Here is a 115,343-nt window from a genome sequence, read left to right as displayed (position 1 = left end):
ATTCGTAATTGTACAGTCGGTATTTTAGGAACAGGTAAAATCGGTCTTACAACTGCAAAATTATTTAAAGGATTAGGTGCACGAGTAGTTGCATTTGATGTATTTGAAAATGAAGCAGCAAAAGAGATTGTTGATTATATGTCATTAGATGATGTACTAAAGATGTCGGACGTCGTATCTGTTCATGTGCCATTCTTTAAAGATCAAAATTATAAAATGATTAACGAAGAATTCCTTGGTAAAATGAAAAACGATGCGATTTTAATTAATACATCTCGTGGGGAACTACAAGATAATGAAGCTATCCTAGCGGCAATTGAAAATAATACACTTGGTGGATTTGGTACAGATGTATTTGAAGGTGAGTCTGCTTTCTTCTTCAAAAACTTAAAAAATAAAGAATTACCATCTCCGACAATTGAAAAATTAATGAGTCATTTCCCACGTGTACTTGTTACACCACATATTGGCTCATATACAGATGAAGCATTAACAAATATGGTCGAAATTTCATATGACAATTTATATAGCTATTTAACAAGCGGTGCTTGTCAGAATGAAGTAGCATAAAATCAAAAACCCCCTTATGGTTATCCATAAGGGGGTTTTTGATTATACGCGTCTGAAACCTTCTTCTTCTAAGTAGTTTGCTGCTTCACCGTATGAGTTAAAGCAACCATCTAAATTAATCCCGGCGTACACGTTCCACATGTCATCTTCGTGTACAAGTGTTAACAGGTGTCCCTCACCGCTCATCCATGTCTCATCTTTGTTGTCGCCGATAATTGCTTCTTCAGCAACTGTACGTGGTGCTAATGAATGAATAGATTTCTCTACGATGTTACGAAGTTCTTCAGCAGAGAAGTCACGGATGTTAACCATGCCTTTATCATTCATATCGTATCCCTGTAGGAACTCACCATAAACAAAGCCGTTCCCATTTGGGTGTAAGTGATAGACAACGTTTTTCTTATCAAAAGAACTTTCTTCATAATGGAAATTTACGCGACCAAGCGATACGTTGTTTCTTGTTAATTCAGGAAATGATTCAATAATCGTTAATTTTTCTTCAAAAGTTAGCATGTAGCCTCCAAATTAATTGTACATTTAATTCGTTTATTATAACATAATCAAAAGTTTTTCCAAAATAGCCTTACAATGAGGTGAATCCGGGTTCGCTGTGTAATTTTACGGATACAATATACAGTAGGTTAGATTGTAAGAATGAACCAAATTTAAAATAATGTTAAAATAAATCCATAATGTTTTAGTAGGAAATATTAAAATACAATGATATAGACAGGATGACAAAATGAAAACAGAAGTTCGTTTACAAATAAAACAAAAATTTGTACAAGAGTTGAAAAAAGGGTATCCACTAATCCAAAAAGAAGCGATTGTAAATATTCGTGATTTAAAAGAAGAAGGCGCACTTGTTCGTTTAGTAGATGAGCGCAATCAATTTGTAGGAAAAGGGTATTACGGTCAACAAAATAAAGGATATGGTTGGATATTAACGAAGCAAGAAAAAGAGCACATTGATGAACATTTTTTTATGAAGAAGTTGAAGAAAGCACTAGATGCTAGAAAACAGTTATTTGAAGATACGGAGACAACTGCATTTCGTGTATTTAACGGAGAAGGTGATGGGATTGGTGGATTTACGATTGACCATTACGACGGTTATTATGTAATTAGTTGGTATAGCAAAGGAATTTATACGTTCAAGGAAGAGATTATCCGTGCATTTACGAAAGTAGTAACGTATAAAGGGATTTATGAGAAGAAGCGCTTTGATACGAAAGGTCAATATGTTGAAGATGATGATTTCGTAATGGGAGAGCGCGGTGAATTTCCGCTTATTGTGAAGGAAAATGGTGTGAATTTCGCTGTATACTTAAATGATGGTGCAATGGTCGGAGTCTTTCTTGATCAACGAGATGTAAGAAGGACAATTCGAGATAAGTATGCAGATGGCAAGAATGTATTAAATACATTCTCCTATACGGGTGCATTCTCTGTTTTCGCGGCAGTGGGTGGAGCAACGAAAACAACAAGTGTGGACTTAGCGAATCGTAGTTTAAGTAAGACGACGGAACAGTTTACGATAAATGGCATCGATGCGAAGGCACAAAGTATTATTGTTGAAGATGTGTTTCATTATTTCAAGTATGCGGTGAAGAAACAATTACAATTTGATATGGTCATTCTCGATCCCCCAAGCTTTGCACGTTCGAAAAAGCATACATTTAGTGCAGGGAAAGATTATAAAGACTTGTTAAAAGAAGCGATTACGATAACAGAAACGAATGGTGTAATTGTTGCTTCTACAAATTGTAGTTCGTTTGGAATGAGTAAATTTAAAGGGTTTATTGATACGGCATTTCGTGAAATGGGTGGAAAGTATACATTATTAGAAGAATTTTCGCTTCCGGAGGACTTTAAGACAACTTCAGAATTTAAAGAAGGAAACTATTTAAAAGTCGTATTTGTTAAGAAGCTAAAATAAAGTAAATAAAAGGCCGTTCCCATTGTATAGTGGGAACAGCCTTTTATTTGTTTGAGATAATTTCTTTCACACGTCCAACTTGTCCGTCTTGTAATCGAACCTTTATCCCGTGAGGATGAAAGGAAGATTTCGTTAACAGACTTTGTATAATGCCTGCTGTTAACGCACCTGTTCGTTGATCTTTCTTTAAGACAATCTGGACATGCATGCCAGGGATAAGATTATTACGGTATTGTCCGTTCACTTATACACCTGTACGACGACGTTGGTTATTTGCTTTTTTCGTTTGCTGGCTCTTCATGCTTTTTGTTTCTGTAGAGAAAGAATTATTTCCTTTTCCCATATCTTGTGCTTGTTTTTTACTTGCAAGCTTTTGCATCATTGCTTCTTGTAAGCTCATCTTTTTTTGTTCATTTGACATATATCATCGAATCCTTTCTTCTTTCAAAATAACAATGGCAGCATAGCTACCTGTAACGTCTCCATTGTATAGCCACTATTATAATATATTCTTTGAGAGAAAGACATCTCTATCACGTAGTAATCTGTCACTGTAAAAATAAAATCTTGTTGAAGGGAAGGGATAGATATTCCTTTTGGCTATGTATCTCTTTTAATAGGACAAAGATGTGATTTTGTAGTAAATTTGTAATAAATAGTGGAGGAGATTGTTGTACAATATAAAGATAGTAGCTATGGGGTTGCAATAGCACGTTTAATGGAAGTATAGGGCAGAATTTAGCAAGGGATGTTATCATAAATACAACGTAATACATATATAGATTGAATAGAGAGATGTTAATTATAAATGTATGCGCTGCAAGAAATCATAGGAGATAGGAGAGAGTAACCTAACATTATGCTAATAAAAAACTTTTTTCAACATAAAAGTGTAAGAAGATTTGCGATATTGGGATTATTTGCGCTGTTGCTCTATTTGACGCGAAGCATGTTCAACCTTATTTTAGTAACGTTTATTTTGACCTATTTAATGGATCGTTTCCAAGTGTTTATTTCTCGTAAACTCGATCCCATTGTACGAATTGACCGTAGAGCAATTATTGGGTTGCTATATCTAATCTTTGTTGGTGGAATTACATATACACTCTATAGATACTTGCCGGTTATCAGTATACAAATAGGAGAGTTAGTTGTACAGGTACAGCATTTCTTGAAGAACCCACCTGATAATGCAATGGTTTTATACGTTGTCGAACTGATTGGTAAGACAGACTTTTCGAGTTATATGAAACAAGGTGCAGACCTTTTCTACCAGTATGTAGCGAATATTGGTAAGGTAGGAGTTCAATTTTTACTATCGGTTATTTTGAGCTTATTCTTCCTATTAGAGAAACCTAGAATTATCCAATTTACATCAAAATTCAAAGATAGCTATCTTGCTGTGTTCTACACAGAGATTGCATATTTCGGAAGAAAATTTGCAAATTCATTTGGTAAAGTAATCGAGGCACAGTTCTTAATTGCTGTTGTAAATTGTGTATTATCCGTTATTGCACTATGGGTATTAGATTTCCCACAATTAATAGGGCTAGGAATTATGATCTTCTTGTTAGGTCTTATCCCTGTTGCTGGGGTCATTATTTCGCTTTTCCCGCTTTGTATGATTGCGTATAATGTAGGTGGATTCATCTATATCGTCTACATTTTAGTATACATTGCAGTGATTCATGCGATTGAGGCATATGTCTTAAATCCAAAGTTCATGTCAGTGAAAACGAACTTACCTATTTTCTATACATTTATCGTGTTAATCTTCTCAGAACATTTCTTAGGCGTATGGGGATTAATTATTGGTATTCCAATCTTTATCTTCTTATTAGATGTCTTCGAAGTGACGACAGATGAGGATGAGAAAGACGAAACTACAAATGAACAAGTTGGATAAGAAAGAGGGAAAGCATCGAATGTTCGATGCTTTTTTTCGATAGGCAACATAGTTGGGAAGAAAGAATGGAAAAGCTATAATATGCAAGAAGAATTTAGATAGGGGTGAAGAAAGATGAGTGAAAAGGCAACGTTTGCAGGAGGGTGTTTCTGGTGTATGGTCTCACCGTTTGAAGAGATGGATGGTATTATCCAAGTTGTCTCAGGTTATACGGGAGGACATACGGAAAATCCGACCTATAAAGAAGTATGTCAAGAAACGACAGGTCATTACGAGGCGGTACAAATTATGTTTGATTCAACGAAGATATCGTATGAGAAATTGCTACAATTGTATTGGCAACAAATTGACCCTACCGATGCAGGTGGACAATTTCATGATCGTGGTCAATCGTATCAAACCGCAATTTTCTATCATAGTGAAGAACAGAAGGTACAAGCAGAAGCGTCGAAGGAAGCACTGGCTAAGAGCGGACGCTTTACAAATCCTATTGTAACGGACATTCTACCTGCATCTACGTTCTATCCAGCGGAAGAGTATCACCAAGGGTATCATAAGAAAAATGGATTCCGCTATGCGCTTTATCGTCAAGGATCAGGAAGAGATGCATTTATTAAGAAGCATTGGCCAAAAGATAATCAACAACTAAAAGAGCGCCTAACCGAGACGCAGTATTATGTAACACAAGAAGATGGCACAGAACCACCATTTCAAAATGAATATTATAATAATAAGCAAGACGGAATCTATGTTGATATTGTTTCTGGGGAACCGTTGTTTAGCTCATTAGATAAATATGATAGTGGTTGTGGATGGCCTAGTTTTACGAAGCCGATGTTATCGCTTAGTATTAAAGAGAAAGTGGATGTGAGCCATAATATGACGAGAACAGAAGTGAGGAGTAGAGAAGCAGATTCACATTTAGGCCATGTTTTCCCGGATGGACCAGGACCAAATGGCTTACGTTACTGCATTAATTCAGCATCTCTTCGTTTTATTCCAAAAGATAAGTTAGAAGAAGAAGGTTACGGTGATTTTTTGATTTTATTTAAATAAGTGTGAAACCACTTATGCTCTTATGCATAGGTGGTTTTTTTATGAAAAATTGATGGATGGGAGATGATAACAAATAGGTAGGGGGTGAATTTTCATGAATAATATTCATGGGCTCACAGAGAAAGAAGTAGAAGAACGAGTTACCAAGGGGCAAGTGAATGTTTTACCAAAAGCACCGTCACGTACAACAGCACAAATTATTCGGGCAAATTTATTTACGAGTTTTAATGCTTTAAATGCCATTTTGGCGATTGCTGTGATTCTTGCGGGTTCACCGAAAAATGCTTTATTTGCAGGTGTTATTATTACGAATACGTTAATTGGGATTTTTCAAGAAGTGAGAGCAAAGGCAACGTTAGAGAAGTTATCCGTGTTGAACATGGCACAAGTCAAAGTGAAAAGAGATGGTGAGGAACGAGATATATCTGTAGAATCACTCGTCTTAGATGATGTAATAATTTTAAATCCAGGGACGAAAATAGTTGCGGACGGGGAAGTAATGTCTCTTTCTGAAGTGGAAGTGGATGAAGCTTTATTAACAGGAGAAGCAGATCCTGTGTTTAAGGAAGGAGGTAACCCTCTCTATGCCGGTAGTTTTGTTGTAGCCGGAAGTGGTTATGCAAAGGTAACGAAAGTCGGAGCAGATACATATGCGGCAAAATTAGCGGAAGAGGCGAAGAAATTCAAACTTATTAATTCAGAATTGCAAACAGCAGTAAATACATTGTTTAAGATTATTATTTGGCTTGTTCTTCCTATTGGGGTACTACTCGTCAGCACTCAGTTATTCTTCACGAATAGTAGCTGGCAAGATGCTGTTGTTCGTGCTGTTACGGGTATTATTGGAATGGTACCAGAAGGACTTGTGTTGTTAACAAGTGCAACGTTTGTTGTAGCAATTATCCGCTTGTCTAAGTGGAACGCGTTAGTACAAGAGTTACCAGCTACGGAAGTATTGGCGCGTGTAGATGTATTATGTCTTGATAAAACTGGAACAATTACAGAAGGTAATTTGCGACTTGGAGAGGTAGAAACGATTGGTATATATACAAAAGAACAAATAGATGAAGTGTTAGCGGGTATTGCACATGCATTTCCAGTTATTAATCCTACACAGCAGGCAATTGTTTCTACTTACACAGATCCCCCAGCGTTAATGATTACACATAAAATCCCTTTTTCATCTGATAAGAAGTGGATGAGTGTGACATTTAAAGAAAGGGGAGCATGGGTGCTTGGTGCACCAGAAGTAATTATAGAAAAAATGGATATAGCGATTCGAGAGCGGATTCAACAGGAAGCAGAGAAAGGAAGGCGCGTGTTATTGCTGGCACATGTAGAACGAGAAGCACTCATGCAGCATCATTTTAAAAACGTATGTGTCGGTGCATTGTTGTTTATTGAAGATATTATCCGAGAAGAGGCACCACAAGCACTTCGTTATTTTGCAGAAGAAGGAGTAACGATTAAGGTGATTTCGGGGGATAACCCAGTTACCGTTGCCGCTGTTGCCAAGAAAGCAGGTTTAGTTGGAGCAGAGAACTATATTGACGCTAGAACGTTACCGGAAGAGGGAGAAGCCTTTGCTGAGCTCATCCATCAGTATACCGTATTTGGTCGTGTAACCCCGAAGCAGAAGAAGCAAATGGTTATAGCATTGCAGTCAAAAGGTCATACGGTTGCGATGACTGGGGATGGAGTAAATGATGTGCTCGCCTTAAAGGAAGCAGATTGTGGGATCGCAATGGCAAATGGTTCAGATGCGACTAAAGCCGTAGCACAGCTTGTTTTACTAGACTCAAACTTCAGTACGTTGCCTGAAGTTGTTGCGGAAGGACGCAGGTTGATTAATAATTTAGAACGAGTGTCTGAACTGTTTTTGACGAAGACAACGTATTCTATTATGTTGTCGTTATTATTTGGTGTATTTCTATTACCGTTTCCATTGCAACCAATTCAACTGACGTTAATTGGAACGCTAGCAATTGGTATCCCAGCATTTTTCTTGGCATTACGTCCTAATAAAGATGTTGTGAAAAGCCAATTTCTAAAACGAATCTTATCGTTATCTATCCCAAATGGAGTAGTATTGGGGTTTAGCACATTTGCAATTTATCTAATGGGGCGTTTCTTTAGTTTATCTTTAGCTGAAATGGGAACGCTAGTCGTTCTTGTATTGGGCGGAGGAAGTCTCGTTGTTTTAGCGAGAGTAGCAAGACCATATAATATGATGAATGTATCAATTGTTCTAGGGATGATAACATTATTTATATTGGCATGTTTTTTCCCATTCACACGTGATTGGCTGGATCTTCGTGCTGTAAGTAATGAATATATTGTTATGGCGTTGGTATTTGTGTTATGTACATGGCCACTTATTGCATTTCTACAAGTTAGTATAAGGAAGTATATACGATAACAACACGGGGTTATATGAAGAAATGGTAGAAGTGAGATGCTCTTTTGGAAGAAAAGAGCATCTTGTTTGATTGGAAGGGAGGTTTGAAAAAATATTTGACGTTATCCCACTCCTTATGTTACATTTGTGTTACAAAGACATTACAAATATTAATAATGTTACATTTTATTGAAATATAACGAGCGTCGCTTGTGAGATACATAGAATTATAGAATTAGGGGGAGAAGAACTATGAAAAAAGGATTTATTTTAGTAGCTACAGGAATGTTACTGTTAACAGGATGCCAAGAAGACAGAAATCAATCTGTTCAATCAAATGGCCAAGAGCAAGAAGTAGCAACTATTCCGCCAGAAGCGAAACTTGTTGAATCGAACGAGACAAGTATGGAAGAGCAAAAAGTACAAAATGAAGCAGTATATAGAGAGAAAAATGATAAGCAAGTGGGTGAAATGGTGGAACAGAAAAAAGTGAAGACAGAAAAAGCGGATGTATCATTTAAGCAGTCAGTAGAAATTAAGGCGAATGTAAAGAAAGAAGAAGGAAAACAACCCGATAAGAAAAACACGGTAAAGAAAGAAGAGCAGCAACAAAAAAGTATTTCATATAAAGATGGGAAATATCCATTTACACTACAATTACCAGAAGCATGGTCGAACGTAGAGGTGAAGAGAGAGCAGTTTGATAATCATACACAAGAGGCTGTTACATTCATTGCTACTATTGGTGGAGAGAAAGTTAGACTTGCAAGTATTTTCGCATTTGGTAGCAAAGAAGAAGCAATGAATCATATTGAATTTGGCCTACACAAAAAGCTTGGTGAAAAAGATGGTTTAACGTATGCGTATATTCGTGCAAGTGAAGCACCAGATAAGTTATATGGAGAGCAATATGAAAAAGAATTAAAAATGGCTCAAAAAATGATTATGGAAGATGTTCCGTTAGTAATGGATAGTTTCACATTATTACCATAAATGGAATTCACTTTTCTGTTTAACTGGAAGAAGTGAGAAGTGTAAACAGAAGATTATAAAAAACCACTCTTGTTAGTAAAGTAGCAAGAGTGGTTTTTTGTTGTTAGTCCATATTCTTCTTACGGTAGACAATGACACTTGCTACTACTAAGCAGAGGAACCAGCCTGTCATTACAAGTAGAGGTGTTGTAAGTTCACTAATAGCTTTCCCTTCAATAACAGATGTTACGCTTTTCATAATATGTGTTGTTGGCAAATTCATTAAAATTGTTCGTATCATTTCATTATCTACACCTTCTGCGAACATGGAACCAAACATTAAGAAGAACATAACTGGTACGATAATTGTATTTAATGCCGAAACAGACTGGGCAATTAATCCAATAAGTGTTCCCATGGAGATGAATAATAAAATTCCTATACATATAACTAATACCATTAAGCTAATATTCATTGATATATTTGCTAAAGCAAGACAGAAAGTACATACTGCAGCTGTTAGGATGAATGTAATAAAGCTTTTTCCTGCTAATACATCTCCCACACTCGCTGGTGATAACATAAGTCCACGTAATGTATCCTTTTCTTTTTCTTCTGAAATCATATTTGCTTGGATAAACATTCCGACCATAAGAAGTGCCATCATGATACATGTACGTGCAATTTCTGCCCCTTCTGCCCCTAGATGTAGAAAAATAGCTGCGTATACGGGTGGGACTGCTAGCATGATAGTAATTTGATAATTCTTCATTAAGTCCATATATTCTTTCCTTACAATTGCCGATACTCGTTTCAATGAGAATGTCATCATTATAAACCCCTCCCAGTTAATTGGATGAAAATATCTCCTAAATTCGGTTCTTTTGAATGAATCGTTAAAATTTCTCCACGATTCAATTTGTCAAAAATATGCTTAGCTCCGGCTTCATCTTTCGTTATAATTTCTTTTTCTTTATTTGTTAAGGTAATTTCAATGGTGTTTTCTGCATATTGAAGACGTAAATTTTCAGGTGTATCAAGTGCAGCAATTTTCCCATTGTGTAAGAAAGCTACTCGGTCACATAATACTTCTGCTTCACTCATGTCATGCGTTGTTAGGAAGATTGTTGTGCCTTCTTCATTTAATTGACGAAGTACATCGTGCATCTTCTGTCTATTTACGGGATCTAATGCAGAAGTTGGCTCATCTAAGAACAGTAGTGCTGGTTTATGAAGAATAGCTCGTGCAAGTAAGACACGTTGCTTCATTCCTTTGGATAATTTATTTACAGCCGTTCTCTTCTCTTCAAATAAGTTCACATCTTGTAATACTTCATCAATTCGTGTGTTATTTACATCATATAAATCACAATATAATTTCAAATTATCGTACACTGTTAATCTTTCATATAGTGCACTATTATCTGTTAAGATGCCGATTTCTTTCATACTTTCCTTTTTCCAACTTGTCACATTTTGTCCGAATATCGAAATATTTCCCGAGGAATGTTTTACTTGTGATGTTAAGATTTTCACTGTTGTTGTTTTACCAGAGCCACTTGGTCCGAGGAAACCGAATATTTCCCCTCTTTGAATGTTGAAACTTATATCGTTAATTGCTTGTTTCATCCCAAATGTCTTAACCATGTTTTGTACGATAATAATGTTTTCCATTCTTTCCACCCCTATATTCCTTTTTTGTTTTCTTATTGTTTGCCGTGCTTCTGACTCTACAATATGAAAATTTGAAAATCCTAGCATTATATTTCCTGTCAAAAGAGTAGAAATTGGGATGAATGGAGCATATAGAGGGATGAAAAAACCACAGGATTGCTCCTGTGGTTCATGAGATATTACTTATTTTTTACGTTTCATTTTACGTTTTAAGTTGCTTAATGCCTCGTATACAATTGGAACGATTAGAAGTGTTAACAGCGTAGAGCTTGTTAAGCCACCAATTACAGTAACACCAAGTCCTTTCGAAATTAAGCCACTGCTCTCAAATCCAAGCGCAAGTGGAAGTAATGCTCCAATTGTTGCGATAGCTGTCATTAAAATTGGACGAAGTCGAGTTATACCTGCTTCTAATAATGCATCGCGTGTTGAGATACCTTCATTTTCCTTATGAATAACGCGGTCAATTAAGACAATTGCATTTGTTACAACGATACCAATTAACATTAACATACCAATCATTGCTGAAATGCTTAATGTTTCTCCTGAAACTAATAAGCCAAGCACAGCTCCGATAATTGTAAATGGAATCGAGAAAAGAATTGCAAATGGCGCAGATGCTCCACCAAATGTTAGAACAAGGATGAAGTATACAATCGCAATTGCTGCTAACATCGCTAGTCCTAGTTGCTTGAATGACTCTTGAATATCTTCTGATACACCACCCATTGAAACATCAATATTTGATGGCAGTTCTAATTCATCGATCCCTTTTTGAAGGTTTGAAGTTGTTTTGGAAACATCATCTGTTGTTAATGTTCCAGTTACTTCTGCATATACACGTCCATCGCGTCGTGTAATTGTATCTGCTGTGTTTCCTTCCTTCACATCAACGACGTCTTTGACTGCTACTTCCATGCCAAGTGGTGACTTGATTTTGCGATTTAAGATGTCATCAATTGAAGCGTATGTTTCTTTCGGTACATCTACGTATACATTCACTTCTTCGCCGTCTTTTTGAATTGTTGTGAGGACAGGACGAGTATGTTGCTGGCTAAGCTCCATGCCGATTTGGCCAGTTGTTAAACCAAGCTTACTTAGCTTTTCTTGGTTTGCGACAAGTGTATACTCTTCATACGATTTTGAAAGACTTGATTTCACGTCTTTTAATGTAGATTCATCTTCCATCATTGCTTGTACATCGGCAACAATTGGTTTAATTGCTTCTACATTTTCCCCGTATACAAATACTTTCATTTCATTGCTGCTGCCGCTTGAAGAGAAGTCTTGCGATTTCCATTCACCTTTTTCTACAGATGCTTGTAAATCTTTAATAACGGTTTCTTTTTCTTCATTAAAGTTAGGTGTGTCTTGATCATATTGGACATAGAATAGAGCCTGATTTGAGCTACCTGGGCTCATCGGATTTTCACTACCAAGTGAGAATTGGATTGTTCCAGTGTATTCTCGATCTTGGAAGTATTTTTCTGCATCCGTTGCAATCTTTTCTACATCTTCTAATGTTTGACCTGGCTCTGGTTTGTACGTAGCCATGATCATTTTCTCTTCTTCAGCAGGTAAGAAACTTACACCAACGATAGGAAGTAACGCAAGGCTACCTACTAATATTACAATGGCAATCGTTGAAGTAATGACTTTATGGTTTAATACCCATTCAAGTACGCGTTTGTAGCCAAGTGTGAACTTACCTACTTTTTCTTCATGGACGGCTGTACCGCTCTCCATCTCTTTCTTGAATAACGAATGTGCCATCATCGGAACAATTGTTATTGCGACAAGAAGAGAAGCAAGTAAGGCAAAGACAATTGTTAAGGCGAATGGTAAGAATAATTCACCAATCATTCCTTTTACAAGTCCTAGTGGTAAGAATACAGCGATTGTTACGATAGTTGATGATAGGATTGGCATGAACATTTCTTTCGTTGCTTCACGAATTAAGTCCATTCCTTTTAGTTTTTCTTCTTTTAAAGCCATACGACGATAAATATTTTCAACAACAACGATGGAATCATCGACAACGCGTCCAATTGCTACCGTCATGGCGCCTAACGTCATCATATTTAAGGTGATATCTAGTTGCTTTAATAAGATAACCGCAATCAATAACGATAACGGAATTGAAATAACGGAGATTAACGTTGTTTTCATGTTACGTAAGAATAACAAGATAATGACAACTGCAAATAATGCTCCGAATAATGCTTTGCTCAACATCGTTTCAATTGATTGTTCAATTGGTTTCCCTTGATCAAATGTTGATTTGAAAATTAAGTTTGTGTGTTCTTTTTCAAATGTTTCTACTTGTTCTTTTACTTTATTTACTACATCTACTGTATTTGCATCTGCTGCTTTTACGATTTGTAAGCCAATTGATTCTTTTCCATCTGTACGAGAAATGGATTCAGCTTTACCTACTAATTGAATATCAGCAATTTCACCTAATGTAATTGTTGGGATGCCTCCACCTTGTATGTTACCTGCATTAGCTGCTGGTGCAGGTGAAGTTGTTGTAGACGCTGAAGGAATAAGTGGAATCTTCATACCTTTTAGCTCGTCTATTGTTGCAAGCTTGCCGTCCACAACGACTGATTTCTCTGTATCATTGAATGTGTAAAGACCTAGTGGAATCGATAAATCGGATCCTTTAATGATATTCTTTACTGTTTCTTCTTGTAGACCTAATGTTTGCAACTTTTCTTTGTTGAAGACAAGTTTTCCTTCTTCAACTTGCTGTCCTGATACTTGAACGGATGCGACACCATCTAATCCTTCAAGTGTAGGAGTAAGTTCTTCATTTACGACCTTCGTTAATTCCGCTAAGTTTCCATCTTCACTGGCAACACTTAGTGCAATAACTGGGAAAGCATTGAAGTTTAGGCGTGAAACGCTAGGCTTTTCCACTTTTTCTGGTAGAGATAAGGAAGAAAGTGCTTTTTCAATTTCTTCCTCTACCTCTTCCATGTTCTTATCGAAGTTATATTCAACTTGAATAAGGGACATGTTTTGATAAGAAGAAGAGCTAACTGTATTTACACCTTGTAAGTTTTGTAGTTTCTTCTCAATTGGTTCAGATACTTTATCTGCGACTTCTTCTGGAGTTGCTCCAGGATAAACAGTTGAAACAGTTGCGATAGGCATTGTGATATTCGGGATTGTTTCAAGCTTAATATTTAATCCTGCATATATACCAGTAACCGTAAGCATGATTGTTAACAACCAAACGGCAAATTTATTTTTCAACGTAAAGTTGATAATGCTATTCATTCGTTTTCCTCCTTTATTAAAAATGACTAATTGGTCATAGTATACTAAATATAAGTGACTATTAGGTCAGTAGTCAACAAGAAAGTATGGGTAATGGCTAGAAGGAGAAGGGTTGCATTCTATGACTAATCGGTCATAATGGAGAATAAGAGCGTTTTTAGGAGAGAAGAAGATGAAGGAAAAGGAAAAGTTAATCTTAGAAACATCCATGAAGTTGTTTGCGAATAAAGGATATAAATCGACATCTATTCAAGAAATTGTGAACGAGTGTGGAATATCAAAAGGAGCATTCTATTTATATTTTTCATCGAAAGATTCGTTATTACTTGCGATTTTCCATTACTATTACACACAATTCACGGAGCGGGTGAGTGAAATGGATAAGCTAGATTTAGCACCCCGTGAGAAGTTTGAAAAACAGCTATGGTGTCAGTTTGATGGGATTCATCAACAAAAAGAATTTATTATGATGTACATGAGAGAGCATACAGGATCTTTCACTGGAGAAATTGAACAATTAATCCTTCGTATGCAGACAGAAACGACAGCGTTTTATGAGAATGGATTACGATCATTATATGGTGAACGTATTACACCATTTTTATATGATATAATTACGATTTTGCATGGAATGTGCCATGCTTATTTAGAATTGCTTATTTTTAATAAAGCTACAATCGATTTACATTATGTAGCGTCCTTTATTTTACATCGAATGGATGATATAGTAGCTGGATTAGAAAAGTCAAGAGAAGAACCAGTTCTAGTAGAGTATAAGGAAATGGAGTTAATCTGTGCTGGATATGTAGATAAAAGAACGTTAGTCGAGCATATTATTACGATGAAAAATACATTAGATAGCGATAGTTATTTATACATTACGTTAGATGTAGTCGAGCTAGAGTTGAAAATGGAAGAGCCGAGAATCCCAGTTATACAAGGTATGTTAAGTAATTTACGCACATATCCCGAAGCGGAAGAGTTGAAGAAGCAGATAGAGCGTTACTTTCATTTATCGAATGAATGATAGGAGGTAGAAATACAGAATAAATTACCAACATTGACGATATTCATATCAAAAGAAGAGATATGGTACAATATTTGCGTTATTGTGTCGATATAAAAAGAGAAGATTACTTTTAAGACACTTTAATGCAAGACAACATTACTTTGTGCTACCAAGTTTCATCGAAGTAGCAAAGTATGTCGTGTAAATGGAGAGACTGGAGTGAAGAAAATGAAGAAACTATTCAGTTCGATTTTGTTTTTTACGTTGGTATTAACAGGATGTCAATCAGAGAGTAAAGAAGTGGCGAAAGAAGAAGCTACCGCATCAACAGTAAATAAAGAAGAAGTAAAGAAAGAGAAAGAGGAAAAGAAAGAATTAGCAAGTAAAGAGGAAAAGAAGAAAGAAGAGAAATCAACGAAAACCGTTACACCTGTTAAAAAAGAAGAAGTAAAAGTACAGGAAAAGCCAAAGGTAGAAAGTGCGGTGAAAGTCGTACAAGGAGAGCAAAAGAAAAAAGTTGAAGAGACAAAGAAAGATTTTATATACACAGACAAACAACATACGTTTACACTACAATTTCCTGCTCATTGGAAGGATGTAAAAGTGAATCATAGCAATTGGAATGAAGATACGAAAGCAAGTATTAACTTTACAGTAAATATTAAAAACGAGGATCATTCTATTAGTAGTATTCTTGTATTTGATAATGAAGAATTAGCAGATACATATTTAAGTTCAGGTGTTTTTCATGAATTAGGAAAGGCGAATGGTTTAACGTATTTATATATTCGCCCGAGTGAAGCGCCTGAGAAATTCTATACAAACGAATACCGTGAAGATTTAGAAGTGCTTCGCAAGTTTGTTGAGACAGACGTTCCGCAAGTAATGAAAACATTTAAACTCCTTCCGTAAGTAAAGAAGAGTTAGTAGTAATTAAAAGAAGAAGCTTAACCTATTATTATTTTAGGTTAAGCTTTTTTATTTTTTAGACAGGTAGTTTGTTTTTTATAATGAACAATACTCGTATTGAAATAGCATTTATGATAGAATATTCTTATAATTTTGTCGAATAAAGGGGGAAATATGTAATTTTTGAGGGGATACATATGAAAACCGGCCGTGAAGTTCGTTATAACGACCAAATGTGCGATTATAGTGGATGTTTTACATGTACAAATTTGATACGGAGAGGTTGGAGTAAGGCGCATGAAAAAGGGGATTTATTTTATTTTATTTTTTACTTTATTTATAACAGGCTGTGAACTATATAATGCTGAGGCAACAGAAGAAGTACCGAAAGCATTAGAAACAAGCGAAAATGAGGGGAAAGTAAAACAAAAAGAGAAGGAAGATAGTACAGTGAAAGAACAAGAGAAGAAGGACACAGTTCAAAAAGAGGAGATAAAGCAACAAGTGCCGCAAGAATCGAGCAAACAAGAAATGGAACAAGGGAAAACAAAGAAACAACCTGTTCAACAGGTGCCACAAGGAAAGGGTAAGGATGCGACGGGAGAAGGTAAGGTAGTACCTGCAAAAAAAGAGAAACAATCTGCCAATTTGAACCAAGGTCGTGTGTATAAAGACGCAAAACATAAATTCACATTGCAATTACCTGAATTGTGGAAAGATGTAAAGGTTAATTACCGTAATGAACAAAAAGAGGCAAAAGCGAGTATTAATTTCACGGTTTCCATTGCAAATGAAGAGCATATGATTGCTAGTATTGTTGTAGTGGATAACGAGGCATTAGCGAATAATTATTTAAATTCAGGTATGTTCCACAAATTAGGGAAAGTGAATGATGTAACGTACGTATATATTCGTCGAAGCGAAGCTCCAGACAAGTTTTATCAAGATAAGTACCATAAGGAATTAAAGAAACTTCAACAGTATGTTAATTCCGTACCGCAAGTGATGAAGACGTTCACGTTTATTCCATAAGTGAAGATAGAGGGGCTTTTCCAGATTAACGTTGATTTGGAAAAGTTCTTTTTATAATTTGTTGCATGAGCGAAACAAACAGAATATACTGTTAATTAAACAGTGGTCAATAAGAAGGTGAAAAAGATGTCCCCAAGAAAAGTAGTAGCACAAGAACTATCGCGAGACATGATTATAGAGGCAGCGAGACGTTTATTTGTTCAACACGGTTATCAGCATACATCAATGAGACAAATTGCGAAGCAGCTTAACTATAGCCATGGTGCAATTTATTATCATTTTCAAAACAAAGCAGAATTATTTTATGCAATTGTTGATCAAGATTTTCTTATGTTAATGGAAATCCTGGATGATGTGTTGAATAAAGAGATACCTTCAAAGGTGAAAGTAAGGGGAATTCTATTAGGGTTTATCGAATTTGGTATTAAGAATCCAAGTCATTATGAAATGATGTTCCTATTAAAGGATGAGACTGTGCATTCTTATTTCGCAGAAGGTCCTAATAAGAGTTATGACAAATTCGCATCTTCTATTTATACGTTGTGTGAGAAAAAGATAGACTTGAAGGAGATTTGGTCTGTGTTCCTTTCATTGCATGGATTTGTTGCACATTATTGTCGATTGGATCAAACGTATGAAGGCATCAAAGTAATGGCTGAAGCACATGTGGATTTTTTAATGCAAATACTTGTATCTCGAATGAACGAGAAGTAAAGTTTCGTATTCGCGGAGAGATACTTCTGCGAATACGAGGATAAATATACGATACAATTATTTTTTTACTATTAATTGAACGATGGTTAATTAAAAGGAGGAAAAAAGGTGAAGGTATTAGTATTAGGAGCTTCTGGCGGCATGGGGTATGCACTTGTAAAGGAGTTATGTGCAAGAGGAATTAGTGTTGTAGCATTTGCACGAGGAAAGGAGAAATTACGTCAATTGTTTCAGCAGGAAAAGCTTGTAGAGATTATTGGAGGAGATGTTTTTAATCTTGAAGAAGTAGAGAAAGCGGCACAAGGTGTAGAAATCATCTTTCATGCTATTAATGTCCCATATGAAGAATGGACGGATAAACAACCACAGCTTTTAGCGAATATTTTACATGTAGCGAAACAACGAGCTACTAAATTAGTAATGGTAGACAATATTTACGCATATGGAAGAAGTAACGGTAAGAAAGTCACGGAAGATGTTCAGAAGAATCCTCATACAAAGAAAGGAAAGATACGCCTCCAATTAGAGAAAATGGCGAAACAATCAGGAGTGGATGTGTTAATTTGTCATTTCCCCGATTTTTATGGTCCACATGCAACGAATACGCTTCTTCACTTTACACTTGAGCAGATTGTACGAAATAAACGTGCAATGTTTGTAGGGGATTTACACATTGCAAGAGAGTATATCTACACACCAGATGGAGCGAGGGCGTTAGTCGAATTAGCACTGCGTAACGATACGTATAATCAGAACTGGAATATACCAGCTAGTGATTTGATCACGGGGACAGAAATAGTTTCTCTTGCACAAGAAATAATCGCATATAAAAAGAAAGCATTTGTTGTGAAAAAAGGATTTATTCGTATGTTAGGAATGTTTAATAAAAATATGCGTGAAGTAGTAGAGATGTTCTATTTAACAGAAGAGCCGGTCATTTTAAGTGGAGAAAAGTATGAGCGAGAAATAGGGCTATTTCCCTGTACTTCTTATCAAGAAGGGATACGTCAAACGTTAGAAAGCATTCAACAGCAGTCGTAAATGATACATGGTTTGTTTGAGATATAAGGTGGATAGCGTTATTATAGTAGAATAAGAACAAAAGGTATGGGGGCATGTATATGGTGCGTTTTGGAATTATCGGTACAAATAAAATAACAGAAACATTGTTAGAAGCAGCAAAGACGGTAGAAGGTTTTAATCTTGCAGCTGTTTATTCAAGAAAAGAAGAAACAGCACGCGCGTTTGCAGATAAATATGAAGTGGAACATATTTATACGAATATAGAAGAAATGGTAGCGAGTGACACCATCGATGCAGTATACATCGCAAGTCCGAATGCTTTGCATGCTGAACAAGCAATTGTATGCATGGAACATGGAAAACATGTCTTATGTGAGAAAGCAATCGCTTCTAATACAGCTGAATTACAAAAAATGATTGATACAGCGAGGAAACATAATGTTGTGTTAATGGAAGCGATGATGTCAACGATGACCCCGAACTTTAAAAGTATCCTTGATAACTTGTCAAAAATCGGCAAAGTACGTCGCTACTTTGCACAGTTTTGTCAATATTCATCTCGTTATGATAAGTATAAGCAAGGAACGGTTCTGAATGCATTTAATCCAACATTCTCGAATGGATCACTTATGGATATCGGTATTTATTGCGTGTATCCGATGGTTGTGTTATTTGGTGAACCAATGGCTATTAAAGCCAATGCTTTCATGTTAGACTCGGGTGTCGACGGTGAGGGAAGTATGTTAGCGACGTATGAGGAAATGGAAGGTGTCCTCATGTATTCAAAAATTACAAACTCCCATTTGCCATCTGAAATTCAAGGAGAAGAAGGAACGATTGTAATCGACCATATTAACACGCCTACGAAAATAGAAATTCGTTATCGTGATGGTCGAGTTGAAGACATTACAGTGCCACAAGAGACAAATATTATGCGTTATGAAGTAGAAGAATTTATTTCACTTGTGCAATCTGAATCACAGCAATCGTCCATTAATTCACACAAACATTCGATGATTGTAATGAACCTTCTAGAAGAATCACGAAAACAAGTCGGATTAGTTTTCCCAGCAGATACGAATAAATAAAGCGAAAAAGAGCAACCATTGCACATATAGGTTGTTCTTTTTTTATGTAGATACAATGAATTTGTGAAAGTTTTAGGAATTAATCATGTTAAATATATATATATAAACTATTTTATAATAATGTATAAAGGTAATATTATAAATAAATGATTTAGATAAGTAGAAGGGAGATTTCTTCATAATGAGCAATGCGGAAGCTAGGAATTTGAGATGGTATAACATTGCATTAATGGCCTTTGTATCTGTTTGGGGGTTCGGTAATGTAGTAAACAACTATGCCAATCAAGGATTGACAGTTGTGACATCTTGGATATTAATTATTGCGTTATATTTTGTACCGTACGCTTTAATGGTTGGACAGCTGGGATCAACATTTAAGGATGGACGTGGTGGAGTAAGTACATGGATTAAAGAAACAATGGGGCCGACGCTCGCATATTTAGCAGCGTGGACATATTGGGTTGTTCATATTCCATATCTTGCCCAAAAGCCACAAGGCATTATGATTGCATTAGGGTGGGTAATTAAAGGAGATGGAAGTTTCGTAAAAGAATTTTCACCTCTCGTTTTACAGGTTATTTGTTTAGTTGTCTTTTTATTTTTCTTATGGATTTCTTCAAAAGGTATTTCCTCTTTAAAGCGAATTGGAACAGTCGCTGGTATCGCGATGTTTATTATGTCGCTCTTATTTATTGTATTGGCGGTATCAGCTCCAATGATGACCGATATTAAGGTCGCTACTGAAAATATGAGTGTAGATACATTTATTCCAGATTTCAACTTCGCATATTTTACGACTATTTCGATGTTGGTGTTTGCAGTAGGTGGTTGTGAGAAAATATCACCATACGTAAACAATACAAAAAATCCAACAAGAGAGTTCCCTAAAGGAATGCTTGTCTTAGCAGGAATGGTCGCACTTTGTGCCTTATTAGGTTCATTTGCCATGGGGATTTTATTTGATGCGAATAATATTCCAGCTGATTTAAAGATGAATGGTCAATATTATGCATTTCAAATGTTAGGGGAGTATTATGGATTCGGTAATTTCTTCTTACTTTTATATGCTGTTGCGAATACATTAGCGCAAATTTCAGCGTTAGCATTCTCTATTGATGCGCCATTGAAAGTATTATTAGCAGATGCAGATGATCGTTATGTTCCAAGAGGATTAACAAAAACAAATAAAAATGGTACGCCAATTAACGGGTATATCATGACAGCAGTATTAGTAAGTATTTTAATTATTGTTCCGGTGTTTGGTATTGGTAACATGAATTCTTTATTTAACTGGTTATTAGATTTAAACTCTATTGTAATGCCGCTTCGTTACTTATGGGTGTTCCTGGCGTATATGGCATTAGTGAAGGCAATTGATAAATTCGGATCAGAATATAAATTTGTGAAGAATAATAAGATTGGTTTCTTTATTGGTTTATGGTGTTTTGTATTTACAGCGTTCGCCTGCTTAATGGGTATGTTCCCGAAAGTAGAAGCATTTACGAGTGAGTGGTACTTCCAATTAGCTTTAAATGTTTTGACACCGTTTATCTTGATTGGTTTGGGCTTAATCCTTCCACTTATCGCTAAGAGAACGAATGGTAAATATAAAGAAGCAAATTAATAGACGAAATCCCTCTTATACATAGAGGGATTTTTTTGTCTTTTCTTTCGTATGGTACAATAGATAGCAGATGAAAGAAAAAATGCACGAGAGAAAGGAATTTATTCAATGAGTAAAGCAGTAGTATTAGCAGAGAAACCGTCTGTCGGTAAAGATATAGCGCGCGTTTTACAATGCCATAAGCAAGGAAACGGTTATATGGAAGGGGATAAGTATATTGTGACATGGGCGTTCGGTCATTTAGTCACACTAGCGGATCCAGAGGTGTATGATGCGAAATATAAAGCATGGCGTATTGAGGACCTACCGATGCTACCCTCTCCTCTTAAATTAGTAACGATTAAGAAGACGAACAAGCAATTCCAAACGGTGAAGTCTTTAATGAATCGTCAAGATGTAAAAGAAATTATTATCGCAACGGATGCAGGACGTGAAGGAGAACTTGTTGCAAGATGGATTTTAGAAAAAGCACGTGTAACAAAGTCTGTAAAGCGACTATGGATTTCATCTGTCACAGATAAAGCGATTAAGGAAGGATTCCGACGTTTAGAGGACGGAAAGAAGTATGAAAATTTATATGCAGCTGCGGTGGCGCGTGCAGAAGCAGATTGGTTAGTAGGAATTAATGCAACGCGAGCATTAACATGTCAGCATAATGCCCAGCTATCATGTGGAAGGGTACAAACACCAACATTAGCAATGATTGCAACGCGAGCAGAAGAAATCAAGAACTTTAAGCCGAAACCTTTCTACGGCATCACAGCGAAAACAGACAATATTCGATTTACGTGGCAAGATGCGAAAACAAATGATACAAAAACATTTGATAAAGCAAGCTGTGATCAGTTAATGGATTCATTACAAGGAAAAGAAATGACAGTAAAAGAAGTATCAAAGTCCTTGAAGAAAACATATGCACCACTTTTATACGATTTAACGGAATTACAGCGTGACGCGAATAAGCTGTTCAGTTATTCTGCGAAAGAAACATTATCAATTATGCAGAAGTTATATGAAACACATAAAGTATTAACGTATCCACGGACTGATTCACGATACTTATCTTCTGATATTGTTGATACGTTAAAAGACCGTTTGCATGCATGTGCAGCAGCACCGTATAAAAAACATGTAAATAAGTTAGTGATGCAGCCAATTAAAGCGAATAAATCATTTGTGAATAATGAGAAAGTATCAGATCACCATGCGATTATTCCAACAGAGGAAAGTGTTGTATTACAATCTTTAAGTGATAAAGAGCGTAAAATATATGATTTAGTTGTAAAGCGTTTCTTAGCGGTGCTTTCGCCTGCATTTGAATATGAACAAACAACTATTACGGCAATGATTGGTGACCAGCGCTTCAGTGCAAAAGGAAAGCGCATTATAAAGCAAGGGTGGAAAGAAATATATGATAATTCTTTCGACGAGCAAGATACGGATGATCAGCAGTTACCAGGAATAGAAAAAGGAACGGCACTGCGTGTAGCGTCACTTGTACAAACACAAGGAGAAACAAAGCCACCTGCACTATTCACAGAAGCGACGTTGCTATCAGCAATGGAAAATCCAGCAAAGTATATGGCTGGCGAAAGCAAAGAATTGAAGAAAACAATTGGCGAAACAGGTGGCCTTGGTACAGTTGCAACACGTGCTGACATCATCGAAAAGTTATTCAATAGCTTCTTGCTTGAAAAGAAAGGGAAAGATATTTTCATTACGTCAAAAGGAACACAATTGCTCTCCCTTGTGCCGGATGAACTGAAATCTCCTACTTTGACAGCACAGTGGGAGCAGAAATTGAGTATGATTGCAAAAGGTTCTCTACGTAAGCAAGCTTTTGTAACAGACATGACACAATACGCAAAAAAAGTTGTACAAGAAATTAAAAATGGTAGTAAGAAGTTTAAGCACGATAATGTAACAAGTAAGAAATGTCCGGATTGTGAAAAGTTTTTATTAGAAGTAAACGGTAAGAAAGGTAAAATGCTAGTTTGCCAAGACAGAGAATGTGGTTATCGTAAAGGAGTATCAAAAGTAACGAATGCACGTTGTCCGAAATGTTACAAACGATTGGAGCTACGTGGTGAAGGTGATGCCCAAGTATTCGTATGTGTCGGTGTTGGTTGTCGCCATAAAGAGAAACTATCTACATTCAATGAACGTAAAAAGAACGACAAAAACAAAAATGTTTCAAAACGAGATGTTGCAAAGTATATGAAAAACCAACAAAACGACGAGCCGTTTAATTCGGTACTAGCAGAGAAACTTGCTCAACTTAAATTGAAATAAAAATGAAATAAAAAAACAAGTTTTCTATTGCAGAAGGCTTGTTTTTTTATTTTTCTTATGTTACATTAATGTTACAAAGATTACTTTTGTTACTATAACATAACTTAATAGAAACAAAGTGTTATAGAAAGAAGACAAAAAATATACATAAAGGTGGAATAGAAAATGGAAAACAAACAAGAAATGGTAGTATTCGGAGCAATGGATTTCGTAGGAGTATTAGGTGGAGCAATCGTATTAGGTACAGTAGTTAGTTTCTTAGTAACAATTCTGTAATATAAGATAAATAGAAAAGGAGAGAGTGAATATGCAAACAGAACAAATTATGAAATACAGTGCAGGAGAGTTCTTCGGATTAGTAGGAGCAGCAATCGTGTTAGGAGTAGTAGTAAATGTACTTGCGTCGATTACGTTATAAACAATATGAAAAATAGGGTCTAATCTTTACATTACGTAATGATTAGACCCTATTTTTATATGATTCTATCTATATTAGAATCGACCGTATCCTAAGAAGTGTTTTTTATTGTATGAACTACTAAGGTTTGAGACAGCAATTCCTTTATCACCAGCGTGAACCATTTGATTGTTTCCAATATAAACGCCGATGTGAGAAGGACCTTTTTTGTATGTATTCTGGAAGAATACTAAGTCACCAGGTTGAGGAGAAGAAATCTTTTGTACCTGTCCCCAATATCCTACAACATTTGTACGACCTACACCATATACATAAGAAATAAATCCTGAGCAGTCAAATCCACGTGGACCAGCAGAACCCCAAATATATGGTTTACCTAATTGGGCCATTGCTTTTCCAATAACGCCACCACTAGCAGGAGGTGTTGTTGGCTGTTGTGTTGGTTGTTTATTTACAGGAGCCTCATTTTCAACATCTTCTTGGCTACTTTGAACGAAAAGTGCCTGACGTTGTAATTGTTCTTCCATGTTTAATTGGTCTAATTGGTTCGTCGAAGATTCCATTTCATTGACGATTTTCTCTAACTTAGCTTGTAACGTTGCTAATACATCGTTTTTCTTCTTTTTGTTATCTTCTAATTCTTGTTTCTTCGCTTGTAATAACTCTTCGTATTTCACTAAGTCGTTCTTTTTCGCTTCAACAAGTGCTTTTTCTTCTTCTACTTTCTTCTGATCACGATCTAATTGTTTCATAATCTCTTCATCAGATTGGAAAATAAGTGTTAATGAATCAAGACGACTGAACATATCTGCAATATTTTCAGAGTTTAATAATACATCAACAACTAAGTCTGTTTTATCACCTGTTTGTAAAGCAGAAACACGCTTTTTTAAAATGTCTGTACGAGCTTCGATTTGTTTCTCTAACTCTTCGATTTCTTTTAATTTCTTTTGAATATCAGCTTCTGTGACTTCGATGTCCTTTTGTGTAGTAGCTAATGTGGATTGATTTTCTTTAATATCTTTGTCTACTGCTTCGACTTCTGTCTTCAAGTCATTCATTTCTTTTGTAATAGCATTAGCTTCTTCTTTTTGTAAGTTAATTTGTTGTTGTAATTGTTCTTTCTCATTATCCGCTTTTGCCACTGGAGCAAAAGAAGAGAACATCATAACACCTGCTAAAATTGACGAACAAATTATGCGTTTACCTTTCATTAGTTCATACACCCTTCTTCTTCTTAGTTTGCTATATTCTTTATACCACAAATTAGCAATAAAAAAATCTGTTTAGTTGAGATGTTAAGAAACTGTAAAATAAATGTAACATTGTCTTATATTTAGTCGAAGTGAGAGAGTGCTTGTACACATATGAGCAAAAAATATGCCGAAATTAGAAGGAATATAGGAAAAAGAAGTAGCATATAGTAGTAGAATGGTCACCGTTCGACAGTATCGTGAAATTGTGTAGAAAAGGTTACTTTCTGGTAAAATAAGAGGAAGAGAGTGAACGGGTAGTTTCTATCTGTTCATGGTATGATGGAAAAGGGAAGGGAATACTCTTTCATAGGAGCTATTTTTAATACAAAAAAGGAGGGGATCGGGATGTTCTCTAATATTGGGATCCCGGGTTTAATTCTTATTTTAATTCTTGCGCTTATTGTCTTTGGGCCACAAAAGTTACCAGAGTTGGGGCGTTCATTCGGTAATATGTTAAAAGAATTTAAAAAAGCGACTGGCAATTTAACAGATGAAATAAAAGAAGAAGCAAAAGAAGTAAAAGATGCAATTCAAAAATAAACGACCTAGTGAAAGGTCGTTTTTCTTATGGATTCATGCAGGAGTCAGAAAGGAGGGTGTGGAAATAGACGGAAGATAGAGTGAGGAAAGGAGAGCGGACATGATTCATTATTTGCGTCAATTGCCGGTTATAGAAGAGTTCAAACGAGACACACGGTTTCTTGAGATGATGGGAAGGTACGACATGACGGAAGCAACTTTGTTGGCCTTGATTGAGGAGGAGCTTGCAGTACACCGTAAGCAAATATTAGAAGGTACATGTACAATCTCTATTCCCTCTAAGCATGCTTTTTTAGATGAGATTTTTTTACAGGTGGAGAAAGTAGCGCTTGGTAATGTTCATTATTCATTAAAACGTGTCATTAATGGGACAGGTATAGTTTTAGATGAATCATTGGGGCGAGCAAGACTGAGCCAAGAAGCTATTCGCCATATAACAGAAGTTACGGCTAATTATACGAATGTTGGGTGTGAAGGTGCACACAAGATAGAGCGTCCAAGAGATGTTACAGTGGAAAAGGTAATTCAGCAAGTAACAGGTGCAGAGGCCGCAATGGTTGTCAATAATAATGCGGCGGCTATGTATATCATTTTGAGAACATTTACAAAAGATAAGGAAGTACTCGTATCACGTGGTAACCTTATTGAATTAGACAATTGTTTACGAGTAGAGGAAATCGTAAAGGAAAGCGGTGCTATTCTTAAAGAAGTAGGGTCCATAAATAGAACGTATGTTGAAGATTATGAACGATTACTAAATGAAAGCACCACATTATTGATGAACATACATGCAAGTAACATACAAATAGATGGATTTACTCATCTACCAGACCGACAATCATTAATTAATTTTTGCCTCCAACATCGTTGTATTTATTATGAGAATATGGGAAGTGGAGCATTAATTGATTATCATATGTATGGCATAGGGAATGAACCAATTGTAAAAGAAGTAGTGTCATTAGGAGCAGGTATAGTGTCATTTAGTGGAGATAAGCTTCTTGGTGGACCACAGGCAGGTATTATCGTAGGAGAAAAGCGTTATATTGACGAGTTAAGAATGCATCCATTGGCCCGTGCCTTACGAGTGGACAAGATGAGGCTAGCTGCACTGGAAGCAACACTACTTGCCTATACAAAAGGTACAGAAGAAATGATGCAAATTCCGACTGTTCATGCCATTTTAGAGGAAAAAGAAGCGATTAAAGACCGTGCAGAGCGATTTATGTATACGTTAGTAGGGGAAAGCACGGAGTATGATGTAGAAATACAAGAAGCTGTTTCGGATATCGGAGGGAATATTATAGCGAAGGTGGAGATACCTACATATGTAGCGGTTGTTTCACACCGATGGAAAAGCAATCAAGAGTTAGCAACTTTTCTTTCTACAAGAGAGCTAAGTATTATTGCACGAACAGAGTATAGTAATCTCGTATTTGATTTCCGAACGATTATGGAAGACGAGGTAGATTTAGTGATTGACGCTCTTCTTGAAGGAGAGGAGATATGAAGAAGGAAGTGCATAAAACACATTTTATGGTAGAGTTATCTCCCTTTTTACAAAGATATTCGTGCAAATAAGGTTATTTTACATGAAAAAAAATCTTGTTTAGTATATTGTAGAAAAGGAACAAATTACTTCATGTAAAAATAACAGAAGAGGAGCATCTTAGATGAAGAGGGGAAATGAAAAAAGCATTCTAAAAACAATCCTTTTATCCTGTTTAGGATTTATTCTTTTTGTAGGCTTAGCTATAGGTGGATTCATTCTATATATGGTAATGACAGATTATAAGCCGCAGTCAGTAGAAGAGGTAACGATTGAAAACAATCAGAAAAAAGTAATACAAGCTGGGGAAGAATTAACGGGTATTACATTTAACATTGGATATGGTGGTTTAGACGAAAGTCGCGATTTCTTCGAAGATGGTGGGGAAATGTCTCGTTCTGAAAGCAAAGAAAAAACAGAAGAGAATATGAAACATATCGGAGAGTACTTAAAGCAAGCAGACCCATCATTTGCTTTATTACAGGAAATTGATGTTGATTCGTATCGTAGTTTCCACGTGAATGAAGTGAAGTATTTACAAGACATTTTAACATCACATAGCTCTGTATTTGGTTTAAACTACAAGGTACCTTGGGTGCCAGTTCCGGTGTTTGACCCTATGGGGGGAGCACATAGTGGTGTATTAACATTCTCGAAATACGAGATGGAAAAAGCAACACGTTATGCACTACCAGGTCAAGAAAACTGGCTACGTCAATTATTTGAGTTAGACCGTGCGATGGTTGTTCATCGTCTACCTGTTGATAATGGAAAAGAGCTAGTACTTATCAACGCTCATTTCTCTGCATATGATAAGGGTGGAGAAGTACGTAAGCAACAAATGGCATATGCAAAAGAATTTATTGAAAAAGAATACAAAGATGGTAACTATGTAGTCATTGGTGGTGACTGGAATCAGCTCTTCCCAGGAACAAATGTAGATTCTTTAAATAACAAAAAAGTAGCAGAATTGCCATCTTGGCTTCAAATCCTCCCTGAAGATTTCCTTCCAGAAGGATTCCAGTGGGGTAGTGATGTAACAGTCCCAACAAGTCGTAACTTAGATACACCTTACAAAAAAGGTGAAACATTCGTATCGGTAATCGATGGCTTTGCTGTATCACCAAATGTGGAAATTACAGAATCAAAAGGAATTGATTTAGATTTCCAACATAGTGATCACAATCCTGTTCAAATTACATTCAAATTAAAGTAAGTGATAAAGGCTATTTCTTTTCGGAGAGATAGCTTTTTCTATTTTGGTTTCAAGTCTGAATATTGGTATACTACTTTGTATACTAGGAATTTTTCGTAAAGGTTGTAATAAATTGAAATACAGAAAAAGGATGGAAGTGAGGGTGGTGGCAATGAAGCAAATCTTACTCCGAGGTGTCATCGTAGTAGCCGTTTTATGTACAGGTCTATTTGGATACGGGCTTGTAACAGGAGCAAGGAGTGTTCTGTATCCAACGGGAGCAGCAATTGAAAAATTACAAATAGAAAAAAAAGAAAGAGCAACAGATGAACCGCTTCAAGTTGTTTCACTAGGAGATTCGTTAACGCGAGGAGTAGGTGATGACAAAGGTTTAGGGTATATCGGGAGATTTCGTGATGAGATGGCTACTGTGTGGAAGCAGGAGCTAGAAGTGGCTAATTTGGCAGTGAGCGGTGAGAAGGCGCCAGATTTACTTGCCCAATTGAAAAAGGAAGGCGTTCAATATACGGTGAAGCAAGCTGATATGCTCGTCTTAACAATTGGTGGCAATGATTTATTCCCAGGTGCTAGCAAGTTACAGCAGCTAGATTTAAAAACATATAAGGCTGATATTGATTCATTCACGAAGAATACGAAAGAAATTTTAACGACTCTTCGTACGTTAAATGAACAAGCGCCTATTTATTGGCTTGGACTATATGATCCGTTTGAAGAGGTAGAAGGACTAGATGGCTCATCACAATTTGTTGTGGAATGGAATAAAGCGTTGGAACATATTGCTACTACATACGAAGATGTCTATGTAATCCCGACTTTTGATTTATTCCACGGGAAAGGAAAAGACTTCCTTTATACGGATCATTTCCATCCGAATAAAGAAGGATACCGTCTCATGGCAGAGCGCCTTACACAAAAAGTTACAAGTCAGCTGAACTTACAGAAAGGTGGAGAGGATTGATGAAATCGGTACTTTCTGTTAATGGACTTACGAAGAAAATTGGAAAGAAGACGCTTGTCCGAAATGTTTCATTTGATGTCAAAGAAGGAGAAGTATTTGGGTTTCTCGGACCTAACGGTGCAGGAAAGACAACAACAATTCGTATGCTCGTCGGGTTAATTAAACCAACGGAAGGAAGTATCACAATTACTGGGTACAATGTTCGGAAGTCCTTTAAAGAGGCGATGCGTCAAGTGGGTAGTATCGTTGAGAATCCAGAGTTATATACATACTTAACAGGGTGGGAGAATTTGAAGCAGTTTGCGAGAATGTTAGGTGATGTATCAGATGAACGTATTCGTGAAACGGCGAAAAAAGTACATTTAGATCACCGTATTCATGAGAAGGTGAAAACATATTCACTAGGAATGAAACAACGGCTTGGTATTGCACAGGCATTATTAGGAAATCCGAAGTTGCTTATTTTAGACGAGCCGACAAATGGATTAGATCCGGCTGGTATTCGTGAATTACGTGAATTTGTTCGTTATTTAGTAGAAGAAGAGAATATTAGTGTTTTTGTTTCTAGTCATATGCTACATGAGGTACAGATGATGTGTGATCGAGTAGCGATTATTAATCACGGTGAGACGGTAACGGTCGCGACGATGGATGAACTAGTTGAGAGAACGGCAGAGAGAGTAGAATGGACGATTGAGCCTTTGCAAGCAACGAAAGCTTTACTTGAACAAGAAGAGGATGTCTATGATGTGGTGGAAGAAGACGGAAAACTACTGTGTCGCATGCCAGTAGAGAACATTCCTATTTATACGAAAATGTTTGTTGAACAAGGTATGCATATTCAAGGTGTCCGTACGGTGGCAGTGACTTTAGAAGACTTATTTATGGAATTGACAGGTGGTGAGGGGAATGCGTGAGTTCGGTTCATTAGTATATAACGAAATGGAAAAAATTTATCGTAAGAAGCGTATAGCGGTTATTGTTCTTATCCTCTTAGTCCTTATTCCGATGTTTGTGTATGCACAGTTCCGCCAAGTACAGACTGTTGTGGATCGCTTAGGTACAGACGATTGGCGTATTGCTCTGCAGCAACGCATTGTTGATTCACAAAACCGCTTAAATAGTTCCGGCATGCCAGAAGAATGGAAGAAATGGTTAAAAGTACAGGTTGAACAATGGCAATATTACTTAGATCATGACATCGATCCAAATTCACCAGGAGCGGCGACTTTTGTGCGTGAATTTGTACAACAAAGTATTACGTTATTCCTTCCGTTGCTTGTCATGATTGTCGCCATTGATATTGTATCGGGTGAGCGGAGTGATGGAACAATTAAGCTACTGTTAACGCGGCCGGTACGAAGGTGGAAGATACTACTGAGTAAGTATGTGACGGTTATTTTATTAGCTTCGCTTATTCTTTTCTTATTAGGCGTGCTTTCTTATCTTATTTCAGGGATTATTTTTGGCTACAAAGGGTGGGACTTACCTGTCTTATCAGGGTTTGTTATTGAGAATGGAAGCTTAAATACAAATTACGTGCATCTTATTCCGCAATGGCAATACATTTTAATGGCAATGGGTTTAGCCTGGTTCGTGTGTGTTGTTGTCGGAACAATTTCATTCATGGTATCTGTATTAGTAAGAAATACGCCAGCAGGAATGGGGATTATGTTAGCAGCACTTATTGCAGGGAATATCTTAAAAGGATTTGCAACTGCATGGGAAGATGCAAAGTATATTTTCAGCGTGAACTTAGAGTTAACAGATTATTTGGCGGGACAACTTCCTATGATTGAAGGGATGACACTTAGTTTCTCTTTAATGAATTTAGCTGTATGGGGAATTGTATCACTTATCATTTCGTTTGTGGTCTTTACGCGACAAGATATGTTGAACTAAAGAAGAGAGGTTGCCAGATGGCAACCTCTTTTTTATGTGGGAGTGTGTGTTTATTTAACTTGTGATACGGGGAGATTCATGATGCAGGACGCAAGTCGGTTACGATTGACTTGCGCTCTTTCCAAATGTTCGATATAACATCGTCACACTTGCTAACATGACGATATTTAGGGCGCTAATCCAAGCTCCTAACGTAATAACTGCTTCTGTAAAAGAATGAGTACCAGAATACGTGAAGCTAAGGATAATAAATGCCAAAGAAGTTAGTAACGATATAATCATTTGTCCTGTATTTCGAATGAACATTTTCAACATCCTTTCTTCTATTTATGTAAAACAGACGTAGTTTTAATCTGAGTGAATATGTATATCATACAAGGGTCATTTGAACTCTGTGTGAACTTCATGTGAAAAGTGTTACATTTATTTTTATTTTCAGAATTAAAAGGGATATTATTTACCTTAGTTGTATAATCGCGTAAAATGTTCTTAATATTCAGTTTAAAAGAGGTGTAGAAGATGGACAAAGATTATGCGTACTACAAACAAGTCTTTCGCGAAATCGAAAAACCATTTGCCTTTTTGGATTTTGATTTATTAGATAAAAATATTGAAGCTGTATTAGACAACAGTAATGGAAAGCAGATCCGGATTGCGACAAAGTCATTGAGGAGTATTGGGGTGATACAATATATTTTTCAATCTAGTCCTCAATTTCAAGGGCTAATGTGCTTTTCTCCTCAAGAAGCTTTCTATTTAGCTAAACAAGGATTTACTGATTTACTCTTGGCTTATCCTGTCTATGATGAATTTGTTATCAAAAAGTTACTTCGCTTAAGTAAAGAATATGTTCCTATTACCTTTATGGTAGACTGCTATGAGCATGTGAAGCAGTTAGAAAAATTGGCGCAAAGTGAAGCGGTACGTGTGCCAATTTGTATTGATTTAGATATGTCTTCTGTAATTGGTTCTTTCCACTTCGGTGTTCGTCGTTCTCCATTACAAACAAAAGAACAAATTTTACATATTGCCGAATGTATTGCTTCATCTCCTTACATGTATCTAGATGGGCTAATGGGATATGAAGCACAGATTGCAGGTATTGGCGATAATAACCGTGATCATTTCCTTCGCAATCATATCATTCAGCGGTTAAAAAAATATTCGACACGAGAAGTAATGGAGAAACGAGTTGAAGTGGTACGTGAATTGAATAGAAAAGGCATAACATACCGATTCTTTAATGGTGGTGGAACAGGTAGTCTTCATACAACGACGAGGGAGGCTTGCATTACGGAAGTAACGGTTGGATCGGCATTCTACTCACCAACCTTATTTGACCATTATAAAGCCTTTTCCTATCAACCAGCAGTAGGATTTGCATTAGAGGTTGTAAGAAAGCCAGCGCTACACTTCTATACGTGTTTAGGAGGAGGTTATGTTGCTTCTGGCGCAGTTGGAGAGGATAAGTTACCGTCCCCGTACTTGCCCGAAGGGGCTTCGTTATTGAAAACAGAAGGGGCTGGAGAAGTACAGACGCCGATTTTATACAAAGGAAAAGAAGTATTACAACTTGGATACCCTGTTTTTATGCGCCATAGCAAAGCAGGAGAAATATGTGAGCGTTTTACGCATTTAGTATGTGTATCACAAGGGAAGATTGTAGATAAGTTAACAACATATCGGGGGGATGGACAATGCTTTCTATGAAAGAAAAGAAGATGAAGTGGCGGAATTGGTCGCGAGGAGTAACGTGCTATCCAGCTCATATTCAGTGTCCAACGAGTATGGAAGAGGTTGTCCGACTTGTGAAAGAATGTAAGGAAAATGGACAGAAAATGAGGTTAGTGGGCTCCGGCCATTCATTTACACCATTAGTAAGTACAGATGAAGTGATGGTAGCGCTCGATTATTTAACAGGAGTGATTTCCATTGATAAAGAGCGTGGAATAGCAGAAGTATGGGCCGGGACGAAACTGAAATATTTAGGAGATGAATTGTATGCACATGGTTTTTCCCAAGAGAATTTAGGTGATATTAATACCCAATCTATCGCAGGTGCAATTAGTACAGGAACACACGGTACTGGAAGAGAGTTTGGGAACATTGCGACACAATTAATTAGTATAACAGTTGTATTAGCAAGTGGAGAAGTAGTGACTTGTTCAGAAACAGAGAATAAGCATTTATTCAAAGCAATGCAAGTATCACTTGGCTTATTAGGTATTATTGTGAAAGTCGAGTTGCGAGTTGTTCCAGCACTCCATTTTGTACACGAAAGTAAACGGATGACATTGGATGTTTGTTTAGAGCATTTAGATGAGTGGAAAGAAAGTAACCGTCATTTTGAATTTTTTTGGTTTCCGCATACAGATGCGGTACAAGTGAAAATGATGAATGAGGTGGAACAGACAGAGACTGGAGAAAACAGGTGGAATCAATGGAAGAAGGTTGCGGTAGAGAACGGTGTTTACTGGATGTTATCAGAAGGTTGTCGCCTTATTCCCCAGTTAAGCAAATCTGTCAGTCGCTTATCAGCAAAAGTAGTGCCAGCAATAACAGAGAAAGGACCAAGTCATCGTTTATTTGCGACGCCTCGTCTCGTTAAATTTAATGAGATGGAGTACAGCATTCCTGCCGATGCATTAAAATCTGTCATCTTGGAGATGAAAGAAGCCTTAGAGACATATAAATTCGATGTTCATTTCCCTATCGAATGCCGCTATGCAAAAGGGGATGATATTCTTTTAAGTCCCGCTTATGGGCGTGATTCTGCTTATATTGCCGTCCATATGTATAAAGGGATGCGCTACCAAGATTATTTTCGTGTGATGGAAGAAATTTTTCAACAGTATGAAGGGCGTCCTCATTGGGGGAAAATGCATTCCTTTTCATTTGATAAAATTAATGAATCGTATCCATTATTCCAAGAGTTTTTAGCTATTCAGCAAGAGCTTGATCCACAAGGGTTATTTGTGAATGATTATTTACGTGGTTTGTTTCGGCTATAATTGTGGATAGTAATAGGGTAAGTCGCACGCATTTCTTTTGTATGCGACTTTTTTTGTGTATAAAATGATGAAATGATACACATTATGTGGATGAGTTATGAAAAATGGTATGATAAAAGTGGTTATCCACATGTGAATAAAAAGGAAGTATCTGTAGAGATGTGGATAAGGCGGTAAAAAAGAAAGGGAGACCAAAATTGCTACATAATCAATGGTATAGGCTCATTCGTGAAGAGTTTGAAAAAGATTATTTTAAAAAGCTACAAGTGTTTCTGCAAGAAGAAGAGAAACAGTATGCTATTTATCCCGCAAAGGGAGATAGATTTCATGCACTTGAAGTAACGGATTATGAGGATGTGAAAGTAGTCATTATTGGACAAGACCCATATCACGGGGAAGGACAAGCACATGGATTAAGTTTCTCTGTGCAAAAGGGCGTACGTATTCCACCATCACTCCGTAATATCTTTAAAGAATTACATGCAGACGTTGGCGTAGCTATTCCAAGTCACGGTAACTTAGAGTACTGGGCAAAGCAAGGGGTATTACTACTGAACACGGTTCTAACAGTACGTCAAGGAGAAGCAAATGCACATAAAGGAAAGGGATGGGAGACGTTCACAGATAAGGTGATTTCTTTGTTAAATGAACGACAAAAACCAATTATCTTTGTATTATGGGGAAGACCAGCTCAGCAAAAAAGAAAGATGATTACGAACAGCCACCACATTATATTGGAATCGGTTCATCCAAGCCCATTATCTGCATCACGAGGATTCTTTGGTAGTAAGCCATTCTCGGCTATTAATAATACACTACGTCAACTGGGAGAAGCAGAAATAGATTGGGGCATTCCAGAATGATAAAAGGACGGTACATGAGTTATATACTTTGCGTACCGTCCTTCTTCTTTCTTATTTTACTAGCTCTGCTAGAATAAATGTCTCTACTACTTTGGCAACGCCGTCATTCATGTTCGTATCAGTTACATGGTTTGCGATTGCTTTAATATCATCAGGAGCATTTCCCATTGCAACGCCAAGCCCCGCAAATTTAATCATTGCAAGGTCGTTGTAGCTATCCCCCATTGCAATAACTTCTTCTTGCTTAATACCTAGTTTATGAATCAGTTGGTGTAAGCTTGTTCCTTTATCTACGCCAGCTTCTGTGAATTCTAGGAAGAATGGCTTTGAGCGAGCAACGTTTAATTCACCAGCTAATGTTTGTTGTAATTTAGCTTCTACGGCCATAAGTTTCTCTGGATCAGCTACCATTAATGCTTTAACAACAGGTTCTGTTACAGCATTCACAAAGTTTGGTACTTCTTCAATTGGCATGCCGGTAATTTGTGCTTCTACCTCTGTATAACGATTGTTTTCTTCTGTTACAATCGTATCTCCTACGTACGTATGAATCCATACACCTTCTTCTTTGCTAATCTTGTATAGATTATGAATCGTTTCTGGCGGAAGTGTACTGCTGAATACTTCTTCTTTCGTTTTGAAATCCGTAATTTTTGCTCCGTTGAACGAAAGAATGAAGCTACCATATGCATCTAATTGTAATTCTTTTGCGATATCAATCATCGCATACGTTGGACGTCCAGAAGCTAGTATGACCTTTACACCTGCTTCTTGTGCATCCATTAATGCCTTTTTCGTACGTGGTGAAATTGTATGATCATCACGTAACAATGTATCATCTAAATCAAGCACAATCATTTTATATCCCATTGCTTGTGTCCTCTCCCTCGTTGAAAATCTATTTTTATCGTATCAGCCGAATCTTATTCTAGCAATAGTAAAAATTAGTTAGGATGGTAGCTCGATTGGACGGTAGATGTGGCTTTCATTTATAATGAATGTTCAAGATGAAAGATAGGTATGAGACTAAATATAGAAGAAAGTTTTGATAGAGGTGAAATCATGCAAATTGGAGCAGAGAAATTAATCCAAAAAATGATGAAAGAATTACAAGGAGCACTTGTGGAGAATGGGAATGAACAAAAAGTGCGTGAACATATGCTAGTTGTTCGTTCTCTTTGTGATGTTATGTTAGATAAGGAAGAAGGGTACACTGCACCGAGCTATACGATACCAAGTCCAGCACCAACTCCGGTTTCGATCCCGGCGCAAGTTCACATCCCATCTCAATCTGTGCAACAGCCAATTGTGATGCCAAGCACGACAAAGGAAGTGCAAGGTGAGTCGTTACTCGATTTCTAAAAGGTGTATTAGTTGGCAGTATCCTGTTATTTTCATAAAATGAAAGAAAAGCAGAAAAAGGTGATTTTATGAAATTGTTTATTATACTAGGTAGTGCAATGGCGTTCTTGTCTGTGGCGTTAGGGGCTTTCGGTGCACATGGATTAGAAGGTAAACTATCAGAACGAATGATGAATATATGGCAAAAGGCTGTTACATATCAAATGTTTCATGCAGGAGGATTATTTGTAGTGGCCTTCTTGCTTGATAAGTTCCCGAACTCAAGTACATTAGTATGGGCTGGTTGGTTAATGGTTGCTGGTATTCTACTCTTCTCAGGTAGTTTATATGTATTAAGTACAACTGGTATTAAAGTGTTAGGTGCTATTACACCAATTGGTGGAGTTGCATTTTTAGCAGCGTGGATTTTAATTGGAACTGCGATGATAAAAGGGTGAGAAAAAGAGCTTGAAGCGCTGCTTCAAGCTCTTTTTCTTATCTTCCAGGTAAACCGCTATCTGCTCCACCTGGAAAGCCAGGAGGTACGTAATTAATCTCCCCATCAAACGTAATGTAGTCTAAGTAAACCATTAATAATAAGTAACGCATACCTGTTGCAGGATCACTCAAAATAAGATGATCGCGTCCTGCTGCCTCGATAATCCCTTTAAATATTTTTGATTTCCACTCGGAGTTTCGTTCAAATGTCATGTAAACAGTTGCCATCTTTCCTTTGTTCAAACGCAAAATGTTTTCTACATATGATTGTTCCATAGGGAGCATTCCCGGTACGTTTTGTCCAGGAGCACCAGGTTGCCCTCCTCCTAGTTGTTGAGGTGGCAAAAAGGTACCAGATGGTTGATAAAAACTACCGAATTGACTGAACTGATATGGATTATACGCCATGTAAGAGCCTCCTTTAATTTAAATACTATACACTTTCGGACAATCTTTACTTGTAGGCTGATAGAAGCAATGCTTTTTATACCTACCTGAATTTTTTTGATTGAACCATGTCGGCGGACAATTTCCTGCAGGACGGAAAAACCATAGACCATTTGATGCAGGGTGGAAGCGTTCGCCGTTTACAACACGTCGTGCTAAATCAATTTCAGATTCACGCGCCCTTTGGTAAAAGTATCCTTTTTGTGTTGCTTCAAAACCACCAGGATTTTGGAATACCATTTGTTCGATATTTGTAATTTGTTTAAAGTCTAAGCAATCGCCAAGGACACGATTGACGCCAACATTTCCAACCATCAACATTCCTAATGTACCTTCCCCTTCGGCTTCTGCCCGCATGAGCCTTGCTAATAGTTGAAGATCTTTCTCCGTATACTTTATTACGCTCACATCAACACCCCTTTATGAAATAGGTCGTTGAACGTTTATTTGCTCTTGGATTTTTCTGTATCCACTAATTATAGGTATGAATGAAAGGAATAAGTTATGACAAACACCTATACAAAAAAAGCCCTTGTCCACGGAAGTGGAAAGGGCTTGAATGACTTTGTATTCAATTAAACATGGAAGAACTGCGGAATATTCTCTGCATGTAGGATATTTCCGACAAAGAAAGAACCAAATTCCCCGTAGCGCGCGCTTACTTCATCAAAGCGCATTTCATAAATTAACTTCTTAAATTGAAGCGGGTCATCTGCAAATAATGTTACGCCCCACTCATAATCATCGAAGCCTACTGAACCAGTAATGACTTGCTTTACTAGACCAGCATATTGTCTGCCAATTTTACTATGGCTATACATAAGTTGGCGACGCTCTTCCATCGGTAGCATGTACCAGTTATCTGCCCCATCACGGCGCTTGTCCATTGGATAGAAGCAAATATGTTTTGCTTTTGGAAGAGTAGGATATAGTCGTGCCACAACATGTGGGTTTTGATATGGATCTTCATCTGCTGGTAAGTAGTTGCTTAGTTCTACCACAGATACGTAAGAGAAAGCAGGGATTGAAAATTCTGCTAACATTGTTTTGTTAAATTCCATTTCAATTTCATTTAACTCTTCCATTGTCGGGCGAAGAATCATGAACATGAAATCTGCTTTTTGTCCAACAACTGTATATAATGCTTGGCTTCCTTGCTTTTGCTCTTCTGCTAATCCCCATTTTTCTAAGAGGTTAGTAAATTCAGCTAATGCTGTTTGACGCTCATCGTTCGTTAATAATTTCCATCTAGACCAATCGATTAATCGGAAATCGTGTAAACAATACCAACCATCTAATGTTTTTGCAGCTTCACTCATTTGTATATTCACTCCTTGAACTGTTATAGCAAAATTGAAAAAAGACTATAACACAATTTGAAAAAGTAGCTTGCCATCTTCTTCAGTATATAGATGTGGCGAGGAACTTACAAATATTATGTATAGGATGCTCGAAAAGTCTGAAAATATAAATTTTTGGTTTTTTGACATTTTTTCTTCTCAATACGTTTAAATTATAATGAAAAAGTTTTATGCTAATAATAATGCTATATATACTTAGGAGGATTTTCAGTGAGCGATTTATTTAATGCAGTGAAAGAAAAAGTGCAAGGCAAAGATATTAAGATTGTTTTACCAGAAGGAATGGACGAGCGTATTCTAGGAGCAGCAGCTCGTCTTGCATCTGAAAAAGTAGTACAGCCGATTTTAGTTGGTAATACAGATGCGATTAAAGCAAAAGCAGCAGAATTAAATGTATCAGTTGATGGTGTAGAAATCTATGATCCAGAAAACTTCGATGGCATGGATGAGTTAGTAGCTTCTTTCGTAGAACGCCGTAAAGGAAAAGCAACAGAAGAGCAAGCACGTCAAATCTTAAAAGACGCAAACTACTTCGGTACAATGTTAGTATATACAGGAAAAGCACATGGTTTAGTAAGTGGAGCAGTACATTCAACAGCAGATACAGTGCGCCCAGCATTACAAATCATTAAGACAAAACCAGGCGTTTCAAAAACATCTGGTGTATTCATCATGGTTCGTGGTGAAGAGAAATACGTAATGGCTGACTGTGCAATCAACATTTCACCAAACAGCCAAGACTTAGCTGAAATCGCAATCGAGAGCTCGAAGACAGCTGAATTATTCGGTATTGCCCCACGCGTTGCAATGCTAAGCTTCTCAACAAAAGGTTCAGCGAAATCTCCTGAAACAGAAAAAGTAGTAGAAGCAACACGTATCGCACAAGAAATGGCACCGAACTTAACATTAGATGGTGAGTTCCAGTTTGATGCGGCATTTGTACCATCTGTAGCAGCTTCGAAAGCACCAGGTTCAGTATTAAAAGGTGATGCAAACGTATTCGTATTCCCAAGCTTAGAAGCTGGTAACATTGGCTACAAGATTGCTCAGCGTTTAGGTGGATTTGATGCAGTAGGCCCAATCCTTCAAGGTCTAAATATGCCAGTAAATGATTTATCTCGTGGCTGCAGCACAGACGATGTATACAAGTTAACATTAATTACAGCAGCACAAGCAATCTAATAAATCAAAAGCGAGTAGAACATAGTGTTCTACTCGCTTTTTTTGTTCATATGTACTGTCGCTGTACAGACAGAGAAGTTACGATTTCTAGTACATGCTGTGTTGTTACTTGAAAATATTTTCTTTGTTACGGTTCTTTTTCATGAATAGGCTAAGCCACAGTACGCTTAACATGCCAAGAATTACTTCCGCTATTGTCGTTGTCCCTACATATAACATAACCGTATTACAGATAATAGCGAGTAAACAAATTACTTGAAAGTTGAATTTCACGTGTACATCCTTCTTTCTATTTAGATCCATTTATCTGTAAGTAGAAAAGAGGGAACCTAGTGCTTTTTCATTACGATCAATCATGCGCTTTAAATGATGTTCGTATAACGTATGTTCTTCTTCAGTTAATCCTTCTGGTTGCAAAGCTCCTCCGTATCCGTGCAATGTCTTCATGAGGCGTAACATGACGTCTGCTACTGTTAAGTTTGTATTTGTCAATTCACTTAATGAAGCCATCGTTTTTGGTACGATTGTTGGATATTCAAATTTTGTTTCAGTGCCTTTTAACGCTTTCTCATAGAAATGCTGAATAAGCGCTGCACGTTCTGCTCCACTGTTATCAATACAAAGATAGATTTGGACCGCGATTCCTTTTCGGATGCGACGTTGAGAAATACCCGCGAATTTTTGGTCTCGTATGCTTAAGTCATAGCTTCCTGGACAGTATGATCCTACAATTTCTTTTGCTTCAATATTTACATCAAAATCAGCAAACATATCTTGAATAAGCTGCCACATAGCGTCATATCCAGCATCAATATCAATGCTTCTCTCTGCTTCTGGAAGAATAAGCGAGATATTTAATACGCCCTCATCTAATACAACAGCAAGCCCGCCAGAGTTGCGTACGATAACGTTATAACCTTGTTCCTTAAGAAATGTCACACCATCTTCTAAATAAGGTAGTTTCGTATCTTGAATACCAAGAACGACTGTATTGTGATGTACCCACGTACGGCATGTAGCATGGGAGGTTCCATTTCCGACTGATGTGCATAGTGTATCATCCATCGCAAATGATTGGATACCATGGAAGAGTGGGCCAAGTGTCGATTGATCGATGAAACGCCACGCTTCTTGGTGCAATAAAGTACTTTTATTCATTGTTTCTTCCCCTATGAAATAAGTCTAGTAGATTGTTTCTTTTCAAATTGTACTGAAAAAAAAACAGGAAGTCTATGCTAGGCTTCCTGTTACTCTGCAATTCGTTCTAAATTTCCGTTTTTGTCCATTCGAAATGAAGATGCTACTATGTTTCTGTCTTCCTCATCAAATAATACCATTTTACGGGCACGATTCATAATCTTCATAAGGGTTTCATAGTCTTCTTGAATAAATGTAGAATCTGCTTCTAATTTACCGATTTTGCCCTCTAATTCGCATGCTTTTCCTTTTATAAGTTCATTTTCTTGTTTCAAGCGTATATTTTCTTGTTGGAGTGCTTGAATAGTTACATGTTCATGAGCCATGCTTTGCAAAAATACAATAATATCATGCATCGTTAATGTAGTTGGGGCTGTAGCATGTACCATAGGTGTTGCATGTGATATAACGGTAGGAGTTATTGGAGTTTCCATTTCCTCTTCATGGAACTCTACTAATGGCATAGAAGGTTGATATAATGGCTTTTTCTTAGCCTCGTCTCCATTCGATGTACGTTGTTTTCCTTTCCAATACTTTCTTGCCAGCTTTAAGGACTGTTCGTATTGATGACGTACAACTGCATTCCAACGAAAACCACATGCAGCGGATGTTCGATTTAATATATCCCCAACTTCTTCAAAGGCGTTAAGTTGTGTACTACCTTCTCGTACGTGTTTTAAGACTGTTTCAGCTAACAATAAATCATTTTCTTCTGTCCAAGCATCTTGTCTTGTTTTCATGATTTCGACTCCTTTACATGAAGGGAGTTCGTATTCTCCCATTCTTCATTTATTGACCTTATGTAGGCTAATTAGTATTAGAATAGACAGAGAAAAAGAAAAATATACAAACATCGTACTCTAATGTGTTAATAGATTGGTATGTTCGACAGATACTTGCATGTATAGAAGAGAAACGGTACAATACGACATAGTGCAAAGTTAGGAAAAAACATGTTTATTGTATAGAAGGGATTGTCTATCGTGGCGAACGAATTTCGAATTTGTGATGATTGCCAGGCGACAAATATTAAGACATTAACGCCTCGCTTAAAAAATATAGATTCAGAAGCAGAAATTAAAATTGGATGTCAATCGTATTGTGGTCCTGGTCGTAAGAAATCTTTTGCTTTTGTTAATAACCGTCCTGTAGCAGCGCCAACAGAAGACGAGTTAATTGTAAAAATTGAAAAGAAGTTAGGGAAATAACTTTTTAAAAAGAAGTCGAAAAGAGAAGGTTTCTTCCTTTTTCGGCTTCTTTTTTTCTTGTAGCCATGGCTATATAATAGAGAGTAAGAATGAAGATGAGAAAGGGGGAATAGCATGCTTTATCGCAATCAAAAATTGAGCGAAACAAAAGTATTTAAAGACCCTGTACATAGATATGTGCACGTACGTGATCAGGTGATTTGGGATTTAATTGGTACGGAAGAATTTCAACGCTTACGCAGAATTAAACAATTAGGTACGACGTACTTTACATTTCACGGGGCAGAACATAGCCGCTTCGGTCATTCATTAGGCGTATATGAAATTATTCGTCGTATGATTGATGACGTATTTACAGGAAGAGAAGCGTGGAATGATGATGATCGCTTGTTATGCTTATGTGCAGCATTGCTTCACGATGTTGGACACGGTCCCTTCTCTCATGCATATGAAAAAGTATTTAAGTTAAACCATGAAGAGTTTACACAGAAGATTATTCTAGGGGATACAGAAATTCATGCGGTCTTAACAAAAGTAAGTACGACTTTCCCACAAGAAGTAGCGGAGGTTATTGGGAAAACATCGAAGAATAAACTTGTAACGAGTATGATTTCCAGCCAAATTGACGCGGATAGGATGGATTACTTATTGCGTGATGCACATTTTACGGGTGTAAGTTATGGGAATTTTGATTTGGAAAGACTATTACGTGTCATGCGACCACAGCAGCATCAAGTCGTTATTAAGCATAGTGGGATGCATGCAGTAGAGCATTACATTATGAGCCGTTATCAAATGTATTGGCAAATTTATTTCCATCCGGTAAGTCGCAGTGCAGAAGTTATTTTAGCAAAGATTTTGCACCGGGCGAAGAAATTGCATCACGAGTATTATAATTTTAAACATGAGCCAATTCATTTTTATTCTATTTTTGCAGAAGAAGTAACGTTAGAAGATTACATTAAATTAGATGAAGCAGTCATGACTTATTATTTTCATATGTGGCAAGAAGAAGACGATGCAATTTTAAGTGACTTATGTCGCCGTTTCTTGAATCGAAAGTTTTTCCAGTACGTAGATTTTACAGATAAGTGGGAGGTAGAAGAGTGGTCAGAACTTCTACACTTATTTAAAGAAGCAAATATCGATCCTGCTTATTATTTAGTTGTCGATTCTACGTCGGATTTACCCTATGATTTCTACCGAGAAGGGGAGGGAGAAGAACGGCTGCCAATCCTCCTTCTAATGCCGAGTGGTGAATTACGTGAATTATCGCGTGAGTCATATATTGTAGAAGCAATCTCAGGGAAGAAGCAGACGGATAAGAAGTTATTCTATCCACACGACCTGATTTATAATGGTGAAGACAATCGCGATGTAAAAGATAGAATCATCCGTTTACTAGAAAGTAAATAAGGTAAATGGTGGATAAAGAGCCAATGTTCATATCGAATATTGGCTCTTTATGTGTATATATGTTGATATATAAAGCTTTTTGACATCCTTTTGACATCAGAAAAAAACATATTCGTAACGCTTTCGTTAAAGCAGTTTTCAACGAAGTATGGTAAGATGAGTAGTGGATATTTACTCGTCACTTAGGCGTTTTCCGCCAACCGCATATTGGTTTTTTGACATTTCTTCGATAAATACTACGACTTTTTCTGCTGGCGCACCTGTTGTTTCACTAACTGCTTGTGTGACTTTCTCAGCAAGAGCTTTTTTTTGCTCTTCTGTGCGCCCTTCAAGCATTTTAACTGTCACATATGGCATACGCAATCGCTCCTTTATGTATAAAGTGAACCCTCTCCATTTGACTGTAACAAGTTGATAGAAAGTGACAACATATTTGCTTTCTATATGATCATTGTTTTGTCTCTTTGAGGGTAAAGGTAGTTTTGGCATGGCAGTTATAGTGCCTAGCCAATTTCATAGTAGCATTGTTATAACTTCTTGGTCAATGAAGAGACCATTGCATAGAAAGTAGTGTTCTTACATAGAAGATATTAGATTATAAAGGAAGAAAGGGGAAGAAATATGGAAGGATTTCTTCGGTTTCAATTGGACCAAATACCGTTTGTTGCAATTAGTTTAATTATTGCATTTACTGTACACGAATTAGCACATGCATATGTTGCATATAAATTTGGAGATCCAACAGCAAAGAATGAGGGGAGATTAACACTTAATCCAATCGCACATTTAGATCCAATTGGTACATTGCTTATTTTCATCGCTGGATTTGGTTGGGCGCGTCCTGTACCTGTCAATCGTTCGTATTTTAAACGCCCTCGTTTAGCGGGTGTGTTAGTTGCACTCGCTGGCCCATTAAGTAATTTAATTATTGCATTCCTTGGCATTTTTATATGGGAAGCACTAATTAATTTTCATTTAGTACAGGCGCTAGATGCCATCTTACCAAGAATGGATGAATTCGTGCGAGATTTATTCAACATGCTAGTCTTTTTAAATGTAATGTTATTTGTGTTTAACTTAATTCCATTCCCACCATTAGATGGATACCGTATTTTAGAAGATTTAGCTCCAGATAATATTCGTTCGAAAATGATTTCAATTGAACCGTACGGTGGCTTTATTTTCTTATTCTTAGTTATTACACCACTTGGCTCATATATTTTCACACCAATTTTCAAGGTAGCTATTCCGTTTGTAATTAGCGTATTATATGGTATTATAGGTCCATTATTCGGTTATTAGAAGGAGGGTATATATATGGCTGAACAAAAGAAAAAAAGCATTGGTTTTAACATTTTAAAGAATGATTCAACAAGTGGACATGGTGGATTCGGTGTTGGTGCGCTTAGTTTAGAGAACATGTCTCCTGTTATTGTAGATGTAACAGAAGAAGAAGCATTCGTTGATTTAGGTGCAATGCATGCACGTAGTGTGGTGGAAAAAGGGATTAAATTTTTAATGAATAAAGAAGAAGTACCAAATGGGAAACCATATTGGCTTGTATGGGTAACGATTGAACGCACGGAAGAAGGCCCATATTATGCAGGTGTGACGGCTTGTGAAATGACAGTAGACCGTGAAATTCGCCGTGGTTATAAGTCATTACCAGAGCACGTTAATAAAATGGATAAGTCATTAAAGCGTCACATTATGGTTGATTTCATGGATGAGAAATCAAAGAAAGTATTAGCACAGTTTTTAGTAAATCATGATGCAGGCATGTGGGAGCGTTCGAAAGAAGAATTAAAGCAAGGTCTGCAAGCATAAACGACGCATATATTTGTACATTTCGTTCTAAATTATGTACACTATAGGAAAGTCTATCCATAGATAGAACTAGGACAAAGAAAAGGCCCAAGTGACCCCCATCACTTGGGCTTTTTCTTCTATTATTAGGAAATATTAGAACGGTAGCCATCTTCTATACCATTTTTCTTGAGATGGTGTTTCTTCTTGTTGTTTTTGAGTTGTACAATGTTCAGTTGGTTCGGTTCCTTTAACGAAATACATTGGCTTTGCAGCTGGGCATGCTTCTGTCGCAAGAAGACCACTATGGGGGTCGACAGATAGAGAAACGACGTTGGCTGGTTGTTCAAATGTGCTTCGTTCGGTATGCTTTAACCCTTCTTCCATAAAGGTTGCCCAAATGTTTTTGGCTAATTGTTGTTCTTGTTTTGTTTCTAGTTTTCTACCTTCATCGTAGCCAATCCATACTCCGGATACGAGAGTTGGTGTAAATCCAATCATCCAACTGTCAGTATTTGTTGTACCAGATTTCCCTGCATATTGTCTCGTTAGTTTAGAAGAAATCGCATGGCCTGTTACAGGATGATAACTGTTCAAACGATGGTCGAACATTCCTGTCATGAGTTGGGATAAGATAAATGTTACAGATTTATCTAATTCATTTTCTTGTTCGATGTGTGCATCATATAAAACATTCCCAGCTTGGTCGATAACTCGTTTAATGAAAAATGGAGAAATATGTTTTCCTCCATTTGCAATCATGCCATATGCACTTGTCATATCAGCTAGTGTGACAGGGGAGGTACCTAATGCGAGTGATGGAACAGCGTCTAGTGGAGAGTGGATACCAAATCGCTTTGCCGTTTCAACGAGTGTTTCTTTTCCGAGAGAAAGGTGGGTTTTTACTGCATAAATATTATCGGAAAGAGCGAGTGCTTCAGCTAGTGTAATGAATCTATTTCCATATACATTGTTTATGTTATGTGGCGTATATGCATCGGGACTGCTTTCTTCTTTGAATGTGGTTGGTTCACTCTTTAACTTTGTTGCAGAGGTATAACCATTTTCTAGTGCTGCGTAATATAACAATGGCTTAAAGGTAGAACCTGGTTGGCGTACGGCTTGCATAGCTCGGTTGAAAGGACTTTTTTCATAAGAGCGCCCTCCAATAAGTGCTTTTACTTCACCTGATTGTGCATCCATAGCGAGGAAGGATGCTTCTAGCTTGGATGTGTGTGGAATCGATGTGTGTAGTTGTTTCTCTGCTAGTTGCTGTAGAGGAGTATTAATGGTTGTGTATATATGTAAGCCGCCTTTTTTTATCGTTTCTGCATCAATACCTGTCTTCGTTTGTAATTCTTGTTTCATTGCATCTTGAAAATAGGGTGCAACCATGCTCTTTTCCTTTTCATGCTGAGGAGTAGCAAGTTGTAAAGGTATTTGAATAGCCATTTTTAACGCTTCTTCCGAGAGGAGCTTATTGTCATGCATGGCCTGTAAGACTAAATCTCGTCGTTCTTTTGCTTTTATCGGATCAAGAAATGGGGAATAATAGCTTGGTCCTTTCGGAATAGCAGCAAGTAATGCAGCCTCTTCAAGCGTGACATCACGTGCTTGTTTTTGGAAATATAGATTTGCTGCAGCCTCTATGCCATATACACCATGTCCATAATAAATGGTATTTAAATACCCTTCTAAAATATCTTCTTTCGCATAATTAGCTTCTAACCGTACTGTGTATACAGCCTCCATCCATTTTCGTTTCCATGTTTTTTCTTTATCCAAATATAAGTTGCGAGCGTATTGTTGGGTAATGGTACTTGCTCCTTGTACTTTCCCCATTGCTTTTATATCTGCAATAAGTGCACCGACAATACGATGGAAATCAAATCCGTGATGTGTTTCAAATCGTCGATCTTCAATAGATATGGTTGCATCGATAATAGCAGGGGCCATTTTTTCTAAAGGAATCCAATGTCTTTTTTCATTGTGATAATCAGTTTCTAATAGTTTATTGCTATCGTCATAAAAGAATGTCGTTTCGGGTACGGCAAGAGATGGAGGGCCAGCTAATTTTGCTAGCAAATAGATAGATAAAATAATTGTTGCTAAAAAGAAAGTAGTGAAGCAACTAATAATAGTAAGTGCTCGAATGTATTTATGTATTCTACTGCTTATTTTCCTTTTTGTGTTCATATAAAGCGCCTCCGACCGTTTGTTTTTCTTTATTCAGTATGGAATGAGGAGGCTTGTTTTAAACGTCTTTTATCTATTGAAAAATGGTAGATTAGTAGCGAAAAAATTTGAAATGAAAATAATACTGTACTTTTTCGAAGATTTATTTTATTTTGTATTAGTGAAGAAAATTCTCACATATGTAAAATTGAAGGAGATGAAGGAAAATTGGAATTATGGTATACAGAAAAGCAAACCAAGAGTTTTGGTATTACCGCGAAAATAAAAAACACTTTACATAGCGAGCAGACGGAGTTTCAGAAGCTTGATATGATTGAAACAGAAGAATTTGGTAACATGTTAGTATTAGATGGCATGGTAATGACAACAGAGAAAGACGAGTTTGTGTATCATGAAATGGTAGCACATGTACCTTTATTCACACACCCGAACCCAGAGAACGTATTAGTTGTTGGTGGTGGAGACGGTGGCGTTATTCGTGAAGTGTTAAAGCATCCAAGTGTAAAGAAAGCGACATTAGTTGAAATTGATGGCAAAGTAATTGAATACTCGAAGAAATATTTACCTTCTATTGCAGGCGAGTTAGACAATGCACGTGTAGAAGTAAAAGTAGGCGATGGCTTTATGCATATTGCACAAAGTGAGAACGAGTATGATGTTATTATGGTTGATTCAACAGAGCCTGTAGGACCAGCTGTGAATTTATTCTCAAAAGGTTTCTACGCAGGAATTTCAAAAGCGTTAAAAGAAGATGGAATCTTTGTAGCGCAAACGGACAACCCGTGGTTCAAAGCAGATTTAATTTCACAAGTATCACGTGATGTGAAAGAAATCTTCCCGGTAACGCGTCTTTACATTGCAAATATCCCAACGTATCCAAGTGGTATGTGGACATTTACAATGGGTTCTAAGAAGCACGATCCATTAGAGGTAAGTGAAGAGCGCTTCCATGAAATCGACACGAAGTACTATACGAAAGAGCTTCATAAGGCAGCATTCGTATTACCACGATTCGTTGGCGATTTAGTGAAGTAAGGAGGCATATGTGATGCGATTTGATGAAGCATATTCAGGAAATGTATTTATTGGAAGTCACAAAGATGTAGAAACAGCAGAGGCAATTATTTATGGTATGCCAATGGACTGGACAGTTAGTTTCCGCCCAGGTTCACGTTTCGGTCCGGCTCGTATCCGTGAAGTATCATTAGGATTAGAAGAGTACAGCCCATACATCGATCGTCATCTAGAAGAAGTAAAATACTTCGATGCAGGTGATATTCCACTTCCATTCGGTAATGCACAGCGCAGTCTTGATATGATTGAAGACTATGTAGGGAGTATTATCGAAGCAGGAAAATTCCCATTAGGTATGGGGGGAGAACACCTTGTTTCATGGCCAATTTTTAAGGCAATGTACAAGAAGTATCCAGACTTAGCAATTATCCATATTGATGCTCATGCAGATTTACGTGAAGAGTATGAAGGAGAGCCTTTATCTCACTCAACACCAATTCGCAAAGCATGTGGATTAATTGGAGCAGAGAACGTCTACTCATTTGGCATTCGTTCTGGTATGCGTGAAGAATTCCAATATGCGAAGGAATCAGGCATGCACATGTACAAGTTTGACGTGTTAGAACCATTAAAAAATGTATTACCAACATTAGCGGGACGCCCTGTTTATGTGACAATTGATATTGACGTATTAGACCCAGCTCATGCCCCTGGAACAGGAACAGCAGAAGCTGGTGGTATTACATCAAAAGAATTATTAGAATCGATTACAGCGATTACGAAGTCAGATATTTGTGTTGTTGGTGCAGATTTAGTAGAAGTAGCTCCAGCATACGATTCAAGTGAACAAACGCAAATTGCTGCGTCTAAGTTCATCCGTGAAATGCTATTAGGATGGGTTCAAAAGAATAAGTAATGAAAGAAACAGTAAGCCATAGTTATTAAATTATACACTGGCTTGCTGTTTTTTTGTCTTGTACCTAGATGGAGAAGTTGAGCTGTAGTCTATATAAACAAAGGGGTAAAACATATGTTCAAGCGAATTAAGCAACTAAAAGTAGCCACCAAGATGCGGGTTATCGTCATATTAGCATTTTTTTCTATTGCTTCTCTTGGCTTTCTTGGCTATTCCAGTATGAAGAAATTAAACGAGAATACAACAGCCATGTATGAAAAGCAAACATTGCCGCTCGTCGAAACGATTAGCTTACGAGCAATGTTCTTGAATATGAGGCTTGTAGCACAAGAAGGTTTTCTTGGATATAGTACAGAAACAAATGAAAAAATGAACTATTACATAGAACGTCTTGATATGCATATGAGTAATTTCCGTAAGTATGACATTCGAGAAGAAGATAAAAAAATGATGGATGAATTGGAAGATTTGAAAGAAAAGTATGAAGCGAATTGGGAGAAGAGTCGTCCATTTTTACTAGAAAATGAGCCTGTTCCAGCGGAATTGAAAGAAGAAATAACAGAATTAGGGGATCTAGCAGAAGAGAAAGTTCGGATTCTACGTACAGAAAAAGTAGAAGAAGCAAAAGTATTAGCAGCAGATAGTGAGGATATTTATAAAAGCAATATACGCATATTCGTCATTATTTCAGTAGTGTGTTTAATAATAATCGCATTATTAGCAATTATTATCATTCGACATTTACAGCGTACTTCAAAAGAAATGATTACTACGTTAGATGAAGTGGCGTCAGGTGACTTCTCTATTCAAATAGAGAATGACGAAAAGGTAACAGAATTTGGTCAAATGAAACACTCTCTACAGGAAGCGATAGAAAAAATTGCGGTAATGGTGGCATTAATTCAAGAAAAATCAATGTTTGTTCACCAATCTTCGAATCAACTAGAAGTAATTTCAACAGAGATGTCAAACTCTTGTGAAAATGTATCTTCTTCTATTCAAGATATTGCTGAGGGAACAGCTGCGCAGGCAGAGGATTCTATAGCAATGACAGATGTGTTATATGCATTTAATGAAAAGTTAGAAGAGATGATTCAGGCAATGAAAGAAATTGATCAAAATACGAAGAATATTCATACACTAGCCAATAGTAGCAATCATGATATGCAGCAAGTAGTAATGTCGGTAGAAGGTGTAGATGTTGCGTTCCATGAAGTAATTCAACTAACGAATAATGTAGGAAGTACGCTTCAGCAAGTGAACGACATCACAAATGTTATTAATACAATCGCAGATCAAACGAATCTATTGGCATTAAATGCAGCAATTGAATCAGCTCGTGCAGGGGAAGCTGGTAAAGGCTTTGCGGTTGTAGCGAATGAGGTACGCAAGTTAGCTGAACAATCGAGAGTTTCATCAAAACATATTACAGATTTAATTACGAAAGTATTAGTCGAAGCAAATGATATGATTGAGAACACAAAACAAATGAAGCAAGAGTTAGACAAGCAGAAGAAGGATATTCATGTTGCTATAGGTTCCTTCCATCGTATTCGTGAAGAAGTGGAGGCTATTCACCCGAAGATTGAATCAATGACTGTTGCATCGCAATTCATTCATCATCAAAAGAATAGTATCTTAGAAAAGGTAGAGGAAAGTGCAGCCATTGCAGAAGAAACATCAGCTTCAGCAGAAGAAATTGCTGCAGCATCGGAAGAAATGTTTGCGTCCTCCGAGCAAGTATCCGCTACGGCAGCGACTCTGTCACACATGACTACTGAAATGTTAGAAGAAGTGAAGAAATTTAGAATCTAACAGTATACTTGTTTCTTTTAGGAAGAAATAGTCGCACACAGATTAATTGTGCGACTATTTCGCATGTTGTTAAAAATCCTTTTTAGTAGACCGATAAATAGTATGTGGTTTTTATAAATAAAAACACATTTGGTGGATTATAACAAATGCAACGAGAGGAGAACAAATATGCTTAAAAAGTTACAACATGTGAAACTATCCACATTTATTATAATGATGGCGGCAATTTCACTTTTCTTCTTAGTATCCCTTGGAGTAATAGGGTATACAAATATGAAAAAGATGAATGAAAATACAACAGCTATGTACGAAGAAGGAACAGTACCAATTACGGAAACAATTAGTTTACGAGCAATGTTCTTAAATATGCGCGTCTCATTTGCAAATGCGTTGCATGAGTACGATAATAAAGCGAATGAAACAATGGAGAAGTATGCAAAAAACCTTGATGTGAGTGTTAATAGACTACGCTCATTTGGTTTATCTGATAAAGAAAAGGAAGTAGTAACAAAAGTTGAGGCGGTTGGAAAAAGTTATTTTACTAAATGGAAAGAAGCAGTTGTCTATTTAGAGAAAAATGAAGCAGTACCAGCAGACTTACAAAAAGAACTGTTAGAACTTGGGGCGAAAGCAGAAGAGTCTATTCGTGAATTTAGAGATATACAAGTAAAAGAAGTAGAAGAATTAGTCAGTGATAGTGCTGATGTATATAATGGAAGTCAACGTTTATTCATGGCGATGGCTATTATATGTAGTGTACTTATTTGCTTATTAGCATGTTGGGTGATTTACTCTATTCGTAAATCATCAAAAGAGATGATTTATTTATTGCAAGAGATTTCAAAAGGTGACCTATCTACTGAAATTCATGTTGATAGCAATACGGAGTTTGGGAAAATGAAAAGTGCATTAAAGTCTTCAGTAGAGAATTTTGCTAGTATGATTGGTGCAATTAAAGAAAAATCACTTACAATTGACCAAGAATCTACTAATTTACATCAAATTTCAGATGAAATGAAATCGTCTTGTGAGAATGTAACTGCATCTATTCAAGATATTGCAAAAGGAACGAATGTACACGCAGAAGAGGCAAGTCACGTTACGTCATTATTAAATGAGTTTAATGAGAAGTTAGTAGCAATGTCTAGTGATATTCGTGAGATTGGTGAGAATACATATGCGATTCATTCAGTGGCACATGAAAGTGATCGTGAAATGAAGCAAGTTGTCCAATCTGTTGAACATGTGAATGAATCTTTTGCACATTTAGTAACAATGACGGCGAATGTTGGAGAGAGTTTACAAGAAGTAACGAATATTACATCGCTTATTAATACAATTGCCGACCAAACGAATTTATTAGCATTAAATGCTGCCATTGAATCGGCGCGTGCAGGAGAAGCAGGAAAAGGATTTGCGGTTGTTGCGAATGAAGTGCGTAAATTAGCGGAGCAATCACGTAATTCATCTCAGCAAATTACAGAACTAATTAGTAAAGTAATGCAAGAATCAGACAAGATGGTAGAAAATACGCATCAAGTAAATGAGGAATTGCAGAAACAGAAGAAGGATATTAATGTTGCCATTCAATCTTTCCAAGGTATTACACAAGAAGTGGAGCGAATTAATCCGAAAATCGAGGCGATTCGAGAATCTTCTCAATTTATTAATCAGCAAAAGGATACAATTTTAGCACAAATGGAAAGTAGCGCAGCGATGGCAGAAGAAACATCTGCTTCTTCGGAAGAAATAGCAAGTGCATCTGAAGAGATGTACGCATCTTCTGACCAAGTTTCAACGACTTCTAGACAATTAAAGGCAGTTACTGAAGAAATGGTAGAAGAAATGAAGAAGTTTAAGCTTTAGAATAAAAAAGGGCGTCGATAAGACGCCTTTTTTTATATTAATAGGAATGTTTTAGTCGCTGTTGAAGGAATGATAGGGAACGATTATACTTAAGTGTATTCACAGGAATGGAAAGGTGTTGCAAGTGGTGAGTAATGAACAAAAAGGTTTACCAATAAAACTTAAATTTGTAACAGAAATACGAGATGGCAAGCGAAAAGAGACTGTTGCATTTGATACAAATGGTCTATACTATGAAAAGGGTAAAAATAGATATTTAACTTTTCAAGAGCCTCATGAACAAGGGGAAATAAAGACGATTGTGAAAATGTACGACGATGAAGTGTTAATCATGCGTTCGGGTGTTGTTTCGATGCGCCAGGTGTATAAAAAAGGACATTGGACGCAGGGGACATACCAAAATACGTTAGGACAATTTTCAATGGATACGAAAACAGATAACGTTCTTGTTCAATGGTCGGAAAAAACGAAAAAAGGATCATTATTTGTGACGTATCAGTTACTTCTTCAAGGAAATGAAGCTGGTAGATATACGATTACGATTAATTTCAAGGAGGATCACCATGAATAGTTTAGAACAAGTAAAAGATATACTTAAACAAGAAATTAAAGAAGCAGTGCTGAAAGCTGGCTTAGCAACGGAAGAGCAATTACCAGAAGTAATGCTAGAGTCACCAAAAGATAAAGCGAACGGAGATTTCTCAACAAATACAGCAATGCAATTAGCACGTGTAGCAAAAAAAGCACCTCGTATGATTGCAGAAGAATTAGTAGCTAATTTGGATAAAGCGAAAGCATCTGTTGAGAAAATTGAGATTGCTGGTCCAGGATTCATTAACTTTTACATGGACAATAGTTATTTAACAGATATCATTCCTACTATTCTTGAAGCTGGTGGGAAATACGGTGAAACGACTGTTGGTAACAATGAGAAAGTACAAGTAGAGTTCGTATCTGCGAATCCAACAGGAGACCTTCACTTAGGACATGCCCGTGGTGCGGCAGTTGGTGCGACACTTTGCAACGTCCTAGCAAAAGCAGGATATGATGTTTCTCGTGAGTATTACATTAACGATGCAGGTAACCAAATTCATAACTTAGCTCTTTCTGTTGAAGCTCGTTATATGCAAGCACTAGGATTAGAGAAAGAAATGCCAGAAGACGGCTACCATGGCCAAGATATCATTGGAATCGGAAAGCAATTAGCAGAAGAATTCGGTGATAAATATGCAAATGTAGACGGTGAAGAAGCATATAACTTCTTCCGTGAGTATGGATTAAAATACGAATTAGAAAAATTAAAACGCGACCTAAAAACATTTGGTGTAGAGTTTGATGTATGGTATTCAGAAACATCATTATATAAAAACGGTAAGATTGATGAAGCACTAGCTGATTTAAAAGCACGTGATGAAATTTATGAAGAAGAAGGAGCAACATGGTTCCGTTCTACAACATACGGAGATGATAAAAATCGTGTATTAATTAAGCAAGATGGCTCTTACACATATTTAACACCAGATATTGCCTATCACCGTGATAAAATCGAGCGTGGTTTTAACAAGTTAATTAACATTTGGGGTGCAGACCACCACGGATATATTCCACGTATGAAGGCTGCTATTCAAGCGCTTGGTCACGAAAAAGATACGTTAGAAGTAGAAATCATCCAAATGGTTCAACTATACCAAAACGGCGAAAAGATGAAAATGTCAAAACGTACGGGTAAGGCTGTTACACTTCGTGAGTTAATGGAAGAAGTAGGAGTAGATGCAATGCGTTACTTCTTTGCAATGCGTAGTTGTGATTCGCATTTAGACTTTGACATGGACTTAGCCGTATCGAAATCAAATGAAAATCCAGTATTCTACTCACAATATGCACACGCACGTGTATGCTCAATTCTTCGTCAAGGAGAAGAGCTAGGCTTAGCGAATGCAAGTGATGTGAATTACAAATTAATCGATTCAGAGAAAGAATTCGATCTTCTGAAGAAAATGGGTGAATTCCCAGCAGCAGTATCTGAAGCAGCAACGAAGCGTATTCCACACCGTATGACAAATTATGTATTCGAGTTAGCACAAACACTTCATAGCTTCTACAATGCAGAAAAAGTATTAGACACAGAAAATATGGAGAAATCAAAAGCTCGTTATGATTTAATGAAAGCAGTTCAAATTACAATTCAAAATGCACTAGCATTAATTGGTGTATCTGCACCAGAAAAAATGTAGTAGTAAAGACTTTCTTACAATTTATTGTAAGAAAGTCTTTTTTAGTTTGTTTATAAAATAATACTTTTGACAGATAACAAGAGAATAAAATGCTAAAAGATTTTGTTACAACTTTCGTAAGAAATTCTTTTTCTCTTCATATTCTATACATTATACCGATATAGGAACTATTGGATGTGATAGGTAATATGTCTTGTATCCGATAAATATAGGTAGATAGTATTGCTCTATCTGCTTGTTATAAACTACAACGAGAGATGAGGAGAGATAGAATATGAAAGAGTTACAACAAATTCAACGATTATTTCCAAGTGAAGATGGAAACGAAGACAGTCAGAGACATTTCCTATCATTGATAGAAATGTTAGTGAAAAATATCGATTCACTTAAAAATCCAGCTCAAACGATGCTCGGGGAATTAAAGGAAAAGTCAGATGACTATTACGAATCTATTATTAAAAATAGTGAAACGCCCTCCAAAGGTATTGCGTTAGAGGAAGTGGTAGATACGTTGGTAAGTTTAAGTGAAGGCCATCCTTATCAAACGAGAAACTATGTGACAAATGCCATCCCTATGGCTAGCATTCCAGGTTTATTAGGATCATTAACAGCAAGTTTATTAAATAGTAATGGTTTATGGGATGTATATGGACCAGCTGCGGCAGAGGCAGAGATAAAGGTTGTTACTATGATGTCTAAATTAGTAGGATATGATGAAAAATCTAGTTCGGGTTATACAACTTGGGGCGGACAAGGTGCAGTATTCACTAGTTTACGATTAGCAATTGCAAAGCAATTTCCTCATGCAAAAGAAGAAGGTATACCGAATAATCTATACTGCTTCGCTTCCGAAAATGCCCACTATAGCCTACTAAAATCTGTAGAAGCAACAGGAATTGGTAGCAGTCATTTAATCACAGTAAAAGCAAATCCACATAACCATGCAATGGATCTTCAAGATTTACACGACAAAATGGAGCAAGTAATAGTACAAGGTGGTATACCAATTTATATTGCAGCAACAACAGGTGCAACTGATTCATTTGGTATAGATGATGTAAAAGGAATGAAGGAGATTGCTGATCAATTAACAGAGAAATACTCATTAAATTCGGTATATATTCACGCAGATTCAGCGATGGGCGGAATGTATTGCGTATTTAATGAGTATGATTTTGAACAAAATCCGTTATCGTTTGAAGAGGAAGTCAAACAAGGATTGATGCAAATTCGCGAAAAGATGAAATACCTACATGTAGCGGATAGTGTATGTTTCGATTTTCATAAATTAGGTCAGACTCCTTATATCTCCAATTTGATAGTAACGAAGAATGGGGAAGACTTTAAGTTACTAGATTTACAGGAATGTGAGACTCCCTATGTTGGTAACCGTGGATATGGAAACTATCATACGAGTTATACGTTGGAGTGTAGTCGAATGGGGAGTGCAATTAGTATTTATGCAGCATTGTTGGCATTTGGTATTGAGGGTTATCAACAAATATTAGCAAACTATGTTCGAGTGAACCACACGTTCCGTAATAAGCTACTAGCTAATTTTTCAAATGTTGCTGTAACGAATAATCATAATCCAGGTCCAGCTACTGCATTCCGTTTTTATAAAGGCCTGCCTAAGTGGGAAGAAGAATGTGAGGGACGTATGTCTTTGAAAGAGATTAATGAAACAAATAAGTGGAATAGCTTAATCTTTGAACAAATCGGTGCGGAAAGGGATAAGGTATTCTTTGGCGATACAACACGACATTGTTTGGTAGACGTTGTAGATAAAGAGGAAGTATCTCCGATTTCAGTAGTGAAGTTCTTCTCCATCTCACCGTATACAACGGTAGAAACGATAGATACATTTATTCATTTTCTCCATGAACAGATAAAACAAGTCGAAGACAATGAGGGAGTGTTGAGTGGTGTTTAAAGTAAAGCATTCACTAGGTAAAAGAATAATGGTAGGTATTACAATATTTATCGTTATATTTGCAATCCTTTTTAGCGGAGTATTTTATGCCGTCTCTTCAAACATTGTTAATAAATATGTATTACCTCAGTTTGAACAAGTCCTTCATTTAAGTATAAAGGACATACATGAGGAACTTAATATGGCACAGGTTGAAGATGCAGATAAAGGATTAATCGCTACTCAAGGTGACCTATCTAAATGGTTAGAAGAGAAAAAGCAAGAATACAAAGTAGAGAATGTATATATATTAACGAAAAAAGGTGGGAAAGAATATGTAGTAGGAGCTGCCGATAGTACAGATGTGGCATATGGTACATCCTATTCTTTCACTGATGCGATGAAGGAAGCATTTAATCAAAAAATAACATACAGCGAGATTTACGAAGATGAGTATGGGGTACATCAATCAGGTTTCATGAGAATAAATGATCATTTTCTATTAGGTATTGATATGGATGCTACTTTTATAGTTAAGTTAAAAAGTATAATCTTATACATCTGCACTGGTTTAACATTATTAATGATAGCAGCTTGTATAATATGTTCGCATTTTATCTTTGCTAAACCTATTACTCGTCGTATTCAGTATGTGTTAGAGGGAACAAAGAAAATGGCTAATGGGGATTTAACGGATAGGGTAGAGGTAAAAGGTGAAGATGAATTATCTCAGCTAGCAATAAGTTTTAATGACATGATAGAACAATTAAGAGAAGTCACGATTAAAGTTATGGAAACATCTGATGTCGTGGCTAATTCTTCTCATTCACTCTCTAATCGAGCGAAAGATATAAATACAATGATTCATGAAACAGCATCATCTGCACAAGAGATTTCTTCAGGTAGTGAAATGATTGTAAGTGTATCAGAGGAAAATGCAAGGGCAATGGAAGAAATTACAGAGGGTGTTCAGGAAATTGCCGTATCTTCTACAAATGTGCTTGAGCAGGCAGAGTTTGCATCGACGGAGGCTGAGAAAGGGAACGTAGTTATTCAAAATGCAATGACGCAAATGAATGCTGTATTACATATATCAATGAAATCTGTAGAACTTATTGAAGTAATGAATCGTCGTACGAAAGAAATTGAAGAGATTGCAACAATTATTACAACTATTGCAGGACAAATTAATTTACTTTCATTGAATGCAGCAATTGAAGCGGCACGAGCAGGCGAGCATGGCCAAGGTTTTGCAGTTGTAGCAAATGAGGTACGTAAACTAGCAGATCAATCGGCAATTTCAGCTAACCAAATAGCGACATCATTAAAAGGTATTCAAGAAGATTCATTGAAATCAGTGGAATCTATGAAAGAAATGAAAGAAGAAGTAGATACTGGTTCAGTACTTGTAAATGAAGCAGGAGAAGCTTTCAGTAAATTACGTACAATTATTGATCAGGTAAATCAACAAACGCATGCTGTTTCAGTAGCAACACAACAAATTGCAGCGAGTACAGAAGAAATTAATGCATCATTAGAAGAAACAGCTTCCATTACGGAAAATGCATTAAATAGTACGCAGAAGATTGCAGCAGCAACACAAGAACAATTAGCAATGATGGAAGAAACGGAAAGAGATATGGAAGATTTAAATAATATGGCGACAGAATTAAAAGAAACAGTAGATTATTTTAAAGTATAGTTGAACAAGAGAGAAATAATTTAATACGATTAGTTCAAATCACGATTTATGCATGGATGGTAGCTCGTATTTATATGCTATAAAAAAGATTTTCTTGCTATTTTTTAGCTTGAAAGTCTTTTTTTATGTAATTATATACGTTTGTCGGATAATACTAAATAGAAACAATGAAATATTTTCCCTTTGTGATAAATCTGTATATTTTGTTTTATCTGATTATTCAGATATAATAAAGATAAATAGATTAAAGATGATAAAGGGGTATATACATGCTTAAGAAGAAGCGTAAACGTTCAATAGGGAGAAAGATTTTTAAAGGGGTTTCTATTTTCATTATTATCTTTGCGTTAGTATTTAGTGGAGTGTTTTATAGTATATCTTCATACATCGTGAAATCACATGTATTAGCGAACTTCGAGAGAACGATTCAGTCCAGTATGTTAATTGTCAAAAAAGAAATTGACTTGTCACTAGTAGAGAGAGCGGTAGAGGACGAGCGAGAATCGGATAAACAAGCATTGGCACACTGGTTGAGTGAAAAAGAAGCACAATATGGTGTAGATCGAATTTATGTATTAGGAAAAATAGATAATGAAGAGTTTATGTTAAGAACTGGGGAATCCGCATTAGAACTAGTTAAATCGTCTTACTCATTCACGGAAGAAATAAACACCGCATTTTCTGGAACACCGATGTTAAGTGATCTGCGTCGCGATGAGTTTGGTGTACATAAGTCTGGCTTTACGCAAATAGATGAACAATTCAATGAACAGTTTGTTTTAGGAATTGATATGGATGCAACATTTATCGATGATTTAAACAACCTTATTTTATATGTGTGTATTGCGTTAACTGGTACGATGGTTGTAATTGGAGGAATATGTGCACGTTATCTTTTTGCAAAGCCACTGACGAAACGAATTAATTATTTACTAGAACATACAAAGAAGATGGCAGATGGAGACTTAACAACTGCTATTGAAGTAGCAGGAGAAGACGAGTTATCACAGCTAGCAAGTAGCTTTAACAATATGAATGAACAGTTACGCGATATGATGAAAAAAGTAGTGACAACATCGAATCTTGTTGCAACTGCATCTCATCTATTAGCAGAGCGAGCGACAGGAATGAAGACGAAAATTCTTGAAGCGGCAGCATCTGCGCAAGAAATTTCTTCAGGTAGTGAAGCAATTGTGAATGTGTCAGAGGAGAACGCACAGGCGATGGAGGAGATTACACAAGGTATTCAAGGTATTGCAGAGTCTTCAACGAGTGTGTTGGAGCAGGCGGAACTTGCGTCAGAAGAAGCAAAGAATGGGGATATAACGATTCAACATGCAATGAAGCAAATGAATTTGGTACTATATACATCAACCAAATCAGTGGGAATAATGGAAGTAATGAATCGTCGAACACAAGAAATCGAAGAAATTGCATCTATTATTACAAGCATTGCAGGTCAAATTAACTTGTTGTCGTTAAATGCAGCAATTGAAGCGGCCCGAGCAGGAGAGAATGGGAAAGGATTTGCAGTGGTAGCAAATGAAGTACGTAAATTGGCAGATCAATCTGCCGTTTCAGCTAGTCAAATTACAGCTTCGTTAAAAGGTGTCCAAGAAGATTCGTATAAATCAGTCGAAGCGATGAAGCAAATGAAAGCAGAAGTAGACGTGGGCTCTGTACTTGTAAATGAAGCAGGAGAAGCATTTAGTAAGTTACGTAGTATGATTGAATGTGTAAATGCTCAGACACATGCGGCTTCAGTAGCTACGCAACAAATTGCAGCTGGTGCAGAAGAAATTAGTGCGTCTCTAGAAGAAACGACTTCTATTACAGAAAGTGCGTTGTATAGTACGCAACAAATTACCGCCTCAACACAAGAGCAATTAATAACGATGAAAGAAAATGAGAAAGAGGTTCATGATTTAGAAGAAACAGCGAGGGAATTGAAGAAATCAGTAAGTTATTTCAAGGTATAACTCAAGGCATAACTACAAGCTGGAGTCTATATAGGCTCTAGCTTTTTTATTTTATGACAAATGTCATATGACATTCATGACACCTATGACTAACGAGCGCATCTGAAAGTTACTACAATAAAGTCATAAGGAGGCGGTCAATATGACAAGCGCAAATATCATTGAAGTGAACAATGTAACAAAAAATTTTGGAACAACAAAAGCAGTACAACATATATCATTTTCAATTCAAAAGGGAAGTATCGTTTCTCTCCTAGGGCCAAATGGAGCGGGGAAAACAACAACAATTTCGATGATGCTAGGGTTAGTACAACCAACAAGTGGAACGGTGGAAATGTTCGGGGAAAATCCAACATCACTATTAGTTCGTCAACGATTTGGAGCGATGTTACAACAAGTAAGCTTTATCGACAATGCAACAGTAGGTGAAACAATTGATTTATTTCGCTCCTATTACAAACACGCACTCCCAAAGCGTGAGCTATTACAACTAGCAGGATTGGAGAAAGAGGAGAAGGTAAAGACAGATAAATTATCAGGTGGTCAAAAGCGTCGTCTTAATTTTGCTTTAGCGATGGCAGGTGATCCAGAAATCCTTTTTCTAGATGAACCAACAGTTGGAATGGATGTTACGTCTAGACAAGTTTTTTGGGAGCGAATGGAGGAGTTAACGAACGAAGGAAAAACCATTATCTTAACAACACACTACTTAGAAGAAATTGAAAAAGTAAGCGATAGAATTATTATGATGAATGATGGTGAAATCATTGAAGATGGAACTCCACAACAATTAAAGAACAAGTTAACGAAGAAAGCAATTTCATGTGTAGCAATTAATGCAACAGAGGAACAATTAAAATCTCTAGCTGCGGTAATAGATGTAAAGAAAGAAAAAGAGAGATGGGTGCTTTATACAGACAATAGTGATGCAACATTATTAGCGTTAACATCAAGCAAGTTAGTTGTATCAGAGATTCAAATGGAGCAAGGCGGAATTGAAGAGGTTTACAAACAATTATTAGAGAGCGGGAGGAATAAATGATGAAGGCGTTTATGATGCAATGCCAGATGGAAGTGAAGCGTACGTTACGTAACAAAATTTTTGTAGGGGCATCGATTTTAATGCCAATTATGTTTTACTATATATTCACAAATGTTGTGAATACGAAAGTTCCAGATCAAGATGCATGGCAAGCAGAGTATTTAATGTCTATGACGGTCTTTAGTGTTATTAGTTCATCTATCTTTGCATTAGGTCTTCGTCTTGTACAAGAGAACGCAGCTGGATGGGCACAACTTATTCGTATCACTCCTTTATCATCCACAGCGTATTTCGGATCGAAAATTGCTGCTCAGTTAGTGATTAACTGTTTTACAATTATCGCCATTTTTTTAGCAGGGTATTTCATAAATGGTGTCGAATTATCAGCGTATGAGTGGATAATGAGTGGCACATGGATTTTACTCGGTTCGATTCCTTTTTTAGCATTAGGTACGCTAATTGGAACATTTAAGCGTATTGATACAGCGGCCGCTATTGGGAATGTCTTGCAGTTAGGATTAGCGATCCTTGGAGGGTTATGGATGCCGTTTTATGTATTACCAGACATGATGCAAAATATTGGGCAATGGTTACCCTCCTATCAATATGGTACAGGGGCATGGGGAATTATCAAAGGCAATACCCCTACTATAGAAAGTGTTGGGATTTTACTCGGCTACTTAGTTTTATTTATGGCACTATCTATATATATAAGAAGAAGACAGGAAGCGGTGTAAATGGAGAAAGAAAGATTTCGGGTTTTTCCGGAGAGCGTAGGGTGGTTCCCGCTTATATGGATGAGTTATTTGCTCCTCCCGGCGTATAATTTAACAAAATTTTCAACGATGCAAATGATCGTTGGGTATATATTGCTACTAATTTTTGCTATTTCGTATCGGAATGCTTACTTTGCGACAAAACATTATGCGTTGTGGGTAGGAATACAACTAGGTATTCTCTGTTATCTTAGTATATTTTATAGTTATCTATTTTTATATATGGGGTTTTTTCCCGCTAGTTTTATTGGATGGTATGAAAAGAAAAAAGGGTTTCTTGTTTCATATCTTATATTAGTTGGCGTTATGGTTATAACCATCGTTACTCATATCGATTCCCTTCTTTCAGATAACAATTTAGGCCACCTTTTATTTTTCTTTATCATATTAGTAGCGCCATTTGGTATGCGTTCTATCGCAGAGAAATCAAGACTTCAAGAACAATTAAACGAAGCAAATAAAAAAATCGAACAACTTATAAAGCAAGAAGAACGTCAGCGTATTGCCCGTGATTTACATGATACGCTTGGGCATACGTTATCGCTCATTACATTAAAAAGCCAATTAGTAGAAAAGTTAATTGATAAAGATCCAGAGCGTGCGAAAAGAGAAGTGAATGAAGTACAACAAACCTCTCGCTCTGCACTTAGACAAGTACGTGAGCTCGTATCAGAAATGAGAGCGATAAAAGTTGTCGAAGAATTAATTGAAGTAGAATGTATTTTAGAAGCGGCGAACATTTCGTTTACGTGTAGGGGAGATACCTCTTTATCAAAAGTATCGTTGTATAAACAAAATGTGATTAGTATGTGTGTGAAAGAAGCTGTAACGAATGTGATCAAACATAGCGGTGCAACGAAATGTTCCATTATATTAGAGCAAATAACAGGGCAATTAGCTATTCATATACAGGATAATGGGCGAGGAGTAGGAGAGACGTATCAGAAGGGAAACGGACTTCATGGTATGGAGGAACGCTTGTCCATTATTGATGGATTCGTTAACATTTCCTCGATACAAGGAACGCTTGTCACTATTACCGTGCCAATTATAGAAAAACAAGGAGAAACTGAGGTGATGGGATGATTTCAATTGTAATAGCTGAAGATCAACGTATGTTGCTTGGTGCACTAGGGGCGCTTCTTGATTTAGAAGAGGATCTTGAAGTGATCGGTCAAGCGTCAAATGGAGAAGAAGCGTGGAAGTTAGTACAAACATTGAAGCCAGATATATGCTTAATGGACATTGAAATGCCAATTAAGACCGGATTAGATGTGGCAGAAGCAATTCACAAGGCGAAGATTTCTAGTAAAGTTGTTATTTTAACAACGTTTGCGCGTGTTGGTTATTTTGAACGTGCGGTGAAGGCTGGAGTAATGGGGTATTTATTGAAAGATAGCTCAAGTGATGATTTAGCTGATTCGATACGAAATATTATGAAAGGAAAGCGTGAATTTGCACCGGAGCTTGTTTTTGGTGTCTTAAAAGAAGATAATCCATTAACCGAACGAGAGCGAGAAGTATTGAAGTTAATTGCAGATGGGATGACAACGAAAGAAGTATCAGGGGCGCTCTATTTATCAGCAGGAACGGTACGAAATTATATGTCTGAGATTTTGAATAAGTTAGAAGTGAAAAATCGGATTGAAGCAATTACACGTGCGAAAGAGAGGGGATGGATAATATGAATTATACGAAATATTACTTTATGCCAGCTTGTACGTTACTTGGATTAGGGATTGGGATGGCATTCGGGCACACAACACCTGGAGTTTTAATTGGTATTGGAGCGGGCTTGTTTTTTATGGCATTATTTGGACATGAGGATAAAGACGAATAAATAAAATGAGGATTGGTGTGTACCAATCCTCATTTTATTTCAAGGACGCCCCCGTCTATTCGTTTGTATCCACGTAGTTTAGATAGTTCTTCCACTAATTGAAGCATTGCTTTATCCTTTGCTTTGCTTTCTACCATCACATCAAAATCAAGCTTGCATGTCTTAGCTATCTCGAAGAAAGGTTGTACAAAGGTCATATCTACATACTCCGCATGGCTCCGAAATTCTTTTTCTGATTTTGGGGAGGAGATGTGTACTTTTGGAATGAGTTTGATATGTTGCCATGTATTGAATATACGAGGAAGCATGTTCTCAAGTATCTCATTGCTCCTATTAGCAAGATGATGATGATAGTCAAATACAAGTGGGATATTTTCTTTCTCGCATACAGCAAGTGTTTCTTCGGCTGTGTACGTTTTATCATCGTTTTCTAATGTCATTTGCTTTTTAATAGGTATAGGAAGTAATTGAATATTCTCATGGAAACGTTCAATTGCTTTTGCTTTGTTTCCGTATGCACCTCCTACATGTATATTCAACATGGATTCTTCTTCAAGCCCCATCGCTTTTAATACATTGTAGTGATACGTCATATCTGTAACAGCATTTTGGGTAATCGTTTCTTTATCAGATGTAAATAAGGTGAATTGTCCCGGATGGAAACTGACGCGCAAGTTATGGTTTTTCACAATCTCTCCAAGCTCTTTCCACTCTTTATCAAAAAGAGAGATATAGTCGAACTCTACCTCTCGGTGAGTAGCGAGTGGGACAATGGTAGAGGATATGCGATATAAGGGAATACCATGTGCAATGTTATAGAAAAGGGCACGCTTTGTATTCGTAATATTTTGTTTCGTGATTGCATACATTTTTTGCTGGCGTTCTTCTTTTTCAAGCGTTTGCCATCGTTTGAAGGTCATCGTCTTTGCAGGAGAAGAATCCCACAAAGAAGTGGCGTGTGCAACATAACCAAATCGAACGAGCATTGTTTTCCCTCCTTACATAAAGGTTGCAACTAACTTTGCAATCTTTTCTTTTACTTTCTCTGCAAAGGAAAGGTGAGCAAAGTAATCACGAGGGATTTCTTCAGACTTTGCTAAGTCTTCTTGCAGAACATCTTTTACATGTGAGATAAATTGTTTGTCATAAATTAAACAGTTCATTTCGTGATTTAGGAATAAACTTCTTAAGTCAAAGTTTGCCGTCCCGATATCGCAAACTACATCATCAACAAGAATTACCTTTGCATGAAAGAATCCATCTTTGTAATGGTATAAATTGCATCCAGCAGCTAACAATTGACGGAAGGAAGGGAACTCAGCCTCACGTACAAGGGGATGATCAGCTTTTAATGGAACAAGGATTGTAATTGTAACGCCTCTTTTAACGGCTTGTAGCAATGCTTCTATAATTTCAGTGTTAGGGATGAAATAAGGTGTACCAATGAATAAGTTGTCCTCCGCTTTATGAATAAGCTCTAGGAAGGTGTGCTTTAAATATGCACCATCTGTTGGAACAAATTTGTGAGCCATAGAACCTTTTGGAAGCGTAGGGAAGTACCTCGTTTCTTTCAACAGGTCCTCCTTTGTATCATCACACCAATCGTGCAAGAATTGTTCTTGTAAATCTTGTACACCTTCTCCCTCGATTCGTAAATGATAATCACGCCACTTCCCTAGTTCCTCATTCAAACCTAAATACTCTTTTCCGATATTGAAACCACCTAAATAGCCGATTTTCCCATCGATCACTGTAATTTTTCGATGATTACGTTGATTTAAGGAATAGAAAAAGAAAGGAAGTCGTATTTTATGACAAAAGGAAAAGTGTACACCAGAGGCACGTAGTGATTTAATCGTTCGCTGAGATAATCGGTAACTTCCGATTCGATCAAGTAATAGACGCACTTCTACGCCTTCTTTAGCTTTCCGCTTTAATAATGCAAGAAATTGCTGGCTTACTTCATCATTTTTTACAATATAAAACAAAATATGAATATGATTCGTGGCACATTCAATTTCGTAAAATAACGTTTCGTATAGCGTCTTTCCATATGTAATAAGTGAGATATCACCATGTCGTAATGGAAATGTTCTTTGTGTCACTTTTTGTAGTTGTTTTTTTCTTCCTAACATGAAGTCAATAGGAAGCCATAACAAAAGGAAAAGTAAACAAATGAGCAGCAGTTTTAGTACAGCCATCGCATGTCATCCTCATCCATTCAAAGTAAGTTGTATAAATGTTCGTTTTTGTTTCCTTCTATTTTGTCGAATTAACAAGAAAAATATAGGTGAATATGATTGAAATTTAATGGAAAAAAATTTGACTGAACATTCATTCAGTATATAATAGAAATAGATATTCTTTTCAGAAAATTTAGTGAAATAATGTTTAGCATGATTTAGAAGGAGGGGGAGCAAATGGGCACATGGTTAATAGTGAACTGGGTAGCGTTTCTTGCAATTACGGCGTATGGTCTTTACTTATTCGGATATTTAATTAAGACGCGAATGGAATACATTAAGCTCGGGAAGAAGGTAGAGTTTGATAAGCAGTACAAAGAGCGTCTAAATAAGATTTGGATCAATGTGTTCGGGCAAAAAAAGTTGTTGAAAGATAAGAAGAGTGGAATCATTCACGTTCTGTTCTTCTACGGATTTATTCTTGTTCAGTTAGGGGCGATGGACTTTGTTTGGAAGGGATTACAACCAGGAGGACATTTACCACTTGGGTTCTTCTATAAAGGATTCACGTTCTTCCAAGAAATTGTGACATTTTTAATTTTAGTGGCGGTTGTTTGGGCATTTTATCGTCGTTATATTGAGAAACTTGTTCGTTTAAAACGTGGATGGAAATCGGGCTTAGTGTTGATTTTTATTGGGGGATTAATGATTTCTGTTTTAGTTGGAAACGGAGCAGGTTTGGTTTGGCATAATGAAGGATTTACATGGTCAGAACCGGTTGCGTCTTCGATTGCATGGGTACTTAGTGGTATAGGAGAAACGGCGGCAATCGTTATTTTCTATATTTCATGGTGGATTCACCTTGTTATTTTACTAACATTTTTAGTATATGTTCCACAATCAAAACATGCACATTTAATCGCAGGACCAGCAAATGTCTTTTTTAATAGGTTGACAAATGTCGGAAAATTAGAAAAAATAGACTTTGAGGACGAATCTCAGGAATCATTTGGTGTAGGGAAGATTGAAGACTTTACACAACATCAATTAATTGATTTATACGCATGTGTAGAATGTGGTCGTTGTACGAGTATGTGTCCTGCAACAGGAACAGGGAAGATGCTGTCACCGATGGATTTAATCTTGAAATTACGTGACCATCTAACGGAAACAGGGGCAATTGTGACGTCACGTTCTCCGTGGGTTCCACAATTTGCATTTGGACAGACAAAAGGAAATCAGTTGGCAATGATAAGTCGAACAGAAGGTCATCAAGAATCAGCTGCAACACTTGAGCGTCCTAGCTTAATTGGTGAAGTTATTACGGAAGAAGAAATTTGGGCGTGTACGACATGTCGTAACTGTGAGGATCAATGTCCAGTTATGAATGAGCATGTAGACAAGATTATTGATTTACGCCGTTACCTTGTGTTAACCGAAGGGAAGATGGAACCAGATGCGCAACGCGCCATGACAAATATTGAACGTCAAGGAAATCCATGGGGATTGAATCGTAAAGAGCGCGAAGCGTGGCGTAAATTACGTGATGATGTGCATATTCCAACGGTAAAAGAAGCAACGAAAGCAGGAGAAGAATTTGAGTATATCTTCTGGGTTGGTTCAATGGGAGCCTATGATAACAGAAGCCAAAAGGTTGCCTTATCGTTTGCGAAGTTATTGAATGTTGCTGGTGTGAAGTTTGCAATACTTGGAAACAAAGAAAAGAATTCAGGAGATACACCACGTCGTTTAGGAAATGAATTCTTGTTCCAAGAGTTAGCGACGAAGAACATTGATGAGTTTGAGAAGGCTGGTGTGAAGAAAATCATTACAATTGATCCACATGCCTATAACACATTTAAGAATGAGTATTCAGACTTTGGCTTAGAAGCTGAAGTTTATCATCATACAGAATTGTTAGCGAAATTAGTGAAAGAAGGTAAGTTGAAGCCGATGCATGAAGTGAATGAGACAATTACATTCCACGATTCATGTTACCTTGGCCGATATAATGAAGTATATGAACCACCACGTGCAATCTTGAAGGCTATTCCTGGCGTGAAACTAGTGGAAATGGAACGCAATCGTGAGAAAGGAATGTGCTGTGGTGCTGGTGGGGGATTAATGTGGATGGAAGAAACAACAGGTAATCGTATTAACGTAACGCGAACAGAGCAGGCATTAGCTGTGTTCCCAACTGTTATTAGTTCTGGCTGTCCATATTGCTTAACGATGTTAAGTGATGGAACGAAAGCAAAAGAAGTCGAAGAATCTGTCCAAACTTTAGACGTAACAGAAATTCTAGAAAAATCAGTCCTAGGTCTATAGTGCAACCTTTGAGTCGATAGAGGCCTCCTTTATAGAGGAATGTGTTGCACGTTATATGAATCATGAAGTAGAAGGCATACACCGTAGAGAGCAAGATGAAAATCTGTTTTGTTCGTCATAGTGTATGCCTTCTTTTCATACATATTACTGATTGAGCGTTCGCTCAAATAGAAGGAGTGGGGAAAAAGAATGACTAGAACTGTTATTGTAAGTGGAGCAAGAACACCGATTGGGAAATTTGGTGGTGCGTTTGGTTCGTTAAAGGCAGCTGATTTAGGTGGTATCGTTATTAAAGAGGTCTTGAAGCGAGCAGACGTTGATGGAAGTGATGTTGGAGAGGTAATTTTTGGTACAGTATTGCAGGCTTCTCAAGGACAAATTCCGTCACGTCAAGCAGCAATAAAAGCTGGTCTCAATTGGGATGTAAAGACAGAAACAATTAACAAAGTATGTGCATCTGGCTTACGTAGCATTACATTAGCAGATCAAATCATTCGCTGTGGTGACGAATCATTGATTGTTGCTGGTGGTATGGAGTTAATGAGCAATGCACCATACTACTTAGAAAATGCAAGATGGGGTTATCGCTTAGGGAACAGTGAAGCAAAAGATTCCATTTTAGCAGATGGTATTACGTGTGCATATTCGGGCTTACACATGGGCATTTACGGTGGAAATGTTGCTGCGGAACATAACATTTCAAGAGAGCGTCAAGATGAGTGGGCTGTTAATAGTCATTTAAAAGCTGTAAAAGCGCAAAAGGAAGGTTTATTCAAAGATGAAATCGTACCAGTCGAAGTTCCACAACGAAAAGGAAACCCATTGTTAGTAGAGGTGGATGAGGGTCCACGTGCAGATACAACATTAGAAAAGTTGTCAACATTGCGTCCTGCTTTTGATAAGAATGCAACGGTAACAGCAGGGAATGCTTCTTCTATTAATGACGGAGCAGCGGCAGTTGTGTTAATGAGTGAAGAACGTGTGTTAGCAGAAGGAAAAAAACCATTTGCATATGTTTTGGGTCACGCGGCAATTGGTGTAGAAGCGAAAGATTTCCCTCTAACGCCAGGATACGCAATTAATGCGTTATTAAAGAAAACAGGAAAAACAGTGGACGAAATTGACTTATTTGAAGTAAATGAGGCATTTGCGCTTGTTGCAGTAGCGTGTGAAGAAACAGCAGGTGTCGATTTAAGTAAAATGAATGTAAATGGTGGTGCTGTTGGACTAGGGCATCCAATTGGCGCAAGTGGATGTCGTATCGTTGTGACGTTAATGCATGCATTAAAGCAACGTGGTGGCGGCATTGGTATTGCGGCGATTTGCAGCGGCGGCGGTCAAGGTGATGCAATTATGATTGAAGTACCGAAAAGTGAATAATCTTTTTGTCTAAACATACTGTCACAAGGCATACATCTGTATTCCTTGTGATGTGTGTGTATCTTAACGAAAGGGATGTGACGAGAAGAATGAACGTACAAAATATCATGGTTATTGGAGCAGGGCAGATGGGGGCTGGTATCGCCCATGTATGTGCAGCGGCAGGTTATCGTGTTTGGTTACAAGATATTCAAGAAGAGCAAGTGACACGAGGACTCGAAACAATTACACGTAACCTTGCAAGACAAGTAGAAAAGGGACGTTTAACAGAAGAAGAGAAAGTGAATATTTTGCAACGTATTACACCTACTACTGACATTTCTCCAGTAAAAAACGTAGAACTTGTCATCGAAGCAGTGATTGAAAAGATGGACATTAAGAAAGCTATTTTCCGCCAATTAGATGAATTAGCACCGTTACATACTATTTTAGCGACAAATACATCGTCTCTTCCTATTACAGAATTAGCAGCAGTAACGAAGCGGCCAGAAAAAGTAATTGGTATGCACTTCATGAATCCAGTACCAGTGATGCAGTTAGTAGAAATTATACGTGGCCTGCAAACAGGGGATGCGGTGTATGAGACGATTGAAGCAGTAACAAAAAGTGTTGGTAAGACGCCAATTGTTGTGCATGATTTCCCTGGATTTGTGTCCAATCGTATTTTGCTGCCGATGATTAACGAAGCCATTTATACGTTATATGAGGGTGTGGCAACGAAAGAAGCCATTGATGGCATTATGAAGCTTGGGATGAATCATCCGATGGGACCATTAACCTTAGCTGATTTCATTGGCCTTGATACATGCCTCTATATCATGGAAGTACTACATGAGGGATTAGGGGATGATAAGTATCGCCCTTGTCCATTGTTACGAAAGTACGTACATGCAGGATGGCTTGGTAAGAAAAGTGGAAGAGGATTTTATGAATACAGTTAATTTGCTCACGTAGAGGGGGTAAGTGTGTGTTTACAGCAGAACAACAAAACATGCAACGTATCATCCGAGACTTTGCACAAAAGGAAATAGCTCCTTTTGTGCCACAGATGGAGCAAGGAGTGTTTCCGACAAAAGTAGTGAAACAAATGGGTACATTAGGATTAATGGGTATCCCTATCCCTAACATCTACGGTGGCATGGAGGCGGATTTTACATCGTATATTATTGGATTACACGAACTTTCAAAAGTAAGCGCTACCATAGGGGTGATTCTTGCTGTGCATACGTCTGTATGTACAAATCCTATTTTGTACTTCGGTACAGAGGAACAGAAGAAAAAATACGTGCCGAAGTTAGCGTCTGGGGAGTACATAGGCGCTTTTGCTTTAACTGAAACGCAAGCCGGATCAGATGCAGGGAATATTCGCACAACAGCAGTCAAAAAAGATGATTATTATGTATTGAATGGCTCCAAAGTATTCATTACGAACGGTGGAGAAGCAAATGTCTATATCGTATTTGCGAAGACGAACTTGAATAAAGGGGCAAGAGGTATTTCAGCTTTTATTGTAGATGCCGATACGGAAGGATTTATCGTTGGTAAAGATGAGAAGAAGATGGGATTACACGGCTCTCGGACGGTGCAATTAACATTTGAAGATATGAAACTACGAAAGGAGAGTTTGCTAGGAGAAGAAGGAAGAGGCTTTAGTATTGCCATGGCTAACCTTGATGTAGGTCGTATTGGTATTGCAGCACAAGCACTTGGGATAGCAGAAGCAGCATTTGAATATGCGCTTCGATATGCGAAGGAAACGTACAGAGAAGGACAATTACTACTAGATAATCAGCTTATCGCAGGTATATTTGCCGAGATGGCGACGACTATTGAAGCTGCGAAACTATTAGTCTACCGGGCTGCCTCTTTGAGGGAACGAGGGGTGAAATGTAGCAAAGAAGCCTCGATGGCAAAAGTATTTGCTTCCAAAACGGCAGTAGATATAGCCACGAGAGTTGTTCAATTAGTTGGTGAATACGGTGCAACAACAGAGACGCCAGCTGAGCGTTATTTCCGAGATGCGAAGATTACCCAAATATACGAAGGTACGAGTGAAATACAACGTATCGTGATTAGTAAACATATATGAACCAGGGGGAATAGAAAATGAATTTTCACTTATCAGCAGAACATGAAATGATTCGAAAAATGGTACGCGAATTTGCAAAAAATGAAGTGGAACCGACAGCCGCTATTCGTGACGAGGAAGAGCGCTTTGACCGAACAATCTTTGATCAAATGGCATCGCTGGGCTTAACAGGTATTCCGTGGTCAGAGGAATATGGCGGTATCGGTAGTGACTATTTAGCGTATGTAATTGCGGTAGAAGAATTATCTCGTGTATGTGCATCTACTGGCGTAACATTATCGGCCCATACGTCATTAGCTGGATGGCCGATTTATACATTCGGAACAGAAGAACAGAAGCAAAAATATTTACGTCCAATGGCAGAAGGAACGAAGATGGGGGCATATGGCTTAACTGAGCCAAATTCAGGATCGGATGCAGCAAGCATGCGTACAACAGCTGTGCGTAACGGGGATCATTACGTATTAAATGGTTCGAAGATCTTCATTACAAACGGTGGCGAAGCGGATATTTATGTTGTGTTTGCTCTAACAGATCCATCATCGAAACATAAAGGGACAACAGCATTCATTATTGAAAAAGATACGCCAGGATTTTCAGTTGGTAAGAAAGAGAGCAAATTGGGTATTCGTTCTTCCTTAACGACAGAAATTATCTTTGAAGATTGCAACGTACCAGTTGAAAATGTATTAGGAGTAGAAAATGAAGGGTTCAAAATTGCGATGCAAACATTAGATGGAGGTCGAAATGGTATTGCAGCACAAGCAGTAGGAATTGCACAAGGAGCGCTAGATGCGGCTGTTTCGTATGCGAAGGAGCGTCATCAATTTGGAAAGCCGATTATTCAGCAACAAGGAATTGCGTTCAAGTTAGCTGATATGGCGACGAGTGTAGAGGCGGCGAGATTATTAACGTATCAGGCAGCTTGGTTAGAGTCGCAAGGGCTACCATATGGAAAGCAATCGGCAATGTCAAAGTTATTTGCGGGAGATATCGCGATGCAAGTAACAACAGAGGCAGTACAAGTATTTGGTGGATATGGCTATACAAGAGACTATCCAGTTGAGCGTTACATGCGTGATGCGAAGATTACGCAAATTTATGAAGGTACACAAGAAATACAAAGGCTTGTTATTTCAAGAATGTTATAGAAGGAGTATTTTCGAGAAAAGGTGGTTGAGAACAATGAAGCCAACCATACATGCCTCTGTGAAAGATGAAAAGCTCATTGCGCTACGACGAAGTCAACTCATTAATGGCGCGATGAGCCTTTTTAAACAAAAAGGGTTTCATCGCACAACAACGCGAGAAATTGCAAAAGAAGCAGGATTTAGTATTGGTACGTTATATGAATATATTCGTACGAAGGAAGATATTTTGTATTTAGTATGTGACAGTATTTATGGAGAAGTACGAACACGCCTTGAAAGTGTCATTACGAGTAGTGACGGTTCGCTGCAAAATGTCATTGTGGCAATGTCGAACTACTTTAAAGTAATGAATGACTTGCAAGATGAAGTGTTATTCATGTATCAAGAAGTGCACTCACTTTCTAAGGAATCAAGGAAATATGTACTTCAAAAAGAATTAGACATGGTTAGAATGTTTGAAGTGTTACTCTCTCAATGTGTTAAGAACAATGTAGCTTCTTTAACAGAAACGGAAGTGAAGTTTCTTTCTAATACTATTTTTGTACAAGGACAAATGTGGGCATTTCGTCGTTGGGTGATCCAGAAGCTTTTCACAATGGAAGAGTATATTACGATGCAAGCAACATGGTTAACAGAGTTTATCCAAAGCAAAGGGACGGGGGTTAACAAATGATTGTATCAGATGTATATGAAACGACGTGTAAAGTTCGTTTTGTTACAGCTTCTAGCTTATTTGATGGTCATGATGTTTCAATTAATATTATTCGTCGTTTGTTGCAATCAAGTGGGGCAGAAGTCATTCACCTTGGACATAACAGATCTGTCGAAGAAATTGTGCGAGCTGCTATTCAAGAAGATGTACAGGGTATTTGTATTTCTTCCTATCAAGGTGGTCATATGGAATATTTTAAATACGTGTATGACTTGCTACAAGAAAAAGGAGCATCGCATATTCGCGTATATGGTGGCGGAGGAGGAGTTATTCTTCCTAGAGAAATTGAGGAACTACATCAATACGGTATTGCTCGTGTATTTTCACCAGAGGATGGCCGGAAATTAGGGTTGCAAGGTATGATTAATGAAATGTTGAAGGAATGTGACTTCCCAACAATCCGAGATTTGACAGACGATTTAGAGCGAAACGGACATTTAGATATTTTACAAATTGCGAAATTAATTACATGGGTGGAGAAAAATGTTGGGAACCAGCAAGGGGATGTTTTGGAGCGGATCACGCTTCAAGAAGGAAAAGCGCCAGTCATTGGTATTACGGGGACAGGCGGGGCTGGAAAAAGCTCATTAACAGATGAATTAATTCGTCGTTTTTTGCAAGAGTTTCCTGAAATGAAAATTGCGATTTTATCTGTAGATCCGACAAAACAAAAGACAGGTGGGGCATTATTAGGTGACCGTATTCGTATGAATGCTATTCATTCACCAAACGTATACATGCGAAGTTTAGCAACGAGGGGATCGCGCTCAGAGTTATCACCAGCTGTGAAAGATGCAGTACGTGTATTGCGAGCAGCCCTTTTTGATTTAATCATTGTAGAGACAAGTGGTATCGGACAAGGGGATGCAGAAGTTGCAACAGTGAGTGACATTAGTATGTATGTGATGACGAGTGAGTTCGGTGCACCAACGCAGTTAGAGAAAATTGACATGATTGATTATGCGGATTTAATAGTTATTAATAAGTTTGAGCGTAAAGGTTCAGAGGATGCGCTAAGGCAGGTACAGAAGCAATATCAGCGAAGTCGTGTGTTATTTGAGAAACAACTAGATGAGATGCCTGTATACGGAACAATTGCAAGTCAGTTCAATGATATAGGTACAAATAATGTTTTTTTGAAGCTTGTTGATTTAATGAATGAAAAGGCAAATAATTCTCTTACAACGAAATGGATTAAACCAGGAAAAGTAGAAAAGCAAAATGTTATTATCCCAACAGATCGTCGTTATTATTTACGCGAAATCAGTGATACAGTAAGAAAATATCATCGTGATAGCAACAAGCAAGCAGAGATCGCATCAAAGGTATATCAATTAGAGGGAGCAATTGATGCGCTGCAGGAGCAACCTGCTACCGTTACTACGGTACTTACAAAAGAAAAGAAACGATATGAAAATACCTTGTCAACAGAAGCGAAGTATATCCTCGACTCGTGGAACAATATGAAGGAACGTTATACTTCTGATACGTATGTAACGAAAATTCGTGACAAAGAAATTATAACAAAATTAATCACAACAACATTATCTGGAACAAAAATCCGCAAAGTACTCTTACCAACATACAAAGACTATGGTGATATTTTAACGTGGGTACGTACAGAAAATGTACCTGGTTCTTTCCCTTATACAGCCGGAGTATTCCCATTTAAACGAACAGATGAAGATCCAAAGCGACAATTTGCTGGAGAAGGTCCACCTTCAAAGACGAATGCACGCTTTCACTATTTATGCAAAAATGACGTAGCGAAACGTTTAAGTACTGCATTTGATTCCGTAACATTATACGGAGAAGACCCTTCATATCGTCCAGATATTTTTGGGAAAATTGGAGAAAGTGGTGTGAATGTTTGTACGTTAGATGATATGAAGGAGTTGTATAGTGGTTTTGATTTATGCCATCCATCGACCTCTGTATCTATGACGATTAACGGCCCAGCTCCAATTTTGTTAGCGATGTTTATGAATACTGCAATTGATCAGCAAGTGGAAAAGCGTGAGCAAGAGCTTGGTAGAATGTTAACGACTGAAGAATATATAGAAACGATGCAAAAAACATTGCAAACGGTACGTGGTACGGTTCAGGCGGATATTTTGAAAGAAGACCAGGGCCAGAATACGTGTATTTTTTCGACGGAGTTTGCGCTTCGTTTAATGGGAGATATTCAAGAGTACTTTATTCAACAAAAAGTACGTAACTATTACTCTGTATCTATTTCTGGTTATCATATTGCAGAGGCAGGAGCGAATCCAATCTCCCAATTAGCTTTTACACTAGCAAACGGCTTCACATATGTTGAATATTACTTAAGCAGAGGAATGCATATTGATGACTTTGCACCTAACTTATCGTTCTTCTTTAGCAATGGATTGGATGCGGAATATAGCGTAATTGGTCGCGTCGCACGACGTATTTGGTCAATTGTGATGCGTGATAAATACGGAGCAAATGATCGGAGTCAAAAATTGAAGTATCACGTTCAAACGTCTGGCCGTTCCTTGCACGCACAGGAAATTGCTTTCAACGATATTCGTACGACGCTTCAAGCACTAATGGCTCTTCATGACAACTGTAATTCACTTCATACAAATGCATATGATGAAGCAATTACAACACCTACAGAAGAATCTGTGCGACGTGCGATGGCAATCCAACTTATTATTACGAAGGAACATGGATTAACGAAAAATGAAAATCCTTTGCAAGGTTCGTTCATTATTGAAGAGTTAACACATCTTGTAGAAGAAGCAGTGCTACAAGAGTTTGAACGGATGAATGACAGAGGTGGCGTATTAGGTGCAATGGAAACGCAGTATCAACGTGGGAAAATTCAAGATGAATCGATGCATTATGAGATGCAAAAGCATAGCGGGGAATTACCGATAATTGGTGTGAACACGTATTTGAATCCAAATGAATCGTTAGCTGAGGAATTAGATAATTTAGAAATAGCACGGTCAACATATGAAGAAAAAGAATTACAAATAATCAATTTACAATCCTTCCATGAGAAACATGCGGAGAGAGTAGAAGAAGCACTCCTACGTTTAAAAGAGGCAGCGATGTCAAACGCCAATATATTCGCTGAATTAATGGAAACAACAAAAGTTGCGAGCCTGGGGCAAATTACGAAAGCGTTATATGAAGTTGGTGGACAATATCGCCGTAATATGTAATGGTGAGCAGGTATATTCATGTACGAATATACCTGCTTTATTTACTAGGAGGGTGCGGTGTTGGAATAGGGGGGATTGTGGTAAGCTAATGCATATTAGTTGAAATTGATAGCTATACACTTCACAATGCTAAGAAAGAAAGGAGTGAACGTATGATTACATTTGAACATGTATCAAAAGTTTATCCAGATGGTACGAAAGCGGTAAACGATTTAAATTTACATATTGAAAAAGGAGAGTTCTTCGTCTTTATTGGACCAAGTGGCTGTGGGAAAACAACGACGATGAAAATGATGAACCGTCTAAATGAGGTGACTTCGGGAACAATTCTTATTAATGGAAAGGAAATCCACGACTATAATATCCACGAACTACGTAGAAATATTGGCTACGTTCTACAACAAATTGCGTTATTTCCACATATGACAGTTGAGGAAAACATTGCGGTTGTACCTGAACTAAAAAAATGGTCAAAAGAAAAAATCCACAAACGCGTAACAGAGTTATTAGAGATGGTCGAATTAGATCCTCAAGTCTATCGGCATAAAAAGCCCAATGAACTTTCCGGTGGTCAGCAACAACGGATAGGAGTTATTCGTGCATTAGCAGCAGACCCGGATATAGTGTTAATGGATGAACCATTTAGTGCACTGGACCCAATCACAAGAGAACAATTACAAAATGAAATGAAAGAGTTACAACAGAAAATCAAGAAAACGATTATTTTCGTTACACATGATATGAACGAAGCACTTTTACTAGGAGATAGGGTTTGCTTGATGAGAAAAGGGGAAATTGTACAGTGTGATACACCGCAAATGATTGTACAACAACCGGCGAATGACTTTGTTCGTGAGTTTCTCAGTACGCATACGAATACATATAACATAGAAGAAATGATAGACACAGATTTCAAACCGTTTAGTTCAGAAGCGGAAGTAAATGTGACAAGAGAGAAGTTCTTTGTACTTGATGCACAAGGTGTTGTTCGCGGAATAACAGAGAATGGGGAAATTCGATCGACAGAAGCAGTTCTTTCAATGGATACGAATATAGAAGAAGTAATGAAAAAGTTAACGGAAGTGGGGATGCTAGCTGTAGAGAAAGAAGGAAGAGTAATTGGAGTCATCACAAATGAGAGTGTGGTTCGATATTTACACCGCTCCATGCAAGAAAAGGTGGTAAGTAGTAATGGATAGTTTGTTTCAAGTATTCGAGGATAGGCAAGAGCAAGTGATAAAAGCGTTACTTGAGCATATTCAGCTATCACTCATTGCATTAATTATGGCTGTGGTTATTGCGGTGCCACTTGGGATTTTCTTAACGAGAAGAGAGAAAATTGCGGAGGGTATTATCGGTGCATCAGCAGTTCTTCAGACTATTCCTTCATTAGCTTTATTAGGTCTATTAATTCCACTTGTGGGAATTGGAAAAGTACCGGCTATTATTGCGCTTGTTGTGTACGCGTTATTACCAATCTTACGTAATACGTATACAGGAATTAAAGAAATAGACACCGCACTTGTCGAAGCTGCCAAAGGGATGGGAATGACAAGTCTTCAACGTCTTGTGAAAGTAGAATTACCACTTGCATTTCCAGTTATGATGGCAGGCATTCGAACGGCGATGGTGTTAATTGTTGGAACAGCAACCTTGGCAGCTTTAATTGGAGCAGGTGGTTTAGGAGAAATTATTTTACTCGGTATCGATCGAAATGATCATCTGTTGATTCTATTAGGAGCGATTCCAGCTGCATTACTTGCCCTTATTTTTGATGGGCTCCTTCGGATTGTGGAAAAAATATCTTCTGCAAAATCGATGAGGACGACTGGAATCGTTGTTGTTATTGTCTTTATGATAATGGCAGCTCCTATGTTAGCAACTAAATCGAGCAAAGCAGATTTAGTTATTGCTGGGAAGCTTGGATCAGAACCAGAAATATTAATTAATATGTATAAGCTGCTTATTGAGGAGTATACGGACTTAGAGGTGGAACTAAAACCAGGGTTCGGAAAGACTTCGTTTGTTTTTAATGCGTTAGAAGCTGGGGAAGTTGATATTTACCCTGAGTTTACTGGAACAGCGCTTTTTACATTCTTGAAAGAAACAAATACCTCTAATGAGAAAGCTGCTGTGTACAAACAAGCAGCAGAAGGAATGGAAAAGGAATTCGGAATGAAGCTATTGCAACCAATGGCGTTTAATAATACGTATGCATTAGCGACAACGAAAGAGCTAGCAGCGAAACATAATTTACAGACAATTTCTGATTTGAAAAAAGTACAGACAGACGCAAGGGTAGGTTTTACACTTGAATTTTCAGATCGTGAAGATGGGTATAAAGGAATGCAAGATTTATACCATCTTACGTTTGCACAACTAAAGACAATGGAACCAAAACTTCGTTATACGGCAATCGAAGCAAATGAAATTGATGTAATTGATGCATATGCGACGGATAGTGAATTGGCACAGTATAATTTACATGTACTTCACGATGATTTATCCCTATTTCCTCCGTATCAAGGTGCGCCGTTAATGAAAAAAGAAACATTAGCGAAGTATCCAGAGCTAGAGGGTGTACTCAATAAATTAGCTGGGAAAATTATAGATGATGAGATGAGAAAGATGAATTATCTTGTGAATGTAGAAGGGGAAAGCGCTGCTGATATAGCCAAAGATTTCTTACAAGAAAAAGAATTAATTAGTAAATAAAAAGAGTGTCATCCATGTAACAGGTTTGTTACGTGGATGACACTCTTTTTTCTCTCTCTTTGTTTAGCTTGTTACTTGGCTTTATTTAGTTTCGGCAATGGTTTGGCAGTAGATTTTGTTACGACTGTTTCTTTTTTTAATTCTTTAAATAATGAAACAACCATCAAAATAATGACGAACGAGAACGGGAAGGCTGCGATAATAGCGGTTGTCTGTAATGTTGCTAATCCACCAGTATTTAGTAAGGTGGCAGCTAGTACAGAAATGATGATTCCCCATAATAACTTCATTCGATTACTTGGTGATAATCTACCATTACTTGCTTGCATTGCAACGATAAAAGTCGCTGAGTCCGCAGATGTCACGAAAAATGTTGTAATTAAGCAAAGTGTGATTAAAATTAAAATACTAGATAACGGTAAGTGTTGCAGTACAGCGAAAATACCAATTTCATTTCCTTTAGCTGCAATTTCATTTCCGATTCCAGCATTTGAGAATAACTCAAGGTAGATAGATGTGCCACCAAAGGCTGCAAACCATAAAAGACATACAAAAGTAGGTGCAAGCATGACACCGACAATAAATTCACGAATGGTACGACCTTTTGAAATACGGGCGATGAAGGAGCCAACAAATGGCGTCCAAGAAATCCACCAACCCCAGTAGAAGATTGTCCAATTTTGAATCCATTGTGCACTTTCTTCGTTAAATGGACTTAAACTAAGACTCATACTAGGAAGGTTTTGAATATAGGTTCCCATTGTTGTCGTAAAGTAGTCCATGATGAAGGTCGTAGGTCCAGTCACTAGTACAATAAGAAGCAGCAAACCTGCAAAAGTGATGTTTGCATTACTTAAATGTTTGATGCCCCGTTGTAGACCAGTTTGTGCAGAAAGTAAATAAAGCACTGTTACAATCGCAATTAGGATAAGTTGCGTTGTTAACGTATTTTCAATGGATGGAAATAAATAGCTTAAACCAGCAGAGATTTGTTGTGCCCCAATCCCAATCGTCGGAACGATACCAAATATAATTGCTAAAATTGCAAGAATATCAACAGTTTGACTAACGATAGAGGATGTGGATGGATTCTTAAATAGCGGTGTAATTGTCGAGCTAATGTTTCCGCGTTTGTTTTTACGGAACGTGAAATACGCAATTACTAATGCTGCCATTGCATATAATGCCCATGGATGTAGTCCCCAATGGAAGAATGAATAACGTAGGGCTAATCGGGCACTTTCGTGTGTAGCAGGGTCTCCTTGGACAGGGTTATAGAAGTGCGAGATTGGCTCGGCGATTCCAAAGAAGATAAGGCCGATTCCCATTCCAGCGCCAAATAACATGGCTAACCAGGTCAAGTACGAGAACTCCGGTCTGTCGTCGTCTTTCCCAAGTCGAATTGATCCATACTTAGAGAAGGCTAAATAAAAGGCTAGTACGACGAGAGAGGTCATAAGCAATGAATAGAACCATCCGAATTTTTGGAGGATATACGTATTCATAAAGGCTGTCACGTTTTCTAATGAGTACGGACCTAACCAATCGTTAGGGGTTATTCCCCAAAAAATGAATAAAATGGTAATTGTTAGTGTGGTTAATAGTACGTTGTTTCTTTTTTTGTGCACCAAATCACTCCTTGTTTTTTATAGTATTGTCAAATAGCAGCGAAAGGATTAAAAATATAACCCTCTCCTTTTCTTCCATATATTTAGTGTAACAAGGATTTTTAGTGAGCTCAAAGGTTTTATTTTGGTCGGATGAAAAAAAAGCAAAAAAAAGCCTTACTGGCCCTAGCATATTTCTAGTACTTTTGTTTATAATGAAAGATATGTATTCTGTTAGATTTGGAATAATGTTACACTACTGTACTTACTGTATCTATAAGGAAATTTACATATTACCATTAAGGATTGAAAGGACGTGCTTTCTTTGAAATTAGGTCAATATTCTCCAGAAGAATTAAAAGAATTATCAATGATAGAGCTTGCATATGAAATTATGCATTCAAAAAAGCAACCAGTTGTATTTCAAGAAGTTACAGAAGAAATTGCTTCTATTTTAGAATTATCTCGTGAAGAATTAGTTGCGAGAATTTCTCAATTTTATACAGATTTAAATATCGATGGACGTTTTATTTGTTTAGGTGACAATCGTTGGGGGCTACGTAGCTGGTATCCATATGAGCAAATCGATGAAGAAGTATTACCACAAACGAAGACGAAGAAGAAACGTGCGAAGAAATATGAAGAAGATTTATTAGAAGATGATTTAGAAGAAGTGGATGAGCTAGATGATGAGGATCTAGATGAAGAAGAGGACTTCGTTGATGAGTTTGAAGAAGACGAAGAAGAGGAAGAAGAAGAAGATTTATTAGAAGACGATTTAGACTTAGAAGAAGATTTCTCTGAAGAGGAAGAAGAGGAAGAAGAATTAGAGTATGATGAGTCAGATGCGGAAGAAGAGGAATTATAAGTTACCGCATAATAAATACGTAATTATTCATTTCACGAACGTCCTTGACTTTTCGTAAGAGAATGGGTAGAATCATGTTTGGGCTCTTAAAAAAGCTATTAACATGATTATGATGTGATCCAATTGCTCCCTGATTATTATATGAGGGGAGCAATTTTTTTGTTTTTTAGGGGTTATTCCTCCTATATATTAAGATAAATTGACTCGTTACATATCTCATTTTGTGACGGGTAAAAATAGAAAATAAGAAGTAGAAGAAGGGAGATTTACTTATGACAAAGTATATTTTTGTAACAGGTGGCGTAGTGTCATCTTTAGGAAAAGGAATTACAGCAGCTTCCTTAGGACGTCTGTTAAAAAACCGCGGATTAAACGTAACAATTCAGAAATTTGATCCATATTTAAACGTAGACCCAGGGACAATGAGTCCATACCAACACGGTGAAGTATTCGTAACAGATGATGGTGCAGAAACAGACTTAGACTTAGGTCACTATGAGCGTTTTATTGACATTAACTTAAATAAATATTCAAACGTAACAGCTGGTAAAGTATATTCGACAGTTCTTCAAAAAGAGCGTCGTGGAGATTACCTAGGTGGAACAGTACAAGTTATTCCGCATATCACGAATGAATTAAAAGAGCGTGTTTACCGTTCTGGTCGTGAAACAAATGCGGATGTTGTTATTACAGAGATTGGTGGGACAGTTGGTGACATCGAGTCATTACCATTCTTAGAAGCAATTCGTCAAATGAAGAGTGATATTGGTCGTGACAACGTGATGTATATCCACTGTACATTACTTCCATATATTAAAGCTGCCGGTGAAATGAAAACAAAACCGACGCAACATAGCGTAAAAGAATTACGTAGCTTAGGTATTCAACCAGACGTAATCGTATTACGTTCAGAAGCGCCAGTTCCTCAAGAAATGAAGGACAAGATTGCTCTGTTCTGTGACGTAGATGCAAAAGCAGTTATCGAATGTGTGGATGCAGACACACTGTATTCAATCCCATTAGCACTTCAAGAGCAACATCTAGATGATATTGTATGCAAGCATTTAAAATTAACATGCGAAGAGCCAAATATGGATGAGTGGAAAGCTCTTGTAGAGAAAGTAACGAATTTATCAAAAACAACTACAATTGGACTTGTTGGTAAATATGTAGAATTACAAGATGCATACATTTCTGTTGTAGAAGCACTTCGTCATGCTGGATACAAATTCGATTCAGAAATCGAAGTGAAATGGATTAATTCTGAAGAAGTAACAGCTGGAAATGTTCACGAAGTATTAGGTCATGTTGACGGTATTCTAGTACCAGGTGGTTTTGGCGACCGTGGTGTAGAAGGAAAAATCATCGCAACACAATATGCTCGTGAGAATAAGGTACCATTCTTCGGTATTTGCTTAGGTATGCAAGTAGCTTCTATTGAATATGCGCGTAACGTTCTAGGGCTAGAAGGAGCACATTCATCAGAGCTTGATCCAAATACGAAGTACCCAATTATCGACTTACTACCAGAACAAAAAGACGTAGAAGATTTAGGTGGAACACTTCGTCTTGGATTATATCCATGTAAGTTAGAAGCAGAAACGAAAGCATACGAAGCATATGGACAAGAAGTGGTGTATGAGCGCCATCGTCATCGTTATGAGTTCAACAACCAATTCCGTCAACAAATGGAAGAGGCAGGATTCATCTTCTCTGGAACAAGTCCAGATGGTCGTTTAGTAGAAATCATTGAAATTAAAAATCACCCATGGTTCGTGGCAGCACAGTTCCATCCGGAGTTTATTTCACGTCCAAACCGTCCACAATCATTATTCCGAGAGTTCGTTCAAGCTTCATTATCATACAGAGAAAGCAAATAAGTAGAAAAAAAAGACTTGTACACAAATGTGTACAAGTCTTTTTTTACATATATTCTTCTACAATTTCTTGTACGGTAAAGAAGAGTCCAAAATAAGCGAATAAAGCGACCATACTCGTTGGGAAACCGGTACGTGTACCATCTTCTGCGGGGATTAATCCACGGATAAGTTGTAAGTCGATATGAACATCAACGAAACTTTCTAATGATTCAATACCGTCTTGGATTGTAGAGATCCCTACAGCAGGAATTCCTGCTTCTTGCAGTTGTTTTGCAAATGTGACAATCTCTTCGTCTGTTGAATAACGACTAATAAGTAATACGCGATCCATTGGAGAGAGTTCTTCTACATGATGAAGTGCTTTTGCTTTTGGAAATGGTTCTTGTCCGTCTGTTGCTTCTAGTGTAACAGCATGCATTTCTTTTGCTCCGTATATGTATAAGTGACCATCACCGATAATTGCTTGTGCTACTAAGCGAGCACTATCTTCTAGGTTTATCTCTTCTTTTTCTGTGATTTTTTTTAAGCAGCCAAGGAGTTGGGTCGAAAAAATTTTTAACATAGTGTATTCCTCCGTTCTAGTGATATTAGAAATGGTTAATTATGTGCACTCGTCGTGATACAGTGATATAGATAGCGAGTTTGTTGTATCTTCTTTCGTAGAAAATCTAGCTTCTATCATATCTAAAAGGAAGTGTTCACGCAATCCTCTTTACCCTCTTTTAGGTAAAGAGGAAAAAGATGAGAAAAAGCATCATAGTTTTTAATACATGTTTTGTAAAAAACGGCAGGAAATGATATAACAGAAGTAGAAAAGTTTTCAAGATGAAAAGAAATAGATAGGCAAAGGGGGTTTGAAATTGAAAGCGAAATTACTTATTGTGGATGATCAATATGGTATTCGTATTTTATTAAATGAAGTATTCCAAAAAGAAGGGTACCATACATATCAAGCGGCAAATGGATTTCAAGCAATCGACATTGTCTTACAAGATAGACCAGACCTTGTAATTTTAGATATGAAAATTCCTGGAATGGACGGAATTGAAATTTTAAAGCGTATTAAAGAAATCGATCAAACAATTAAAGTTATCTTGATGACGGCATATGGGGAACTCGATATGATTCAAGAAGCGAAACAATTAGGAGCATTATCTCATTTTGCAAAACCATTTGATATCGATGAAATCAAAAGCGTTGTAAAAGAGGAGATTTTTGTTAAAAATTAGGTAGTGTTCACATGAAAGACAAAAAAAAATGAATGAAAGCGTTTGAAAAGGCAAACTTTATGTTTAATGCGGTTGAGATTTAGACATGAAATTGTTATCCTATAAAATGTAAGAGGTTCATCCGGTTTTGTTTTGTATATATTTAGGTGGTTTTTAATCATGTAGAGGAACAATATCGGGTAGAAAATGTGTCGTTATAAGGAGGATTTAACATGCCTTTAGTTTCAGCAAAAGAAATGTTAAACAAAGCGTTAGCAGGTAATTATGCAGTAGGTCAATACAATATCAATAACTTAGAGTGGACTCAAGCTATCTTAGCAGCTGCTGAAGAAGAGAAGTCGCCAGTTATTTTAGGTGTATCTGAAGGTGCTGCTCGTCATATGGGCGGATTCAACACTGTTGTAAAAATGGTTGAAGGTTTATTAATCGACATGAACATTACAGTTCCTGTTGCGATTCACTTAGATCATGGTTCAAGCTTCGAAAAATGTAAAGAAGCGATCGATGCTGGTTTCACATCAGTAATGATCGATGCTTCTCATCACCCATTTGAAGAGAACATTGAAACTACAAAGAAAGTAGTTGAATATGCTCATTCTAAAGGTGTTTCTGTAGAAGCTGAATTAGGAACAGTTGGTGGACAAGAAGACGACATTATCGCAGAAGGCGTAATCTACGCTGATCCAGCTGAGTGTAAAGAACTTGTTGAGAAAACTGGTATTGATTTCTTAGCTCCAGCTTTAGGTTCTGTTCATGGACCATACAAAGGTGAGCCAAACTTAGGTTTCAAAGAAATGGAAGAAATCAAAAATTCTACAAACTTACCATTAGTACTTCATGGTGGAACTGGTATCCCAACAGCGGACATCCAGAAGTCTGTCGCTTTAGGTACAGCGAAAATTAACGTGAACACAGAGAACCAAATCTCGTTCATGAAAGTTGTTCGTGAAGTATTAGCGAAAGACGCAGAAGCTTACGATCCACGTAAGATTATGGTTCCTGGTCGCGATGCAATTAAAGCAACTGTTATCGGCAAAATCCGTGAATTCGGCACAAGCAACAAAGCATAATTAAAGTTGTTCGATAATGATAAAACCGTCTATTGTTAGACGGTTTTATTTGTATCTTTCGTGAAAGCGCTTTAGAATAGGGAGGTGTCTTTTTGTCTTTGTTATTGATAGAGAAAAAGGATATCTTCACTTCTTTCACGAATACAATACATAAAGCGAGACTTTGCTCTACTCGAAATATTATAGCTCGTTACATCTCTGTTTACTCTGAGTAAAGAACGGAGAAGAAAAAGAGTGGTGTCTACATATATGTTTGTACATGATAGGAACGTGTGTTGTGCAAACTAGTAAATATGTGTATTGGTCATTATTTCTATGAATATGAAATAATGAAAGACATTGTCGCTAGAAGGGAGAAAAAAATGGAAAAATTGATCATTGAAGGTGGAGTCCCTCTTGCGGGTTCTATACGTATAAGTGGTGCGAAAAATAGTGCAGTGGCGCTTATTCCTGCCACAATTTTAGCAGATTCATCAGTGACAATAGGTGGAGTACCAACTATTTCTGATATAAAGATGCTAGGAGACTTACTTGAAGAGATTGGTGGAACGGTTTCCTATGATGGTGAGGACATGACGATAGATCCTTCCTGCATGGTATCCATGCCGCTTCCAAATGGAAAAGTAAAAAAACTACGTGCATCTTATTATTTAATGGGGGCGATGTTAGGACGTTTTAAGAAGGCGGTAATTGGCTTGCCAGGAGGTTGTCATTTAGGACCAAGGCCAATTGACCAACATATTAAAGGATTTGAAGCTTTAGGGGCAACGGTTACCAATGAACAAGGTGCAATTTATTTACGAGCAGAGGAATTAAGAGGAGCACGGATTTATTTAGATGTTGTAAGTGTTGGAGCGACAATTAATATTATGCTGGCTGCTGTTCGAGCAAAAGGGCGTACAGTGATTGAAAATGCTGCTAAAGAGCCAGAAATTATCGACGTTGCGACGTTGTTAACAAGTATGGGGGCAAGAATTAAAGGTGCTGGAACGGATGTTATTCGTATCGATGGGGTGGATTCTTTGAAAGGATGTCACCATACAATCATTCCAGACCGTATTGAAGCAGGTACATATATGACATTAGCGGCGGCAGCAGGAGAGAGAGTAACAGTCGAGAATGTTATTCCGCAGCATCTTGAGTCTATTACAGCAAAGTTACGCGAAATGAATGTCCGTATTGATATAGATGATGATCAAATAACGGTATATGGTGGTCGACAGTTAAAAACAGTAGATGTCAAAACACTTGTTTATCCTGGTTTTGCTACGGATCTTCAACAACCGTTTACAGCGTTGTTGACGAAAGCAAGAGGAACAGGGGTTGTGACCGACACGATTTACGGAGCACGCTTCAAACATATTGATGAACTTCGTCGCATGAGTGCTAATATTAAAGCAGAAGGAAGAACAGCAATTATTACTGGACCTGTTGTACTCCAAGGAGCGAAAGTAAAAGCAAGTGATTTACGGGCGGGTGCTGCTTTAGTTATTGCGGGTTTAATGGCTGAAGGTATTACGGAAGTGACGGGACTTGAGCATATTGACCGTGGCTATGAACAGTTAGTAGAAAAGTTAACTGGTTTAGGCGCAAGAATCCGGCGTGAAAAAATGACTTCGGTGGAGATTGAGCAGCTGCAAAATTCGTGAATATAGATGATGTTTAGATGTACAAAGGATAGAAGTAAAGGGAGAACAAGGGGGAATTAAAATGGAAAGAAGTTTATCCATGGAATTAGTTCGTGTGACAGAAGCAGCAGCATTAGCTTCAGCACGATGGATGGGACGAGGAAAGAAAGACGAAGCAGATGATGCAGCGACAACAGCGATGCGTGATGTTTTCGATACGATTCCGATGAAAGGGACAGTTGTTATCGGTGAAGGGGAAATGGATGAAGCACCTATGCTATACATTGGTGAGAAGCTTGGGAATGGCTATGGACCCCGAGTAGATGTAGCAGTTGATCCGTTAGAAGGGACGAATATCGTTGCAACTGGTGGATGGAATGCATTAGCCGTTATTGCAGTGGCAGACCATGGAAATATGCTCCATGCACCGGACATGTATATGGAGAAAATTGCGGTTGGGCCAGAAGCGGTTGGCAAAATTGATATTAATGCATCTGTACTAGATAATTTAAAAGCAGTAGCTGAAGCTAAGAATAAAAATTTAGAAGATGTTGTAGCGACAGTGTTAAATCGTCCTCGACATGCGAAGCTTATTGAAGAAATTCGTCAAGCAGGTGCACGAATTAAATTAATTAACGACGGAGATGTAGCTGGTGCGATTAATACGGCATTTGATCATACAGGCGTAGATATTTTATTTGGATCGGGTGGTGCACCTGAGGGTGTGCTAGCGGCTGTTGCACTAAAGTGTTTAGGTGGTGAAATCCAAGGGAAACTTCTTCCGCAAAATGAACAAGAATTAATTCGTTGTAAGAAGATGGGTATTGACGATGTGAACAAAACATTATACATGGATGACCTTGTTCGTGGAGATGATGCCATTTTTGCTGCAACAGGTGTGACGGACGGAGAATTATTGCGTGGTGTACAGTTCAAAGGAGTAACTGGAACAACACAATCAGTTGTTATGCGTGCAAAGTCAGGTACAGTTCGCTTCATTGATGGTGCACATAGTTTGCATAAAAAGCCCAATCTTGTTATGAAGTAAGTAGGTTCTTTTCTGCATAAAGAAGGAAAGGGGAGCGAGGTATGTTGCTCCTCTTCCTTTATCTTTAGAAGAAGTTTATATCTATTTTGTCAATATGGACAATTAGGGATTGTATAGGTATGACGATTAGTGTATGATTTTGCAAGAAAGTCAAACTTTCCTCATGGTTTATTTCCTTTCACATCAATATTTTTTTGAAGTAATAAATGATTCACATAGAGTGTATGTTCACTAAAAGAATGTGTACGAGAAGCACAGAAAAAGATGTTTTCTCTCTTTTCGTGTAATATAAGTTGATTAAAATGACAAAATAAGGTTAGAATAGGAAATATTCATAAAAATAAAACATAATTAGATATTTCTTTCACCCTTATGATTATTGTATTTCCATCTCCATTTTCCAATGAGAATCTTCTTTTATCATCTTCCAATTATAATTGAAAATAATAAAGAGTGTGGTGTTTAAATGAGTTTAACAATTTCAACTTTAGAAAATATGAAGTTAAAAGAACTTTATGAGCAAGCGAAAAATTTTAAAATATCTTACTATAGTAAATTAACAAAAAAAGAACTTATTTTTGCTATTTTAAAAGCGCAAGCAGAGCGTGATGGATTATCATTTATGGAAGGTGTACTGGAAGTTATTCAATCAGAGGGGTTTGGATTTTTACGTACAGTTAATTATTCGCCGAGTTCGGAGGATATTTATATATCTGCATCCCAAATTCGTCGCTTTGACTTACGAAATGGGGATCGTGTATCTGGCAAGGTACGTCCACCGAAGGAAAATGAGCGTTATTTCGGATTACTACAAGTAGAGGCTGTGAACGGGGAAGATCCAGAAACAGCGAAGGAACGTGTTCATTTCCCTGCTTTGACACCGCTTTATCCAGATCGTCAAATGAAGTTGGAAACAGAACCAACAGCCTTTTCTACGCGTATTATGGACTTGTTAGCACCTGTTGGTTACGGACAACGTGGTTTAATCGTTGCCCCTCCAAAAGCAGGTAAAACAACGCTATTAAAGGAAATTGCGAATAGCATTACAACAAACCATCCAGATGCAGAGTTAATCGTATTATTAATTGATGAGCGTCCAGAGGAAGTAACAGACATTGAGCGTTCTGTAAAAGGAGACGTTGTAAGTTCGACGTTTGATGAAGTACCAGAAAATCATATTAAAGTGGCAGAGCTTGTGTTAGAGCGTGCGATGAGGCTAGTGGAACATAAAAAAGATGTTATTATTTTAATGGATAGTATTACACGTCTTGCGAGAGCCTATAATTTAGTAATACCTCCAAGTGGTCGTACTCTATCTGGTGGTATTGATCCAGCTGCATTCCACCGTCCAAAGCGTTTCTTTGGTGCGGCACGTAATATTGAAGAAGGTGGAAGCTTAACAATTTTAGCAACTGCATTAGTTGATACAGGATCACGTATGGATGATGTTATTTATGAAGAATTTAAAGGTACAGGTAATATGGAATTGCATCTTGATCGTTCGTTAGCAGAGCGTCGTATCTTCCCGGCGATTGATATTCGTCGTTCTGGTACACGTAAAGAAGAGCTGCTTATTCCGAAAGAGCATCTTGATAAGCTATGGGCAATTCGTAAATCGATGACAGACTCGCCTGATTTTGTGGAGAGGTTCTTCAAAGCGTTAAAGCAAACAAAGTCAAATGAAGAGTTCTTTGAACGAATTTCGGAGCAACGAAAAGGTGCGGCAACAACAAAATAAATGATTACATGATATTTCCTCTATTTCATAAAAAGAGGGAGTTGCAAAAGAGTAAATCACTTGTTATAATTTGCTCATATGTGTTTTACTCTTAAATGGAGTAGATAACTCTGTTTCAACATGATTCAGGGCGGAAGGAGATGAAAAGTAATGAAATCAGGAATTCATCCAAACTATAAAGCAAGTATGGTTAAATGTGCATGTGGTAACGAATTTACAACAGGATCTGTAAAAGAAGAAATCCGCGTTGAGGTTTGTTCAGAATGTCATCCATTCTACACTGGACGTCAGAAGTTTGCTAGCGCTGATGGCCGCGTAGACCGATTCAATAAAAAATACGGCCTTAAGTAATAAGTGTCTAAAAGCAGGCAAGCGTTCGTTCTCTTGCCTGTTTTTTTTTGAAAGAGAAAACCTATGCAACCTTACTTGTAAAGAGTCAGGTGAGAAAGGAAGCGGAAGGAATAGGTCCTTTTGCTTCCTTTCTTATGCTAGAAAAGAGAAAGCGAGCATCCTTATTGGCGAGGAATGGCTTCGTAGGATTTCCTTCCATAATAAGGAGTGGGAAGAATAAAAGAAAGCGGCATTGTATTAGGAATAAGGACGCTTTGTTCTTTTTAAATAGATTGAGTTAATGAAGAAGGTAGGGGTTTGTTTGATGTACTTGATGAAGCGAAATGGATGGATAGAAGTTATTTGTGGTAGCATGTTCTCTGGAAAGTCAGAAGAGCTTATCCGTCGCGTGAAGCGTACGCAGTTTGCCAAACAAAAATCAATGACGTTTAAGCCATGCGTCGATAATCGTTATAGCGATCAAGACGTTGTTTCGCATAATGGGACAAAGGTAGAGGCAATTGCGGTTCCGAATTCAAAGGAAATTTTGAAACGCGTTACACCAGATGTTGAAGTAGTAGCAATTGATGAAGTGCAGTTTTTTGATGATGAAGTGTTAGGGGTTGTCCAAATTCTTGCGGACAAAGGACATCGTGTCATTACAGCCGGATTAGATCAAGACTTCCGTGGTTTACCGTTTGGTCAAGTTCCGAACTTAATGGCAGTTGCAGAACATGTAACGAAGTTACAAGCTGTTTGTTCGAAGTGTGGTTCGCCTGCAAGTCGTACGCAACGTCTAATTAACGAGAAGCCAGCATCATTCCATGATCCAATTATTTTAGTCGGTGCTTCGGAGTCATATGAACCACGTTGTCGTCATTGTCATGAAGTACCAAAGTAAGGAAGCACAATTACTACTGTGATTGATTTTGACGTAAAAAATGAACTATAATATAAAATATTAGAATGTGTATAAAAGAGTTGAGGTGAGAGCTATGTTAGATCGTTTACAAGCTGTTGAAGACCGCTATGATAAGTTAAATGAATTATTAAGTGACCCTGAAATTATAAATGATTCAAAGAAACTTCGTGAATATTCGAAGGAACAATCTGATATACAAGAAACGGTAGAAACGTACCGTGAATATAAAGGTGTTCATGAACAATTAATGGATGCAAAAGCAATGCTCGAAGATAAATTAGATGCAGAGATGCGCGAAATGGTAAAAGAAGAATTGTCTGAATTAGAAGGACAATACAAAGCACTATCAGAACGCTTGAATGTGTTACTTCTTCCGAAAGACCCAAATGATGACAAGAACGTTATTATTGAAATTCGTGGTGCTGCTGGTGGAGACGAGGCAGCATTATTCGCTGGTGACCTATACCGTATGTATAGTCGTTATGCAGAATCTCAAGGCTGGAAGTCAGAAGTAATCGAAGCGAGCTATACAGGAATTGGTGGCTATAAAGAGATTATTTTCATGATTAATGGTAAAGGTGCGTATTCGAAGATGAAATTCGAAAACGGTGCGCATCGTGTACAACGTGTTCCAGAAACGGAATCTGGTGGCCGTATCCATACATCGACAGCAACAGTAGCAGTATTACCGGAAGCAGAAGAAGTAGAGCTTGAGCTTCACGATAAAGATATCCGCGTAGATACATTCTGCTCAAGTGGTCCTGGTGGACAAAGTGTTAACACGACAATGTCGGCTGTTCGTTTAACACATTTACCTACTGGTACAGTTGTATCGTGTCAGGATGAGAAATCTCAAATTAAGAACAAAGAAAAAGCAATGAAAGTATTACGTGCTCGTATTTACGATAAAATGCAACAAGAAGCGCAAGCAGAATATGCTCAGAACCGTAAAGCGGCAGTTGGTACGGGTGACCGTTCAGAACGTATTCGCACATATAATTTCCCGCAAAACCGTGTGACGGATCATCGCATTGGCTTAACAATTCAGAAGCTAGATCAAATCCTACAAGGGAAGTTAGAAGACGTTATTAACGCCCTTATCATGGAAGACCAAGCACAAAAGATGGAAGCAGCGACAGAATGAGTCAAAAAGTAATCGAAGCCCTGAACTGGGCTTCTTCTTTTTTACAAGAAGCAAATCGAGATCAAAATGCGGGCGAAATCTTGTTATGCCATTTGCTTGAAACGAATCGAACAGGATTATTAATGAATTTGCATGAACAATTAACAGCCGATCAACAAGAAAAATTCATGCATTATGTAGAAGAACATATACAAGGAATACCTATCCAATATTTAATTGGCTATGAGTATTTTTATGGACGAAAATTTCATGTGAATGAAGAAGTGCTAATTCCAAGACCGGAAACGGAAGAATTGGTGCTAGGTGTGTTAGAGCGTATTAAACGGTTATTCTCACGAGAAGAAACGCTACAAGTGGCGGATATTGGTACAGGTAGTGGTGCTATCTCCATTACATTAGCGTTAGAAAACCAACAGTTACATGTATCAACTGTTGATATTGCGCAAGAATCATTGGAAGTAGCGACATGTAATGCAACTAATTTAGGGGTCGATGTGACATTTATTCATGGTGATTTATTACAGCCTTTTATTCAAAAAGGACAGAAGTTAGACATTGTTGTGTCTAATCCACCATATATACCAGTAGAAGAATATATGGGCCTTTCACCGGTTGTAAAAGATTACGAACCTGAGCGAGCACTTGTTGGTGGGGTTGATGGATTAGATTTCTATCGTCGTTTCATGGATGAATTACCACTTGTTCTAAAAGAGCAGGCAATTGTTGCATTTGAAGTTGGTCATGGCCAAGGAGGCGATGTGAAAACGTTGCTTCAAATGACGTTCCCTGATGCATATGTTAACGTTGTCTTTGATATAAACGGGAAGGATCGTATGGTCTTCATGGAAAAAGGATTCTAAAGAGTCCTTTTTTTTGTGGGGCTCGTTTTTGAAAAGGAATAGTTATTTTGTATATTTATATATATCTAAAAAATAGTTTTATAGATTTGGTTTAGAAGGAGCTAGAATTGTTCATACTGTAGCTAGTGAAGGGGGACAGGGTGGACATGAAAAAATATGTGATTAGCTTTTTTGTTTTGATAGTTATAGGTGCAAACCTATTTTCATATTTTGGGAGAGAATATGTGAGAGCGAGTGAATTTAAGGTGATTCCAGATGAGGCAATTCGTCTTCGGATTTTGGCGAATAGCGATTCAGAAACGGATCAGGCATTGAAACGTATTGTTCGTGATCGTGTGAATGCTAACATTACCGAATGGGTGAAAGATTTGCGTTCTATTGAAGAAGGTAGACGCGTGATGAAAGAAAGTATTGATAAGATCGAAAAGATTGTAGAGAGTACGTTACGTGATGAAGGGATCGAACAGTCATTTACGGTTCAATATAACGAGCAAGTTGCATTTCCGACAAAGATGTACGGTCAATTTGTATATCCGGCAGGTAATTATGAAGCTATTCTCATTACGTTAGGAGAAGCGAAAGGTGCGAACTGGTGGTGTGTATTATTTCCTCCATTATGTTTTCTTGATTTCTCAAATGGAGAAGCAGTGCCAAGTGTAGAAGCAAGTGAAGTAAAAGGAGAAGTACCGGTAGAACAGCTAGAAGAACAAGAATCACTAGTTAATCAAGAAGATATTATACGTGATGAAGAGCCAAAAGAAGTAGAGGTACGCTTTTTCTTTAAAGATTTGCTGGACTCTCTTTTTTAATACTAGAATATAATTACTCTCTCTATCATATATGTAAGTATCTAACTAAAAAGGTGGAGAGAGTATGTATGTAATGCGAGAAGGATTAGTAGAAGATAGAGAAGCGTTGTATCGTTTTTTAGGAGAAGATAAGAAAAGAAAGGAAGGTGGAAGTATATCGCCTTTTTTTCTTGTGTGCCACGATGATCAGGTCATCGGGACAATTGGGTATGAACAAGTAGAGAAAAATTGTTTATTAAAAACCTTTGTATTTTCCGCAACTGTGGATAAAATGGTATTTATAAAGTTTTTTTCATACGTATTATCGTTGTTACGACAAAAAGAGATAAACTGTGTGTATTTAGTAACGAAAGGTTCAGCGACAATTCATTTCTTCGAAGAATTTGGATTTATAAGCATAGAAGAGTATGATTTACCAGAATCTATTCAAGAAATTGAGCATTATCAGGCAGCTAAGCAACAGAAAAATAGTCTTTTGCTAGTATGTGACTTATGCACAAACATATCCACAGTTTAACAACTTTTATCCACATTTTGTGGATAAAAGTTGTTTGTTTTTTTAAAAGGAAAAAAATATAGATGAATAAAGGGTAAAAAGGACGTGTTAATATTGGAAACAAAACAATGGTATGTGGATAATGATGTGTATAACGTTGAAAAATATCCACAAATACAAGAGGCGGCGCAATTATTACAACAAGGAGAGGTTATTGGCTTCCCGACAGAAACGGTATATGGATTAGGGGCAGATGCAACAAATACAGAGGCGGTGGAAAAGATTTTTATAGCAAAAGGAAGGCCAAGTGATAATCCTCTTATTGTACATATCGCATCAACAGAGCAACTTACACATATTACAAAAAATGTACCGTCTGTGGCGAAGGAATTAATGGAAGCTTTTTGGCCAGGGCCTCTTACACTTGTATTAGAGAAGAAGGGTGGTGTATCCGAGAAAGTAACTGCTGGTTTATCTACAGTGGCTGTTAGGATGCCAGATCACCCTATCGCATTAGCACTTATTAAAGAAGCAAATTTACCAATTGCGGCACCGAGTGCGAATCGTTCAGGAAAACCAAGTCCAACACTTGCGAAACATGTGCATGATGACTTAAAAGGTCGTATTGCGGGACTTGTGGACGGAGGAGCAACTGGAGTGGGTGTGGAATCGACAGTTGTGGATTGTACAGTAGAACCGATTGTTATTTTGCGTCCAGGTGGTGTAACGAAGGAACAGTTAGAAGAAGTGGCTGGAGAGGTTGAGGTAGACCCTGCTTTGTTAAATGAGGTGGAAGCTCCTAGGTCACCGGGGATGAAATATACCCATTATGCACCAGATGCACCGTTAACAATTGTTCAAGGAAGCGAATCGTTTATGCAGCAACTTGTGGACAGAGCTAAGCGAGAAGGAAAGAAAGTAGGGGTACTAACAACGGAAGAGAAATGCGCTAGTTATAACGCAGACGTTGTGCTTAGTTGTGGGAAGCGAGATGATTTATCCACAGTAGCAGCACATTTATACGATGCGTTGCGAACATTTGATGAGCGTAATGTAGATGTTATTTATAGCGAAGAGTTTCCTACAGAAGGCATTGGCAGTGCGGTCATGAATCGTTTACTAAAGGCGAGCGGACACCGCTTCATTTCTGAAAATTAATCTTCTAACAACCCTAGGATGAGCATATGTTGAAGTAGCACGTCCTAGGGGGGAGAAGATGAGTGATGTTCACCTAATAGAAGAAATTATTTCGTTAAGCGTTATGGCATTTGCGTTAAGTGCAGATGCATTTTCTGTTGCGCTTGGTATGGGACTAGTTCGTCTACGTAGGAGACAATTAGTGATGATTGGTGTTGTTATTGGTTTCTTTCATATGATTATGCCGTTAAGCGGCATTTTAATTGGTGGGTATTTATCAGATAAGCTTGGTCATATTACGATGTTCGTGGGTAGTATCTTATTAATAGGATTAGGATTCCATATGATTTTTTCTATGTTTGGCAAGGAAGAGGAGAAACGACTAGTGCCTATTGGTGTGGGTTTATGGATCTTCTCTATTAGTGTCAGCATAGATAGTTTTTCTGTGGGACTTAGTTTAGGGATGACCGGGGCTGAGATCTGGTTAGCTATTGTGTTATTTGGGACCATTAGTATGTTATTAACGTGGCTTGGTTTATTTATTGGTCGATATGTAGGGCGGTTGACGGGTGTATATGGCGAACTTATTGGTGGTGTTGTGTTAGTCGGATTTGGCATGAAATTGTTGTTTTTTAGTCAAATTTGAGGAAGAGCTTCCTCTTTTTTTTGTATATAGTTAAAAGGGAATATTCAGTATTTATCACTGAGTTAATATGTTAGTATAGTAGATGGAGGGCAGGAGATGAAGAGGGTTGTATTTGTTTGTACTGGCAATACATGTCGAAGTCCGATGGCATCTGCATTATTGTGTCACCTAGGGAACGGGGCATTTGATGTGCAATCGGCAGGTATTAGTGTAAGAGGAAAGCAAGATGCATCTTTTTACGCGAAAAGTGTGTTGAAAGAAGAGGGCATTGAGCTCCATCATTCTTCGCAACAAGCACATGAGGAGCTTATGCAATGGGCTGATGTTATTCTAACAATGACGGAGCAGCATAAACAAGTTCTTGCTTATCATTTTCCAGATGTAGAGAAGAGAATACATACATTATGTGAGTTTGTAGGAGAAGGTCCATATGATATTTCAGATCCGTTTGGGGGAACGGTAGAGATGTATCGTCATACGTATGACGAGTTAAAACGCTTAATTCAAAAGATGATTTAAATAAACCATCTTTTGAATGGGCTTTCAATAAGGGGGAGAGAGAGTATGCGTAACATTAGTTTAAGATGGAAGATTGTATTATTTATTACGACTCTTGCTACTATCACGTATTCCATTAGTGCAATTTTTATTTTTATTGGGTATGATTATATCGACTTCATGGTTTCTTTTTCGCAAGGATCGTACACCACTATTATTTTCATTTTGGGGATTATTTGGTCAGGAATTCTTGGGTTCTTAGCCTCTGGGTATATTACGAGTTCCCTAAAGAAATTAGAAAGTGCTGCTAGCAAAGTGGCAGAAGGAAACTTACGTGTAGAAGTGGCTATTCCTAGGTCCAATGATGAAATCCAATTGCTAAGCATTGGATTTTCTAAGATGGTGCACCAATTAAGAACGGTTATATATAAGTTGGAGCAAACAATTATTCTTACAAATGACAAAGTAAAAGGTATGTCGCATGAAGCTGGATTTGCATCGAAGCAAGCTGAAAATATTGCATATGCGATGCAAGAGATTGCTGGTGGGGCAGAAAGTTCAGCGTTATCTATTCAATCAACAACAGAGCGGATGGATGAAGTACTTTCTTATTCACAGAAGATGCAACAGGAAGCTGTTCATTCGCAAAATCTCTCATCTAAAATGTTGGAAAATTTAGAAGAGTCAACAACGTCGATTCACCATTTGTTAAAGGGAATTGAGCAATTAGTAGAGAATAATAATTATTGTTTGCAAGCAGTCGGAAGCCTAGAGAAGAAGGCGAAGGAGATTCAGCATATCGTAAATCTTGTTGGCGATATTGCAAATCAAACGAATTTATTAGCGTTAAATGCATCTATTGAAGCAGCACGAGCTGGCGAGCATGGGCGAGGTTTTTCTGTTGTTGCAGAAGAAGTACGTGGATTGGCGGATCAAAGTGCCCAAGCCGTACAGTCAATTGGTGAATTAGTTCGTAATATCCAAGACGACATTGATAAGACAGTTGCAAATATTGCAGAACAGTCCAAAGTTGTAACGAATGAGCAAGAGGTAGGAATTCAAACCTTTAAAGTTGTAGATGATATGACATTATCTGTGAAACAAGTAGCTGAGTCTGTAGAAGGGATTACTTTATTAGCGAAGAAGCAATCGGATAGCATTGAGCAAACGTTTGTCCAAGTGCAAGAAGTAAGCGCCGTCTCAGAAGAAACATCTGCTAGTTCACAAGAAATTATGAATGCGACAAAAGAGCAAGCAAAAGCTATTGAAGCGGTGGAAGAGTTAGCGAAGGAATTGCTAGAAGAGACGGAAGAATTAACGAAAGTAATAAACACATTTCAACAATAATGAGTATAGTGGAGGAATTATACATGAAAGTAGTTATCGCGTCAGATCATGGTGGAATGAATATTCGAAATGAACTTATGAACTTAATGAAAGAAATGAACATTGAATATGTTGATTTAGGATGTGAGTGTGGGACGTCTGTTGATTATCCGGACTATGCATTTCCAGCTGCAGAGATGGTAGCAAAAGGTGAAGTAGATCGTGGTATTCTTGTTTGTGGAACAGGGATTGGTATGTCAATTGCTGCAAATAAAGTTCACGGTATTCGCTGTGCATTAGTACATGATACATTCAGTGCAAAGGCGACGAGGGAACATAATGATACAAATATGTTAGCAATGGGAGAACGTGTAATTGGAGCTGGTCTTGCGCGTGATATTGCAAAAATTTGGTTAACAACAGAATTTGAAGGTGGGCGTCACGAAAATCGTGTGAACAAAATTAAATCATACGAAGGATAAGTACAATTGGACAAGAAGTGAATAATACATTATTTTGATAAAAAGATGGATGGCATAGACAGAATAAAAAATGTGTGCAAATCCATCTTTTGTTGTATAAAATGTACATGGTATAATTGAGTTAATTGCATAAGGAAGGGAAGAATTATTCCATGGATGAAAGTCTTGAGCAGTTGAAAGGTCAGTTAAGTGAAATACTTGCTGATTTTAATCGACAAGCTCCATTAGAACAAGGCGATATTTTTGTCGTTGGCTGCAGTACAAGTGAGGTTATTGGTCAATTAATTGGTACATGTGGCACGATGGAAGTAGCAGAACTTATTTTCACAGAGTTGAAATCTTATGCTGATAGCAAAGATATTCGTTTAGCGTTCCAGTGTTGTGAGCATTTAAATCGGGCTTTAGTTGTGGAGAAAGACACAGCAAAAGCATATCAATTAGAGAGTGTAACGGTTACACCTGTCCGTTCAGCTGGTGGAGCATTACCGACATATGCATATCATAATATGGAGAATCCTGTTGTTGTTGAATTTGTGAAGGCGGCAGGTGGAATTGATATTGGTGATACGTTCATTGGTATGCACTTGAAACATGTTGCAGTACCGGTCCGCACGACAACTAAACAATTGGGTCATGCACATGTAACGTTAGCTCGAACGAGATCGAAGTTGATTGGTGGAGAGCGTGCAGTGTATTCGATGAAGGAAAAGACCTTTACGTGTGGATAAATAACATGTAGTAATAACATATAGAAGGTATAGGGGGAGACTAGCTCAAATGAAAAAGAAGAGAGAGTCTTTCTTTATTTTATACTTTTTTTTATTATTTGTGGTAAAATAGAAAAAATTCTAATATTAAAAAAGAATGTTTTATATGTATATATATATAAATGTTCGTATTTAAAGGGGGAGTTATCATGAAACATGTAAAGCAAAACGATGTACGAGTATTTGAAGCGATTCAAGCAGAATTAGGAAGACAGCGTGCGAAAATTGAATTAATTGCTTCAGAAAACTTTGTAAGTGAAGCGGTAATGGAAGCGCAAGGGTCTGTACTGACAAATAAATATGCAGAAGGATACCCAGCGAAGCGTTATTACGGTGGTTGTGAGCATGTGGATGTTGTGGAGAATATTGCCCGTGATCGTGCAAAAGAAATTTTTGGTGCAGAGCATGTTAATGTGCAGCCACATTCAGGTGCACAAGCGAACATGGCAGTGTATTTCACAGTGTTAAGTCCTGGTGATACAGTATTAGGGATGAATTTATCACATGGTGGTCATTTAACGCATGGTAGCCCAGTTAACTTTAGTGGAACATTATACAATTTTGTTGAATATGGTGTAGATGAAGAAACATTTACAATTAACTATGAAGATGTACGTCAAAAAGCATTAGAACATAAACCGAAGATGATTGTAGCTGGAGCGAGTGCGTATCCACGTGCAATTGATTTCAAGAAGTTCCGTGAAATTGCGGATGAGATTGGCGCATATTTAATGGTTGATATGGCGCATATTGCTGGATTAGTAGCAGCGGGATTACATGAAAATCCAGTTCCATTTGCGGATTTCGTAACAACAACAACGCACAAAACACTTCGTGGACCTCGCGGAGGCATGATTATGTGTAAAGAAGAGTGGGCGAAACAAATTGATAAATCTATTTTCCCAGGCGTGCAAGGTGGCCCATTAATGCACGTAATTGCAGCGAAAGCAGTAGCATTTGGTGAAACGTTACAAGACAGCTTCAAAGAATATGCACAACATATTATTGATAATGCAAAGCGTCTAGCAGAAAAGTTACAAGAAGAAGGATTAACAATTGTTTCTGGTGGTACAGATAATCACCTACTATTAATTGATGTTCGTAACTTAGGCTTAACGGGTAAAGTGGCAGAGCATGTACTAGATGAAGTAGGTATTACAGTAAACAAGAATACAATCCCATTCGATACAGCGAGTCCATTTGTCACGAGCGGTGTTCGTATTGGAACAGCAGCAGTTACATCAAGAGGATTCGGATTAGCAGAAATGGATGAAATTGCGTCAATTATTGCATTCACATTAAAGAATCATGAAGATGAGGTAGCGTTATCAGAAGCAAGTAAGCGTGTTGAAGAGTTAACGTCTCGATTCGAAATGTATCCAACATTATAAGCAATAGAAGGAAGGAGTTGGTTAACCGACTCCTTCTTTTCTATGGAGAAAAGAGGTATTGTGGTCTTCCTCTTGAATATCAGCAGTAATTTCTGTAAAATTGTGCTTAGTGTAGATTTTTGTTACAATATGTTAGCTAACAACAAGGAGCGAGAAAAATGGGAAAACTTTATGTATTTGATCATCCGTTAATTCAACACAAACTTACATATATCCGTGATAAAAACACAGGCACAAAGCAGTTTCGTCAATTAGTGGATGAAGTCGCGGGATTAATGGCATTTGAAGCAACGCGTGATTTACCGCTAGAGGAAATTGAAATCGAAACGCCAGTAGCAAAAGCGAAAACAAAAGTTATTGCTGGTAAAAAGTTAGGTCTAGTACCAATTTTACGTGCTGGTTTAGGAATGGTAGATGGTATTTTAAATTTGATCCCTGCTGCAAAAGTAGGTCACGTTGGGCTGTACCGCGACCCAGAGACATTACAACCAGTAGAATATTATGCGAAATTACCTTCAGATATTGAAGATCGCGATTTCATTGTTCTAGATCCAATGCTTGCAACAGGTGGTTCAGCGGTAGAAGCAATTAATTCGTTAAAGAAGCGTGGGGCAAAAAGCATTAAGTTAATGTGTATTTGTGCAGCGCCAGAAGGTGTGAAGGTTGTGCAAGACGCGCATCCAGAGGTAGATATTTATCTTGCTGCGTTAGACGCACAGTTAAATGACCATGGATATATTATCCCTGGTTTAGGAGATGCTGGAGATCGCTTGTTTGGTACGAAATAGAGAATAGAAATGAATGAAAATGAAAAAGGGGTTATAACGATGACTGAACGTATTAAAGTTATGACAATATTCGGAACAAGACCGGAAGCAATTAAGATGGCTCCGCTTGTACTAGAATTACAGAAGTATCCAGAAAGCATTGAGTCAATTGTGACAGTAACAGCACAACATCGCCAAATGCTTGATCAAGTATTAGAAATCTTCAATATTACACCTGATTATGATTTGAATATCATGAAAGACCGTCAAACATTAGTGGATATTACAACACGTAGCTTAGATGGTCTAAATAAAGTAATGCAAGATGTGAAGCCTGATATCGTACTTGTTCACGGTGATACAACGACAACATTCGTTGCAGGATTAGCTGCATTTTATAATCAAATCGCAATTGGCCACGTAGAAGCAGGTTTACGTACGTGGAATAAATATTCTCCGTATCCAGAAGAGATGAATCGTCAATTAGCAGGTGTACTTGCAGATTTACATTTCTCTCCAACGGGTAAATCTGCTCAAAACTTATTGGCAGAAAATAAGAAAGAAGCAGATATTTATGTGACTGGTAACACGGCGATTGACGCATTGAAAACAACGGTGAAAGCAGACTACACGCATGAAGTATTAGAGCGTGTTGGAGATGATCGTCTTGTGTTAATGACGGCACACCGTCGTGAAAATCAGGGGGATCCTATGCGCAACATGTTCCGTGCAATTAAGCGCTTAGTGGAAAAGTATAACGATATTCAAGTCGTTTATCCCGTGCATATGAACCCTGTTGTACGTGAAATCGCAAATGACATTTTAGGTGACGATAACCGTATTCATTTAATTGAACCACTTGATGTAATTGATTTCCATAACTTTGCATCACGTGCACACTTAATCTTAACGGATTCAGGTGGGGTTCAAGAAGAAGCGCCTTCTTTAGGTGTGCCTGTACTTGTACTTCGTGATACAACAGAGCGCCCAGAAGGTATCGAAGCAGGAACATTAAAACTAGCAGGTGTAGAAGAAGAAACAATTTTCTCGTTAGCAGATGAGTTATTATCAGATAAGGTTGCACACGAGGCGATGGCACAAGCATCAAATCCATACGGAGATGGTTATGCATCGAAACGAATTGTAGAAGCGATTCTATATCACTTTGGCAAACGTAATGAAAAACCAGATACATTTTAAGTAAGGAAAGCGATGAGGGATACCTCATCGCTTTTTTTACATAAACAATAATTGGAAGAGGCATGCTAGGAGAAAAGGAGGAAATATATGAAAACCATCTTTTCTTTGCTTCTTGTATCTGTTCTAATGAGTACAGCTGTTGGCCTTAGTGAAGAATCAGAAGAAATTATGATGATTGAAGTAGATGAACAACATTTACAATCTGTACGGGAAGAGATAAATGAAAGATATCCAGATATACATATTCGTTATGTCTATAAGCATTCATTTTACGGAATATCTGTCAAAGGAAAGAGCAGTTCTTTGCAGCACGTGCAGCGAATTCAAGGTGTGAAGAGTGTTATTCCAGTTCAAGTTTACAAAATGAAGCTTGATGAGAGTGTTCCATTTATTATGGGGAATGAACAAAAAAGATTGTTTCATCGGGGCAAAGAAGTAACAGGAAAAGGAGTAAAAGTAGGTGTAATTGATACGGGAATAGACTATACTCACCCAGACCTCAAGCAGAATTATCGCGGTGGATATGACACTATTGATTTCGATAATAACCCGATGGAAACAACGAAAAAGCAAGGGGTTCCGACATTTCATGGGACGCATGTTGCGGGTATTATTGCGGCAAATGGGAAGATAAAAGGTGTAGCTCCTGAAGCAGAGATTTATGCATATCGTGCGCTAGGACCTGGTGGGATAGGAACAACGGAATCTGTCATTGCTGCAATTGATAAAGCAATTGAAGACAAAGTAGATATTCTTAACTTGTCTCTTGGAAATGAAGTCAATGGTCCAGATTGGCCTACGACCAAAGCATTGGAGCGTGCTATTTCGAAGGGTATTGTTGCGGTTACAGCTTCAGGTAATTCAGGTCCAAAGAAGTGGTCGATTGGTTCACCAGGAACGTCTTCACATGCTATTTCAGTCGGAGCTTCGTTACCACCAATGGATATTCCATATGTACAACTTCAAGCGACAAAAAGAAAAATTGATATTATTCCAATGCAAGGATCGAAAGAGTGGAAGCTTACAGGGGAAGAGAGGATTATTTTTGGTGGTTTAGGTGACAAGCGGAAAATGCGGTGGATACGGAACAAGGTCGTTTTATTAGAGCGTGGACGCATTACGTTTACAGAGAAAGCGAAAAATGCCGAGAGAGCGGGAGCGAAGGCTGTTCTTATTTCGAATAATATACCAGGAGTGTTAATTGGGAAGATTCAAGAAAAAGTAAACATCCCAATTGTGTCGATTACGTATGAAGATGGCCAATGGTTAAAGAGACAATTAAAGAAACAAAGAGGTAATCTTGTGACAAGACACCGTCATGAGGTAGATCGTTTAGCACCATTTAGTTCACGTGGACCGGTAACTGTTTCATGGGAAATCAAGCCAGACATTGTCGCTCCAGGAGTAGCAATTAAAAGTACGATTCCGGGTGGCTATAAATCATTACAAGGAACGAGTATGGCCTCACCACATGTAGCGGGGGCAATTGCTTTGTTAAAAGAAGTACATCCAACATGGAAAGCAGAGCAGTATAAGGCAGCACTTATGAATAATGCAAAGGTACTACAAAAGAAAAATGGAGATTTGTATCACTTGTACGAGCAAGGTGCTGGAAGGATTCAAGTAAGAGAGGCATTGCAAGCAACGACGCTTATTTATCCTAGTTCGATTTCGCTGGGGATAATGAGGCGTGAGGGGCATGTAATGAAGAAGGAATTATATGTGACGGTTCAAAATCAATCGAAAGAGAAAAAAGTATATAAGATACATGCGCCAAACCAAGGGAGTGAGGTAGTCTGGAATGTACCACGCACGGTAGAAGTGAATCCGAAAGAAAAAAAACGTGTGAAATTGATTGTGAGTATCTCGCCTACTAAGGAAAAGAAAAATATAGTAGAAGGGTTTATCCATATCGCTGAAGGGACGAAGGAGAGGCGTGTTCCATATGCACTATTAGTGGGAGAGCAAACGTATTCTCGTGTAATGGGTTTTCGTTTTGGGAAGAAAAAAGAGAACTACCAATATGAAGTGTATTTACCAGAGGGTGCAGATGAATTAATTGTTGCTTTGTACGATCCGTATACGTTTACTTATATTCGTACACTTGATACGCAACGTAATGTGAAGAGAGGAGTTGTGAAGCGGACAATTTCTGTTCCAAAGGATGAGGCAAAAGGAGTATATAAAGTAATCGTCTTTGCACGTAAAAATAATAGGGAAAATGCATTCGAATCGATGTTGGATTTCAGGAAAGAATTTGTTAATTAATTCACAAAAAATCTATTAATGTAAAAATTTAAAATACTTTACAATTTTCAGTTCGAATCAATTGACACGTTTATCCTTACCATTGTATTCTAACAACGGAAAGGTTGGTAAGGTTTTCATAGTGTGAATTGTGTCAAAAATATGAACGAAAAGTTACATTTTTGAAAGAGTTGTACCATTTTTATTAAAAACGGTATAAGATTAGAAAAGTGTGATGTATAGTTAATGAAGTGAACAAAGTGAATAGTATAGTCTTTCTAATGTATTAGCACAGAAGTGGCTAAGGATAGAATGCATCTATAGGAGGGAGACACTGTTGCCTGGAAACAATCGAAATCCAATGGGGTCCATAGGATTGATGACGAGCATTTCATCTACATTAGTAGGGGCGATTCTTGTCGGGATTTTTCTTGGGAAATGGATAGATGAACGTTTTGATACGGATCCATTGTTCTTGATTCTTGGTCTATTATTCGGTTTAGGAACAGGAATATACGGGATGATACGTATCGTTCAACAGTTCTACTCAAAAGAAAAATAAATACCGCTATTTGTCTCACTCGGGAGTTTACTATGCTCGCGCTCCTTTTGTATGCGTTGTGGACAAGTGGTGGTAGTAAGCATGTCTTCTCAACTAGTCCTCTTAGCAAAGCAAAATACATAATTGGCGTATATAGAGGTCTTCTATCTGGATGGATGACAAGTAATCTTGTCATAATCATAAATTTTTTCTATTTTGAATACACACGTAGCTGAGAAAAGAGGTGAATGATAAATGGAACATGGAACTATTACGTTTGATTTTCTAGGATTAACTTTTGATTTATCGAACGTCCTAATGATTACAATTGCTTCTTTAATTGTCTTTATCCTTGCGGTTGTTGGAACACGTCAATTGGCGCTCCGTCCAACAGGTATGCAGAACTTTATGGAGTGGATAATGGACTTTGTAAAAGGGATTATTGGCAGTACAATGGATTGGAAAACAGGTGGTAGGTTCTTAACGTTAGGAATGACGTTAATCATGTATATTTTTATATCAAACTTACTAGGATTGCCTTTCGGTATTACATATGATCACAATATCATCTGGAAATCTCCTACTGCTGATCCAGTTATTACGCTAACATTGGCTATTTTAGTTGTATCACTCACACATTATTATGGTGTGAAAATGAGAGGTGCTAAGGAATATGCTAAATCGTTCCTTCAACCAATGTGGTTCTTACTTCCGTTAAAGATTGTAGAAGAATTTGCGAGTACTTTAACGTTAGGTCTTCGTCTTTACGGTAATATTTTCGCTGGAGAAATCTTGTTAACATTACTTGCGAGCTTATACTCGAGTGGTGCAGCAGGAATTATCGGTGGTGGAATCGCCATGATGGCATGGCAGGCGTTTAGTATTTTCGTTGGTGGAATTCAAGCGTTTATCTTTGTAATGTTAACAATGGTATACATGGCTCATAAAGTGAGTCACGACCATTAATATAAGTAATAAACAAATAAAATTTTGTAGATACAAAAAGGAGGAAATTTTAAATGACAGGTTTAGGAGTAATCGCAGCTGCAATTGCAATTGGTTTATCAGCTTTAGGAGCAGGTATTGGTAACGGTTTAATCGTTTCTCGTACAGTAGAAGGTGTTGCACGTCAACCAGAATTACGTGGACCACTTCAAACAATCATGTTCATCGGTGTTGGTATCGTAGAGGCACTTCCAATCATCGGAGTAGTTATCGCATTCATGGTAATGAACAAGTAAGGGATAATCCCATACATAAATGGCGAAGAACGTTTCTTACGGAACTTCGCCATTCCTTTATCATGAGAAAAATTATTGTCATGTAACAGAGTATGTAAATACGCTTTATTGTAAATAAAAGAGACTTGTGAAAGGAGTGAATCCTTGTGTTCAGTACGAATATGTTCGTATTAGGAGCAGGCGTAGGTATTAATACTGGAGATATCATCTTCCAGTTAGTAACGTTCCTAATCTTATTAGCATTACTTAAGAAATATGCGTTTGGACCTTTAATGGGTATCATGAAAGAGCGTGAGCAACACATTTCTTCTGAAATCGAATCAGCAGAGAGAAATCATGTAGAATCGAAACAGTTATTAGAAGAACAACGTGCATTATTAAAAGAAGCACGTGTTGAAGCGCAAGAGTTAATTGAAAGAGCGAAAAAGCAAGCGGAAGACCAAAAAGAAGGCATTATTGCTGCTGCGAAAGCAGAAGCTGTTAGTATGAAAGAAGCTGCAGTTACGGAAATCCAAAGCGAGAAAGTTCAAGCAATTACGGCTCTTCAAAAACAGGTTGCTTCGTTATCGGTACTAATTGCTTCGAAAGTAATTGAGAAGGAATTAAAAGAAGAAGACCAAGCAGCATTAGTACAACAATATATTAAAGAGGCAGGCGAAGCGCGATGAACAAAGATGTTGTTGCAAAGCGCTACGGATCAGCTCTTTTTCAATTAGCGAAAGAACAAGATGTCGTAGATACAATTGAACAAAGTCTTCGTGTCGTGAAGGGACAATTTGTAGGAAACCACGATTTACAAAAGTTTTTACAAATTCCAACGATCACAAAAGAAACGAAGAAACAATTCATTCGTGAAACGTTTGCATCTATTTCAGATGCTGTATTGAATCTTCTGTTCTTGTTAATCGACCGTCATCGTGATGATATCGTACCAGCATTGGTAGATGATTATATCGAGCGAGCAAATGAATATCGCAATATTGCAGAAGCAACGGTTTATTCTGTTCGTCCGCTAACGGAAGAAGAGACGAAAGCTTTAGCTGAATTATTTGCAAAGAAAGTGAACAAAGAAACATTACGCGTTACAAATATTGTTGATTCAACATTATTAGGCGGCATTAAAGTACGTATTGGTAATCGTATTTATGATGGTAGCTTAAGCAGTAAATTAATGAACATTCAACGTGAATTAGAAATAAATAGTTTGTAGACAGGGGTGAAATGCATGAGCATCAAAGCTGAAGAAATCAGTGCGCTGATAAAGAAACAAATCGAGAACTATCAGTCTGAAATTGAAGTGAGCGATGTTGGTACAGTTATTCAAGTTGGTGACGGTATCGCACGTGCTCATGGGCTTGACAACGTAATGGCTGGTGAGCTTGTAGAATTTGCAAACGGTGTTATGGGTCTAGCTCAAAACCTAGAAGAAAATAACGTAGGTATTATTATTCTAGGACCATATACAGGCATTCGTGAAGGTGATGAAGTTCGCCGTACGGGCCGTATCATGCAAGTCCCAGTAGGGGAAGAATTAATTGGTCGTGTTGTAAACTCATTAGGTCAACCAGTAGATGGACAGGGCCCAATCAATACAACGAAAACTCGTCCAATTGAAAGTCCTGCTACAGGAGTAATGGATCGTAAATCAGTAGATCAACCATTACAAACAGGTATTAAAGCGATTGATGCACTTGTACCAATCGGTCGTGGGCAACGTGAGTTAATTATCGGTGACCGTCAAACAGGTAAAACATCTGTTGCGATTGATGCGATTCTTAACCAAAAAGACCAAGATATGATTTGTATTTATGTTGCAATCGGACAGAAAGAATCAACGGTTCGTAACGTAGTAGAAACATTACGTAAGCATGGTGCTTTAGATTACACAATCGTTGTAACAGCATCAGCTGCACAACCAGCTCCATTATTATACTTAGCTCCATATGCAGGTGTAGCAATGGCAGAAGAATTCATGTTTAGCGGTAAGCACGTATTAATCATTTATGATGATTTAACAAAGCAGGCAGCGGCATACCGTGAGCTATCATTATTATTACGCCGTCCACCAGGCCGCGAAGCGTATCCAGGGGATGTGTTCTATATTCACTCTCGCTTACTTGAGCGTGCAGCGAAGTTAAATGATGATTTAGGTGGCGGTTCAATCACTGCATTACCATTCATCGAAACACAAGCAGGAGACGTATCTGCTTATATTCCAACGAATGTTATCTCAATTACAGATGGACAGATTTTCTTACAGTCTGACTTATTCTTCTCGGGTGTACGTCCAGCAATTAACGCAGGTCTTTCTGTATCACGTGTAGGTGGATCAGCTCAAATTAGCGCGATGAAGAAAGTATCGGGTACACTGCGCTTAGACTTAGCTTCATATCGTGAGTTAGAAGCATTTGCGGCGTTCGGTTCTGATTTAGACCAAGCGACGCAAGCGAAGTTAAACCGAGGTGCTCGTACAGTTGAAGTATTAAAGCAAGGGTTACATAAACCACTTAAAGTAGAAAAACAAGTTATGATCTTATATGCATTAACACGTGGATTCTTAGATGATATCCCAGTTGTAGACATTACTCGTTTCGAAGATGAATTCTACGGTTGGTTAGATGCAAATCGTGCTGATGTATTAGATACGATTCGTACGACAACGAAGTTAGCAGACGATGAAGTAATGGCTGCTGCAATTAATGACTTTAAGAAAACATTTGTTGCTTCTGAATAATAACGACACATTTCAATCCATTGAGTAAGGGGGTATATCTCCCTTCTCTCAATGTGTAACAGAAGGTTTCGGAAAAGGTGGTGAGAACCGATGGCATCTTTACGCGATATTAAAACGAAAATTAATTCAACAAAGAAGACGAGTCAGATTACAAAAGCGATGGAAATGGTTTCAGCAGCGAAACTAAACCGCGCAGAAAGTAATGCGAAATCGTTTGTACCATATATGGAAAAGATTCAAGAAGTAGTAGGAAGTATTGCGAGTGGAAGTAACAATGCGAAACACCCGATGTTAGTGAAGCGTCCTGTTAAAAAGACAGGATACCTTGTTATTACATCTGATCGTGGATTAGCTGGTGCTTACAACAGTAATGTCTTACGTACGTCTGTTCAAACGATTAAGGAGCGCCACGCATCTTCGGATGAGTATGCGATTATCGTAGTTGGACGTGTTGGACGTGATTACTTTAGAAAACGTAATTACCCTATTATTAATGAGATTTTAGCTTTACCTGATCAGCCATCATTTGATGATGTGAAACGAATTACATCTCAAACGGTTCAAATGTATGAAGATGGTACATTTGATGAGTTATACGTACATTATAATCATTATGTCAGTAAAATTCAGCAAGAGGTTTCGGAGAAGAGAATTTTCCCGTTATCGAGCGATGAAGTGAAAAAACCAGTAGCTTCTTATGAGTTTGAACCATCTGAAGAAGAGATTCTAGATGTGTTACTTCCTCAATATGCGGAAAGTTTAATTTACGGATCTTTATTAGACGGTAAAGCAAGTGAGCACGCTGCTCGTATGACAGCGATGAAAAATGCGACGGATAATGCTCACGAACTTATCGGAACATACACGCTTTCGTATAACCGTGCGCGTCAAGCCGCGATTACGCAAGAGCTTACAGAAATTGTTGGCGGTGCAGCGGCACTGAGCTAATAGATGAAAATGGAATTTATGATTCAAGAGGAGGGCAAGCGATGAATACAGGACGCGTTATCCAAATCATGGGACCTGTTGTCGACGTAAAGTTCGAAAACGGGAAACTTCCTGAAATTTACAACGCATTAACAGTTAAGCAAGAAGCGCGTAATGAAAATGAAGTAAGTATCGACTTAACCTTTGAAGTTGCGCTTCATTTAGGTGATGATACAGTTCGTACAGTAGCAATGGCTTCTACGGATGGATTAGTTCGTGGGATCGAAGTAGTAGATACTGGTGGACCGATTTCTGTGCCAGTTGGTGATATTACATTAGGACGTGTATTCAACGTACTAGGTAATAACATTGACTTAGATGGTGAGATTGCAAAGGACGTTCGTCGTGATCCAATTCACCGTCAAGCACCTTCATTCGAGCAATTATCTACAAAAGTAGAAATTCTTGAGACAGGTATCAAAGTAGTAGACTTATTAGCTCCTTACATCAAAGGTGGTAAGATTGGTCTATTCGGTGGTGCCGGTGTAGGTAAGACAGTATTAATCCAAGAATTAATCAATAACATTGCGCAAGAGCACGGTGGTATTTCGGTATTCGCAGGTGTAGGAGAACGTACACGTGAAGGAAACGACTTATACCATGAGATGAAAGACTCTGGCGTTATTTCGAAAACAGCGATGGTATTCGGTCAGATGAACGAACCACCTGGAGCACGTCAACGTGTTGCCTTAACTGGTTTAACAATGGCTGAGTATTTCCGTGATGAGCAAGGACAAGATGTGTTATTCTTCGTAGATAACATCTTCCGTTTCACACAAGCAGGTTCAGAAGTATCTGCCCTACTTGGTCGTATGCCATCTGCGGTAGGTTACCAACCTACATTAGCAACGGAAATGGGTCAATTACAGGAGCGTATCACATCTACTAACACAGGTTCGATTACATCGATCCAAGCTGTATACGTACCTGCCGATGACTACACGGATCCGGCGCCAGCAACAACATTCGCTCACTTAGATGCGACAACAAACTTAGAGCGTCGTTTAACAGAGATGGGTATTTACCCAGCGGTAGATCCATTAGCATCTACATCTCGTGCCTTATCTCCTGAAATTGTTGGAGATGAGCATTATTCAATCGCTCGTCAAGTACAGCAAACATTACAAAGATACCGTGAATTACAAGATATCATTGCTATCTTAGGTATGGATGAGTTATCAGAAGAAGATAAATTAGTTGTACACCGTGCACGTCGCGTACAGTTCTTCTTATCTCAAAACTTCCACGTAGCAGAGCAGTTCACTGGTCAAAAAGGTTCTTACGTACCAGTTAAAGAAACAGTTCGTGGATTCAAAGAAATCTTAGATGGTAAACATGACGATCTACCGGAAGATGCATTCCGTCTAGTTGGTCGCATCGAAGATGTTATTGAAAAAGCAAAGTCAATGGTACACTAAGGATTTTAGGAGGGGTTTTTGATGAAAGTAGTAGAAGTCAGTATAGTAACTCCGAACGGTCCTGTGTATACTAGCGAAGCAGAAATGGTAAGTGTAAAAGCAAAAAGTGGAGAGCTTGGAATCCTTCCGGGTCATATCGCGATGGTTGCTCCTCTTGCTGTTGGTGCAGTTCGCATTAAAAAAGGTTCCTATACAGAATATGTTGCAATCAGCGGTGGCTTCTTAGAAGTTCGTCCTGATAAAGTAACCATCTTAGCGCAAGCTGCAGAAGTATCTGCTAACATTGATGTTCCTCGTGCTGAAGAAGCAAAGAAACGTGCAGAACAACGTCTGCAACAACGTCAAGATCATGTTGATTTCAAGCGTGCAGAGTTAGCATTAAAACGTGCGGTGAACCGTATAGATGTGTTTAAACATACAAGATAAAAAAGCCGACATTTTTAAAATAAGGCTTGCATAAAAAATAAACTACCCTTTCCGAAAACTATTTAGAGGAAAGGATAGTTTATTTTTTTTAGTATTATAGTATCGAATATGCCCAAGGCTAATTTCTTGCAACTGTTAAATCTTACCTGGTAATTACTTATTTTATTAACCCTTCAAAGGGGTATTATTTACTAGTTAAGCATTTTCGAAATGTGTGGGAGATATCTATTATTCGTTGACTTTAAATTGTACATTTATTTTCTATATTTTATTTAATTTAATTCCATAAGTATGTTAGCCTAGTAGAGACAGATATTATTATGCCGATATTTTCCTGTTTTATGTATATTTAATAAATAAACTAACTTTTATTAAATAGTAAGGAAGTATTAGTTATAATTATTTTCAATGGGTGAAATAGATTGGGAGAGTGAATAGATTTTACAGTAAGTAAAGAGGTAGATTATTTGCTAGAATTATATAAAAAGTCTATTTTTAACCGATATACTCAGTGTAATGTACATAAAATTAGCAAAGTATAAAACTAGTAAAGGGAGGAAAAGTTGTGGAAAAATTAACGGTAGGAATCGCCACTATAGGAGTAATAGCAACGAGTGTATTTGGTATACAATCTGCAGAGGCTACATCTAATCATGATAGGTTATCTGGGGTAGTTGATGCAACATGGTTACATGTGCGAGAGGAGCCAAGTAACAAAAGTGATATCGAAAAATCATTAAAACAGGGAACGCCTGTACAGATTCATGAGCAAAAAAATGGATGGTATCGAATTGACGGTGGATGGGTTTCAGCTGATTTTGTAAAAGTCACATCTAATCTATTTAACTATGAACTTAGAAGTGAAAAGTCATTAGGGACAACAACGTCGAATTTAAATATGCGAGCAACGAACAGCACGAGTGGAAAAATCATTACAACGCTAAAGACAGGAACAGCTGTTGAAATTATAAGCGAGAAAAGTGGTTGGTACCAAGTAAAGGCAGCAGGAAAGACGGGTTGGGTATCAGCAGAGTTTGTGAAAGTGACGAGTGTACCGAAGCCAAAGCCAGAACCACAACCAGAAGTGACGAAAAAGGCAGGAACAACAACGTCGAATTTAAATATGCGAGCGACAAACAGCACGAGCGGGAAAATCATTACGACGTTGAAAACAGGAACATCTGTTGAAATTATAGGCG

General features: G+C 37.7%; 107 protein-coding genes (1 of these 107 running past the window's edge). 86 read left to right on the top strand and 21 right to left on the bottom strand.

Annotated features, from left to right (window positions below):
* On the top strand, positions 1–570 hold the 3' portion of the coding sequence (locus IEV41_RS17645; protein ID WP_188389834.1) for a 2-hydroxyacid dehydrogenase. The gene continues 429 nt to the left of window position 1, outside the view; the window shows 570 of its 999 coding nt (coding positions 430–999); its start codon lies off the left edge, out of view; it ends in the stop codon at positions 568–570.
* A gap of 42 nt (positions 571–612) precedes the next feature.
* Here the strand turns inward: IEV41_RS17645 and IEV41_RS17640 are convergent, their stop codons facing one another.
* Complete coding sequence (locus tag IEV41_RS17640; RefSeq protein ID WP_188389833.1) at positions 613–1,083, bottom strand: hypothetical protein; 471 nt, start codon at positions 1,081–1,083, stop codon at positions 613–615.
* A 229-nt stretch (positions 1,084–1,312) separates the two neighbouring features.
* On the opposite strand from IEV41_RS17640, the gene IEV41_RS17635 reads away from it, so the two are divergent.
* Positions 1,313–2,509 (top strand): class I SAM-dependent rRNA methyltransferase, encoded by a 1,197-nt coding sequence (locus tag IEV41_RS17635; RefSeq protein ID WP_188389832.1) that lies wholly within the window; start codon positions 1,313–1,315, stop codon positions 2,507–2,509.
* A 43-nt stretch (positions 2,510–2,552) separates the two neighbouring features.
* Here IEV41_RS17635 and IEV41_RS17630 read toward each other — a convergent pair whose 3' ends face one another.
* Both IEV41_RS17630 and IEV41_RS17625 read right to left on the bottom strand, forming a co-directional pair.
* A complete protein-coding gene (locus IEV41_RS17630; RefSeq protein WP_188389831.1) occupies positions 2,553–2,753 on the bottom strand; it encodes a YwbE family protein in 201 nt (66 codons plus the stop codon).
* The gene (locus tag IEV41_RS17625) at positions 2,754–2,930 is read right to left on the bottom strand and encodes a hypothetical protein (RefSeq protein WP_188389830.1); all 177 of its coding nucleotides are present in this window, start codon (positions 2,928–2,930) and stop codon (positions 2,754–2,756) included. It abuts the gene before it with no gap.
* Between the two features lie 438 nt (positions 2,931–3,368).
* Here IEV41_RS17625 and IEV41_RS17620 point away from each other — a divergent pair, with 438 nt between their 5' ends.
* The 4 genes from IEV41_RS17620 to IEV41_RS17605 all read left to right on the top strand — a co-directional run bounded on the left by IEV41_RS17620 (position 3,369) and on the right by IEV41_RS17605 (position 8,862).
* Positions 3,369–4,415: an AI-2E family transporter gene (locus tag IEV41_RS17620; protein WP_188389829.1), complete on the top strand. Its 1,047-nt coding sequence runs from the start codon at positions 3,369–3,371 to the stop codon at positions 4,413–4,415.
* 114 nt (positions 4,416–4,529) lie between these two features.
* Positions 4,530–5,471, top strand: coding sequence for a peptide-methionine (R)-S-oxide reductase MsrB (gene msrB / locus IEV41_RS17615; protein WP_188389828.1), 942 nt, complete (start codon positions 4,530–4,532; stop codon positions 5,469–5,471).
* A 94-nt stretch (positions 5,472–5,565) separates the two neighbouring features.
* A complete protein-coding gene (locus tag IEV41_RS17610) occupies positions 5,566–7,890 on the top strand; it encodes a cation-translocating P-type ATPase (protein WP_188389827.1) in 2,325 nt (774 codons plus the stop codon).
* A gap of 231 nt (positions 7,891–8,121) precedes the next feature.
* Positions 8,122–8,862, top strand: a complete 741-nt coding sequence (locus IEV41_RS17605) for a hypothetical protein (protein WP_188389826.1) — start codon at positions 8,122–8,124, stop codon at positions 8,860–8,862.
* Between the two features lie 103 nt (positions 8,863–8,965).
* On the opposite strand, the gene IEV41_RS17600 is transcribed toward IEV41_RS17605, so the two are convergent.
* The 3 genes from IEV41_RS17600 to IEV41_RS17590 form a co-directional block, all read right to left on the bottom strand.
* A complete protein-coding gene (locus tag IEV41_RS17600) occupies positions 8,966–9,673 on the bottom strand; it encodes an ABC transporter permease (protein ID WP_188389825.1) in 708 nt (235 codons plus the stop codon).
* Complete coding sequence (locus IEV41_RS17595) at positions 9,673–10,515, bottom strand: ABC transporter ATP-binding protein (RefSeq protein ID WP_188389824.1); 843 nt, start codon at positions 10,513–10,515, stop codon at positions 9,673–9,675. Before IEV41_RS17595 ends, IEV41_RS17600 begins: the two co-directional genes overlap by 1 nt.
* A gap of 183 nt (positions 10,516–10,698) precedes the next feature.
* Complete coding sequence (locus IEV41_RS17590; RefSeq protein WP_188389823.1) at positions 10,699–13,800, bottom strand: efflux RND transporter permease subunit; 3,102 nt, start codon at positions 13,798–13,800, stop codon at positions 10,699–10,701.
* 172 nt (positions 13,801–13,972) lie between these two features.
* On the opposite strand from IEV41_RS17590, the gene IEV41_RS17585 reads away from it, so the two are divergent.
* From IEV41_RS17585 to IEV41_RS17550, 8 genes are all read left to right on the top strand, one after another.
* On the top strand, positions 13,973–14,827 hold the full coding sequence (locus tag IEV41_RS17585; RefSeq protein ID WP_188389822.1) for a TetR/AcrR family transcriptional regulator: 855 nt from the start codon (positions 13,973–13,975) through the stop codon (positions 14,825–14,827).
* Positions 14,828–15,028: 201 nt separating this feature from the next.
* Positions 15,029–15,721, top strand: a complete 693-nt coding sequence (locus IEV41_RS17580; protein WP_188389821.1) for a hypothetical protein — start codon at positions 15,029–15,031, stop codon at positions 15,719–15,721.
* 294 nt (positions 15,722–16,015) lie between these two features.
* The gene (locus tag IEV41_RS17575; protein WP_188389820.1) at positions 16,016–16,750 is read left to right on the top strand and encodes a hypothetical protein; all 735 of its coding nucleotides are present in this window, start codon (positions 16,016–16,018) and stop codon (positions 16,748–16,750) included.
* Positions 16,751–16,876: 126 nt separating this feature from the next.
* Positions 16,877–17,464, top strand: a complete 588-nt coding sequence (locus tag IEV41_RS17570; protein ID WP_188389819.1) for a TetR/AcrR family transcriptional regulator — start codon at positions 16,877–16,879, stop codon at positions 17,462–17,464.
* A 141-nt stretch (positions 17,465–17,605) separates the two neighbouring features.
* Positions 17,606–18,505 (top strand): NAD(P)H-binding protein, encoded by a 900-nt coding sequence (locus IEV41_RS17565; RefSeq protein ID WP_188389896.1) that lies wholly within the window; start codon positions 17,606–17,608, stop codon positions 18,503–18,505.
* Between the two features lie 80 nt (positions 18,506–18,585).
* On the top strand, positions 18,586–19,575 hold the full coding sequence (locus IEV41_RS17560) for a Gfo/Idh/MocA family protein (RefSeq protein WP_188389818.1): 990 nt from the start codon (positions 18,586–18,588) through the stop codon (positions 19,573–19,575).
* Positions 19,576–19,756: 181 nt separating this feature from the next.
* Entirely contained in the window at positions 19,757–21,199 is a 1,443-nt protein-coding gene (locus IEV41_RS17555; protein WP_188389817.1) for an APC family permease, read from the top strand.
* A 108-nt stretch (positions 21,200–21,307) separates the two neighbouring features.
* Positions 21,308–23,491, top strand: coding sequence for a DNA topoisomerase III (locus IEV41_RS17550; RefSeq protein ID WP_188389816.1), 2,184 nt, complete (start codon positions 21,308–21,310; stop codon positions 23,489–23,491).
* A 492-nt stretch (positions 23,492–23,983) separates the two neighbouring features.
* Here the strand turns inward: IEV41_RS17550 and IEV41_RS17545 are convergent, their stop codons facing one another.
* A complete protein-coding gene (locus IEV41_RS17545) occupies positions 23,984–25,123 on the bottom strand; it encodes a C40 family peptidase (protein WP_188389815.1) in 1,140 nt (379 codons plus the stop codon).
* Positions 25,124–25,510: 387 nt separating this feature from the next.
* On the opposite strand from IEV41_RS17545, the gene IEV41_RS17540 reads away from it, so the two are divergent.
* From IEV41_RS17540 to IEV41_RS17515, 6 genes are all read left to right on the top strand, one after another.
* The gene (locus IEV41_RS17540; RefSeq protein ID WP_188389814.1) at positions 25,511–25,705 is read left to right on the top strand and encodes a twin-arginine translocase TatA/TatE family subunit; all 195 of its coding nucleotides are present in this window, start codon (positions 25,511–25,513) and stop codon (positions 25,703–25,705) included.
* Positions 25,706–25,805: 100 nt separating this feature from the next.
* Positions 25,806–27,215 (top strand): L-seryl-tRNA(Sec) selenium transferase, encoded by a 1,410-nt coding sequence (gene selA / locus IEV41_RS17535; RefSeq protein WP_188389813.1) that lies wholly within the window; start codon positions 25,806–25,808, stop codon positions 27,213–27,215.
* Positions 27,216–27,378: 163 nt separating this feature from the next.
* Positions 27,379–28,470 carry an endonuclease/exonuclease/phosphatase family protein gene (locus tag IEV41_RS17530; RefSeq protein ID WP_188389812.1) on the top strand — a complete coding sequence of 364 codons (1,092 nt, stop codon included), beginning with the start codon at positions 27,379–27,381 and terminating at the stop codon, positions 28,468–28,470.
* 151 nt (positions 28,471–28,621) lie between these two features.
* A complete protein-coding gene (locus IEV41_RS17525; protein ID WP_239534635.1) occupies positions 28,622–29,428 on the top strand; it encodes a GDSL-type esterase/lipase family protein in 807 nt (268 codons plus the stop codon).
* Complete coding sequence (locus IEV41_RS17520; protein ID WP_188389811.1) at positions 29,428–30,345, top strand: ABC transporter ATP-binding protein; 918 nt, start codon at positions 29,428–29,430, stop codon at positions 30,343–30,345. The genes IEV41_RS17525 and IEV41_RS17520 overlap by 1 nt, the downstream gene beginning before the upstream one ends.
* Complete coding sequence (locus IEV41_RS17515) at positions 30,338–31,330, top strand: DUF2705 family protein (RefSeq protein WP_188389810.1); 993 nt, start codon at positions 30,338–30,340, stop codon at positions 31,328–31,330. The genes IEV41_RS17520 and IEV41_RS17515 overlap by 8 nt, the downstream gene beginning before the upstream one ends.
* Before the next feature lie 99 nt (positions 31,331–31,429).
* Here the strand turns inward: IEV41_RS17515 and IEV41_RS17510 are convergent, their stop codons facing one another.
* A complete protein-coding gene (locus IEV41_RS17510) occupies positions 31,430–31,636 on the bottom strand; it encodes a hypothetical protein (RefSeq protein WP_188389809.1) in 207 nt (68 codons plus the stop codon).
* 213 nt (positions 31,637–31,849) lie between these two features.
* Here IEV41_RS17510 and IEV41_RS17505 point away from each other — a divergent pair, with 213 nt between their 5' ends.
* From IEV41_RS17505 to IEV41_RS17495, 3 genes are all read left to right on the top strand, one after another.
* Positions 31,850–33,040: an amino acid deaminase/aldolase gene (locus IEV41_RS17505; RefSeq protein ID WP_188389808.1), complete on the top strand. Its 1,191-nt coding sequence runs from the start codon at positions 31,850–31,852 to the stop codon at positions 33,038–33,040.
* Complete coding sequence (locus tag IEV41_RS17500; RefSeq protein ID WP_188389807.1) at positions 33,028–34,341, top strand: D-arabinono-1,4-lactone oxidase; 1,314 nt, start codon at positions 33,028–33,030, stop codon at positions 34,339–34,341. The genes IEV41_RS17505 and IEV41_RS17500 overlap by 13 nt, the downstream gene beginning before the upstream one ends.
* A 197-nt stretch (positions 34,342–34,538) precedes the next feature.
* Entirely contained in the window at positions 34,539–35,204 is a 666-nt protein-coding gene (locus tag IEV41_RS17495) for a uracil-DNA glycosylase (RefSeq protein ID WP_188389806.1), read from the top strand.
* 51 nt (positions 35,205–35,255) lie between these two features.
* Here IEV41_RS17495 and IEV41_RS17490 read toward each other — a convergent pair whose 3' ends face one another.
* Positions 35,256–36,074 (bottom strand): Cof-type HAD-IIB family hydrolase, encoded by an 819-nt coding sequence (locus IEV41_RS17490; RefSeq protein ID WP_188389805.1) that lies wholly within the window; start codon positions 36,072–36,074, stop codon positions 35,256–35,258.
* A gap of 192 nt (positions 36,075–36,266) precedes the next feature.
* Between IEV41_RS17490 and IEV41_RS17485 the strand changes: the two genes are divergently transcribed.
* Both IEV41_RS17485 and IEV41_RS17480 read left to right on the top strand, forming a co-directional pair.
* A complete protein-coding gene (locus tag IEV41_RS17485) occupies positions 36,267–36,566 on the top strand; it encodes a YwdI family protein (RefSeq protein WP_188389804.1) in 300 nt (99 codons plus the stop codon).
* A gap of 68 nt (positions 36,567–36,634) precedes the next feature.
* Positions 36,635–37,003, top strand: a complete 369-nt coding sequence (locus IEV41_RS17480; protein ID WP_188389803.1) for a DUF423 domain-containing protein — start codon at positions 36,635–36,637, stop codon at positions 37,001–37,003.
* 37 nt (positions 37,004–37,040) lie between these two features.
* Here IEV41_RS17480 and gerQ read toward each other — a convergent pair whose 3' ends face one another.
* The 3 genes from gerQ to hemQ form a co-directional block, all read right to left on the bottom strand.
* Positions 37,041–37,451: a spore coat protein GerQ gene (gene gerQ / locus IEV41_RS17475; protein WP_188389802.1), complete on the bottom strand. Its 411-nt coding sequence runs from the start codon at positions 37,449–37,451 to the stop codon at positions 37,041–37,043.
* 18 nt (positions 37,452–37,469) lie between these two features.
* Positions 37,470–37,898 carry a cell wall hydrolase gene (locus IEV41_RS17470; protein ID WP_188389801.1) on the bottom strand — a complete coding sequence of 143 codons (429 nt, stop codon included), beginning with the start codon at positions 37,896–37,898 and terminating at the stop codon, positions 37,470–37,472.
* A gap of 167 nt (positions 37,899–38,065) precedes the next feature.
* A complete protein-coding gene (gene hemQ, locus IEV41_RS17465) occupies positions 38,066–38,809 on the bottom strand; it encodes a hydrogen peroxide-dependent heme synthase (protein WP_188389800.1) in 744 nt (247 codons plus the stop codon).
* Positions 38,810–39,061: 252 nt separating this feature from the next.
* On the opposite strand from hemQ, the gene pta reads away from it, so the two are divergent.
* Complete coding sequence (gene pta / locus IEV41_RS17460; RefSeq protein WP_188389799.1) at positions 39,062–40,033, top strand: phosphate acetyltransferase; 972 nt, start codon at positions 39,062–39,064, stop codon at positions 40,031–40,033.
* A gap of 105 nt (positions 40,034–40,138) precedes the next feature.
* Here pta and IEV41_RS17455 read toward each other — a convergent pair whose 3' ends face one another.
* From IEV41_RS17455 to IEV41_RS17445, 3 genes are all read right to left on the bottom strand, one after another.
* Complete coding sequence (locus IEV41_RS17455; RefSeq protein WP_188389798.1) at positions 40,139–40,306, bottom strand: hypothetical protein; 168 nt, start codon at positions 40,304–40,306, stop codon at positions 40,139–40,141.
* Positions 40,307–40,336: 30 nt separating this feature from the next.
* Positions 40,337–41,191 (bottom strand): octanoyl-[GcvH]:protein N-octanoyltransferase, encoded by an 855-nt coding sequence (gene lipL / locus IEV41_RS17450; protein ID WP_188389797.1) that lies wholly within the window; start codon positions 41,189–41,191, stop codon positions 40,337–40,339.
* A gap of 89 nt (positions 41,192–41,280) precedes the next feature.
* On the bottom strand, positions 41,281–41,970 hold the full coding sequence (locus IEV41_RS17445) for an RsfA family transcriptional regulator (protein WP_188389796.1): 690 nt from the start codon (positions 41,968–41,970) through the stop codon (positions 41,281–41,283).
* 243 nt (positions 41,971–42,213) lie between these two features.
* Between IEV41_RS17445 and IEV41_RS17440 the strand changes: the two genes are divergently transcribed.
* Together IEV41_RS17440 and IEV41_RS17435 are read left to right on the top strand one after the other, a co-directional pair.
* Positions 42,214–42,438, top strand: coding sequence for a YuzB family protein (locus IEV41_RS17440; RefSeq protein WP_188389795.1), 225 nt, complete (start codon positions 42,214–42,216; stop codon positions 42,436–42,438).
* Positions 42,439–42,552: 114 nt separating this feature from the next.
* On the top strand, positions 42,553–43,854 hold the full coding sequence (locus tag IEV41_RS17435; RefSeq protein ID WP_188389794.1) for an HD domain-containing protein: 1,302 nt from the start codon (positions 42,553–42,555) through the stop codon (positions 43,852–43,854).
* A 171-nt stretch (positions 43,855–44,025) separates the two neighbouring features.
* On the opposite strand, the gene thmT is transcribed toward IEV41_RS17435, so the two are convergent.
* On the bottom strand, positions 44,026–44,211 hold the full coding sequence (gene thmT / locus IEV41_RS17430) for a 2-hydroxymuconate tautomerase (protein ID WP_188389793.1): 186 nt from the start codon (positions 44,209–44,211) through the stop codon (positions 44,026–44,028).
* Positions 44,212–44,475: 264 nt separating this feature from the next.
* Between thmT and IEV41_RS17425 the strand changes: the two genes are divergently transcribed.
* Both IEV41_RS17425 and IEV41_RS17420 read left to right on the top strand, forming a co-directional pair.
* Positions 44,476–45,156, top strand: a complete 681-nt coding sequence (locus IEV41_RS17425; RefSeq protein WP_188389792.1) for a site-2 protease family protein — start codon at positions 44,476–44,478, stop codon at positions 45,154–45,156.
* A gap of 15 nt (positions 45,157–45,171) precedes the next feature.
* Positions 45,172–45,681: a YwhD family protein gene (locus IEV41_RS17420; protein WP_188389791.1), complete on the top strand. Its 510-nt coding sequence runs from the start codon at positions 45,172–45,174 to the stop codon at positions 45,679–45,681.
* Between the two features lie 135 nt (positions 45,682–45,816).
* On the opposite strand, the gene IEV41_RS17415 is transcribed toward IEV41_RS17420, so the two are convergent.
* Positions 45,817–47,856: a transglycosylase domain-containing protein gene (locus IEV41_RS17415; protein WP_188389790.1), complete on the bottom strand. Its 2,040-nt coding sequence runs from the start codon at positions 47,854–47,856 to the stop codon at positions 45,817–45,819.
* 207 nt (positions 47,857–48,063) lie between these two features.
* Here IEV41_RS17415 and speE point away from each other — a divergent pair, with 207 nt between their 5' ends.
* The 14 genes from speE to IEV41_RS17345 all read left to right on the top strand — a co-directional run bounded on the left by speE (position 48,064) and on the right by IEV41_RS17345 (position 64,952).
* Entirely contained in the window at positions 48,064–48,891 is an 828-nt protein-coding gene (speE, locus tag IEV41_RS17410; protein WP_188389789.1) for a polyamine aminopropyltransferase, read from the top strand.
* Positions 48,892–48,904: 13 nt separating this feature from the next.
* Positions 48,905–49,786 (top strand): agmatinase, encoded by an 882-nt coding sequence (speB, locus tag IEV41_RS17405; protein WP_188389788.1) that lies wholly within the window; start codon positions 48,905–48,907, stop codon positions 49,784–49,786.
* A 114-nt stretch (positions 49,787–49,900) separates the two neighbouring features.
* Complete coding sequence (locus IEV41_RS17400; protein ID WP_188389787.1) at positions 49,901–51,601, top strand: methyl-accepting chemotaxis protein; 1,701 nt, start codon at positions 49,901–49,903, stop codon at positions 51,599–51,601.
* A gap of 168 nt (positions 51,602–51,769) precedes the next feature.
* Complete coding sequence (locus IEV41_RS17395) at positions 51,770–53,467, top strand: methyl-accepting chemotaxis protein (RefSeq protein ID WP_188389786.1); 1,698 nt, start codon at positions 51,770–51,772, stop codon at positions 53,465–53,467.
* Positions 53,468–53,594: 127 nt separating this feature from the next.
* Positions 53,595–54,038 (top strand): YwiB family protein, encoded by a 444-nt coding sequence (locus tag IEV41_RS17390; protein WP_188389785.1) that lies wholly within the window; start codon positions 53,595–53,597, stop codon positions 54,036–54,038.
* Positions 54,031–55,701, top strand: a complete 1,671-nt coding sequence (gene argS / locus IEV41_RS17385) for an arginine--tRNA ligase (RefSeq protein WP_188389784.1) — start codon at positions 54,031–54,033, stop codon at positions 55,699–55,701. The genes IEV41_RS17390 and argS overlap by 8 nt, the downstream gene beginning before the upstream one ends.
* A gap of 274 nt (positions 55,702–55,975) precedes the next feature.
* Positions 55,976–57,634: a pyridoxal phosphate-dependent decarboxylase family protein gene (locus IEV41_RS17380; RefSeq protein WP_188389783.1), complete on the top strand. Its 1,659-nt coding sequence runs from the start codon at positions 55,976–55,978 to the stop codon at positions 57,632–57,634.
* 181 nt (positions 57,635–57,815) lie between these two features.
* Positions 57,816–59,315 carry a methyl-accepting chemotaxis protein gene (locus IEV41_RS17375; protein WP_188389782.1) on the top strand — a complete coding sequence of 500 codons (1,500 nt, stop codon included), beginning with the start codon at positions 57,816–57,818 and terminating at the stop codon, positions 59,313–59,315.
* A 269-nt stretch (positions 59,316–59,584) separates the two neighbouring features.
* The gene (locus tag IEV41_RS17370) at positions 59,585–61,294 is read left to right on the top strand and encodes a methyl-accepting chemotaxis protein (RefSeq protein ID WP_188389781.1); all 1,710 of its coding nucleotides are present in this window, start codon (positions 59,585–59,587) and stop codon (positions 61,292–61,294) included.
* A gap of 142 nt (positions 61,295–61,436) precedes the next feature.
* A complete protein-coding gene (locus IEV41_RS17365; protein ID WP_188389780.1) occupies positions 61,437–62,336 on the top strand; it encodes an ABC transporter ATP-binding protein in 900 nt (299 codons plus the stop codon).
* Complete coding sequence (locus tag IEV41_RS17360) at positions 62,336–63,073, top strand: ABC transporter permease (protein WP_188389894.1); 738 nt, start codon at positions 62,336–62,338, stop codon at positions 63,071–63,073. The genes IEV41_RS17365 and IEV41_RS17360 overlap by 1 nt, the downstream gene beginning before the upstream one ends.
* Positions 63,074–64,198, top strand: a complete 1,125-nt coding sequence (locus tag IEV41_RS17355) for a sensor histidine kinase (protein WP_188389779.1) — start codon at positions 63,074–63,076, stop codon at positions 64,196–64,198.
* Complete coding sequence (locus IEV41_RS17350) at positions 64,195–64,800, top strand: response regulator transcription factor (protein ID WP_188389778.1); 606 nt, start codon at positions 64,195–64,197, stop codon at positions 64,798–64,800. Before IEV41_RS17355 ends, IEV41_RS17350 begins: the two co-directional genes overlap by 4 nt.
* A complete protein-coding gene (locus IEV41_RS17345) occupies positions 64,797–64,952 on the top strand; it encodes a hypothetical protein (protein WP_188389900.1) in 156 nt (51 codons plus the stop codon). The genes IEV41_RS17350 and IEV41_RS17345 overlap by 4 nt, the downstream gene beginning before the upstream one ends.
* A 29-nt stretch (positions 64,953–64,981) precedes the next feature.
* Here the strand turns inward: IEV41_RS17345 and uvsE are convergent, their stop codons facing one another.
* Together uvsE and cls are read right to left on the bottom strand one after the other, a co-directional pair.
* Entirely contained in the window at positions 64,982–65,938 is a 957-nt protein-coding gene (gene uvsE / locus IEV41_RS17340; protein WP_188389777.1) for a UV DNA damage repair endonuclease UvsE, read from the bottom strand.
* Between the two features lie 12 nt (positions 65,939–65,950).
* Positions 65,951–67,153, bottom strand: a complete 1,203-nt coding sequence (cls, locus tag IEV41_RS17335; protein ID WP_188389776.1) for a cardiolipin synthase — start codon at positions 67,151–67,153, stop codon at positions 65,951–65,953.
* Positions 67,154–67,372: 219 nt separating this feature from the next.
* Between cls and IEV41_RS17330 the strand changes: the two genes are divergently transcribed.
* From IEV41_RS17330 to IEV41_RS17290, 9 genes are all read left to right on the top strand, one after another.
* A complete protein-coding gene (locus IEV41_RS17330) occupies positions 67,373–69,463 on the top strand; it encodes a (Fe-S)-binding protein (RefSeq protein ID WP_188389775.1) in 2,091 nt (696 codons plus the stop codon).
* A 189-nt stretch (positions 69,464–69,652) separates the two neighbouring features.
* Positions 69,653–70,843 (top strand): acetyl-CoA C-acetyltransferase, encoded by a 1,191-nt coding sequence (locus IEV41_RS17325; RefSeq protein WP_188389774.1) that lies wholly within the window; start codon positions 69,653–69,655, stop codon positions 70,841–70,843.
* 89 nt (positions 70,844–70,932) lie between these two features.
* Positions 70,933–71,784 (top strand): 3-hydroxybutyryl-CoA dehydrogenase, encoded by an 852-nt coding sequence (locus IEV41_RS17320; protein WP_188389773.1) that lies wholly within the window; start codon positions 70,933–70,935, stop codon positions 71,782–71,784.
* Positions 71,785–71,810: 26 nt separating this feature from the next.
* Positions 71,811–72,932, top strand: a complete 1,122-nt coding sequence (locus IEV41_RS17315) for an acyl-CoA dehydrogenase family protein (RefSeq protein WP_268235152.1) — start codon at positions 71,811–71,813, stop codon at positions 72,930–72,932.
* A 17-nt stretch (positions 72,933–72,949) separates the two neighbouring features.
* The gene (locus IEV41_RS17310; RefSeq protein WP_188389772.1) at positions 72,950–74,083 is read left to right on the top strand and encodes an acyl-CoA dehydrogenase; all 1,134 of its coding nucleotides are present in this window, start codon (positions 72,950–72,952) and stop codon (positions 74,081–74,083) included.
* 34 nt (positions 74,084–74,117) lie between these two features.
* Positions 74,118–74,756 (top strand): TetR/AcrR family transcriptional regulator, encoded by a 639-nt coding sequence (locus IEV41_RS17305; RefSeq protein ID WP_188389771.1) that lies wholly within the window; start codon positions 74,118–74,120, stop codon positions 74,754–74,756.
* Complete coding sequence (icmF, locus tag IEV41_RS17300) at positions 74,753–77,992, top strand: fused isobutyryl-CoA mutase/GTPase IcmF (RefSeq protein WP_188389770.1); 3,240 nt, start codon at positions 74,753–74,755, stop codon at positions 77,990–77,992. Before IEV41_RS17305 ends, icmF begins: the two co-directional genes overlap by 4 nt.
* 152 nt (positions 77,993–78,144) lie before the next feature.
* Positions 78,145–79,191, top strand: coding sequence for an ABC transporter ATP-binding protein (locus tag IEV41_RS17295; RefSeq protein ID WP_188389769.1), 1,047 nt, complete (start codon positions 78,145–78,147; stop codon positions 79,189–79,191).
* Entirely contained in the window at positions 79,184–80,707 is a 1,524-nt protein-coding gene (locus IEV41_RS17290) for an ABC transporter permease/substrate-binding protein (RefSeq protein WP_188389768.1), read from the top strand. Before IEV41_RS17295 ends, IEV41_RS17290 begins: the two co-directional genes overlap by 8 nt.
* A 71-nt stretch (positions 80,708–80,778) precedes the next feature.
* Here IEV41_RS17290 and IEV41_RS17285 read toward each other — a convergent pair whose 3' ends face one another.
* Complete coding sequence (locus IEV41_RS17285) at positions 80,779–82,335, bottom strand: BCCT family transporter (RefSeq protein WP_188389767.1); 1,557 nt, start codon at positions 82,333–82,335, stop codon at positions 80,779–80,781.
* 304 nt (positions 82,336–82,639) lie between these two features.
* Here IEV41_RS17285 and rpoE point away from each other — a divergent pair, with 304 nt between their 5' ends.
* Complete coding sequence (rpoE, locus tag IEV41_RS17280) at positions 82,640–83,182, top strand: DNA-directed RNA polymerase subunit delta (RefSeq protein WP_188389766.1); 543 nt, start codon at positions 82,640–82,642, stop codon at positions 83,180–83,182.
* 272 nt (positions 83,183–83,454) lie between these two features.
* Positions 83,455–85,062 (top strand): CTP synthase, encoded by a 1,608-nt coding sequence (gene pyrG, locus IEV41_RS17275; protein WP_188389765.1) that lies wholly within the window; start codon positions 83,455–83,457, stop codon positions 85,060–85,062.
* 43 nt (positions 85,063–85,105) lie between these two features.
* Here pyrG and IEV41_RS17270 read toward each other — a convergent pair whose 3' ends face one another.
* Positions 85,106–85,624: a DUF2529 domain-containing protein gene (locus IEV41_RS17270; protein ID WP_188389764.1), complete on the bottom strand. Its 519-nt coding sequence runs from the start codon at positions 85,622–85,624 to the stop codon at positions 85,106–85,108.
* 298 nt (positions 85,625–85,922) lie between these two features.
* On the opposite strand from IEV41_RS17270, the gene IEV41_RS17265 reads away from it, so the two are divergent.
* From IEV41_RS17265 to IEV41_RS17115, 31 genes are all read left to right on the top strand, one after another.
* Complete coding sequence (locus IEV41_RS17265; protein ID WP_188389763.1) at positions 85,923–86,291, top strand: response regulator; 369 nt, start codon at positions 85,923–85,925, stop codon at positions 86,289–86,291.
* A 212-nt stretch (positions 86,292–86,503) separates the two neighbouring features.
* On the top strand, positions 86,504–87,361 hold the full coding sequence (locus IEV41_RS17260; RefSeq protein WP_188389762.1) for a class II fructose-bisphosphate aldolase: 858 nt from the start codon (positions 86,504–86,506) through the stop codon (positions 87,359–87,361).
* Positions 87,362–87,723: 362 nt separating this feature from the next.
* Positions 87,724–89,010: a UDP-N-acetylglucosamine 1-carboxyvinyltransferase gene (gene murA / locus IEV41_RS17255; RefSeq protein ID WP_188389761.1), complete on the top strand. Its 1,287-nt coding sequence runs from the start codon at positions 87,724–87,726 to the stop codon at positions 89,008–89,010.
* A gap of 61 nt (positions 89,011–89,071) precedes the next feature.
* On the top strand, positions 89,072–90,037 hold the full coding sequence (glpX, locus tag IEV41_RS17250; protein ID WP_188389760.1) for a class II fructose-bisphosphatase: 966 nt from the start codon (positions 89,072–89,074) through the stop codon (positions 90,035–90,037).
* 466 nt (positions 90,038–90,503) lie between these two features.
* Positions 90,504–91,775: a transcription termination factor Rho gene (rho, locus tag IEV41_RS17245; protein WP_188389759.1), complete on the top strand. Its 1,272-nt coding sequence runs from the start codon at positions 90,504–90,506 to the stop codon at positions 91,773–91,775.
* A 150-nt stretch (positions 91,776–91,925) separates the two neighbouring features.
* Positions 91,926–92,126 carry a 50S ribosomal protein L31 gene (rpmE, locus tag IEV41_RS17240; RefSeq protein WP_188389758.1) on the top strand — a complete coding sequence of 67 codons (201 nt, stop codon included), beginning with the start codon at positions 91,926–91,928 and terminating at the stop codon, positions 92,124–92,126.
* 304 nt (positions 92,127–92,430) lie between these two features.
* On the top strand, positions 92,431–93,006 hold the full coding sequence (locus tag IEV41_RS17235) for a thymidine kinase (protein ID WP_188389757.1): 576 nt from the start codon (positions 92,431–92,433) through the stop codon (positions 93,004–93,006).
* 94 nt (positions 93,007–93,100) lie between these two features.
* Entirely contained in the window at positions 93,101–94,171 is a 1,071-nt protein-coding gene (gene prfA / locus IEV41_RS17230) for a peptide chain release factor 1 (RefSeq protein WP_188389756.1), read from the top strand.
* Positions 94,168–95,031, top strand: coding sequence for a peptide chain release factor N(5)-glutamine methyltransferase (gene prmC, locus IEV41_RS17225; RefSeq protein ID WP_188389755.1), 864 nt, complete (start codon positions 94,168–94,170; stop codon positions 95,029–95,031). The genes prfA and prmC overlap by 4 nt, the downstream gene beginning before the upstream one ends.
* A 146-nt stretch (positions 95,032–95,177) precedes the next feature.
* Entirely contained in the window at positions 95,178–95,840 is a 663-nt protein-coding gene (gene spoIIR / locus IEV41_RS17220) for a stage II sporulation protein R (RefSeq protein WP_188389754.1), read from the top strand.
* Positions 95,841–95,904: 64 nt separating this feature from the next.
* Positions 95,905–96,357 carry a GNAT family N-acetyltransferase gene (locus IEV41_RS17215; RefSeq protein WP_188389753.1) on the top strand — a complete coding sequence of 151 codons (453 nt, stop codon included), beginning with the start codon at positions 95,905–95,907 and terminating at the stop codon, positions 96,355–96,357.
* Between the two features lie 93 nt (positions 96,358–96,450).
* Positions 96,451–97,494 (top strand): L-threonylcarbamoyladenylate synthase, encoded by a 1,044-nt coding sequence (locus tag IEV41_RS17210; protein WP_188389752.1) that lies wholly within the window; start codon positions 96,451–96,453, stop codon positions 97,492–97,494.
* A 58-nt stretch (positions 97,495–97,552) separates the two neighbouring features.
* On the top strand, positions 97,553–98,119 hold the full coding sequence (locus IEV41_RS17205; RefSeq protein ID WP_229722280.1) for a manganese efflux pump MntP: 567 nt from the start codon (positions 97,553–97,555) through the stop codon (positions 98,117–98,119).
* 96 nt (positions 98,120–98,215) lie between these two features.
* Complete coding sequence (locus IEV41_RS17200; protein ID WP_188389751.1) at positions 98,216–98,638, top strand: low molecular weight protein arginine phosphatase; 423 nt, start codon at positions 98,216–98,218, stop codon at positions 98,636–98,638.
* Between the two features lie 45 nt (positions 98,639–98,683).
* Complete coding sequence (locus tag IEV41_RS17195; RefSeq protein ID WP_188389750.1) at positions 98,684–99,964, top strand: methyl-accepting chemotaxis protein; 1,281 nt, start codon at positions 98,684–98,686, stop codon at positions 99,962–99,964.
* 23 nt (positions 99,965–99,987) lie between these two features.
* The gene (rpiB, locus tag IEV41_RS17190; RefSeq protein WP_188389749.1) at positions 99,988–100,425 is read left to right on the top strand and encodes a ribose 5-phosphate isomerase B; all 438 of its coding nucleotides are present in this window, start codon (positions 99,988–99,990) and stop codon (positions 100,423–100,425) included.
* 152 nt (positions 100,426–100,577) lie between these two features.
* On the top strand, positions 100,578–101,153 hold the full coding sequence (locus IEV41_RS17185; RefSeq protein ID WP_188389748.1) for a TIGR01440 family protein: 576 nt from the start codon (positions 100,578–100,580) through the stop codon (positions 101,151–101,153).
* 188 nt (positions 101,154–101,341) lie between these two features.
* Positions 101,342–102,583, top strand: coding sequence for a serine hydroxymethyltransferase (gene glyA, locus IEV41_RS17180; protein ID WP_188389747.1), 1,242 nt, complete (start codon positions 101,342–101,344; stop codon positions 102,581–102,583).
* 158 nt (positions 102,584–102,741) lie between these two features.
* Entirely contained in the window at positions 102,742–103,371 is a 630-nt protein-coding gene (gene upp / locus IEV41_RS17175; protein ID WP_188389746.1) for a uracil phosphoribosyltransferase, read from the top strand.
* 39 nt (positions 103,372–103,410) lie between these two features.
* On the top strand, positions 103,411–104,550 hold the full coding sequence (wecB, locus tag IEV41_RS17170; protein WP_188389745.1) for a non-hydrolyzing UDP-N-acetylglucosamine 2-epimerase: 1,140 nt from the start codon (positions 103,411–103,413) through the stop codon (positions 104,548–104,550).
* Between the two features lie 87 nt (positions 104,551–104,637).
* Positions 104,638–106,818: a S8 family serine peptidase gene (locus IEV41_RS17165; protein WP_275583759.1), complete on the top strand. Its 2,181-nt coding sequence runs from the start codon at positions 104,638–104,640 to the stop codon at positions 106,816–106,818.
* A gap of 316 nt (positions 106,819–107,134) precedes the next feature.
* Positions 107,135–107,359, top strand: coding sequence for an AtpZ/AtpI family protein (locus tag IEV41_RS17160; RefSeq protein ID WP_188389744.1), 225 nt, complete (start codon positions 107,135–107,137; stop codon positions 107,357–107,359).
* Positions 107,360–107,593: 234 nt separating this feature from the next.
* Positions 107,594–108,304: a F0F1 ATP synthase subunit A gene (gene atpB / locus IEV41_RS17155; protein ID WP_188389743.1), complete on the top strand. Its 711-nt coding sequence runs from the start codon at positions 107,594–107,596 to the stop codon at positions 108,302–108,304.
* A 53-nt stretch (positions 108,305–108,357) separates the two neighbouring features.
* A complete protein-coding gene (gene atpE, locus IEV41_RS17150) occupies positions 108,358–108,579 on the top strand; it encodes a F0F1 ATP synthase subunit C (RefSeq protein ID WP_188389742.1) in 222 nt (73 codons plus the stop codon).
* Between the two features lie 161 nt (positions 108,580–108,740).
* Positions 108,741–109,247, top strand: a complete 507-nt coding sequence (locus IEV41_RS17145; protein WP_188389890.1) for a F0F1 ATP synthase subunit B — start codon at positions 108,741–108,743, stop codon at positions 109,245–109,247.
* Positions 109,244–109,789: a F0F1 ATP synthase subunit delta gene (locus IEV41_RS17140; RefSeq protein ID WP_188389741.1), complete on the top strand. Its 546-nt coding sequence runs from the start codon at positions 109,244–109,246 to the stop codon at positions 109,787–109,789. Before IEV41_RS17145 ends, IEV41_RS17140 begins: the two co-directional genes overlap by 4 nt.
* A gap of 15 nt (positions 109,790–109,804) precedes the next feature.
* Positions 109,805–111,313 (top strand): F0F1 ATP synthase subunit alpha, encoded by a 1,509-nt coding sequence (gene atpA, locus IEV41_RS17135; protein WP_188389740.1) that lies wholly within the window; start codon positions 109,805–109,807, stop codon positions 111,311–111,313.
* 90 nt (positions 111,314–111,403) lie between these two features.
* On the top strand, positions 111,404–112,261 hold the full coding sequence (gene atpG / locus IEV41_RS17130; RefSeq protein ID WP_188389739.1) for an ATP synthase F1 subunit gamma: 858 nt from the start codon (positions 111,404–111,406) through the stop codon (positions 112,259–112,261).
* 41 nt (positions 112,262–112,302) lie between these two features.
* Positions 112,303–113,718 carry a F0F1 ATP synthase subunit beta gene (gene atpD / locus IEV41_RS17125; RefSeq protein WP_188389738.1) on the top strand — a complete coding sequence of 472 codons (1,416 nt, stop codon included), beginning with the start codon at positions 112,303–112,305 and terminating at the stop codon, positions 113,716–113,718.
* Between the two features lie 21 nt (positions 113,719–113,739).
* Positions 113,740–114,144, top strand: a complete 405-nt coding sequence (locus IEV41_RS17120) for a F0F1 ATP synthase subunit epsilon (protein ID WP_188389737.1) — start codon at positions 113,740–113,742, stop codon at positions 114,142–114,144.
* A 565-nt stretch (positions 114,145–114,709) separates the two neighbouring features.
* Positions 114,710–115,343 (top strand): SH3 domain-containing protein (locus IEV41_RS17115; protein WP_188389736.1); only part of this gene is annotated, 634 nt, incomplete at its 3' end.

This window comes from Priestia taiwanensis, from assembly GCF_014638355.1.
GTDB lineage: Bacteria > Bacillota > Bacilli > Bacillales > Bacillaceae_G > Priestia_D > Priestia_D taiwanensis.
Note: the sequence above shows the minus strand (reverse complement) of the source record. Positions and strands in the feature narration are given on the sequence as shown.

What these genes read in the sequence shown, in the direction of transcription:
- IEV41_RS17605 (WP_188389826.1), top strand. Translation starts at nt 8,122, where the DNA reads ATGAAAAAAGGATTTATTTTAGTAGCTACAGGAATGTTACTGTTAACA.
- uvsE (WP_188389777.1), bottom strand. Translation starts at nt 65,938, where the DNA reads ATGCTCGTTCGATTTGGTTATGTTGCACACGCCACTTCTTTGTGGGAT.
- IEV41_RS17400 (WP_188389787.1), top strand. Translation starts at nt 49,901, where the DNA reads ATGTTCAAGCGAATTAAGCAACTAAAAGTAGCCACCAAGATGCGGGTT.
- IEV41_RS17575 (WP_188389820.1), top strand. Translation starts at nt 16,016, where the DNA reads ATGAAAAAGGGGATTTATTTTATTTTATTTTTTACTTTATTTATAACA.
- atpE (WP_188389742.1), top strand. Translation starts at nt 108,358, where the DNA reads ATGACAGGTTTAGGAGTAATCGCAGCTGCAATTGCAATTGGTTTATCA.
- IEV41_RS17570 (WP_188389819.1), top strand. Translation starts at nt 16,877, where the DNA reads ATGTCCCCAAGAAAAGTAGTAGCACAAGAACTATCGCGAGACATGATT.
- IEV41_RS17500 (WP_188389807.1), top strand. Translation starts at nt 33,028, where the DNA reads ATGCTTTCTATGAAAGAAAAGAAGATGAAGTGGCGGAATTGGTCGCGA.
- IEV41_RS17345 (WP_188389900.1), top strand. Translation starts at nt 64,797, where the DNA reads ATGAATTATACGAAATATTACTTTATGCCAGCTTGTACGTTACTTGGA.
- IEV41_RS17330 (WP_188389775.1), top strand. Translation starts at nt 67,373, where the DNA reads ATGGGCACATGGTTAATAGTGAACTGGGTAGCGTTTCTTGCAATTACG.
- IEV41_RS17200 (WP_188389751.1), top strand. Translation starts at nt 98,216, where the DNA reads ATGAAGAGGGTTGTATTTGTTTGTACTGGCAATACATGTCGAAGTCCG.
- IEV41_RS17490 (WP_188389805.1), bottom strand. Translation starts at nt 36,074, where the DNA reads ATGGGATATAAAATGATTGTGCTTGATTTAGATGATACATTGTTACGT.
- msrB (WP_188389828.1), top strand. Translation starts at nt 4,530, where the DNA reads ATGAGTGAAAAGGCAACGTTTGCAGGAGGGTGTTTCTGGTGTATGGTC.
- IEV41_RS17195 (WP_188389750.1), top strand. Translation starts at nt 98,684, where the DNA reads ATGCGTAACATTAGTTTAAGATGGAAGATTGTATTATTTATTACGACT.
- IEV41_RS17550 (WP_188389816.1), top strand. Translation starts at nt 21,308, where the DNA reads ATGAGTAAAGCAGTAGTATTAGCAGAGAAACCGTCTGTCGGTAAAGAT.
- IEV41_RS17505 (WP_188389808.1), top strand. Translation starts at nt 31,850, where the DNA reads ATGGACAAAGATTATGCGTACTACAAACAAGTCTTTCGCGAAATCGAA.
- IEV41_RS17540 (WP_188389814.1), top strand. Translation starts at nt 25,511, where the DNA reads ATGTTCTCTAATATTGGGATCCCGGGTTTAATTCTTATTTTAATTCTT.
- IEV41_RS17515 (WP_188389810.1), top strand. Translation starts at nt 30,338, where the DNA reads ATGCGTGAGTTCGGTTCATTAGTATATAACGAAATGGAAAAAATTTAT.
- gerQ (WP_188389802.1), bottom strand. Translation starts at nt 37,451, where the DNA reads ATGGCGTATAATCCATATCAGTTCAGTCAATTCGGTAGTTTTTATCAA.
- icmF (WP_188389770.1), top strand. Translation starts at nt 74,753, where the DNA reads ATGATTGTATCAGATGTATATGAAACGACGTGTAAAGTTCGTTTTGTT.
- IEV41_RS17305 (WP_188389771.1), top strand. Translation starts at nt 74,118, where the DNA reads ATGAAGCCAACCATACATGCCTCTGTGAAAGATGAAAAGCTCATTGCG.
- IEV41_RS17140 (WP_188389741.1), top strand. Translation starts at nt 109,244, where the DNA reads ATGAACAAAGATGTTGTTGCAAAGCGCTACGGATCAGCTCTTTTTCAA.
- thmT (WP_188389793.1), bottom strand. Translation starts at nt 44,211, where the DNA reads ATGCCATATGTGACAGTTAAAATGCTTGAAGGGCGCACAGAAGAGCAA.
- IEV41_RS17445 (WP_188389796.1), bottom strand. Translation starts at nt 41,970, where the DNA reads ATGAAAACAAGACAAGATGCTTGGACAGAAGAAAATGATTTATTGTTA.
- IEV41_RS17370 (WP_188389781.1), top strand. Translation starts at nt 59,585, where the DNA reads ATGCTTAAGAAGAAGCGTAAACGTTCAATAGGGAGAAAGATTTTTAAA.
- IEV41_RS17525 (WP_239534635.1), top strand. Translation starts at nt 28,622, where the DNA reads ATGAAGCAAATCTTACTCCGAGGTGTCATCGTAGTAGCCGTTTTATGT.
- IEV41_RS17290 (WP_188389768.1), top strand. Translation starts at nt 79,184, where the DNA reads ATGGATAGTTTGTTTCAAGTATTCGAGGATAGGCAAGAGCAAGTGATA.
- murA (WP_188389761.1), top strand. Translation starts at nt 87,724, where the DNA reads ATGGAAAAATTGATCATTGAAGGTGGAGTCCCTCTTGCGGGTTCTATA.
- IEV41_RS17310 (WP_188389772.1), top strand. Translation starts at nt 72,950, where the DNA reads ATGAATTTTCACTTATCAGCAGAACATGAAATGATTCGAAAAATGGTA.
- rpiB (WP_188389749.1), top strand. Translation starts at nt 99,988, where the DNA reads ATGAAAGTAGTTATCGCGTCAGATCATGGTGGAATGAATATTCGAAAT.
- IEV41_RS17485 (WP_188389804.1), top strand. Translation starts at nt 36,267, where the DNA reads ATGCAAATTGGAGCAGAGAAATTAATCCAAAAAATGATGAAAGAATTA.
- IEV41_RS17585 (WP_188389822.1), top strand. Translation starts at nt 13,973, where the DNA reads ATGAAGGAAAAGGAAAAGTTAATCTTAGAAACATCCATGAAGTTGTTT.
- atpA (WP_188389740.1), top strand. Translation starts at nt 109,805, where the DNA reads ATGAGCATCAAAGCTGAAGAAATCAGTGCGCTGATAAAGAAACAAATC.
- IEV41_RS17375 (WP_188389782.1), top strand. Translation starts at nt 57,816, where the DNA reads ATGGCACAGGTTGAAGATGCAGATAAAGGATTAATCGCTACTCAAGGT.
- IEV41_RS17640 (WP_188389833.1), bottom strand. Translation starts at nt 1,083, where the DNA reads ATGCTAACTTTTGAAGAAAAATTAACGATTATTGAATCATTTCCTGAA.
- rpmE (WP_188389758.1), top strand. Translation starts at nt 91,926, where the DNA reads ATGAAATCAGGAATTCATCCAAACTATAAAGCAAGTATGGTTAAATGT.
- IEV41_RS17360 (WP_188389894.1), top strand. Translation starts at nt 62,336, where the DNA reads ATGAAGGCGTTTATGATGCAATGCCAGATGGAAGTGAAGCGTACGTTA.
- IEV41_RS17560 (WP_188389818.1), top strand. Translation starts at nt 18,586, where the DNA reads ATGGTGCGTTTTGGAATTATCGGTACAAATAAAATAACAGAAACATTG.
- IEV41_RS17635 (WP_188389832.1), top strand. Translation starts at nt 1,313, where the DNA reads ATGAAAACAGAAGTTCGTTTACAAATAAAACAAAAATTTGTACAAGAG.
- IEV41_RS17205 (WP_229722280.1), top strand. Translation starts at nt 97,553, where the DNA reads ATGAGTGATGTTCACCTAATAGAAGAAATTATTTCGTTAAGCGTTATG.
- IEV41_RS17425 (WP_188389792.1), top strand. Translation starts at nt 44,476, where the DNA reads ATGGAAGGATTTCTTCGGTTTCAATTGGACCAAATACCGTTTGTTGCA.
- hemQ (WP_188389800.1), bottom strand. Translation starts at nt 38,809, where the DNA reads ATGAGTGAAGCTGCAAAAACATTAGATGGTTGGTATTGTTTACACGAT.
- IEV41_RS17260 (WP_188389762.1), top strand. Translation starts at nt 86,504, where the DNA reads ATGCCTTTAGTTTCAGCAAAAGAAATGTTAAACAAAGCGTTAGCAGGT.
- IEV41_RS17620 (WP_188389829.1), top strand. Translation starts at nt 3,369, where the DNA reads ATGCTAATAAAAAACTTTTTTCAACATAAAAGTGTAAGAAGATTTGCG.
- IEV41_RS17625 (WP_188389830.1), bottom strand. Translation starts at nt 2,930, where the DNA reads ATGTCAAATGAACAAAAAAAGATGAGCTTACAAGAAGCAATGATGCAA.
- IEV41_RS17325 (WP_188389774.1), top strand. Translation starts at nt 69,653, where the DNA reads ATGACTAGAACTGTTATTGTAAGTGGAGCAAGAACACCGATTGGGAAA.
- IEV41_RS17600 (WP_188389825.1), bottom strand. Translation starts at nt 9,673, where the DNA reads ATGATGACATTCTCATTGAAACGAGTATCGGCAATTGTAAGGAAAGAA.
- pyrG (WP_188389765.1), top strand. Translation starts at nt 83,455, where the DNA reads ATGACAAAGTATATTTTTGTAACAGGTGGCGTAGTGTCATCTTTAGGA.
- argS (WP_188389784.1), top strand. Translation starts at nt 54,031, where the DNA reads ATGAATAGTTTAGAACAAGTAAAAGATATACTTAAACAAGAAATTAAA.
- IEV41_RS17435 (WP_188389794.1), top strand. Translation starts at nt 42,553, where the DNA reads ATGCTTTATCGCAATCAAAAATTGAGCGAAACAAAAGTATTTAAAGAC.
- IEV41_RS17295 (WP_188389769.1), top strand. Translation starts at nt 78,145, where the DNA reads ATGATTACATTTGAACATGTATCAAAAGTTTATCCAGATGGTACGAAA.
- IEV41_RS17555 (WP_188389817.1), top strand. Translation starts at nt 19,757, where the DNA reads ATGAGCAATGCGGAAGCTAGGAATTTGAGATGGTATAACATTGCATTA.
- cls (WP_188389776.1), bottom strand. Translation starts at nt 67,153, where the DNA reads ATGGCTGTACTAAAACTGCTGCTCATTTGTTTACTTTTCCTTTTGTTA.
- IEV41_RS17420 (WP_188389791.1), top strand. Translation starts at nt 45,172, where the DNA reads ATGGCTGAACAAAAGAAAAAAAGCATTGGTTTTAACATTTTAAAGAAT.
- prmC (WP_188389755.1), top strand. Translation starts at nt 94,168, where the DNA reads ATGAGTCAAAAAGTAATCGAAGCCCTGAACTGGGCTTCTTCTTTTTTA.
- IEV41_RS17235 (WP_188389757.1), top strand. Translation starts at nt 92,431, where the DNA reads ATGTACTTGATGAAGCGAAATGGATGGATAGAAGTTATTTGTGGTAGC.
- IEV41_RS17365 (WP_188389780.1), top strand. Translation starts at nt 61,437, where the DNA reads ATGACAAGCGCAAATATCATTGAAGTGAACAATGTAACAAAAAATTTT.
- spoIIR (WP_188389754.1), top strand. Translation starts at nt 95,178, where the DNA reads ATGAAAAAATATGTGATTAGCTTTTTTGTTTTGATAGTTATAGGTGCA.
- IEV41_RS17595 (WP_188389824.1), bottom strand. Translation starts at nt 10,515, where the DNA reads ATGGAAAACATTATTATCGTACAAAACATGGTTAAGACATTTGGGATG.
- IEV41_RS17320 (WP_188389773.1), top strand. Translation starts at nt 70,933, where the DNA reads ATGAACGTACAAAATATCATGGTTATTGGAGCAGGGCAGATGGGGGCT.
- wecB (WP_188389745.1), top strand. Translation starts at nt 103,411, where the DNA reads ATGACTGAACGTATTAAAGTTATGACAATATTCGGAACAAGACCGGAA.
- atpG (WP_188389739.1), top strand. Translation starts at nt 111,404, where the DNA reads ATGGCATCTTTACGCGATATTAAAACGAAAATTAATTCAACAAAGAAG.
- IEV41_RS17590 (WP_188389823.1), bottom strand. Translation starts at nt 13,800, where the DNA reads ATGAATAGCATTATCAACTTTACGTTGAAAAATAAATTTGCCGTTTGG.
- atpB (WP_188389743.1), top strand. Translation starts at nt 107,594, where the DNA reads ATGGAACATGGAACTATTACGTTTGATTTTCTAGGATTAACTTTTGAT.
- IEV41_RS17355 (WP_188389779.1), top strand. Translation starts at nt 63,074, where the DNA reads ATGGAGAAAGAAAGATTTCGGGTTTTTCCGGAGAGCGTAGGGTGGTTC.
- lipL (WP_188389797.1), bottom strand. Translation starts at nt 41,191, where the DNA reads ATGAATAAAAGTACTTTATTGCACCAAGAAGCGTGGCGTTTCATCGAT.
- IEV41_RS17530 (WP_188389812.1), top strand. Translation starts at nt 27,379, where the DNA reads ATGAAGAGGGGAAATGAAAAAAGCATTCTAAAAACAATCCTTTTATCC.
- IEV41_RS17520 (WP_188389811.1), top strand. Translation starts at nt 29,428, where the DNA reads ATGAAATCGGTACTTTCTGTTAATGGACTTACGAAGAAAATTGGAAAG.
- speB (WP_188389788.1), top strand. Translation starts at nt 48,905, where the DNA reads ATGCGATTTGATGAAGCATATTCAGGAAATGTATTTATTGGAAGTCAC.
- IEV41_RS17145 (WP_188389890.1), top strand. Translation starts at nt 108,741, where the DNA reads ATGTTCGTATTAGGAGCAGGCGTAGGTATTAATACTGGAGATATCATC.
- IEV41_RS17165 (WP_275583759.1), top strand. Translation starts at nt 104,638, where the DNA reads ATGAAAACCATCTTTTCTTTGCTTCTTGTATCTGTTCTAATGAGTACA.
- selA (WP_188389813.1), top strand. Translation starts at nt 25,806, where the DNA reads ATGATTCATTATTTGCGTCAATTGCCGGTTATAGAAGAGTTCAAACGA.
- IEV41_RS17415 (WP_188389790.1), bottom strand. Translation starts at nt 47,856, where the DNA reads ATGAACACAAAAAGGAAAATAAGCAGTAGAATACATAAATACATTCGA.
- glpX (WP_188389760.1), top strand. Translation starts at nt 89,072, where the DNA reads ATGGAAAGAAGTTTATCCATGGAATTAGTTCGTGTGACAGAAGCAGCA.
- IEV41_RS17120 (WP_188389737.1), top strand. Translation starts at nt 113,740, where the DNA reads ATGAAAGTAGTAGAAGTCAGTATAGTAACTCCGAACGGTCCTGTGTAT.
- IEV41_RS17185 (WP_188389748.1), top strand. Translation starts at nt 100,578, where the DNA reads ATGGATGAAAGTCTTGAGCAGTTGAAAGGTCAGTTAAGTGAAATACTT.
- glyA (WP_188389747.1), top strand. Translation starts at nt 101,342, where the DNA reads ATGAAACATGTAAAGCAAAACGATGTACGAGTATTTGAAGCGATTCAA.
- IEV41_RS17395 (WP_188389786.1), top strand. Translation starts at nt 51,770, where the DNA reads ATGCTTAAAAAGTTACAACATGTGAAACTATCCACATTTATTATAATG.
- upp (WP_188389746.1), top strand. Translation starts at nt 102,742, where the DNA reads ATGGGAAAACTTTATGTATTTGATCATCCGTTAATTCAACACAAACTT.
- IEV41_RS17610 (WP_188389827.1), top strand. Translation starts at nt 5,566, where the DNA reads ATGAATAATATTCATGGGCTCACAGAGAAAGAAGTAGAAGAACGAGTT.
- IEV41_RS17545 (WP_188389815.1), bottom strand. Translation starts at nt 25,123, where the DNA reads ATGAAAGGTAAACGCATAATTTGTTCGTCAATTTTAGCAGGTGTTATG.
- atpD (WP_188389738.1), top strand. Translation starts at nt 112,303, where the DNA reads ATGAATACAGGACGCGTTATCCAAATCATGGGACCTGTTGTCGACGTA.
- IEV41_RS17380 (WP_188389783.1), top strand. Translation starts at nt 55,976, where the DNA reads ATGAAAGAGTTACAACAAATTCAACGATTATTTCCAAGTGAAGATGGA.
- IEV41_RS17510 (WP_188389809.1), bottom strand. Translation starts at nt 31,636, where the DNA reads ATGTTCATTCGAAATACAGGACAAATGATTATATCGTTACTAACTTCT.
- IEV41_RS17565 (WP_188389896.1), top strand. Translation starts at nt 17,606, where the DNA reads ATGGGGTATGCACTTGTAAAGGAGTTATGTGCAAGAGGAATTAGTGTT.
- IEV41_RS17480 (WP_188389803.1), top strand. Translation starts at nt 36,635, where the DNA reads ATGAAATTGTTTATTATACTAGGTAGTGCAATGGCGTTCTTGTCTGTG.
- rho (WP_188389759.1), top strand. Translation starts at nt 90,504, where the DNA reads ATGAGTTTAACAATTTCAACTTTAGAAAATATGAAGTTAAAAGAACTT.
- IEV41_RS17350 (WP_188389778.1), top strand. Translation starts at nt 64,195, where the DNA reads ATGATTTCAATTGTAATAGCTGAAGATCAACGTATGTTGCTTGGTGCA.
- IEV41_RS17270 (WP_188389764.1), bottom strand. Translation starts at nt 85,624, where the DNA reads ATGTTAAAAATTTTTTCGACCCAACTCCTTGGCTGCTTAAAAAAAATC.
- prfA (WP_188389756.1), top strand. Translation starts at nt 93,101, where the DNA reads ATGTTAGATCGTTTACAAGCTGTTGAAGACCGCTATGATAAGTTAAAT.
- IEV41_RS17215 (WP_188389753.1), top strand. Translation starts at nt 95,905, where the DNA reads ATGTATGTAATGCGAGAAGGATTAGTAGAAGATAGAGAAGCGTTGTAT.